This is a genomic window from Bacillus sp. 05T21, from assembly GCF_056396785.1.
Window position 1 is genome coordinate 1 of sequence record NZ_JBFTMD010000012.1, and the last position, 115,343, is coordinate 115,343.

At 35.5% G+C, this 115,343-nt stretch carries 99 protein-coding genes and 3 pseudogenes (1 of these 102 running past the window's edge); 74 read left to right on the forward strand and 28 right to left on the reverse strand.

The genetic code is table 11. The annotated features are described in order from the left end of the window. From AC1DKZ_RS19615 to AC1DKZ_RS19635, 5 genes and pseudogenes are all read left to right on the forward strand, one after another. A pseudogene (locus AC1DKZ_RS19615) lies at positions 1–237 on the forward strand (alanine dehydrogenase); the annotation flags it as partial. 103 nt (positions 238–340) lie between these two features. Beyond that, positions 341–1,756: an amino acid permease gene (locus AC1DKZ_RS19620; protein ID WP_002063741.1), complete on the forward strand. Its 1,416-nt coding sequence runs from the start codon at positions 341–343 to the stop codon at positions 1,754–1,756. 126 nt (positions 1,757–1,882) lie between these two features. Then, positions 1,883–2,443, forward strand: a complete 561-nt coding sequence (locus AC1DKZ_RS19625) for a class I SAM-dependent methyltransferase (RefSeq protein WP_476996891.1) — start codon at positions 1,883–1,885, stop codon at positions 2,441–2,443. Positions 2,444–2,732: 289 nt separating this feature from the next. Beyond that, positions 2,733–3,110 carry an ArsR/SmtB family transcription factor gene (locus AC1DKZ_RS19630; protein ID WP_002010461.1) on the forward strand — a complete coding sequence of 126 codons (378 nt, stop codon included), beginning with the start codon at positions 2,733–2,735 and terminating at the stop codon, positions 3,108–3,110. A 20-nt stretch (positions 3,111–3,130) separates the two neighbouring features. Further along, positions 3,131–5,491, forward strand: a complete 2,361-nt coding sequence (locus tag AC1DKZ_RS19635; RefSeq protein WP_476996892.1) for a heavy metal translocating P-type ATPase — start codon at positions 3,131–3,133, stop codon at positions 5,489–5,491. Between the two features lie 224 nt (positions 5,492–5,715). On the opposite strand, the gene AC1DKZ_RS19640 is transcribed toward AC1DKZ_RS19635, so the two are convergent. Further along, on the reverse strand, positions 5,716–7,179 hold the full coding sequence (locus AC1DKZ_RS19640; RefSeq protein WP_078178067.1) for a nicotinate phosphoribosyltransferase: 1,464 nt from the start codon (positions 7,177–7,179) through the stop codon (positions 5,716–5,718). Positions 7,180–7,378: 199 nt separating this feature from the next. Between AC1DKZ_RS19640 and AC1DKZ_RS19645 the strand changes: the two genes are divergently transcribed. The 3 genes from AC1DKZ_RS19645 (at position 7,379) to AC1DKZ_RS19655 (ending at position 10,653) form a co-directional block, all read left to right on the forward strand. Further along, on the forward strand, positions 7,379–8,650 hold the full coding sequence (locus AC1DKZ_RS19645; protein WP_016101848.1) for a tetratricopeptide repeat protein: 1,272 nt from the start codon (positions 7,379–7,381) through the stop codon (positions 8,648–8,650). 2 nt (positions 8,651–8,652) lie between these two features. Further along, positions 8,653–8,784: a quorum-signaling peptide NprX gene (gene nprX / locus AC1DKZ_RS19650; RefSeq protein ID WP_002174820.1), complete on the forward strand. Its 132-nt coding sequence runs from the start codon at positions 8,653–8,655 to the stop codon at positions 8,782–8,784. A gap of 168 nt (positions 8,785–8,952) precedes the next feature. Continuing rightward, a complete protein-coding gene (locus AC1DKZ_RS19655) occupies positions 8,953–10,653 on the forward strand; it encodes a M4 family metallopeptidase (RefSeq protein ID WP_476996893.1) in 1,701 nt (566 codons plus the stop codon). 63 nt (positions 10,654–10,716) lie between these two features. Here the strand turns inward: AC1DKZ_RS19655 and AC1DKZ_RS19660 are convergent, their stop codons facing one another. Beyond that, a complete protein-coding gene (locus AC1DKZ_RS19660) occupies positions 10,717–11,265 on the reverse strand; it encodes a TVP38/TMEM64 family protein (protein ID WP_044444465.1) in 549 nt (182 codons plus the stop codon). A gap of 399 nt (positions 11,266–11,664) precedes the next feature. Between AC1DKZ_RS19660 and AC1DKZ_RS19665 the strand changes: the two genes are divergently transcribed. Both AC1DKZ_RS19665 and AC1DKZ_RS19670 read left to right on the forward strand, forming a co-directional pair. Then, positions 11,665–12,183: an RNase A-like domain-containing lipoprotein gene (locus tag AC1DKZ_RS19665; RefSeq protein ID WP_002091018.1), complete on the forward strand. Its 519-nt coding sequence runs from the start codon at positions 11,665–11,667 to the stop codon at positions 12,181–12,183. 14 nt (positions 12,184–12,197) lie between these two features. After that, a complete protein-coding gene (locus AC1DKZ_RS19670; protein ID WP_016093359.1) occupies positions 12,198–12,470 on the forward strand; it encodes a hypothetical protein in 273 nt (90 codons plus the stop codon). 54 nt (positions 12,471–12,524) lie between these two features. On the opposite strand, the gene AC1DKZ_RS19675 is transcribed toward AC1DKZ_RS19670, so the two are convergent. The 3 genes from AC1DKZ_RS19675 to AC1DKZ_RS19685 all read right to left on the reverse strand — a co-directional run bounded on the left by AC1DKZ_RS19675 (position 12,525) and on the right by AC1DKZ_RS19685 (position 16,403). Beyond that, on the reverse strand, positions 12,525–13,787 hold the full coding sequence (locus tag AC1DKZ_RS19675) for a VanW family protein (protein WP_016093358.1): 1,263 nt from the start codon (positions 13,785–13,787) through the stop codon (positions 12,525–12,527). Between the two features lie 234 nt (positions 13,788–14,021). Next, on the reverse strand, positions 14,022–15,038 hold the full coding sequence (locus AC1DKZ_RS19680) for an LCP family protein (RefSeq protein ID WP_242310844.1): 1,017 nt from the start codon (positions 15,036–15,038) through the stop codon (positions 14,022–14,024). A 186-nt stretch (positions 15,039–15,224) separates the two neighbouring features. After that, positions 15,225–16,403 (reverse strand): NupC/NupG family nucleoside CNT transporter, encoded by a 1,179-nt coding sequence (locus AC1DKZ_RS19685; protein WP_113937884.1) that lies wholly within the window; start codon positions 16,401–16,403, stop codon positions 15,225–15,227. A 91-nt stretch (positions 16,404–16,494) separates the two neighbouring features. Between AC1DKZ_RS19685 and gloA2 the strand changes: the two genes are divergently transcribed. From gloA2 to aspA, 3 genes are all read left to right on the forward strand, one after another. Further along, a complete protein-coding gene (gene gloA2 / locus AC1DKZ_RS19690) occupies positions 16,495–16,881 on the forward strand; it encodes an SMU1112c/YaeR family gloxylase I-like metalloprotein (protein ID WP_431182351.1) in 387 nt (128 codons plus the stop codon). 110 nt (positions 16,882–16,991) lie between these two features. Further along, positions 16,992–18,290, forward strand: a complete 1,299-nt coding sequence (locus AC1DKZ_RS19695) for a hemolysin family protein (protein WP_404448609.1) — start codon at positions 16,992–16,994, stop codon at positions 18,288–18,290. A gap of 181 nt (positions 18,291–18,471) precedes the next feature. Next, entirely contained in the window at positions 18,472–19,908 is a 1,437-nt protein-coding gene (gene aspA, locus AC1DKZ_RS19700) for an aspartate ammonia-lyase (protein WP_016093356.1), read from the forward strand. A gap of 181 nt (positions 19,909–20,089) precedes the next feature. Here the strand turns inward: aspA and AC1DKZ_RS19705 are convergent, their stop codons facing one another. Together AC1DKZ_RS19705 and AC1DKZ_RS19710 are read right to left on the reverse strand one after the other, a co-directional pair. Further along, positions 20,090–21,709 carry a lactate permease LctP family transporter gene (locus AC1DKZ_RS19705; protein ID WP_476996894.1) on the reverse strand — a complete coding sequence of 540 codons (1,620 nt, stop codon included), beginning with the start codon at positions 21,707–21,709 and terminating at the stop codon, positions 20,090–20,092. A gap of 203 nt (positions 21,710–21,912) precedes the next feature. After that, positions 21,913–22,452, reverse strand: coding sequence for a redoxin domain-containing protein (locus tag AC1DKZ_RS19710; RefSeq protein ID WP_309145079.1), 540 nt, complete (start codon positions 22,450–22,452; stop codon positions 21,913–21,915). A 387-nt stretch (positions 22,453–22,839) separates the two neighbouring features. On the opposite strand from AC1DKZ_RS19710, the gene AC1DKZ_RS19715 reads away from it, so the two are divergent. Next, positions 22,840–23,127 carry an ArsR/SmtB family transcription factor gene (locus tag AC1DKZ_RS19715; protein WP_001075217.1) on the forward strand — a complete coding sequence of 96 codons (288 nt, stop codon included), beginning with the start codon at positions 22,840–22,842 and terminating at the stop codon, positions 23,125–23,127. A 207-nt stretch (positions 23,128–23,334) separates the two neighbouring features. After that, on the forward strand, positions 23,335–23,514 hold the full coding sequence (locus tag AC1DKZ_RS19720; RefSeq protein ID WP_002010492.1) for an acid-soluble spore protein H: 180 nt from the start codon (positions 23,335–23,337) through the stop codon (positions 23,512–23,514). 42 nt (positions 23,515–23,556) lie between these two features. Here AC1DKZ_RS19720 and AC1DKZ_RS19725 read toward each other — a convergent pair whose 3' ends face one another. Continuing rightward, a complete protein-coding gene (locus AC1DKZ_RS19725) occupies positions 23,557–24,906 on the reverse strand; it encodes a peptide MFS transporter (protein WP_061674012.1) in 1,350 nt (449 codons plus the stop codon). A 379-nt stretch (positions 24,907–25,285) separates the two neighbouring features. Then, positions 25,286–26,251, reverse strand: a complete 966-nt coding sequence (locus AC1DKZ_RS19730) for an ABC transporter substrate-binding protein (protein ID WP_476996895.1) — start codon at positions 26,249–26,251, stop codon at positions 25,286–25,288. Between the two features lie 162 nt (positions 26,252–26,413). On the opposite strand from AC1DKZ_RS19730, the gene AC1DKZ_RS19735 reads away from it, so the two are divergent. The 3 genes from AC1DKZ_RS19735 to AC1DKZ_RS19745 are packed head-to-tail and all read left to right on the forward strand — an operon-like array spanning position 26,414 to position 29,307. After that, positions 26,414–27,418: a FecCD family ABC transporter permease gene (locus AC1DKZ_RS19735; RefSeq protein ID WP_476996896.1), complete on the forward strand. Its 1,005-nt coding sequence runs from the start codon at positions 26,414–26,416 to the stop codon at positions 27,416–27,418. After that, entirely contained in the window at positions 27,415–28,473 is a 1,059-nt protein-coding gene (locus AC1DKZ_RS19740) for a FecCD family ABC transporter permease (protein WP_113937889.1), read from the forward strand. Before AC1DKZ_RS19735 ends, AC1DKZ_RS19740 begins: the two co-directional genes overlap by 4 nt. A gap of 12 nt (positions 28,474–28,485) precedes the next feature. Then, positions 28,486–29,307 (forward strand): ABC transporter ATP-binding protein, encoded by an 822-nt coding sequence (locus tag AC1DKZ_RS19745; RefSeq protein ID WP_476996897.1) that lies wholly within the window; start codon positions 28,486–28,488, stop codon positions 29,305–29,307. Between the two features lie 184 nt (positions 29,308–29,491). On the opposite strand, the gene AC1DKZ_RS19750 is transcribed toward AC1DKZ_RS19745, so the two are convergent. After that, positions 29,492–30,223 carry a class I SAM-dependent methyltransferase gene (locus AC1DKZ_RS19750; protein ID WP_476996898.1) on the reverse strand — a complete coding sequence of 244 codons (732 nt, stop codon included), beginning with the start codon at positions 30,221–30,223 and terminating at the stop codon, positions 29,492–29,494. A gap of 212 nt (positions 30,224–30,435) precedes the next feature. Between AC1DKZ_RS19750 and AC1DKZ_RS19755 the strand changes: the two genes are divergently transcribed. From AC1DKZ_RS19755 to AC1DKZ_RS19765, 3 genes are read left to right on the forward strand one after another with little or no spacing between them, the layout of a single operon-like run. Then, positions 30,436–31,626, forward strand: coding sequence for a glycine C-acetyltransferase (locus tag AC1DKZ_RS19755; RefSeq protein WP_113937891.1), 1,191 nt, complete (start codon positions 30,436–30,438; stop codon positions 31,624–31,626). 44 nt (positions 31,627–31,670) lie between these two features. After that, complete coding sequence (locus AC1DKZ_RS19760; RefSeq protein ID WP_476996899.1) at positions 31,671–32,636, forward strand: L-threonine 3-dehydrogenase; 966 nt, start codon at positions 31,671–31,673, stop codon at positions 32,634–32,636. Between the two features lie 60 nt (positions 32,637–32,696). Then, positions 32,697–33,119 (forward strand): NUDIX hydrolase, encoded by a 423-nt coding sequence (locus AC1DKZ_RS19765; protein WP_476996900.1) that lies wholly within the window; start codon positions 32,697–32,699, stop codon positions 33,117–33,119. A 37-nt stretch (positions 33,120–33,156) separates the two neighbouring features. On the opposite strand, the gene AC1DKZ_RS19770 is transcribed toward AC1DKZ_RS19765, so the two are convergent. The 3 genes from AC1DKZ_RS19770 to AC1DKZ_RS19780 all read right to left on the reverse strand — a co-directional run bounded on the left by AC1DKZ_RS19770 (position 33,157) and on the right by AC1DKZ_RS19780 (position 37,594). Next, entirely contained in the window at positions 33,157–35,040 is a 1,884-nt protein-coding gene (locus AC1DKZ_RS19770; protein ID WP_002063762.1) for a vWA domain-containing protein, read from the reverse strand. A 3-nt stretch (positions 35,041–35,043) separates the two neighbouring features. Beyond that, positions 35,044–35,937 (reverse strand): ATP-binding protein, encoded by an 894-nt coding sequence (locus tag AC1DKZ_RS19775; RefSeq protein ID WP_000892986.1) that lies wholly within the window; start codon positions 35,935–35,937, stop codon positions 35,044–35,046. 127 nt (positions 35,938–36,064) lie between these two features. After that, the gene (locus AC1DKZ_RS19780) at positions 36,065–37,594 is read right to left on the reverse strand and encodes a cardiolipin synthase (RefSeq protein WP_113937895.1); all 1,530 of its coding nucleotides are present in this window, start codon (positions 37,592–37,594) and stop codon (positions 36,065–36,067) included. A 344-nt stretch (positions 37,595–37,938) separates the two neighbouring features. On the opposite strand from AC1DKZ_RS19780, the gene AC1DKZ_RS19785 reads away from it, so the two are divergent. Both AC1DKZ_RS19785 and AC1DKZ_RS19790 read left to right on the forward strand, forming a co-directional pair. Beyond that, positions 37,939–38,262: a cobalt transporter gene (locus AC1DKZ_RS19785; RefSeq protein WP_476996901.1), complete on the forward strand. Its 324-nt coding sequence runs from the start codon at positions 37,939–37,941 to the stop codon at positions 38,260–38,262. Between the two features lie 728 nt (positions 38,263–38,990). Continuing rightward, the gene (locus AC1DKZ_RS19790; RefSeq protein WP_431182356.1) at positions 38,991–40,694 is read left to right on the forward strand and encodes a putative bifunctional diguanylate cyclase/phosphodiesterase; all 1,704 of its coding nucleotides are present in this window, start codon (positions 38,991–38,993) and stop codon (positions 40,692–40,694) included. Between the two features lie 30 nt (positions 40,695–40,724). Here the strand turns inward: AC1DKZ_RS19790 and AC1DKZ_RS19795 are convergent, their stop codons facing one another. Next, complete coding sequence (locus AC1DKZ_RS19795) at positions 40,725–42,122, reverse strand: amino acid permease (protein ID WP_002090984.1); 1,398 nt, start codon at positions 42,120–42,122, stop codon at positions 40,725–40,727. A gap of 438 nt (positions 42,123–42,560) precedes the next feature. Between AC1DKZ_RS19795 and treR the strand changes: the two genes are divergently transcribed. The 3 genes from treR to treC all read left to right on the forward strand — a co-directional run bounded on the left by treR (position 42,561) and on the right by treC (position 46,669). Beyond that, positions 42,561–43,271 (forward strand): trehalose operon repressor, encoded by a 711-nt coding sequence (treR, locus tag AC1DKZ_RS19800; RefSeq protein ID WP_219300220.1) that lies wholly within the window; start codon positions 42,561–42,563, stop codon positions 43,269–43,271. A gap of 295 nt (positions 43,272–43,566) precedes the next feature. Then, positions 43,567–44,994: a PTS system trehalose-specific EIIBC component gene (gene treP / locus AC1DKZ_RS19805; RefSeq protein ID WP_002010521.1), complete on the forward strand. Its 1,428-nt coding sequence runs from the start codon at positions 43,567–43,569 to the stop codon at positions 44,992–44,994. 13 nt (positions 44,995–45,007) lie between these two features. Continuing rightward, positions 45,008–46,669: an alpha,alpha-phosphotrehalase gene (gene treC, locus AC1DKZ_RS19810; RefSeq protein WP_476996902.1), complete on the forward strand. Its 1,662-nt coding sequence runs from the start codon at positions 45,008–45,010 to the stop codon at positions 46,667–46,669. A 32-nt stretch (positions 46,670–46,701) separates the two neighbouring features. On the opposite strand, the gene gerKC is transcribed toward treC, so the two are convergent. Genes gerKC through gerKA form a run of 3 tightly spaced genes read right to left on the reverse strand, consistent with a single transcriptional unit; the run spans position 46,702 to position 50,396 of the window. Continuing rightward, entirely contained in the window at positions 46,702–47,826 is a 1,125-nt protein-coding gene (gene gerKC, locus AC1DKZ_RS19815) for a spore germination protein GerKC (protein ID WP_476996903.1), read from the reverse strand. After that, positions 47,807–48,913, reverse strand: a complete 1,107-nt coding sequence (locus AC1DKZ_RS19820; RefSeq protein WP_016101831.1) for a GerAB/ArcD/ProY family transporter — start codon at positions 48,911–48,913, stop codon at positions 47,807–47,809. Before AC1DKZ_RS19820 ends, gerKC begins: the two co-directional genes overlap by 20 nt. After that, positions 48,894–50,396 carry a spore germination protein GerKA gene (gene gerKA, locus AC1DKZ_RS19825; RefSeq protein WP_476996904.1) on the reverse strand — a complete coding sequence of 501 codons (1,503 nt, stop codon included), beginning with the start codon at positions 50,394–50,396 and terminating at the stop codon, positions 48,894–48,896. Before gerKA ends, AC1DKZ_RS19820 begins: the two co-directional genes overlap by 20 nt. A 427-nt stretch (positions 50,397–50,823) precedes the next feature. Between gerKA and AC1DKZ_RS19830 the strand changes: the two genes are divergently transcribed. The 16 genes and pseudogenes from AC1DKZ_RS19830 to AC1DKZ_RS19905 all read left to right on the forward strand — a co-directional run bounded on the left by AC1DKZ_RS19830 (position 50,824) and on the right by AC1DKZ_RS19905 (position 69,749). Next, positions 50,824–52,656: a GAF domain-containing sensor histidine kinase gene (locus AC1DKZ_RS19830; protein WP_002090973.1), complete on the forward strand. Its 1,833-nt coding sequence runs from the start codon at positions 50,824–50,826 to the stop codon at positions 52,654–52,656. Between the two features lies 1 nt (position 52,657). Then, positions 52,658–53,299: a response regulator gene (locus AC1DKZ_RS19835; RefSeq protein ID WP_000590684.1), complete on the forward strand. Its 642-nt coding sequence runs from the start codon at positions 52,658–52,660 to the stop codon at positions 53,297–53,299. A gap of 390 nt (positions 53,300–53,689) precedes the next feature. Next, positions 53,690–57,931, forward strand: coding sequence for a S8 family serine peptidase (locus AC1DKZ_RS19840; protein ID WP_476996905.1), 4,242 nt, complete (start codon positions 53,690–53,692; stop codon positions 57,929–57,931). A gap of 258 nt (positions 57,932–58,189) precedes the next feature. Then, positions 58,190–58,789: a TasA family protein gene (locus AC1DKZ_RS19845; RefSeq protein WP_476996906.1), complete on the forward strand. Its 600-nt coding sequence runs from the start codon at positions 58,190–58,192 to the stop codon at positions 58,787–58,789. Positions 58,790–58,987: 198 nt separating this feature from the next. Continuing rightward, positions 58,988–59,674, forward strand: coding sequence for a CPBP family intramembrane glutamic endopeptidase (locus tag AC1DKZ_RS19850; protein WP_242310836.1), 687 nt, complete (start codon positions 58,988–58,990; stop codon positions 59,672–59,674). Positions 59,675–59,697: 23 nt separating this feature from the next. Continuing rightward, positions 59,698–60,669 carry a phosphotransferase enzyme family protein gene (locus tag AC1DKZ_RS19855; protein WP_431182363.1) on the forward strand — a complete coding sequence of 324 codons (972 nt, stop codon included), beginning with the start codon at positions 59,698–59,700 and terminating at the stop codon, positions 60,667–60,669. Between the two features lie 159 nt (positions 60,670–60,828). Then, positions 60,829–62,289, forward strand: a complete 1,461-nt coding sequence (locus tag AC1DKZ_RS19860) for an alanine/glycine:cation symporter family protein (RefSeq protein ID WP_476996907.1) — start codon at positions 60,829–60,831, stop codon at positions 62,287–62,289. Between the two features lie 132 nt (positions 62,290–62,421). Further along, on the forward strand, positions 62,422–63,153 hold the full coding sequence (locus tag AC1DKZ_RS19865; protein ID WP_033710329.1) for an amino acid ABC transporter ATP-binding protein: 732 nt from the start codon (positions 62,422–62,424) through the stop codon (positions 63,151–63,153). Positions 63,154–63,165: 12 nt separating this feature from the next. Further along, positions 63,166–63,996 carry a glutamine ABC transporter substrate-binding protein GlnH gene (gene glnH, locus AC1DKZ_RS19870; RefSeq protein WP_002125212.1) on the forward strand — a complete coding sequence of 277 codons (831 nt, stop codon included), beginning with the start codon at positions 63,166–63,168 and terminating at the stop codon, positions 63,994–63,996. 87 nt (positions 63,997–64,083) lie between these two features. Continuing rightward, the gene (locus tag AC1DKZ_RS19875) at positions 64,084–64,740 is read left to right on the forward strand and encodes an amino acid ABC transporter permease (protein WP_002010508.1); all 657 of its coding nucleotides are present in this window, start codon (positions 64,084–64,086) and stop codon (positions 64,738–64,740) included. Next, positions 64,741–65,385 carry an amino acid ABC transporter permease gene (locus tag AC1DKZ_RS19880; protein ID WP_476996908.1) on the forward strand — a complete coding sequence of 215 codons (645 nt, stop codon included), beginning with the start codon at positions 64,741–64,743 and terminating at the stop codon, positions 65,383–65,385. It abuts the gene before it with no gap. Between the two features lie 205 nt (positions 65,386–65,590). After that, positions 65,591–67,009: an amino acid permease gene (locus AC1DKZ_RS19885; RefSeq protein ID WP_061673992.1), complete on the forward strand. Its 1,419-nt coding sequence runs from the start codon at positions 65,591–65,593 to the stop codon at positions 67,007–67,009. Further along, a complete protein-coding gene (locus tag AC1DKZ_RS19890) occupies positions 66,993–67,370 on the forward strand; it encodes an OsmC family protein (RefSeq protein ID WP_476996909.1) in 378 nt (125 codons plus the stop codon). The genes AC1DKZ_RS19885 and AC1DKZ_RS19890 overlap by 17 nt, the downstream gene beginning before the upstream one ends. A gap of 36 nt (positions 67,371–67,406) precedes the next feature. Next, positions 67,407–67,622: pseudogene (locus AC1DKZ_RS19895) on the forward strand (HIT family protein); the annotation flags it as partial. Positions 67,623–67,801: 179 nt separating this feature from the next. Further along, the gene (locus AC1DKZ_RS19900) at positions 67,802–68,359 is read left to right on the forward strand and encodes an RNA polymerase sigma factor (RefSeq protein WP_476996910.1); all 558 of its coding nucleotides are present in this window, start codon (positions 67,802–67,804) and stop codon (positions 68,357–68,359) included. Then, complete coding sequence (locus AC1DKZ_RS19905; protein WP_476996911.1) at positions 68,325–69,749, forward strand: anti-sigma factor; 1,425 nt, start codon at positions 68,325–68,327, stop codon at positions 69,747–69,749. Before AC1DKZ_RS19900 ends, AC1DKZ_RS19905 begins: the two co-directional genes overlap by 35 nt. Positions 69,750–69,791: 42 nt before the next feature. On the opposite strand, the gene AC1DKZ_RS19910 is transcribed toward AC1DKZ_RS19905, so the two are convergent. Further along, the gene (locus AC1DKZ_RS19910; protein ID WP_476996912.1) at positions 69,792–70,787 is read right to left on the reverse strand and encodes a helix-turn-helix transcriptional regulator; all 996 of its coding nucleotides are present in this window, start codon (positions 70,785–70,787) and stop codon (positions 69,792–69,794) included. A gap of 65 nt (positions 70,788–70,852) precedes the next feature. Between AC1DKZ_RS19910 and AC1DKZ_RS19915 the strand changes: the two genes are divergently transcribed. After that, positions 70,853–71,377: a dihydrofolate reductase family protein gene (locus AC1DKZ_RS19915; RefSeq protein ID WP_476996913.1), complete on the forward strand. Its 525-nt coding sequence runs from the start codon at positions 70,853–70,855 to the stop codon at positions 71,375–71,377. Between the two features lie 38 nt (positions 71,378–71,415). Here AC1DKZ_RS19915 and AC1DKZ_RS19920 read toward each other — a convergent pair whose 3' ends face one another. Beyond that, positions 71,416–72,786 (reverse strand): sensor histidine kinase, encoded by a 1,371-nt coding sequence (locus AC1DKZ_RS19920; protein WP_002167094.1) that lies wholly within the window; start codon positions 72,784–72,786, stop codon positions 71,416–71,418. 11 nt (positions 72,787–72,797) lie between these two features. Beyond that, on the reverse strand, positions 72,798–73,475 hold the full coding sequence (locus AC1DKZ_RS19925; RefSeq protein ID WP_044444490.1) for a response regulator transcription factor: 678 nt from the start codon (positions 73,473–73,475) through the stop codon (positions 72,798–72,800). A 174-nt stretch (positions 73,476–73,649) separates the two neighbouring features. On the opposite strand from AC1DKZ_RS19925, the gene AC1DKZ_RS19930 reads away from it, so the two are divergent. The 4 genes from AC1DKZ_RS19930 (at position 73,650) to AC1DKZ_RS19945 (ending at position 77,430) form a co-directional block, all read left to right on the forward strand. After that, positions 73,650–74,897, forward strand: a complete 1,248-nt coding sequence (locus AC1DKZ_RS19930) for a cell wall-binding repeat-containing protein (RefSeq protein ID WP_476996914.1) — start codon at positions 73,650–73,652, stop codon at positions 74,895–74,897. Between the two features lie 156 nt (positions 74,898–75,053). Then, on the forward strand, positions 75,054–76,505 hold the full coding sequence (locus tag AC1DKZ_RS19935; protein WP_476996916.1) for a SulP family inorganic anion transporter: 1,452 nt from the start codon (positions 75,054–75,056) through the stop codon (positions 76,503–76,505). Positions 76,506–76,570: 65 nt separating this feature from the next. Beyond that, positions 76,571–76,993, forward strand: coding sequence for a universal stress protein (locus AC1DKZ_RS19940; protein WP_002010593.1), 423 nt, complete (start codon positions 76,571–76,573; stop codon positions 76,991–76,993). A 320-nt stretch (positions 76,994–77,313) separates the two neighbouring features. Then, positions 77,314–77,430 carry a DUF4027 family protein gene (locus AC1DKZ_RS19945; RefSeq protein ID WP_002125236.1) on the forward strand — a complete coding sequence of 39 codons (117 nt, stop codon included), beginning with the start codon at positions 77,314–77,316 and terminating at the stop codon, positions 77,428–77,430. A gap of 130 nt (positions 77,431–77,560) precedes the next feature. Here AC1DKZ_RS19945 and glpT read toward each other — a convergent pair whose 3' ends face one another. Continuing rightward, on the reverse strand, positions 77,561–78,910 hold the full coding sequence (gene glpT / locus AC1DKZ_RS19950) for a glycerol-3-phosphate transporter (protein ID WP_476996917.1): 1,350 nt from the start codon (positions 78,908–78,910) through the stop codon (positions 77,561–77,563). 271 nt (positions 78,911–79,181) lie between these two features. Here glpT and AC1DKZ_RS19955 point away from each other — a divergent pair, with 271 nt between their 5' ends. The 12 genes from AC1DKZ_RS19955 (at position 79,182) to AC1DKZ_RS20010 (ending at position 91,472) form a co-directional block, all read left to right on the forward strand. Beyond that, on the forward strand, positions 79,182–79,649 hold the full coding sequence (locus tag AC1DKZ_RS19955; protein ID WP_002029807.1) for a MarR family winged helix-turn-helix transcriptional regulator: 468 nt from the start codon (positions 79,182–79,184) through the stop codon (positions 79,647–79,649). 19 nt (positions 79,650–79,668) lie between these two features. Then, complete coding sequence (locus tag AC1DKZ_RS19960) at positions 79,669–81,282, forward strand: MDR family MFS transporter (protein WP_476996918.1); 1,614 nt, start codon at positions 79,669–79,671, stop codon at positions 81,280–81,282. A gap of 138 nt (positions 81,283–81,420) precedes the next feature. Continuing rightward, positions 81,421–82,392 (forward strand): ribose operon transcriptional repressor RbsR, encoded by a 972-nt coding sequence (gene rbsR / locus AC1DKZ_RS19965; protein ID WP_476996919.1) that lies wholly within the window; start codon positions 81,421–81,423, stop codon positions 82,390–82,392. Positions 82,393–82,405: 13 nt separating this feature from the next. Next, positions 82,406–83,302, forward strand: a complete 897-nt coding sequence (gene rbsK, locus AC1DKZ_RS19970; RefSeq protein ID WP_219300173.1) for a ribokinase — start codon at positions 82,406–82,408, stop codon at positions 83,300–83,302. Next, on the forward strand, positions 83,299–83,694 hold the full coding sequence (rbsD, locus tag AC1DKZ_RS19975; RefSeq protein WP_002090928.1) for a D-ribose pyranase: 396 nt from the start codon (positions 83,299–83,301) through the stop codon (positions 83,692–83,694). The genes rbsK and rbsD overlap by 4 nt, the downstream gene beginning before the upstream one ends. Before the next feature lie 18 nt (positions 83,695–83,712). Then, complete coding sequence (gene rbsA / locus AC1DKZ_RS19980; protein ID WP_476996939.1) at positions 83,713–85,197, forward strand: ribose ABC transporter ATP-binding protein RbsA; 1,485 nt, start codon at positions 83,713–83,715, stop codon at positions 85,195–85,197. Positions 85,198–85,200: 3 nt separating this feature from the next. Beyond that, on the forward strand, positions 85,201–86,136 hold the full coding sequence (locus tag AC1DKZ_RS19985; protein WP_001074640.1) for an ABC transporter permease subunit: 936 nt from the start codon (positions 85,201–85,203) through the stop codon (positions 86,134–86,136). Between the two features lie 14 nt (positions 86,137–86,150). Further along, on the forward strand, positions 86,151–87,074 hold the full coding sequence (gene rbsB / locus AC1DKZ_RS19990) for a ribose ABC transporter substrate-binding protein RbsB (protein WP_002090926.1): 924 nt from the start codon (positions 86,151–86,153) through the stop codon (positions 87,072–87,074). 38 nt (positions 87,075–87,112) lie between these two features. Continuing rightward, entirely contained in the window at positions 87,113–87,760 is a 648-nt protein-coding gene (gene fsa / locus AC1DKZ_RS19995) for a fructose-6-phosphate aldolase (RefSeq protein WP_000667669.1), read from the forward strand. A 298-nt stretch (positions 87,761–88,058) separates the two neighbouring features. Further along, positions 88,059–90,449, forward strand: coding sequence for a M6 family metalloprotease immune inhibitor InhA2 (gene inhA2, locus AC1DKZ_RS20000; protein ID WP_476996920.1), 2,391 nt, complete (start codon positions 88,059–88,061; stop codon positions 90,447–90,449). Positions 90,450–90,779: 330 nt separating this feature from the next. Then, positions 90,780–91,121, forward strand: coding sequence for a hypothetical protein (locus AC1DKZ_RS20005; RefSeq protein ID WP_002029794.1), 342 nt, complete (start codon positions 90,780–90,782; stop codon positions 91,119–91,121). Between the two features lie 21 nt (positions 91,122–91,142). After that, entirely contained in the window at positions 91,143–91,472 is a 330-nt protein-coding gene (locus AC1DKZ_RS20010; RefSeq protein WP_063225703.1) for a hypothetical protein, read from the forward strand. Positions 91,473–91,490: 18 nt separating this feature from the next. On the opposite strand, the gene AC1DKZ_RS20015 is transcribed toward AC1DKZ_RS20010, so the two are convergent. After that, positions 91,491–92,645: an MFS transporter gene (locus AC1DKZ_RS20015; protein WP_060751624.1), complete on the reverse strand. Its 1,155-nt coding sequence runs from the start codon at positions 92,643–92,645 to the stop codon at positions 91,491–91,493. A gap of 226 nt (positions 92,646–92,871) precedes the next feature. Here AC1DKZ_RS20015 and bdhA point away from each other — a divergent pair, with 226 nt between their 5' ends. From bdhA to AC1DKZ_RS20045, 6 genes are all read left to right on the forward strand, one after another. After that, positions 92,872–93,924 carry a (R,R)-butanediol dehydrogenase gene (gene bdhA, locus AC1DKZ_RS20020; protein WP_000645834.1) on the forward strand — a complete coding sequence of 351 codons (1,053 nt, stop codon included), beginning with the start codon at positions 92,872–92,874 and terminating at the stop codon, positions 93,922–93,924. A 118-nt stretch (positions 93,925–94,042) separates the two neighbouring features. Continuing rightward, positions 94,043–94,387, forward strand: a complete 345-nt coding sequence (locus AC1DKZ_RS20025) for a potassium channel family protein (protein WP_476996921.1) — start codon at positions 94,043–94,045, stop codon at positions 94,385–94,387. Between the two features lie 264 nt (positions 94,388–94,651). Next, a complete protein-coding gene (gene cerA / locus AC1DKZ_RS20030) occupies positions 94,652–95,503 on the forward strand; it encodes a phospholipase C (RefSeq protein WP_219300165.1) in 852 nt (283 codons plus the stop codon). Between the two features lie 77 nt (positions 95,504–95,580). Then, a complete protein-coding gene (sph, locus tag AC1DKZ_RS20035) occupies positions 95,581–96,582 on the forward strand; it encodes a sphingomyelin phosphodiesterase (protein ID WP_476996922.1) in 1,002 nt (333 codons plus the stop codon). 113 nt (positions 96,583–96,695) lie between these two features. Then, positions 96,696–97,868, forward strand: coding sequence for an amino acid deaminase/aldolase (locus AC1DKZ_RS20040; protein ID WP_476996923.1), 1,173 nt, complete (start codon positions 96,696–96,698; stop codon positions 97,866–97,868). After that, a complete protein-coding gene (locus tag AC1DKZ_RS20045) occupies positions 97,856–99,169 on the forward strand; it encodes a D-arabinono-1,4-lactone oxidase (RefSeq protein WP_242248246.1) in 1,314 nt (437 codons plus the stop codon). Before AC1DKZ_RS20040 ends, AC1DKZ_RS20045 begins: the two co-directional genes overlap by 13 nt. Before the next feature lie 4 nt (positions 99,170–99,173). Here the strand turns inward: AC1DKZ_RS20045 and AC1DKZ_RS20050 are convergent, their stop codons facing one another. Further along, positions 99,174–100,328 (reverse strand): VanZ family protein, encoded by a 1,155-nt coding sequence (locus tag AC1DKZ_RS20050; protein ID WP_476996924.1) that lies wholly within the window; start codon positions 100,326–100,328, stop codon positions 99,174–99,176. Between the two features lie 171 nt (positions 100,329–100,499). Here AC1DKZ_RS20050 and AC1DKZ_RS20055 point away from each other — a divergent pair, with 171 nt between their 5' ends. Next, positions 100,500–100,703: a hypothetical protein gene (locus AC1DKZ_RS20055; RefSeq protein ID WP_002010557.1), complete on the forward strand. Its 204-nt coding sequence runs from the start codon at positions 100,500–100,502 to the stop codon at positions 100,701–100,703. Positions 100,704–100,854: 151 nt separating this feature from the next. Here the strand turns inward: AC1DKZ_RS20055 and AC1DKZ_RS20060 are convergent, their stop codons facing one another. Beyond that, the gene (locus AC1DKZ_RS20060) at positions 100,855–101,667 is read right to left on the reverse strand and encodes an undecaprenyl-diphosphate phosphatase (RefSeq protein WP_002010553.1); all 813 of its coding nucleotides are present in this window, start codon (positions 101,665–101,667) and stop codon (positions 100,855–100,857) included. A 132-nt stretch (positions 101,668–101,799) separates the two neighbouring features. After that, positions 101,800–102,303: pseudogene (locus tag AC1DKZ_RS20065) on the reverse strand (methyl-accepting chemotaxis protein); the annotation flags it as partial. 661 nt (positions 102,304–102,964) lie between these two features. On the opposite strand from AC1DKZ_RS20065, the gene AC1DKZ_RS20070 reads away from it, so the two are divergent. The 5 genes from AC1DKZ_RS20070 (at position 102,965) to AC1DKZ_RS20090 (ending at position 106,989) form a co-directional block, all read left to right on the forward strand. Beyond that, positions 102,965–104,215 (forward strand): 3D domain-containing protein, encoded by a 1,251-nt coding sequence (locus AC1DKZ_RS20070; RefSeq protein ID WP_476996925.1) that lies wholly within the window; start codon positions 102,965–102,967, stop codon positions 104,213–104,215. Positions 104,216–104,319: 104 nt separating this feature from the next. Further along, the gene (locus tag AC1DKZ_RS20075; protein ID WP_078185072.1) at positions 104,320–104,547 is read left to right on the forward strand and encodes a helix-turn-helix transcriptional regulator; all 228 of its coding nucleotides are present in this window, start codon (positions 104,320–104,322) and stop codon (positions 104,545–104,547) included. After that, a complete protein-coding gene (locus AC1DKZ_RS20080) occupies positions 104,540–105,013 on the forward strand; it encodes a DUF2178 domain-containing protein (RefSeq protein ID WP_002134421.1) in 474 nt (157 codons plus the stop codon). The genes AC1DKZ_RS20075 and AC1DKZ_RS20080 overlap by 8 nt, the downstream gene beginning before the upstream one ends. 118 nt (positions 105,014–105,131) lie before the next feature. After that, on the forward strand, positions 105,132–105,764 hold the full coding sequence (locus AC1DKZ_RS20085) for a class A sortase (protein ID WP_002186970.1): 633 nt from the start codon (positions 105,132–105,134) through the stop codon (positions 105,762–105,764). 145 nt (positions 105,765–105,909) lie between these two features. Beyond that, positions 105,910–106,989 carry a YHYH domain-containing protein gene (locus AC1DKZ_RS20090; RefSeq protein ID WP_476996926.1) on the forward strand — a complete coding sequence of 360 codons (1,080 nt, stop codon included), beginning with the start codon at positions 105,910–105,912 and terminating at the stop codon, positions 106,987–106,989. A gap of 30 nt (positions 106,990–107,019) precedes the next feature. Here AC1DKZ_RS20090 and AC1DKZ_RS20095 read toward each other — a convergent pair whose 3' ends face one another. Beyond that, positions 107,020–108,405: a peptide MFS transporter gene (locus tag AC1DKZ_RS20095; RefSeq protein ID WP_242310817.1), complete on the reverse strand. Its 1,386-nt coding sequence runs from the start codon at positions 108,403–108,405 to the stop codon at positions 107,020–107,022. A 253-nt stretch (positions 108,406–108,658) separates the two neighbouring features. Here AC1DKZ_RS20095 and brnQ1 point away from each other — a divergent pair, with 253 nt between their 5' ends. Further along, positions 108,659–109,960, forward strand: coding sequence for a branched-chain amino acid transport system II carrier protein BrnQ1 (brnQ1, locus tag AC1DKZ_RS20100; protein ID WP_476996928.1), 1,302 nt, complete (start codon positions 108,659–108,661; stop codon positions 109,958–109,960). A 138-nt stretch (positions 109,961–110,098) separates the two neighbouring features. Further along, positions 110,099–111,820, forward strand: a complete 1,722-nt coding sequence (locus tag AC1DKZ_RS20105; RefSeq protein ID WP_476996929.1) for a DUF2339 domain-containing protein — start codon at positions 110,099–110,101, stop codon at positions 111,818–111,820. A 55-nt stretch (positions 111,821–111,875) separates the two neighbouring features. Here the strand turns inward: AC1DKZ_RS20105 and AC1DKZ_RS20110 are convergent, their stop codons facing one another. Together AC1DKZ_RS20110 and AC1DKZ_RS20115 are read right to left on the reverse strand one after the other, a co-directional pair. Beyond that, on the reverse strand, positions 111,876–113,423 hold the full coding sequence (locus AC1DKZ_RS20110) for a DNA-binding protein (RefSeq protein ID WP_476996930.1): 1,548 nt from the start codon (positions 113,421–113,423) through the stop codon (positions 111,876–111,878). A gap of 173 nt (positions 113,424–113,596) precedes the next feature. Then, a complete protein-coding gene (locus tag AC1DKZ_RS20115) occupies positions 113,597–114,988 on the reverse strand; it encodes an amino acid permease (protein WP_476996931.1) in 1,392 nt (463 codons plus the stop codon). Positions 114,989–115,253: 265 nt separating this feature from the next. Here AC1DKZ_RS20115 and AC1DKZ_RS20120 point away from each other — a divergent pair, with 265 nt between their 5' ends. Beyond that, a protein-coding gene (locus AC1DKZ_RS20120) for an NCS2 family permease (RefSeq protein ID WP_002029772.1) crosses the window boundary here: on the forward strand, positions 115,254–115,343 show its beginning. It continues 1,203 nt past the right edge of the window; the window shows 90 of its 1,293 coding nt (coding positions 1–90); the start codon lies at positions 115,254–115,256; its stop codon lies beyond the right edge, outside the window.

Below are 115,343 nucleotides of genomic sequence, written 5' to 3' on the forward strand. Positions count from 1 at the left end.
AATATGCCAGGTGCGGTTCCACGTACATCAACTCTTGCATTAACAAACGTAACAGTACCATATGCAGTACAAATTGCTAACAAAGGCTACAAAGAAGCTTGCCTAGGCAACACTGCATTATTAAAAGGTATTAACACATTAGATGGCTATGTAACATTCGAAGCAGTGGCAGAAGCTCACGGTGTAGAGTACAAGGGTGCTAAAGAATTATTAGAAGCAGAAACAGTATCTTGCTAATAGAAGCATTATACAAAACAAAATCGAACAATATATAAAACAACATGATAAGAGCTAAGAGATAATACCTCTTAGCTCTTCTTGGTAAAAGGGGGCATTCATCGTGGCCAACCTATTTAAAAAGAAATCCGTTACGCAATTGTTAGGGGAAAGTAAAAGTAAAACTTTGACGAAAACGCTAGGGGCATTTGACCTAACAATGCTAGGGATTGGTGCGATAATTGGTACAGGAGTTCTAGTATTAACTGGATTAGTAGCAGCAAGAGATGCTGGTCCAGCAGTTATTTTTTCATTTATGATTGCAGCAATTGTTTGTGGATTTGCAGCTTTATGTTATGCAGAGGTTGCATCTGCACTTCCTGTTTCAGGTAGTGTGTACACATATTCATATGCAACAATTGGTGAGTTTGTTGCCCATTTAATGGGATGGACATTGCTATCCGTATATGTCGTAACGACTGCCGCAGTAGCTGGCGGATGGACAGGTTATTTCAATAATTTAGTGAGTGGATTGGGACTTGAAATTCCAAAAGCGTTGTTAACGATTCCATCGCAAGGTGGTATGGTGAACTTACCCGCAGTTATCGTTACGTTGGTGATAACTTGGTTATTATCACGAGGTACAAAAGAAAGTAAGCGTGTGAATAACATAATGGTATTAATTAAAATTGGTATTGTTGTTTTATTCATTGCAGTTGGTGTATTCTACGTGAAACCAGAAAACTGGATACCATTTGCACCGTACGGCTTAAGTGGAGTCTTTGCCGGAGGAGCAGCAGTATTCTTCGCATTCTTAGGATTTGATGCATTAGCAACTTCTGCTGAAGAAGTGAAAAATCCACAACGTGATTTGCCGATTGGTATTATTGCTTCATTAGTCATTTGTACAATCATTTATGTTGTAGTTTGTCTCGTTATGACAGGTATGGTTTCTTATAAGGAATTAGATGTACCTGAAGCGATGGCCTATGTATTAGAAGTTGTAGGACAAGATAAAGTGGCTGGTGTAATCGCTATTGGAGCTGTAATTGGTATTATGGCTGTAATTTTCGCATACATCTACGCTACGACACGTGTATTCTTCGCTATGAGCCGTGACGGTTTATTGCCAAAATCTTTTGCGAAAATTAACAAGAAGACAGAAGCACCAACATTTTCAGTTTGGTTAACAGGAATTGGTAGTGCTTTAATTGCCGGATTTATCGATTTAAAAGAATTGTCGAATTTAGCGAATATTGGAGCGTTATTAACATTTGCGATGGTTGGTGTAACTGTCATCATTCTTCGTAAAACGCACCCGAAATTACAACGTGGATTTATGGTACCACTTGTACCAATCTTACCGATTATTTCAGTTGCAAGCTGTCTATTCTTAATGGTAAATCTACCGTTAAAAACATGGATATACTTCGGTGTTTGGTTAGCAATCGGAGTGGTTGTATACTTTGTTTATTCGAAAAAACATAGTCATTTAAAAGACGATGGAAGTTCGCAAGATAGTTTAGAAAAAGCTAATTAAAGGGATATAAAGTTAGTAAGCCTTGTGCGTCTAGGGAGCGCGCAAGGCTTTTTCTTTTGGGGAAATAAAGGAGACCAATGTTATGTTGTCGAATTTTTATGTCGGAATATAAGAAGGGGTGGAAAGATGGAGACGAAAGTTGTCGTTGGAGCAGAGGGATATAATAATAACCCAGGGTGGTTACATACGAATGAAAAAGAATTACATTTATTAAAAAGAGAAACGTGGATTAATAAATTTCCGTCTAATTCTTTATCAGTAATTTTGGCTGAGCACGTATGGGAGCATTTATCGTATGAAGAAGGTATAGAAGCAGCTAAAGTTTGTTATGAGTTCTTGGAAGATAATGGATATATTCGCTGTGCAGTGCCGGATGCATTTTTCCCAAATGAAGAGTATCAGCGTGGTGTGCAAGTGGGAGGACCTGGCCCGTTAGATCATCCAGCTGCAAGTCATAAAATTGTACATAACTACAAAACGATTATATCTATGTTTGAAGCAGCAGGTTTTCAAGTAAAGCTTTTAGAATACTGTGATGAGAATGGCCAGTTTCATTATAGTGATTGGGAAGAGAACGGTGGATTTATTTATCGATCGAAACGTTTTGATCATAGAAATCAAGATGTTAAATTAGGATTCTCTTCGTTAATTGTGGATGCAGTGAAAGTTAATAAAGTGAAACTTTAATCAGTGGGGGGCTTCATCCCCCACTGATTATTAGCCCTCACCAATCGGGCTTTTACGGGCAATTAATGCGGGATAAATAAGAAGGGATGCACGGTAGTTTTCGTGCATCCTTTTTGTATGAAGAGCATGATAGATGCGGAAAATATTTATATGTTTATTTTGAAATGTGAACGAAATGTTTTAAAAAATGTATGAGAATTCATTGACACATATGAATGGACGCTCATATAATAAAGGTATAAGACATATGAATAGTTGTTCATATGTTCAAATAAAGAGGTGAGCTGTGATGGCTGAAAATAAAGTAGAAACGCAACAGGAAGCATGTTCTCAAACGGTAATTCACGAGGAAATCGTGGATCAAGTAAAACAAACAATTCCGACTGATGAAAGTTTAAGTAAAGTAGCAGAATTATTTAAAGTATTAGGTGACCGTACACGTACGAGAATATTACATGCATTATTTGAAGCTGAAATGTGTGTTTGTGATTTAGCTTATTTATTAGGAATGACGCAATCTTCAATCTCACATCAGCTTCGTGTATTAAAGCAAGCAAAGCTTGTAAAGAACCGTAAAGAAGGAAAGGTAGTTTATTACTCATTAGCTGATCAACACGTAATTCATATCTTCGAGCAAGCGTTTGAACACGTAAACGAGGAAGAATAAAAAAGCGAGGAGGGAGAACGATGGCAGAAGCATTAGTGAAAAAGAAACTTATGCTAGAAGGTTTAGATTGTGCAAATTGTGCAATGAAAATTGAAAAAGGTGTTGGGAATATAGAAGGGGTAACATCTTGTTCCGTAAACTTTGCAACAAAAACGATGCTCTTAGAAACACCGCAAAATAAAGAAAATCAAGTTGTTACGGAAGCGAAGCAACTTGTTACAAAATTAGAGCCGCATATTAAAGTGCAAGAAGAGCAAAAAACAAAATCAGTAAAAGAAGTATTTGTATTAGAAGGCTTAGACTGTGCAAATTGTGCAATGAAGATTGAAAATAAGGTAAAGGAAATGCCAACGGTTTCAGAAGCGACTGTTGATTTCGTATCAAAGAAATTACGAGTAGAAGTTGCAAATAAACGAGAACTTGAATCGACTGTACAAAATATAAAAAATGTTGTTCAAAAGTTAGAGCCTGATGTAAAAGTTGTTCGTGAAGAGGAAAAAGGACACGACCATGGCCATGATCATGGTGATGGAAATGTGAAAAAGATGATAGGACGATTAGTAGTCGGTGGAATTTTGACAGGAATTGCTGCAGTAGCCGGATTACCGCAAATGATAACAATTCTATTATTCGTCCTTGCTTATTTATTAATAGGTGGAGATATCGTTTGGAGAGCGGCAAGAAACATAACTCGCGGCCAAGTGTTCGATGAAAACTTTTTAATGGCAATTGCAACTTTAGGAGCTTTCGCGATTCAACAATATCCAGAAGCGGTAGCAGTTATGCTATTTTACCAAGTAGGGGAACTGTTCCAAAGTATTGCAGTAAATCGTTCTCGAAAATCAATTACGTCATTAATGGATATTCGTCCTGACTATGCGAATGTGAAAGTTGGAAACGAAACGAAACAAGTATCACCAGAAGATGTGCAAATTGGTGAGTATATTATCGTAAAACCAGGTGAAAAAGTACCGTTAGACGGGAAAGTAGTTGAGGGAACATCAATGATGGATACTTCAGCGTTAACAGGTGAGTCTGTACCGAGGGAAGTAGAAGTTGGTAATGACGTATTAAGTGGTTTTGTAAACCAAAATGGTGTATTAATTGTCGAAGTTACAAAAGAGTTCGGTGAATCCACTGTATCGAAAATTTTAGACTTAGTACAAAATGCAAGTAGCAAAAAAGCGCCGACAGAAAACTTTATTACGAAGTTTGCACGTTATTATACTCCTGTTGTAGTTATAACAGCAGCAATAATGGCATTTATTCCACCACTTATTTTAGAGGGTGCTACATTCTCCGATTGGATTTATAGAGCTTTAGTGTTCTTAGTAATCTCTTGTCCATGTGCGCTCGTTGTATCGATTCCTCTTGGATTCTTTGGTGGTATTGGTGGGGCATCTAAAAGTGGTATTTTAGTAAAAGGAAGTAACTATTTAGAAGCATTGAATGATGTGAAATATATCGTTTTTGATAAAACAGGAACATTAACAAAAGGTGTCTTTAAAGTTACGAAGATGGAGCCTAGTGAAGGTATCACAGCTGAAGAGCTATTAGAATATGCAGCATTTGCAGAAGTATATTCAAATCATCCGATTGCACAATCTATTCGAAATGCATATGGAAAATCAATCGATGAAAATGCTATTGAAGACTATAGTGAAATTTCTGGTCATGGTACGGTTGTAAAAGTACAAGGAAAAGAAATTTTCGCAGGTAATGCTAAATTAATGAGCAAAGAAAACATTACATTTAAGCAACCAAATACAGTAGGTACACTAGTTCATGTTGCTGTAGATGGTAAATATGCAGGTTATATTGTTATCTCTGATGAGGTAAAAGAGGATTCAAAACAAGCAATTCAAAAGTTAAAAGAACTAGGTATTAAGAAGACAGTCATGTTAACTGGTGATGCAAAATCAGTCGGGGAAGCTGTTGGTAAAGAATTAGGTTTAGATGAAGTTCATGCCGAATTATTACCACACCAAAAAGTAGAAGAAATCGAAAAAATTGATGCAGCAAAACGCGGTAAAGAAAAGATTGCATTTGTCGGTGATGGTATTAATGATACGCCAGTACTAGCAAGGGCAGACGTTGGTATTGCGATGGGCGGTTTAGGATCAGATGCAGCAATTGAAGCTGCTGACATCGTTATTATGACTGATGAGCCTTCAAAAATTGCGACAGCTGTAAAAATTGCAAAACGTACACGTAGTATTGTCTGGCAAAATATTATATTTGCATTAGGGGTAAAAGGGTTAGTGTTATTACTCGGCGCCTTTGGTATTGCAACAATGTGGGAAGCGGTCTTCTCAGATGTTGGTGTGACGTTACTTGCAGTATTAAATGCAATGCGTGTACTACGAGTAAAAGATTTATAAAAAAGAGGACGCAATTGCGTCCTCTTTTTTATTGGTTATTTTGTTGAAATTGACTCAAGAAAATAACATCAAATATTATTTTGTTTTTAAATAATGTAATATATAAAATTGCAAAAAAACAATATTCTTCTTATTATTTTAATATATTTTTTACAAATATCTATATAGTATTGAAAAATGGAGAAGTGGGGGAGGGGCAAAACCCCACTGATTAAAGCTTCACTTTATTTTTGTATGTTTTTTTCAACTTGTTCTCGAACAGTTTGAATATAATTCATTTTATGATCCCAACATTCTTGGCTTAAATCGACAGGGTACTCTTCTGGGTTTAAAGTTCGCATATACTCTTCCCAAAATAGTGAGAGGCTGCGTTCATTATACTTTTGAATCTCTAATATATTAGGTAATTCATACGCTCTGTTACCGTTAATGAAAATATCTTGATGCAGTTCGCGTGCTTCAAAGCTTGTTACGAATTTACTTATATATGTATGAACTGGATGAAACATTTTTAAACGCTCTTCTTTTCCGGGTTCTTCTGACTCTAAAGCAATATAATCGCCCTCTGCATGATCGTTAACACGGTTAATAATACGATAAATTCGTTTAAGTCCTGGGGTTGTAATTTTTTCAGGATTAGATGAAATCTTAATCGTATCATTTAATTTTCCGTCAGTATCTTCAATAGCGACTAGTTTATAAACGGCCCCTAATGCTGGCTGCTCAAAGGATGTAATCAGCTTTGTACCAACACCCCATACATCAATTTTTGCCCCTTGAGATTTCAAGTGCATAATCGTATATTCATCTAAATCGCTAGAAGCGATAATTTTTGTGTTTGTAAATCCAGCTGCATCAAGTTGTTTTCTGGCCTCCTTTGATAAATATGCCATATCACCACTATCAAGGCGAATGCCATAAAAATCGATACGATCCCCGAACTCTTTTGCAACACGAATCGCATTTGGAACACCAGATTTTAATGTGTCGTATGTATCGACAAGAAATACACATTTTTTATGTGTTTCAGCATATTTTTTAAATGCAACATATTCATCGCGATATGCTTGAACGAAAGAATGGGCATGTGTGCCAGCTACAGGGATGCCAAAGCGTTTCCCTGCGCGAACGTTACTTGTAGATGAAAACCCACCAATAAAGGCAGCTCGTGTTCCCCAAAGGGCAGCATCAAACTCATGAGCGCGTCTTGTACCGAACTCTAAAAGCTCATCATTATTTGCAGCGTGCTTCATACGTGCAGCTTTTGTAGCAATTAATGTTTGGTAATTTACAATATTTAAGAGGGCAGTTTCAATTATTTGTGCCTCGCCAAGCGGTGCATCAACACGTAATAATGGTTCGTTATTAAAAACAACTTCGCCTTCTTGCATACTACGAATCGTGCCAGTAAATTTCATGTTTTGTAAATAATGAAGGAAGTCTTCTTCAAATTGCAGCTCTGCTAAATAAGCGATGTCACTTTCGGTAAAGCTGAAATTTTCTATGTACTCTACAATTTTTTCAAGACCAGCAAAAACAGCATAGCCGTTTTCGAATGGAAGCTTTCGAAAGTATAGATCAAAAACAGAACGGCGAGTATGAATACCATCTTTCCAATATGTATAAGCCATGTTGATTTGATATAAATCTGTATGTAAGGCGTAACTATCGTCTTTATAATGATTCATTGTGAAAACACCTCCGCAATTTGGTTATAGTATACCAATTTTCCCCCTTTCGTAGCAAAGAAGTAATAGGGGATTGAAGTCAAGGGAGAAAAAAATGAAATAATGCATATTTTTTAGAAAATTTACATTTATCAATTTATATTTCTCAAGATTTTATGTATTATTAGAGTAATGGGGGTAATGAGAATGGAGGAGGACAATGCAACAAACATTAGAAAAAATAGGCAAGCAAGTTTTTTATAAACGGCTACAGCAAAAAATGACACAAGAAGAATTATGTCAGGGCATTTGTTCTGTCTCATACTTAAGTAAGATCGAAAATGGAAAGATTGAAGCATCAGAAGAAATTCTACAATTGCTCTGTACAAGACTAGAAATTGCTGTGACGGATTTGAGAGATGTAGAAGAAGATGTGAAGGTGAAGTTGGACGAGTGGTTGAATGCATTAGTTCATTTGGACAAGCAACAAGTAGAGCGCATATACGAAGAGTTGCAAGGTGAAATGAAGCATGTGTTGGATTTTGAAATTATAAATTATTATAAACTGCTGTATACACGTTATTTAATTATGAAAAGGGATATATCTGCAATTGAAGAAGAATTAGAGAGATTAAAGAAAGTCTACAAAAAGTATTCTCCATTTCAGAAGTTATTATATACGTACAGTAGAGGGTTATTGTGCTGTTTGCAGTATAGATGGAAGGATGGACTAGACCACTTATTAAAAACAGAAGTAATGGCCAAGGAACAAGGGTATCATGAAACGGGTATGTACTATAATATAGCGCTTGCATATACTCATTTAGATATTCATCACCTTGCAATTCATTTTGTGAATATAGCATTAGAAGGATTTCGTAGTGAATATAAGTTTAGAAATATAATTAATTGCCAGATACTTATTGCAGTAAGTTACACAGAAAAAGGTCAGTATGAAGAGGCCTTAAGAATGTATGAGAGTATATTGAGGGAGGCCACATCTTTTGCGGATAAGGATGTACTTTTAGCTATTACTTTAAGCAATATGGGAAGTATATATTATAAAAAAAGCAAATATCAGCAGGCGAAGAAATATTATTTGGATAGTCTGCAACTTCAAAAACAAGTAGATTTAAACTATCTAGATACAATATATGAACTGGCATTAGTATGCATTAAATTAGAAGAATTAGAAGAGGCAAAGGAATGGATTGATAAGGGAATTGTTGCAGCAAAACAAGAAGAGAGATTTAATGCAAAGTTATATTTGCTTTTAATTCTTAGATATAAACATTTTGAAGAAGCAAAAGATTATAAAGTATTTTTGGAAAATGAGGCTATTCCTTTGTATAAATCTGCGGGAAATAAAATAGAATTAAAGAAAGTATACGTTGAACTCGCAGAACATTTCGCTAGTTTATCGAGATTTGAGGAAAGTAATCGATATTATAGGTTAGTTATTGATTTGATGAATGATAATAAGGAGGAGTGAAAATGAAAAAGATGGTATTTGGAGTATTGGCGTTTATAGTAACTCTTACAGTTGCTGGAGGAATACATCAGTATAGTAGTAAACCTGATATCGTTGGTCAACAAGCTAAAACGGTTCAACAAATTAATTCATAACCAAAAAAACCCCTTTCCAAACGGAAAGGGGTTTCTCAATATTTGCTCCCGAAAATTCTACAAAACTTGAGAAAACAATTAATTGAATTTTTAGTATATTAATAGTGAAAACATAATGCTAATATGAAACTACTCTTTTCAAAAATTTTTTATTAGGGGGAAGGTTATATGAAAAGAAAGAGTTTAGCGTTAGTGTTAGCGACAGGAATGGCAGTTACTACGTTCGGAGGGACAGGCTCTGCATTTGCGGATTCTAAAAATGTACTCTCTACTAAGAAGTACAATGAGACGGTACAGTCACCTGAGTTTATTTCTGGTGATCTAACTGGAGCGACTGGTAAGAAAGCGGAATCTGTTGTGTTTGATTACTTAAACGCGGCAAAAGGTGATTATAAGCTAGGGGAAAAGAGTGCGCAAGATTCTTTCAAAGTAAAACAAGTGAAAAAAGATGCTGTAACTGATTCAACGGTAGTACGTATGCAACAAGTTTACGAGGGAGTACCTGTATGGGGGTCTACTCAAGTAGCTCACGTAAGTAAAGATGGTTCTTTAAAGGTATTGTCTGGAACAGTTGCGCCTGATTTAGACAAAAAGGAAAAGTTAAAAAACAAAAATAAGATTGAAGGCGCAAAAGCAATTGAAATCGCGCAGCAAGATTTAGGAGTAACACCTAAATATGAGGTAGAACCAAAAGCGGACTTATATGTATATCAAAATGGTGAAGAAACAACATATGCATACGTTGTAAATCTAAACTTTTTAGATCCAAGCCCAGGAAATTACTACTATTTCATTGAGGCGGAAAGCGGTAAAGTATTAAATAAGTTTAATACAATTGATCATGTAACAAATGATGATAAGTCTCCTGTTAAACAAGATGCTCCTAAACAGGATGCGAAAGCGGTTATAAAGCCTGTAACAGGAACGAATAAAGTAGGAACTGGTAAAGGTGTATTAGGAGATACGAAATCGCTTAATACAACGTTATCTGGATCATCTTACTACTTGCAAGATAATACGCGCGGAGCAACAATTTTCACATATGATGCGAAAAATCGCTCAACATTACCAGGAACATTATGGGCAGATGCAGATAATGTTTTCAATGCAGCGTATGATGCAGCGGCAGTTGATGCTCATTACTATGCAGGTAAAACATATGATTATTATAAAGATACATTTAACAGAAACTCTATTAATGATGCAGGAGCACCATTAAAATCAACTGTTCATTACGGAAGTAAGTATAATAATGCATTCTGGAACGGTTCGCAAATGGTATACGGAGATGGTGATGGTGTAACATTCACTTCATTATCTGGTGGTATTGACGTAATTGGTCACGAATTAACGCATGCGGTTACGGAAAATAGCTCGAATTTAATTTATCAAAATGAATCAGGAGCATTAAATGAAGCAATTTCTGATATTTTTGGTACGTTAGTAGAATTCTATGATAACCGTGACCCAGATTGGGAGATTGGTGAAGATATTTATACACCTGGTAAAGCGGGAGATGCACTGCGTTCTATGAGTGATCCAACGAAATATGGTGATCCAGACCATTATTCTAAGCGTTACACTGGTTCAAGTGATAACGGTGGAGTTCATACAAACAGTGGTATTATTAACAAACAAGCTTATTTATTAGCAAATGGTGGTACGCATTACGGTGTAACTGTAACTGGTATCGGTAAAGATAAATTAGGTGCAATTTACTACCGTGCGAATACACAGTATTACACGCAATCTACTACATTTAGTCAAGCTCGCGCTGGTTTAGTACAAGCTGCAGCTGATTTATATGGTGCTAGCTCTGCGGAAGTAACAGCAGTTAAGCAATCATTTAGTGCTGTTGGTGTAAACTAAGGCTTTAAGGGATAGTTATTAATAAAATACTTCAAAAATAAAGAAGGAGCCTATGCTCCTTCTTTATTTTTTTCTCCATTTTTTCCACAAATAAAATAATCCAACACAACCTGCGATTGTAATAATCCATTTCGCTTCATTTGTTCCGTTTATGACATGATATGCAGAATATACTTCAATCAATAAGGCCGGTATTTTCCCTATTGTGCTAGCAATACTGAAAGAGAGTAATGACATTTTGCCTAGAGCTGCAAATAAAGTAACGATACTGGACGGAATGAAAGGAATAAAACGAAAAGATAGGACGAGTAGAAATGCCTCTCTGCCTTCTACGTAAAGAAGGCGTTCTACCTTTGGATACTTATTTACTTTATCGTGAGTGAACCTTTGAAGGCCTATACGATAAATATAAAACGAGATAATAGCCCCCAATGCCTCACCTGCGATCGAAATGATTGTACCATTTGTTACACCGAAGAGTTGTATATTAATAGCGGTCAAAAAAATACTAGGGATAAAACCTAAAAGACTGATGATGATGTTGATTAATATACTAAGTGGAATTGCGATTGAATAATAGTCTGTTAAGAAGTTTTGAATTGTTTCAGCCATTTTATAAAATCCTTTATCTTTTTTTGCATTACACCATATTTACATTGTATAGGCAAGTGCAAATTTACATAATGTAGAAAACAGTTGATAGAAAGGGATTTTTATACCTTATATAGGTATTGGGTATATGAAATCTGGGGTATATTTAGTTTGTTTAAAAAACACTCCATAAATACTGTGTTTAAAGGGTTTATGGAGTGTTTCGATTGGTGTTTTCATCTGGGAAATAATTATAAAAACATGGGGGTATATTTTAAAAAGGGCGAAAAACAGTGATTTGATGAAAGGGGGGTGGAAAATATAGCAAAATGAATGAGGATTTTAAAACTGTATACATTTTTTCTTTGTGAAATTGACTTTTAGTGGAGTTACGATAATAATCATGGAAGAGGTGATACGATGAAACGATTAAGTAGTCTTTTCTTGAGTAGTTTATTGGCACTAATGCTGATTTTAAGTGGATGTGCAGGAAAAGAACAAAAAACAGAAAAACCAAAAGAGGATCATTCTACATCAGTAGAAAAAATTAGTGATAATATTTTAGATGAAATGGAAGGGCCACCTAAAAATGGTCATACGATTGAAAGGCATGTAGGCAAATCAGAAGAGGATTTGAAGAATCGTTTGAAGACAGATAAAGTTTCAGCGGCAAGTACATACTATGATAAGGAAACAGCGACAAAGGCTGTGAAAGATAGTTTAAAACAACATGATAAAGAAATTCAGGATTGGTTGAAAAACTCTAAAGAGGCTCGTCTTGTATTGAATACAACTCATTCATTCCCAGTTGGAAAAACAGTAATAAAGAAAAATATGATTGTAAAAGACAAACTAGTAAAGACTGTTACTGTTTTAGCGAGAGATAAATCAGGAAATCTAGGATTTAAGATTATTACTTCTTATCCATCAGATAAATAAAGGGGGGAGTATATATGTATCCAACATTACAATACTTTCTTAAATCGTACTGTACGTTAAGTATTCATGAGGATGAAATAGTAAGCTTGATGGAAGAGTTTATAGAGCAAGAGGACGAAGAGATTGTTTTGAAATTACGCGATGAATTAGTAAATATGAAGAAAAAGAACGCGTGGGAAGAAGCGTGCGTATTAGCTGCGAAGCAAGGCAATCGTGTGTGGTCTTTAGAAGAAACGAAAGATCATCTTGAAACTTTTTTACTATTACTGCAAAAGAAAAAGGCGTGAGTAGATCACGCCTTTTTCTTTTTGCTTTTTGAAATTTGTCCGTTTAATAGTATCTTATTGTTTTGGGGCACTTTTATATACGCTTTTTGAAATTTGTCCATTTGATAGTACTTCACCGTTTTGTGTTACTTTTTTATACGTAACAGCTGTTATTTTATCACCAGTATTACTAATTACTTGAGAAGAAACTTCAACATTTTTACCAGTATTTGTACCGAAAATGCGTGTAGTAATACTGCCGCCATTTGAAAATGCTTGAATGTAAATATGCTTACCTGTATTGTTTTTAAATTGTAAATCCGGACCATAATCTGCCACTGCTGCATCTTGCCCAAGTGGTAAATAATTTACGGGCATAGAATGATTGCTTCGAGAAACAATTCCTAAATCTGCCCTTAAAGCTGCGCTGTATAAAGTACTACTTACTTGGCAAACGCCTCCGCCTGCACTTTGTATAACTTTACCTTGTGAATATACTGCTGCGGATTTATAACCATGTGCAGCATCAGTTACGCCAACACGGCCATTAAAACTAAACGTTTCATCAGGTGCTACAATAACTCCACTTAAAGTATTAGCTGACTTATTTACGTTATAGGACTGATTTCCATTACGGCCAGCCATTGGGGTAGAGTATTCAGCAATCACTTCTTTAATCCCCATTTGTTGTATATCTTCTGTAGAACGTTCAGGTTTTATTAGTGTAACTGGTAATACAACATCGGGTGTGCCAGAAGTAATAGCTGCGCTTGTTAAATCGGTTAATTTTCCTTTATCAATTTTTTCCCCATTTTGACTTTGGCTAATATTTACTGTAGAGCCTTCAACACTTAATTCGGCGTTGACAGGATTTTTTAATGTTTCATTATATTTATCCTTTATAAAGGTTTCATAAGTTGTTGTATTTAATTGTGGTGTTAATTTATAGTCACGTTTTACTTCACCGTTTTCAGCTTGCTTACGCATGTTGTAACGATTCATTACGTTCCCTTCTTGTTCTTTAAAGATATTGTCGACAATATCCTTCTCTTTATAATCTACTCCTAAATCTTTCCACGTGTAATTTTGCTTATCATTTTGGAATACGTAGTTAAGAGGTTTTTGATTTAATTCATTCACCTTTTGATTAACAAGGGCTTGAATATCTGCTTTATTTTTTCCATCAAGAGAAATACCTTCAAATGTAGTGTTTGGTAGTGCAGTTGTATTTAGTTGATTATTTAATTTGGATACATATTGATATCCACCAACACCACCAACGCAAAGTAATATGCCACCAGCGATAGCGGAACCGATCAGGATTTTGCTTAGCTTCATTTATTTCCCCCCAGAAAAATTTGTATAAATATATGTATTACATTTTTTGTATAAAAATGATGAAAATAACATTATGTACGTCCTAGTATACTATTATTTTCACTACGTGTGTAATGTTTTCATAAAAAATGTTACACTGCTGTAATAATTGTCTCTTTTTGTCACAATATGAATGAGAAATATGTTGAAAATTATAATAAAAAGGCTGCTTAGAAAAATCTAGCAGCCTTTTTATTATAATTTTTTATGCTCATTTTTATTCGTAACACCGAGATGTTCTTGAAGTGTTGTCGATATATCATTAACACTCTTTTCGTTTGGAACGTAATAATAAATACCACCTATATATTTATCAGTACCTTCCACTTGCAATTTATCCATTTTTAAATTTGAATCCATTGAATTTTTTGCAATAGTCATCATATCATCAAAAGTTAAATTTGTTTTTAAGTCTGTATCGACAGCATCTAATAGGCTTCCGATTTTATTAATGGAATTGAGAGATAGTGCTTTCTCAGCAATAGCTTCTAAAACAAGTTGTTGTCGTTGACCGCGCATATAATCACTGTCAATATGGCGAGTTCTAGCTAGTGCAAGTGCTTCTTCTCCATTTAAATGTTGACGTCCTTTTTTGAGGTGAATTGCATCTGCTTCGTCGCTACTATTTTGTTCTGTGAACTCAACGGGAACGTCGACAGTTATACCACCTAGAGAATCAACGATCTTGATAAAGGATTTGAAATTAAATTTTACATAGTAATCAACTGGGACATCTAAAAAGTTTTCTACTGTATCAATTGTGCTGTCTACACCACCAAATACGTGTGCGTGTGTGATTTTATCATATTTATCACGTGATTTAATGTAGACGCGTGAGTCACGTGGAATGCTGACAAGTTTAACTGATTTATCATTTTTATTAATTGTTGCAAGTAATAATGCATCCGTACGAGTTGCTTTTCCGTAACCTTTTTCCCTGATATCACTTTCATCAACACCCATAATAAGGACAGAAATGTTGTCAGTCATAGGTTTAACAGCTTTTTCACGTTTGCTGGATTTATCTCCCCGGCCGAGTTCAGAATAGGCATTGCTTAAGACAGATTTTGCTTTACTGTATATATGGAAGGAATAGCCTCCTGCTCCCATTGCTACAATAAGTAATGGAATGAGAATGAACCAAAGTAGGCGTTTTTTCTTTAATTGTTTTTTTGTGGTTCGATTATTTTTGTTAACGTCGGATTTCATCATTTGTTCTCCTTTAAAACTATCAAAGTGTATATATCTAGAAGCGTATTAAAACACATAAAAAATATTTTACGCTAAATAAAATGGATTGTACATGTATAAAAAATAGATGTCTCGATTATTTATGAGACATCTATTCGTTATTGTATACAAAAGATAAGGATAAGAAAATGATAAAATTTTACCTAATTACAACATAATACTTACAATAATTGCAGATAGAATACTAACGAGAGTAGCTCCGTATAGTAATTTTAAGCCGAACCGGGCAACAACATTTCCTTGTTCTTCGTTTAACCCTTTTACAGCACCGGAAATAATTCCAATGGAAGAAAAGTTGGCAAAAGAAACGAGGAAGACAGAAATAATACCAACTGTACGGATAGAGAGAGTGCTGGAAATTTTACTAAGATCCATCATTGCTACAAATTCATTTGTTACAAGCTTTGTTGCCATAATGCTACCAGCTGTGACAATCTCAGAACTTGGTACGCCGATAAGAAATGCAATAGGGGCGAATACATAGCCTATTAGTTGTTGGAAAGTAATGCCGAATATAATGAGGAATAGGTCATTAATACAACTCATTAATGCGACGAATCCAATGAGCATAGCGCCGACGACAATTGCTACGCGAAAACCATCAAGGATGTATTCTCCGAGCATTTCAAAAAAACTTTGCTTTTCACCTTTTATTTCTAAAATATCTTCGTCGTCGTTAACGTCGTAAGGATTAATAATGAGTACGATAATAAAACCGCTAAATAAGTTCAGAACGAGTGCGGTTACTACATATTTTGGTTCGATCATCGTCATATAGGCACCAACAATGGACATAGATACGGTAGACATTGCAGAGGCGCAAAGTGTATAAAGTCGATGTTTTGGGATTTGAGCTAATTGTTTTTTTACCGTAATAAAAACTTCTGATTGGCCGACAATAGCGGAAGCGATGGCATTGTAAGATTCTAATTTCCCAAGACCATTTATTTTGCTAAGAAAGAAACCAATCCAATGAATAAATAATGGTAGTATTTTGAAATGTTGTAATATACCAATTAAGACGGAAATAAACACAATCGGTAATAATACATTAAGGAAAAATGGCATTTCACCTTTGTTTGCAAGACCTCCAAATACAAAATTTATACCAGATGCAGCATAGTCGAGTAACTTTGTAAACAGGTTGGAAATTATCGTAATAAGGATGAGGCCAATTTCTGTATTTAATAATAAATAGGTTAAAATTAACTGTATAATAAGCATGATGAAAATTGGCTTGAATTTAATATGTTTTTTATTGTTACTAGCGATGTAGGCAAGGAGAAAAACAACGATAAGTCCAACGAAAAAAGTGATAAATTTCATAATAAGCCCCCTAAAAGAGATATTCTGATATATATGTTTTTCATTTAAAGTGAGAATATGCATGTTTGGTAAAGAGAGGAATAGAGGAATCATGAATATATGTAGAGTACATCACGTTGCAATTATTTGTTCAAATTATGAAGTGTCAAAGGATTTTTATACACGAATATTAGGTTTCAAAGTGAAGAATGAAGTATATAGAAAGGAACGAAATTCGTATAAGTTAGATTTATGTGTAGGAGGAGAGTATCAAATCGAATTATTTTCATTTCCAAGTCCGCCTGACCGCGCAAGCTTTCCAGAGGCTGCTGGACTTAGACATTTAGCTTTTGCGGTTACTGATATAGAATATGCTGTTAAACATTTAAACCAATGCGATGTTGAGACGGAATTGATACGTGTTGATGAGATAACGGGAAAAAAATTCGTCTTTTTCCAAGATCCTGACGGTTTGCCATTAGAATTGTATGAGGGCTAAAAATTGGTGAATTTTATATAGGGTTGCTTTCAAGTAAATGAAGAAACTAAAGTGAAACTTCTTTATTTAAAGGAGGTGTAACTTTAGCTAAGAAAAGCTAAAGGACATATGTGGATATTTTAAAATTATTGATGGTAGCTGTTCTTATTGCGCTAACAGGTTTCTTTGTAGCTGTAGAGTTTGCGATCATAAAGGTGCGTAGCAGTCGTATCGATCAACTCGTTAGTGAAAAAAGACGAGGCGCATTGGCAGCTAAAAAAGTAACTTCAAATTTAGATGAGTATTTATCGGCATGTCAGTTAGGAATTACGATTACTGCTTTAGGGCTCGGGTGGTTAGGAGAACCGACGATTAAACATTTACTCGAACCGCTGTTTTTAAAATTGGATTTATCTCCTGCAATTACAAGTACAGTTTCATTTATTATTGCATTTGCAGTTATTACGTTTTTACATGTTGTAATTGGTGAACTCGCTCCAAAGACTTTTGCAATCCAAAAAGCAGAGCAAGTTAGCTTATTATTATCAAAGCCCCTTATTTATTTTTACCGAGTTATGTATCCATTTATTTGGGCTTTAAATGGCTCTGCACGATTTGTGACAGGCTTATTTGGTTTACATCCTGCTTCTGAACATGAAGTTGCGCATTCTGAGGAGGAACTAAGATTAATCTTGTCTGAGAGTTATGAGAGTGGCGAGATTAATCAAACTGAATTTAAATATGTGAATAACATCTTTGAATTTGATAACAGGGTAGCAAAGGAAATTATGGTACCTCGTACTGAAGTTGTTGGCTTATATGAAGATGAGCCGTTTGAGACACATATTAAAGTAATCGCACAAGAAAAATATACGAGATATCCAGTATTTGGTGAAGATAAAGATGAAATTATTGGGATGGTTAATGTAAAGGACTTATTTATTCGTTATATGGATGGTAATCGAGATGAAGAGTGTTCGATTACACCATATACACGTCCAGTTATTGAAGTGTTAGAAAATATCCCAATCCATGATTTACTATTGCAAATGCAGAGAAGGCACATTCCATTAGCTGTATTATATGATGAATATGGTGGCACAGCAGGGATTGTTACATTGGAAGATATTTTAGAAGAAATTGTTGGAGAAATCCGAGATGAATACGATGAAGATGAACACCCGCCTATAGAACATATAAGTGAAGTGTGTAAAATTGTAGAGGGGAAAGTGCTTATTAGCGAAGTAAATGATTTATTTGGCATACATTTGGTCGCTGATGATGTTGATACAATTGGTGGTTGGATTATGGTACAAAAGCAAATCGTTGCTGAAGGAGATATTATTGAAAAACACGGCTTTTCTTTTAAAGTTCTTGAAAAGGATATGCATCAAATTAAGCGAGTTGAAATAAAGAAAGTAGAAGAATGAATGGATTTTCTATTATATAAACTTTAATAAAAAGTATATATAGAAAAATAAATGTTTGCGCTTTCAAAAAAGGTGCTATATAGTGAAAGTGGATACTGAAGAATTCATTTAATGATACTCGTATTTTATAGGGCGAATTCTTTAGATAAGGATTTAGAATGAAAAGTATAGGTGATGAAAAATGATAGCAACGAAGGATATACGTATAGAAAAAGATTTTTTAGGTGAAAAGGAAGTACCGAGTGTAGCTTATTATGGTGTACAAACATTACGTGCCGTAGAAAACTTTCCTATTACAGGATACCGCATTCATCCGTCACTCATTACGGCAATGGCAATTGTAAAAAAAGCGGCAGCGCTTGCGAATATAGATACAGGTTACTTAGCTAAAGATATCGGACAAGAAATTGCAGAAGCGGCACAAGAGATTGTTGATGGAAAGTTCCATGATCAATTTATCGTAGACCCGATTCAAGGCGGAGCAGGGACTTCAATTAATATGAATACTAATGAAGTAATTGCTAATAGAGCGCTAGAACGTATGGGATACGAAAAAGGTGAATATGCGAAAATTAGCCCAAACACTCATGTGAACATGGCCCAATCAACAAATGATGCGTTCCCAACTGGGATTCATATAGCAACTCTTATGATGCTGGAAGAACTTCTTGTTACAATGGAAGAACTTCACTCTGCTTTTCATGATAAAGCAAAAGAGTTTGATCACGTTATTAAAATGGGGCGTACGCATTTGCAAGATGCAGTTCCAATTCGCCTTGGACAAGAATTTGAAGCATATAGCAGAGTGCTAGAGCGTGATATAAAAAGAATTAAACAGTCTCGTCAGCATTTATACGAAGTTAATATGGGTGCGACAGCTGTCGGTACGGGATTAAATGCAAACCCTACTTATATAGAACAAGTTGTGAAGCATTTACGAACTTTTAGTGGTTTCCCTCTTGTTGGTGCAGAGCACTTAGTTGATGCGACGCAAAACACAGATGCATATACAGAAGTATCTGCAGCACTAAAAGTATGTATGATGAATATGTCTAAAATTGCAAATGACCTTCGTATTATGGCGTCTGGTCCACGTGTTGGGTTGGCGGAAATTCAATTACCAGCTCGTCAACCAGGTTCATCTATTATGCCGGGTAAAGTAAATCCAGTTATGGCAGAAGTAATTAACCAAGTTGCTTTCCAAGTAATTGGAAATGACCATACAATTTGCTTAGCGTCAGAAGCTGGACAATTAGAGTTAAATGTAATGGAGCCGGTATTAGTATTTAATTTAATTCAATCCATCAGTATTATGAATAACGGTTTCCGTGTATTCCGTGAATACTGTATAAAGGGAATTACAGCGAATGAAGAGTTGCTTAAGCAATATGTTGAAAAAAGTGTTGGAGTTATTACAGCAGTGAATCCTCATATTGGTTATGAAGCAGCTTCTCGCATTGCACGTGAAGCAATTGCGACAGGAAAATCTGTTAGGGAGCTATGTTTAGAACATGGTGTACTTACAGCAGAAGAGCTTGATATTATTTTGGATCCATACGAAATGACGCATCCTGAAATTGCTGGTGCTTCTTTATTAAAGGATAAAGTGAAACTTTAATCAGTGGGGGGGAATCCCCCACTGATTATTAGTTGAACCAATCGGGCTTTTACGGGCAGTTGATCTCCCACCTAACTCCCTCGCATTCGCCGAATTTTGGGGTGGGAGTTTTACTGCCCGTTAGTGCGGGATAAAAAAATGTAATGTAAAAAGCACCGATCCATTTGGATCGGTGCTTTTTTTAGAAGATATTAAATACAGAGTTAAGTTGAAGTAAGCTAATAATAGCTAAGAAGATTAAACTATATTTCATTACTATTTTAAATAGAGCAGATTCTTGACCAACTAGTCCAACTGCTGCACAAGCAACTGCTACAGATTGTGGTGAAACCATTTTTGCGATTGTACCACCAACTACGTTTAATGAAACGAGAGTAGATGGTACGATGTTTAACTGATCGGCAGTTACTGCTTGAAGTGGTGCGAATAATGAACCACTTGATACGACTGAACCTGTAATGAATACGCCAATCCATCCTAAGATTGGAGAAAGAACTGGGAATGCATTTCCTGTAGAAGAGAATGCAAGTCCAAGTGTAGATGACATACCAGAGTAGTTTTCTACGTAAGCTAAAGCGATAACGCTACAAATTGTATATACTGGAACTTTTAGTTCTTTTATTGTTTCGATCATTAATTCTTTAATCATTTTGCCGTTTACACGGTAGACGATAAGTGAAACGATGATTGCTAATACAATCGCAGTAGTTGTAGAAGAGAATACATCTAGTTTGAAAATCGCTGCGAAAGGTGTATCAGCCTTTGTAATTGGTGCAGTTTTCATAACCGCATTATGAAGACCAGGGAATTGAATGTTAAATACTAAGTTTGCCAATGGACCATCCGGAGCAAATAAAGCTTTAATTGGTTTTAAATTAAAGATTGTTACAAATGCAGTTAAGAATACGAATGGGGACCAAGCATATAAAATTTGATTGAATGTATGAGATTCTTTTTCTTCTTGTTTTTCTTCTTTAGCAGAAGATTTTGGTTGCCAAACACGTAAGAATAATGTAAGAGCGACCATACTTACGACTGCTGCGAAAATATTAGTAAGTTCAGCGCCTAAGAAGTAAGTCACAAGGAACTGAGTAATTGCGAAAGAAACACCACTTACAAGAATACCTTGCCAAGTTTCTTTAATGCCTTTAAATCCATCTACCATTGAAACAAGTAAGAACGGTAAAACAATGCTAATGAATGGCAAAATGTAAACAGCTTGACGACCGACAGTTAATGCATCTAGCCCAGTTAATTGTGCAGGTACTGTAACTGGAATACCCATAGCACCCATAGCACCACCAGCGATATTAGCTACTAAGCAAATACCTGCTGCTTTTAATGGATTAAAGCCCATACCTACAAGTAATGCAGCTGTAATAGCAACTGGAACACCGAAACCAGCTGCGCCTTCTAAGAAAGCACCGAAAGAATAAGCGATTAATAATACTTGTAAACGCTGATCATTTGTAATACTTGAAATGCTATCACGAATGACATTGAATTGTTCTGTTTTAACAGTTAATTTGTAAAGGAAGATAGCTGCGATAACGATAGTACAAATTGGATAAAATCCAGATAAAACACCGAATCCGGCAGATGCTACAGCTACAGTTGCGGGCATTTTATAAATAAATATAGCAAGAATAATAGCGACGATCACACTATAAAGCCCAGCCATGTAACCTTTCATTTTGAATCCCACTAAACAAATAATGAAGCAAAAAATTGGGAGTGCTGCGATTAGTGCAGATAACCAAATATTGTTTAATGGGTCATAAATTTGTGTCCAAGTACTCATAATAATGACAACTCCTATCTATTATATGTGAAGAAATTCACATTATTTGTGAAACTATTCACAATCAACTTACATGCTTAGTATATTCTCCTTCAACACTATTGTCAACGTGAAAAAGTATAATTATTCCATAATAGTATTAAAAGTAACATTTTGTTCATAAAGTAGACAAAAAGCGAAATCAAATTGATTTGATTTCGCTTCTATAAATTATTTACATATTCTTTCATTTTTTCATATGTCATTGGTCCTACATGCTTATATTGAATGACACCGTTTGTATCGATGACAAAAGATGTTGGAATGCTGATGATTTGATATGCGGCACTTGCCTGGCCTTTCTGATCTAATAGGACGGGGAAGGTATATTTGTTTTCTTCAAGAAATTGTTTTACATTATTCGGGTCTTTTTCAGTAGCTGTCGCATTTATAGCGACAATTTCAATCCCCATATCTTTAGTATCGTGATAAAACTTTTCCATATCAGGCATTTCTATTTTGCATGGACCACACCAGCTTGCCCAAAAATTCAATATTACTTTTTTTCCTTTATAGTCTGTAAGGCGAACTTCTTGACCAGTGGTTGTTTCCAGAAGGAAATCGAGTGCAGCATTGCCAACTTCAGTTCCAATGGGGATGTTTGATTTTGAAGCTATATCTTCTTTTTTGTCTAATAGGAAGTGATTGATAATAGTCCAGCCAACCGCAATGCTAATTAACGCAAAAATAAACCATTTTTTAATATTACATCATCCTCCTTACTTAAATTTCCTTTTTATCGTAACAAAGTGGTTAAATATGGTCAAATTACTTTACGATAGGTTATCAATTATGGACGATATTTTACAATATCATTACTGTACATTTCAGTAAGGTGAAAATATAACAAAAAGCCTGATAAAACAACGTTTGTAAGCAAAGTATTGCTAGCCCTTTGTTTTGCTTTTTTATTGTATCATATAGTATAATATTCAAAATCAGGTGGGATTTTTTCTTGAACTGTGTGCTGATAAAAGTCGGAAAATTTTCTCAGCATTATAGGTTGATAAAGTTATGTCGTAACAGGAAATATAAGAACAGATATATAAATAAATAAAGAGAAAATAAAAAATGAAAATGAGGGGAATTTTATGAACCAAAACCAATTTGACTGTCGTATTTCAGAAGAAGACGTACAGATGTTAAGAGCATTAGCTCATCCATTGCGTCTACGTTTAGTAATGGAACTGATGCAGCGTGGAACATGTAATGTAACACAATTACAAGAGGTATTAGAAATTCCGCAATCAACTGTTTCGCAGCATTTAACGAAATTAAAACAAAATAAAGTAGTACGCTTTGAGAGACGTGGGTTAGAAGTGTACTATCAAATTCATAACGATAAAGTAAGTGAAGTAGTAAAAACATTATTTTCTTAATTTTTGAATATTATGGAAAGAAGACGTGTGAAATATACGTCTTTTTTTATTTGGAAAGGATCTAATAATAGGAAGATTTGAGAGCGTATATATTAGCGCGTTAGAAAGAAACAAACTATCGGTTGAAGTGCTAAATTGACGGAATATATTCTGAAGGGATATGAAAAGATAGAAAGGAGTGTTGTAAGCCAAAGGAGGAATAATATAATGGATGTAAAACGTGTGAAACAGATATTATCTTCTTCAAGTAGAATTGATGTTACATACGAGGGAGTCCCCGTATGGATTGAGAGCTGTGATGAGCAGAAGGGTAGTGCTCAAGTGTATGACGTATCCAACCCAGGAGAGAGCGTTCACGTGGATGTGACGGCTTTAGAAGAGATGTAATAGAAAAGACGCTTCTAATTGTAGAAGCGTCTTTTTTATTCACTATTCCATCATATGTGCAATTTTCTTAGAGAACATAAGAAGTACTAATCCTAGCACGATTACGATAACACCGATGCTTGCGAATACTTCTAAATATCCTAAAGATTGAGTGAAAGCAGCTAATTGTCCTGCTAATAAGTTTGCAAAGCCAGTACCAGCTAACCATACACCCATTAATAAAGATGCTAATTTAAGAGGTGCGATTGCACTTACCATAGATAATCCGATTGGTGATAAGAATAATTCACCGATTGTGTGGAACATGTAAGTGAATACAATGAATAGTAAGTTTGCTTTCATTGTAATGTTACCTTCATCGCTACCAGTTTTTAGAACAGCTAAAGTTAAAACTAAGTACCCGATTCCTAGTAAAATCATACCAAAAGCCATTTTTGTAGGGATTTTTAAATCACCATTTTTTGTTTTTGAAAGTTTAATCCATAATGCAGAAACTGGTAATGCTAGTAAGATAATGAATAGTGGGTTTACAGATTGGAACCAAGGTGTTGGAATTGTAAATCCACCAATTGTACGATCCACGAACTTATCTGTGTAAAGTGTTAAAGAACTACCAGCTTGTTCAAATCCTGCCCAGAAGAATACAACGAAACAAGTTAAAATTAAAATTGCAGTTGTTCGCTTTTTCTCTTGTGTTGTTAAGGGTTTTTTCTCAATAGGTTTTGCATTTTGTTCTTTAGATTTTTTACCGACAACAGTTGTTCCGATAGACCCTAAGTAACGAGGTGCTAAGAAATTAAAGGCAATCTGTCCAATAATCATACCGATACAAGCTGTTAAGAAACCGTATCTATAATCTGTGAAGTAACCACAAATGAATGGAGCGATAAGAGCTCCTAAGTTAATTCCCATGTAGAAGATAGTGAAGGCACTATCACGACGAGAATCGTTGTCGCTATATAATTGACCTAGTAAAGTCGAAATATTTGGTTTGAAGAATCCGTTACCGATAACTAATAATCCTAATCCTAAAAATAGTCCAGTTTTCGTGTTCATTGAAAATAGTACAAAGTTACCAATCGCCATAATGATACCGCCGATGGTAATGGCGTGTCGTTTCGTAATGAAATGGTCAGTTAGCCAACCACCAATAATCGGTGTGAAGTATACTAACATTGTGAAAATACCGTAAATCTGTACAGCAACTGCTTTATCAAAGCCTAAACCGCCACTTACTAAGCTCGTTGTTAAATAAAGAACTAATAAACCACGCATTCCGTAATAACTAAATCTTTCCCATGCCTCTGTAAAGAACAACAAATATAATCCTGGTGGATGTTTTTTTGGTGATTGTTGCTCTCCAGCTTTGTCTAATTTTAAAGCTGCATCCATGTTTGTTTCCCCCTAATCCTGTATAACGGATATTTATGTAATTATTTTAATTCACAAAATATTTAGAAGTCAATAGAATTATATGGAAATAGCAAGAAAATTCATGAAAAAATCTATTTTTCTTCAACCGTTATTGTATTTTTCCCTGAAAACAAGATAATAAGCGTTTTCAAATGTAGTAATTGAATTCTAAAATAAAGTAAAATAATGATAAATCAGAAAATTTAGATTAGAATATTTATTCTGATATAGAGAAAATATTCTATATTTACTTTTATAATATAACATATCGGGAATAAAAATACAAAATGAAATAATGTGACACTTCAGTGAAATGAAAAAACCAGCTCCATAAAAGAGGGAGCTGGTTAGAATGAAATTATTTAACAAAGCGTTTTTCAATGTCGTCTAGTAGTAAGTTAGCAGCCATTACACCGCCAGCTGTATTCCAAATAACGTCGTCAACTTTGTATGCTTTTCCGTTCTTTACTGCATTTAAGTTTCTAAAGAGAGGATCGTTTATATATTCTTTTTCTAGTTCAGAACCTTTTTTCTCATTGCCTTTATCGAATGTGAAGTAGAATAATACATCGCCATCCATTGCTGAAATACGCTCTTTAGATACGTTACGTTCGGCGAAATCATCTTTGTTTTGATCTCCAGGACGTTTAAATCCAAGTTCTTTTAAAATAACACCAGAGAATGTATCGCCATGATAAATACGAACATCACCAGGCATAAAACGTACCATAGAAATTTCTTGATTTACTTTATCGCCAAGTTGGCCTTTCAAATCTTTCATACGTTTTTCGTAATCAGCTAAAACCTTTTGACCTTCTTTTTCTTTATTTAAAGCCTTTGCATAAAATGTGAAGTTATCTTTCCATTCACCGCGTAATGTTTCAGAGAACACAGTAGGTGCGATTGCTTTTAGTTGCTCGTAAACTTTTTCGTGGCGCATTTTGTTACCGATAATTAAGTCAGGTTTTAAAGAAGCAATTGTTTCAACGTTAACTTGTCCTTCGTCGCCAACAACTTTTACATCTTTCATTTTGTCTTTAATATGTGGATACCACGGATCACCAGTCCAAGATTTTACAGCACCAACTGGTTTTACCCCTAACTCAAGTAAAGCTTCAGTTCCTTCATTTGTTAAAATAACTACACGTTTTGGATTAGCAGGAACTTCTGTTTTACCCATTGCATGTTCAACCGTAATCATTTCTTTTTTCGTATCTTCTTTTGTTTCCTCTTTAGTATTTGATTTTCCACAAGCACTTAAAAGTAATGAAAAGGCTAGTAAAAATACAAATACTGTAAACGAGTTCTTTCGCATAAATTTCATTATGTACCCCCTACATACTGAGAAGTTTTTTCAATAGCAAGCATGATAGTAATACTTCATGGTCCATTTGTCAATGAAAATAATTCTCATTATCATTGACAATGAGAATTAAGTTGAAATACACTTACAACGTATCATTATACATTGAAGGGGAAACGCTGCATGTTATTAAAAACAAATCAAGCAAAATGGATTGGATTATTTGTTGGAATCATTGCAGTCGTTATTTGTATTTGGGGAAGTATTATTTTCGGGTATACAAATACGAGTTGGAAATTAGCGTTAGATGCTTTTTTTCATTTTAATGGTTCCAATGAACATATTATTATTCAAAATGTGCGTCTACCAAGGGCATTAATTGCAGCTAGTGTTGGTGCTAGTTTAGCCATTGCGGGTTGTTTAATGCAAACTTTAACAAAGAATCCGCTTGCTTCTCCAGATTTTATTGGATTAAATTCAGGCGCTGCGTTCTTTATAGTTGTAGCAATTGTGATTTTTTCCGTCACATCATTATCAGCTTTCACTTGGATTGCCTTTTTAGGAGCGGCAGTTGCAGCAGTACTTGTATTCGCCTCTAGTTCTTTAGGAAAAGAAGGGACAACACCTCTTAAGTTAACGTTAGCAGGTGTTGCAATCAGTGCGTTATTTTCATCATTAACACAAGGGTTACTTGTTTTAAATGAAAAAGCATTTGAAGAAGTGTTATTTTGGCTTGCCGGATCTGTGCAAGGGAGAAAGTTAGAAATTTTACAATCTGTATTCCCATATTTATTAATAGGCTGGATCGCATCTCTTATGATGGCAGGGAAAGTAAACACATTAATGATGGGGGAAGACGTTGCAAAAGGACTTGGACAACGAACAATTTTAACGAAATCATTCGTACTACTTATTATTGTATTGCTGTCTGGTGGTTCAGTTGCGGTCGCTGGTCCAATTGGATTTATTGGTATTGTTACTCCGTATTTTGCCAGATTCCTTGTTGGAGTAGATCACAGGTGGAGAGTACCATATAGCGGATTGTTAGGTGCAATACTATTACTCTTAGCTGATATAGCAGCTAGATATGTCATTATGCCACAAGAAGTACCAGTAGGGGTTATGACAGCATTTATCGGGGCCCCATTCTTTATTTATATTGCACGTAAGAGAGGGCTTAGCAAATGAAGAAGTATATTCCGTTTCGTATAGGAAAAGGTGGGCTCTCGTTTTTAATGTATAAACGAGCTGTTCTAGTTTTGTTTAGTTTACTAGTTGTTTTAATAGGATTATTTTTTGCGAGTGCAGGTATGGGAGATATGAAAATTGCTCCTTATGATGTATGGCAAGCGATTACGGGAAATGGCGATGCGATGTCAAATATGGTTGTAAATAAATTTCGTATGCCGCGTATTTTAATTGCCATCCTTGTAGGAATCGCACTTGCTGTAGCGGGCTGTATTTTACAAGGGCTCGTTCGAAATCCACTGGCTTCTCCTGATATCATCGGGATTACGGGCGGGGCAAGTGTTGCAGTTGTACTATTTTTAGCTATATTTAGTGATAAAAATAATGCGCTAACAGTAAGCATTCATTATATGCCATTAGCAGCTTTTGCTGGTGCAACGATTGTAGCGTTGTTTGTATATTTATTTGCATGGAGAAATGACGGGTTATCACCGATTAGTCTTGTTTTAATTGGTGTTGGATTTTGGGCATTAACGAAAGCAGCAACAACTTTATTTATGTTGTTAGCACCAATTTATCAAGCAAGTCAAGCGAATGTATGGATCACAGGTACTGTTTACGGTTCTTCATGGCAAAATGTTATGGTACTTGCGCCGTGGGTTCTCATTTTAACGACAATATCATTTATCGCTGCGAGACATTTAAATGCACAAGAGCTAGGGGATGATATAGCAGTGGGACTTGGTGTTCCTTTAACGAAGTCGCGTGTATTTATGTTGTTACTTAGTACAGCTTTAATTGGCGGGGCAGTTGCCTTTGCAGGAGGAATTGGATTTGTTGGTTTAATGGCACCTCATATTTCGCGAAGATTAGTTGGCTCTTTCTACGGTGCATTGCTCCCAGTTGCGGCGATTATCGGTGCAATTCTAGTACTCGCTGCAGATTTAATTGGGCGTACAGTTTTCACACCACTTGAAATTCCAGCAGGGGTATTTACATCAGCAATTGGTGCACCTTATTTTATTTATTTACTTTATAAAAGTCGGAATTCATAAAGGGAGATTAATATGCAAAAAGCATTGGAGACGAAACGCTTGACGCTGTCGTATGGTGAAACGATTATTATTGATGAGCTGAATTTAGAAATTCCAAAAGGGAAAATTACAATCTTCATCGGTTCTAACGGTTGTGGGAAATCAACTTTATTACGTTCACTAGCTAGATTATTAAAGCCAACAACCGGTGACATTTTGTTAGATAATCAAGCAATTCAAAGTATGCAAACGAAGCAAATTGCTCGCCAAATGGCAATTTTACCGCAAGGGCCACAAGCTCCAGAAGGACTTACAGTATTGCAACTTGTAAAGCAAGGACGTTATCCATATCAAACATGGCTGAAGCAATGGTCCGAAAAAGATGAGGAAATGGTACAAAAAGCGCTTGCTGCAACGGGTATGACAGAATTTGCTGAGCGTGATGTTCATGCCCTTTCAGGTGGACAACGTCAACGTGCTTGGATTGCAATGACTCTTGCACAAGATACAGATATTATTTTGCTTGATGAGCCGACTACATATTTAGATATGACGCACCAAATTGAAGTGTTAGATTTATTATTCGAATTAAATGAAACAGAGCAAAGAACGATTGTTATGGTATTGCACGATTTAAATTTGGCATGTCGTTATGCAGACAATATTGTAGCTATTCAAGATAAACAAATATATGCGCAAGGTAAACCAGAAGAAGTTATTGACCAGAAGTTAGTTCGGGATGTATTCCGTATGGAGTGTCAAATAAGCGCTGATCCGTTATTCGGGACACCGCTCTGTATCCCACATGGAAGAGGAAGACGTGTACTTAAAGAGGATGTTCAAGCGATGAGATAACGAAAAAAGACGATGAGGATTCATCGTCTTTTTTACCCCGCTATTTGAGGACAGTAAGATCCCCATCTCAAAATTCAGCGAAAGCAAAGAATCTGGTTGGGGGATCAACTGCCTGTAAAAGCCCGATTGGTGAGGGCTAATAATCAGTGGGGGATGAACATCCCCCACTGATTAAAGTTTCACTTTATTTTCGGCAAGAAAATAATAGAAAAAGGGGAATACGTAAACGTCGTTCATATTCTTCTTCATCTTGAAAACAGTTTCGATTTGGTGTAGCTTCTTTTAAGTTTGTAATCGTAAATCCGGCTTGTTGTAATAATGTAAAATATTCTTCCGTAGTCCGGTGATATTTAATAACTTCTTGATCAATCCATGGCTCAACTCGTTTTCCTGTTTTGAAATAATCATCGACGAGCCAACTAGTTCTTTTACCACTCGTTTGCAAGCTTTCAAATGAAGAGGTAATAACGGGATGTTGAACGCTAAAGGTGAAGGTTCCGTTTGTTTTTAAAGTTTGAAACACATTTTGAAAAATGATATCAAGGTGTTCAATATAATGTAAGGCAAGTCTAGATGTTACTAAATCAAAAGTAGAAGGAGGGTATGTGTAGTCTTTGAGGTTTAAAAAATGAACGGTGCCATTTTTATTTTCTAGTTGTTTTTTAGCTTTTTCATACATAAGCTCGGAGCCTTCAATACCAGTGTAAGAGTGGCATCCATGTTCTAATAATTCTTCGCCGAATTTAGCATCACCACAACCTAAATCGAGGATTTGTTTTCCTGTTACATTGCCAATGAGCTGAAAGAATACTGGTTTTTCAAGGGATTCGTTTGGACTATTTTCTCGATATCTTCGCTGCATATATTGCTCTAAAAACGATTCGTTATTATATACATCAGATTCAGTAAATGCCATTTTAAAAGCCTCCTAAATATTTTTTTAATTCTATCAAATATGAAAAGTAAATGATAGATTTCTCGTAATGAATCCTATATAATCTAAAATTGTAAGCGGTTTCTCTAAGCTATTTTTCTATAATAAATTCTGAAAACGTGTTAAGCTAGTAGAGGGATTATTAGAACTATTAAGATAATAATCCGCTTACATGAACGATGGGAGGCTTCACGATGTCTAGTAAAACACTTGCAAACTTTTTAGAAGAAAATTTAGAGGATTTAAAATCAAAGGGGCTTTATAACGTAATTGATCCGCTTGAAAGTCCAAATGGACCGATTATTACAATTGGCGGAAAAGAATATATTAACTTATCTTCAAACAACTATCTTGGATTAGCGACTGATAATCGCTTACAAGAAGCAGCAATTGGTGCAATTCATAAGTACGGCGTTGGAGCAGGAGCTGTTCGTACAATTAACGGTACTTTAGATTTGCATATTAAATTAGAAGAAACAATTGCAAAGTTTAAACATACAGAAGCAGCAATTGCTTATCAATCAGGATTTAACTGTAATATGGCAGCGATTTCAGCTGTTATGGATAAAAATGATGCGATTCTTTCAGATGAATTAAACCATGCATCTATTATTGATGGTAGTCGTCTATCAAGAGCGAAAATCATCGTTTATAAGCATTCTGATATGGAAGATTTACGCAAAAAAGCAATCGAGGCAAAAGAATCAGGTCTTTATAATAAATTAATGGTTATTACAGACGGTGTTTTCTCAATGGATGGAGATATTGCAAAATTACCAGAGATTGTTGAAATTGCAGAAGAGCTGGATTTAATGACATATGTAGATGATGCACACGGTTCAGGTGTACTTGGCAAAGGTGCAGGCACTGTAAAACATTTCGGTCTTTCTGATAAAGTTGATTTCCAAATCGGTACATTATCAAAAGCAATTGGGGTAATTGGTGGATATGTAGCTGGGAAACAAAACTTAATCGATTGGTTAAAAGTGCGTTCACGTCCATTCTTATTCTCAACAGCTTTAACACCAGCTGATGCAGCTGCTTGTATGAGATCAATTGAAATTCTAATGGAAAGCACAGAGTTACACGATCGTTTATGGGAAAATGGTCGCTATTTAAAACAAGGGTTAAAAGAACTTGGCTTTAACATTGGAGAAAGTGAGACACCAATTACGCCTTGTATTATTGGTGATGAAGTATTAACACAAGAATTTAGTAAACGTCTAAATGAAGAAGGCGTATACGCAAAATCTATCGTATTCCCAACTGTAGCAAAAGGAATGGGACGCGTTCGTAATATGCCTACAGCAGCTCATACGAAAGAACTGTTAGATGAAGCAATTCGTAAGTATGAAAAAGTAGGGAAAGAAATGGGTATCATTTAAGTAACGACATCTTTTGAATAGCTTGCAAATGAGGAGTGGGGAAAATGAAAAAAATTCTAGTAACCGGTTCTTTAGGGCAAATTGGTTCTGAACTAGTAATGAAACTTCGTGATGTATACGGCGCATCGAACGTTATTGCAACTGATATTCGTGAAACAGATAGTGAAGTAGTAACGTCTGGTCCATTTGAAACGTTAGATGTAACAGATGGAAAAAAATTACATGATATTGCAAATCGTAATGAAGTAGATACAATTATTCATTTAGCGGCTTTACTTTCAGCAACTGCAGAAAAAAATCCATTATTTGCTTGGAATTTAAATATGGGCGGACTTGTAAATGCATTAGAAGCAGCACGTGAATTAAACTGTAAGTTTTTCACGCCAAGTTCTATCGGTGCATTTGGTCCATCAACGCCAAAAGATAATACACCACAAGATACAATTCAGCGTCCTACTACGATGTATGGGGTAAACAAAGTAGCAGGAGAATTACTATGTGATTATTATCATCAAAAGTTTGGCGTTGATACGCGCGGTGTACGTTTCCCAGGCTTAATTTCTTACGTAGCTCCTCCAGGAGGCGGAACAACTGACTATGCAGTTGAAATTTATTATGAGGCGATTAAAAAAGGTACATACACCTCATACATTGCAGAAGGAACATACATGGACATGATGTATATGCCAGATGCTTTACAAGCAATCATCTCATTAATGGAAGCTGATCCAAATAAACTAGTTCATAGAAATGCGTTTAACATTACAGCAATGAGCTTTGAACCAGAGCAAATTGCAGCATCAATCCGTAAACACATTCCGAACTTTACAATGGATTACGCAGTAGATCCAGCTCGTCAAACAATCGCTGATAGCTGGCCGAACTCTATTGATGCAACAGCAGCAATGAAAGAGTGGGGCTTTAAAGCAGAATATGATTTAGACAGAATGACAACTGATATGCTGGCTAAGTTAAAAAAAAAGCTCGCATCTGAGTTAGTAATGAATTAATAGGAAGAGCCGATTCTTAGGAATTGGCTCTTAATTATTTTAGGAAGGGAGAAAAGCAACATGCAAAGAGTTGATGTTGTATATGCATTAATACACGATAGCGAAAAAGATAAAATATTAATGGTACATAATATAGAACAAAACGTTTGGTCATTGCCAGGCGGGGCTGTTGAAAAAGGTGAAATATTAGAGGAAGCACTAGTAAGAGAAGTGAAAGAAGAGACAGGTTTAACTGCCGCACTCAGTGGACTTGTCGCATTAAATGAGAAGTTTTTTGAAGAGAAAGGACATCATGCATTATTTTTTACATTCCGAGCAAATGTAGTAACAGGTGAACTTCGTGCAGAAGATGAAGAAGAAATTTCCGCAATCGAGTGGGTAGATAGAAAAATCGCAAATGAACGATTCCCATTCTACGATGGGGGATTTGAAGCATTGTTAGAAGTAGCCATTCCATATAAATTTCAACCAGAAACACAGTGAGTGAACGAAAAAACAGGAGCCACAAGGCTCCTGTTTTCTATTCAATCGTCTTCAGTAATAGTTTCTTCAACAATGGTTTAATCTTCAGGCGTAAATCTTCAGCATGATTTGCAACTAAGAAGTGATGGTTATAAATGTTCTTCATTAATTGATAAGTTGCTTCTTTCGCTTCGCCTTCTTCGATGAAGATTCCGATTACTTCCATACCACTTTTACGAGCAAGTTTGACAGCTTCATGCGTATCTAAAATACCGTCTTGTTGATAGTCTAGCGCAGAAGGCTCACCGTCTGTAAAGACAAGTAAGAATTTATGTTTTTCTGGTCTTTTCGCAAGCTTTTCGGAAACGATACGAATAATATACCCGTCGCGGTTATCTTCTTCTTCGCGAAGTTGCATAATTTCTGGACCGACGTTTGGTAACGTTGAGTTTTTATACGTAACAACTTCATGGATAACGTTCGGTTTATCTTCAGGCTTAGCACTAGAAGCATCTTCCCAAAATCCACTAATAGCGTGCGGAATTTTTAAAGATTTTAAAGCTTCATGGAATAGGACCACACTCTTCTTCGTTTCTTCCATTTTGTTATACATAGAACCAGAGCAGTCCACTAATAGTTGGAATGCAACGTCGAGCTCTTGTGATTCTTGTCCTTTTTTATAAAACATACGCGGCTGCTTTTCAGTATAAATACGAAGGAATTTCTTACGAAGCCTTCCGTAATATTTATCACTGTTTGCATTCGTTTTGTTTTCAATTGTTTTTTCGATAATTTTCTTTAATTCTTTTACATCTTTATTAACGACTGATTTGATAGCTTGGTAATCTTTTTTCTCATCAGGATTCGATTTGCGAGCTTCTTTAAATGTATGAGAAGCTCCCACATTATACTTACCGTATGCACCGTCGTTTTGGCTAGAAGCATGAGACGCTCTTGCTTCCTCTGTATCAGCACCATCAAAGTTAGATTGTGTACTTTTTTGGGAAGTACCTTGTACAGAACCAAGTGCTTGGTCACCATCTTCTGATTCACGAGCAGTATCACCCATCATATTTGTTTTTGTTCCGCTTTCTAAATCAAAGCGTAAAAAGTTCTCGTTTTCATTGTTTTTATTTTCACGGTGCCATGTCGAGAAGCTTTCATCCATTTTGTTTTTGTTATCATCGTCATCTAGGAGCTGCGTATCATCATTTGCTAATTTTTCAGCGCGACTGTCTTTCTCATCTGTAATAACAGATAAATAAAGCGGTGCATGTCCGAAATAATTATTAAGCATATCACTTTCAAGAAGTCCTTCTAAACGATAGCGAATTTTCTCAACAATATACATAATATCTTCCGTATTACGAGCTTGGAATGTTTCATGCAAAATTGATTCAATTTGCTCGAAATATTCATTATTAAACATTTCATATTTATCACTCGTTAATGAAAGATAGCATAGACAAAATAGACGATCACCGTGATAATTACGAACACGATTTATTTCATTTTGTGAGCCAAAGTAATTGCGATACATTTCTTTTCGGCGTTTAAAAATATGCTTTGTGCCAGGACGTAAATTTTTGACGATTTCCTCAACACGTAAATCTTCTAATAGAACAAATAATTGTGTTAAAAACTTTTTTAGAGGCGATTCTTGTAACTCAATCGCATAAGAACGAATTAAAGTCATGTCCGAGTAATGTTTATTACCAAGTGCCTTTAAGAACACTTCGCTTTTTAATCCGATTACTGTATCCTCTTCTTTTCGATCATCCCAAAAGTGACTAATGACAACCTTTTTTTCAATTTCGTCGTAGTATGCTTTATAGCCATACTCAAGATAGGCATCGTCTTCTTTTAGAAGAGCATACATTAAGTTTTCCATTTGTAGAAACAGCGACGCATCAATTTTTTTGTCACTAAAAATTTGTCTCATGAATTATCCCTCAAAGAAATAACTTTCTGCTAATTCACGGACAGTCATTTGTTCTGTTTCATCGTTTAATTTTGCGATAATACTACGTTCAATTGCACGCATAACAGGAATATATACACCTAAATCACATGCATCGATAATGCCACGAATACTAGCGGCTTCTTCACTTACGCGCCCATCACGAGCTAAAGGCATAAGATCGCTTGCGAATGCAACGAACTTTTCAATTGTTGCAACATCATTTAATTTTGATTCAGATAGTAATAGCTCTTTTAATGTATCACCTTGAATGTAAGGAACTTCAATAATAACGAAACGGTTTTTTAACGCTTCGTTTAGTTCACTTGTCCCAACATAACCTTCGTTAATCGCAGCAATTACGCGATATTCGTCATCACCGTATACAACTTCTTGTGTAAATGGGTTTGTAATCATTTTACGGTAATCTAATGCGCCGTGAAGAAGTGGTAACGTTTCAGGTTTTGCCATATTGATTTCATCAATATATAAGAAATGACCGTTCTTCATTGCTTTCATAAGAGGACCGTTAACGAACGTAACTTCAGATGCTCCGTCTTTCGTTTGTAATGTGTTGTATCCTAAAATACCTTCCACATCTAAATCGACAGAACAGTTAATGCTATGCATTGGTTTTTGGAATAAAGAAGAAAGAGTTTCTGCTAGTACGGTTTTACCACTACCAGTTGGCCCTTTTAATAGAATGTTTTTACCAAGTAAAAGTGCTGTAATGGCATCTTCAATAATGCTGTTATCAGATGCTTTATATATTTTCTTGCCAATTAAATGTGCATTTTCACCAGCTTCTTGTTTATTCTTTTCATGAATTGTAGAAAGCTGCTGTTTTAAATCAGAATGTATATGAAATTGTTCTAACATGTATTTCCCACCTAACATTATTTTCATAAAGTAATACATCTTATGATAACTTGTTTTAATATGGTATGCAAAGAAAAGGAGAAGGGGGAAATATAAAAGAAAAAGCAATCAATATCACATTGATTGCTTATAGTAAAGGAGAAATGAGTCGCATAAAGGACTCTAATATTCTTTTTTTGATACTTCTTTTTTGGAACGAGTTCCATTTAATTTCATTGGAGTGTTTAAAGTCTTCTTCAAAATCATGTTTAATATCATGAACGGTTTCTGATTCATATAGTACGCTAATAATTTCATAATTCAATTCAAAGCTACGTACATCCATATTTGCTGTTCCAATTGTTGCGATTGTATCATCAACGAGTACAATTTTTGCATGCATAAATCCATCTTTATAACTGTAAATAGAAGCACCAGCTTTTAAAAGTGGAGTGAAATAGGATTGAGATGCTTGATCGCTAATAATACTATCACTCTTACCAGGATATAAAATACGTACATCTATGCCAGATATTGCACTTAGGCGTAATAATGTTAAAGTTTCTTGATCCGGAATAAAGTATGGTGTAGCGATCCAAATAGATTTTTTGGCTGAGCCCATAATAGCTAGTAATGTATTACGAATACTTTTATCATCTGAGCTTGGTCCACTTGCTACAATTTGCACCGCACCTTCTGCATCCGGAATTTCTTTTCCTGGGAAGTATTGTCTATTCATAAATTGATCCCAAGAATAAGTATTCAATCCACTAGACGCATAAAGCCAATCTTCTAGAAAGATGGCTTGTAATTTATACAATGCTTTTCCTTCTATTTTTAAATGACTATCACGCCAAACAGGGAATTTTTTTGAGCGACCAAGATATTCATCACCGACGTTGAGCCCTCCGGTAAAACCAATTTCTCCATCTACAATGACGATTTTACGGTGATTACGATAATTAACTGTCTCGAGTAACCAAGCTGAAAAAATAGGGTCAAATTCGACAATTTCAATTCCAACTTTTTTCATAGGTTGTAAAAATCGTCGTCTTAACGTATTACTTCCGAGTCCATCATAAAGGAAGCGTACAATAACACCATCTTTTGCTTTTTGTATTAAAGCATCGCGTACTTTTTTACCAATCTCATCAGATTTATAAATATAGTATTGAATATGTATGTGATGTTTTGCATTCTCGATTGCGTTCAAAATTTCTGAAAAGGTTTGATCACCGTTTGTTAAAAGTTTTGTTGTCGTTCTATCCGCGGCAGGCCCGCCCCCGAATTTTTGTACGACTTCTGTTAAATGTATAGAACGTTCATGTAATGGGACTGTGAGTGATAATTCTAGTCGTCTTCCTTCTAATATTTCGCGGAATAATTTTCTTTGTTCTTCTGAACGATGAAGATGTTTTTTTCTTCTCCAACGGCTACGCCCGAAAATAGAGTATAAAAGTACACCTACAACAGGAAGAAGTGCTAATACTAAAAACCACGCTAAGGTGCTTTGGGGTGATCTATTTTCGATAAAAATAACGAATGAAATTCCTACGATTGTGATGGACCATAGAGCACCAACAAACGTATATAACGAAATAACCGATGTATTTAATAGGAAAAGAACGATAGATACGATTGTAAATATTAATAATAATTGAACGATAGGTTTCTTCATTTCTATATAATTCCTCTAATCTTTCTTAAATATAGACTTCTTAAATAGAAGATATAATCTGACATCCTTATTATAAAGTGTTTTGTTTTTTTTACAAAATATAGACATTTGTCCTATACTTTCCGCATTTGTCCTACATACAGTATATTGTTACGTTGTTATCCCGCTATTTGCTGGTTAATGATCAGTGTAGGAGGGACAAAAACCTTGCCTCTTATATAGGAAAGGGAATGAGGTTTCTTTCCTGGATTTGTAGCAGGTGCATTATGAAGCCCAGGATATGGTTATCCATATTACGCGAATTCTTCTTATTAAGGTGAGGAAATGGAAAGGAGAGGGAAATAATGAATTATATAGAAAATAACGGATTGTATTATCGTCATAATCATGGAGGGCACCATCATAATGGCGGACATAATCACCATGGTGGGCACAATCATTATGATCATCATCATCATCACGGTAGTGGATGGGGCTGGGGTGGCGGCTCGTGGGGCGGAGGATTTTTCCCAGGAAGTTTTGCTGGAGGCATGTTAGGTGGGCTTACAGCTGGCGCATTAACGGGTGCAGCAGGTGGAGGCTACTATCCAGCACCGTATCCAGTAACGTATCCAGCACCATATCCAATGCCATACCCGGGTTATCAGCAAATACCATATCAGTATTAAACTAAAAAAGAGGATATCCTCTTTTTTAGTTTAATACTTTATTTATAAAATATTTCCAAAAACAAGGTGAAAATATGTTAATATATTGTTATTATAATTCAATATGTTAAATGCAAATTTTGGCTTTATCCCGCTATTTGTGGGTAGTAAAACCCCCACTGATTAAAGTTTCACTTTATATTAGTATTCGTGAATCGTTGCATTTTGTATATTAATCTCTATTTCATTATGTATCGGCAGTTAGATTTACATCTTAACATTTAATGAAATAAAAGAGGTTAGGTGTGAGGTCGTATTAGTAGGGAGCAGAGGCTAATAGTGATGAAATTGTCACTTTACAAATTCAAAGAATGTAAGAGAATACTGTATAATAAGCTTAGATAAGTAGAGAGATGAGAAGCTTCTACTATAATTAAAACAGCACCATATTGCTTTTTTTTATAAATAATATTATGTTATTTTAATCGGCCTATTTAGAAAAAAATTGTGATTTATCCCGCATTAACGGGCAGTAAGACTCCCACCTCAAAATTCGGTGAATGTGAGGAAGTTAGGTGGGAGATAAAAGCCCGATTGGTGAAGGCTAATAATCAGTGGGGGATGGACACCCCCCACTGATTAAAGTTTCATTTTATGTAAAGGCGTATTGTTAGAAAATGAAATATCTCTATTTCTATGAAGAGAAACGAGTTGTGTTTTAGTCAGATAGGAAGCAAGGAGAGGTGCGCATGCTAGAACAAAGAGGTCATGCATTATATGACTCTTCATTGCAAGATTTAAAATTAGCATTAGATGAGTCTTCAATTGTTGCTATTACAGACCGAAATGGTCTTATTACATATGTGAATGATAAATTTTGTAAAATCTCAAAATATAAAAGAGAAGAGTTAATAGGAAAAGATCACCGTATTTTAAATTCCGGATATCATCCGAAAGCATTTTTTCAAATCCTATGGAAGCGTATTTTGAGTGGAAAAGTTTGGACGGGGGAAATTCGAAATCAAGCAAAAGATGGTTCGTATTATTGGGTTAAAACAACAATTGTTCCATTTTTAAATGAAAAGGGAGAACCTTATCAATTTATTGCAATTCGAAATGATATAAGTAGTAGGAAAGAAGCAGAACAAAGATTACGATTAAGCGAAAGTCGTTATAGGGAACTTGCTTATCATGATGCGTTAACAAGTTTACCGAACCGTTTACAGTTAATTACGACTGTAAATAAGATGATTGCAGAGAAAATAGAGTTTGGCATGATTTACTTTGATTTAGATCGTTTTAAATTAGTGAATGATACGTTAGGTCATATGATAGGAGATTTACTTTTAAGCGAAGTTGCTTCACGGTTGCATTATGTGCTAGGAGAGAAAGATGTTCTATCTAGGCTTGGTGGCGACGAATTTGTACTGTTAACAAAAACTCATACACATGATGAGATGAGGCAGTTAGCGACATCCGTGTTGTCATGCTTTCAAGCGCCATTTATGCTTGAAGGTCATGAAGTATATATTTCAGCTAGTCTAGGACTTTGTTCCTATCCGCAAGATGGAAAAGACGTTGAAACGTTATTAAAAAATTCGGATTTAGCCATGTATAGTGCGAAAGAGCAAGGAAGAAATGCGGCGTGCTTCTTTACAGATGAATTACGTGCGAAAATAAACCGTAGAATGAAAATAGAATTTGCTTTGCAAAAAGCGATTCGTGACGAAGAATTAAAAGTGGCATTACAGCCCATTATTGATTTGAAAACAAAGAAATGTACTGGTATTGAGGCTTTAGTACGCTGTAAGACAGAAGAAGGTCCTATTTCACCAAGTGAATTTATCCCTGTAGCTGAAGAGTGTGGACTTATTATAAAACTAGGAGACTGGGTACTAGAAAAGTCATGTCGACTGTTTAAAACTTTACCAGATTATCAAGAGGGACTGAAGTTATCTGTTAATTTATCAATACAACAATTGATGCAAAAGCGATTTATTTTATCTGTTCGTAGTATATTGAAGCGAACAGGGTTTCCGCCAAATCGTTTAATATTAGAAATAACAGAAAGTATAGCTGTACGTCATTTTGATTATATTATTGCTACATTACAAGAATTAAGAAGTATGGGAATTTTAATCGCTTTAGACGATTTCGGAACAGGGTATTCCTCATTATATTATTTAAAACAACTACCACTTGATATTGTGAAAATTGATCGTAATTTTATTCGTGAGTTTCATTATGATCATGCACAACCAGAGCGAACGATTGTAAAATCGGTTATTGAAATCGCCCATAGTTTAAATTTATTAGTGGTTGCTGAAGGGGTAGAAACGGTAGAACAAGAAAGTTTATTAAAATCAATGAGTTGCGACTTTGTACAAGGTTTTTATTATGCGAAACCGTTAGATATAGGGGAACTAAAAGAAAAGTTATTAACTGATTTTTAATAAAAAAGAGAAGCGAAAAGCTTCTCTTTTTTATTGTTTTTTTTGTGAATCTTTCATTAAAACTGGATAAAGAATAAGACCTAATACAAACAAACCAATGCCTAAGAAGAATGTTTTTAAATCAGCAGTTCCCGTTTTAATAACCCATATGGAATATAAAAATGCTAGTGCAGTAATGATTCCATCTTTTATTCGAGATCCCGGCATTACATCATACGTTTCCCCCGTAATAACTAATTTTAACTGATACAAGGTAGAAACAAGGTACGGGATTAAATATGCTAATGTCGCTACAACAATAGCGAAATTATATGCTTCTGAAACAGTACCAGAAATCGTTGAGAATAAGAAAATTTGCGTCATCACATTTGTAATAAATAATGATTTTGAAGGACTACCTTTTTTATTTGTTTTACTGAAAAACTTAGGGAAAAGTCCATTTTTAGCAGCCTGGTAAGGTACTTCTGAGCTAACAACGATCCATCCTACAGTAGAGCCGAATAAAGATACGAGTGCAAGTAAGGCCATTATATAAGCGCCTTTAGTACCAATTGCTAAATTTAATGCATCTACTAATGGTTTTTGAGACTCTTTTAAAGCGTCTTGTGGAAGAGCGCCCATTGTTAGTAGAGTAATTGCCATGTAAATAAGAAGAGCGATGATTAATCCGAAAATCGTAGCTTTCTTAACATCGTGTTGAGATTTTGCACGGTTAGAGAGCATAACTGCTGACTCAATACCGATAAACGCCCAAAGTGTTGCAATAGCAGCGGAATTTATTTGTCCACCCAACGAAATAGGTTGTCCAGCTTCATTCATAAATGTTTGACCGTCCCCGAAATTAGAGGCATTGAAAATGAATAATGTGATTACAATAAACATTGTAAATCCGATGATTTTTGCGATTGTTGCAAGAAGGTTCATATTTCCTGCTCTATCAATATTTTGAGAAAGAATATATTGAATTCCCCATAGCATCATACTACATACTATGAAGGTTAAAGCTTTTCCAAGTTCTAATGAAAATCCGTTTGTTGAAAAGAGAATTTGCTTACTTTGTAAAACTGGGAAGAATGTTGATAAATAGCCTGCAAAGGAAATAATTACAGATGCTGTAGCAGCCCAATTAGCAGCCCAGTATCCCCAAGCCATACTATATCCTGCAACTTTACCTGTCTTTTGAGAAGTAAACATTGCTTGGGCGTAACTTTGTGGTCCTGCTTTTAATTCTGGTTTACGAATTGCTAAATTTCCAAATACGAGTGCAATCATAAATACACCAAGTCCTGTAATACTCCATGCCAGTGTAGATCCCATTGGACCTGATACGTGTGCTAAATTTGCTGGGAGCATAAATACGCCACCGCCAACCATATTCCCGATAACAAAAGCTGTTAAAATCCATAATCCCCATTTTTTCGTTTCCATTTTTGTTAACTCCTTTGTAGTAAGTTTTGCTTAAACATCATTTTTTACTAGCATTTTTGGCAATAAAAAAAGAGCCATGTAGATAAAAAATACCTACATGGCTCTTTGCCAAAGCGTAGGTACAACGGGAATAACCCTTGTACCTACGCGTAATTTTTCCGCTAGGTTTCAAGGGTTAAGTATGATGATGATGTTTTTGTGCAAATGTAACTACAGTTGTATAAGTAAGCATAGTTCTTTGCTCCCTTTCTCCTCTGATTTTGAAGTTAGTATACTACATGTTTTTTTGAATGAAAAGAAAAATTTATAAAAATACGTTTTAGAGACTAAATATTTACCTATAGTTTTCTTGTACTGGAAAATAAGTGAGAGATTGGCAGAAGAGTATAGCGTGGTATAATACATATAGAACTAGAAGGTGACAAGGGGCTATTGTAGATGATGAGTAAGTATGAACAAATTTATACAGAAATCAGCAAGTCTATTGATAATAAACAATTAAAAGAAGGATGTAAAATTCCATCAGAAACGGAATTAATGAAGCAGTATGAGGCAAGTAGGGGTACTGTAAGAAAAGCTGTAGATTTATTGCAAGAGCGTGGATATGTTCAAAAAATACACGGAAAAGGTGTTTTTGTATTAAAGCGCAAAAACATTGAATTTAACTTTGGTGGTATTGTAAGTTTTCAAGAAGAAAATGAACGTTTAGGACGTCATTGTATTACAGAAGTCGTGGAAATAGAGAAAATGAAAGCGACACAAGATATAGCAAAGCTATTAAACGTGAAAGAAAAAACGGAAATAGATCATATTAAACGTGTACGAAATATTGATGGAGAAAAAGTAATTTTAGATATAAACCATTTTGTATCGGAATATATTCCAGGATTAACGAGAGAAATTGCAACTACATCGATTTATAAATACATTGAGAAAGAATTAGGGCTACATATTAGCTATTCACAGCGAGTAATTGAAGTCCAACCATGTACAGATGATGACCGAAAGTATTTAGATTTAAATGGAACAGACTATGTTGTCGTTGTAAAAAACTTTACTCATTTATACGATGGGAGTCAGTTCGAATATACGGAATCACGTCACCGTTTAGATATTTTTCACTTTTCGGATGTGGCGCGAAGAAAATAAAGAGATGGAGCGAAATAATCGTTCCATCTCTTTATTTATCCCGCTATTTGTGGGCAGTAAAACTCCCACCTCAAAATTCAGCTGGAGCAAAGAAGTTAGGTGGGAGATCAACTGCCTGTAAACGCCCGATTGGTGAAGGCTAATAATCAGTGGGGGATGAACAAAACCCCCACTGATTAAAGTTTCACTTTATAAAAAAATCACCAACTTATATATACGAGTGTTGACTAACTTATATATACGAGTTAATATGTAAGTGTAAACGGTATCAAAAAAAGAAAAGAGGGACGGGAATATGGGGAAAGACTATCGTAAAACAGCAAAAGAAGTGTTGCAGTATATTGGTGGGAAAGACAATATTGAACAAGCTGCGCACTGTGTAACGAGGCTACGTATCGCTTTAAAAGATGAAAATAAAATAGATAATGATAAATTACAGTCTGTTTCATTAGTAAAGGGAGCGTTTCATAACGCTGGGGTATTTCAAATTGTAATTGGTCCAGGTGATGTCGATCGAGTATACGCTGAATTGATAACGCTTGCAGGTATGGAAGAATCGACAGTAGCTGACGTAAAAGGTTCAGGGGATAAAAAATTAAATCCAGTTCAAAAGTTTGTAAAAGTATTTTCAGATGTATTTATGCCGATTTTGCCAGCAATTATTACGGCAGGTTTACTAATGGGGATTAATAACCTGTTAGGGGCAAAGGACTTATTTTTTGATGGGAAAAATTTATTAGAAGTATATCCGAACTTAGGTGGGCTTTGGGATTTAATTAATATGATGGCCAATACAGCATTCGTATTCTTACCGGCACTTGTTGGTTGGTCAGCAACGAAGCGCTTTGGTGGTAGTCCAATACTAGGGATTGTTATGGGATTAATGCTTGTGCATCCGGCCTTATTAAACGCGTGGGATTATGGAAAAGCAGCGACTGGTTTAGAGGGACAAAAGATTGAGTACTTCGATATTTTAGGGCTATTCCAAATTGAAAAGGTAGGGTATCAAGGTCAAATTTTACCCATTTTAGTAGCAGCATTCGTATTAAGTAAAGTTGAAATCTTCTTAAAGAAACATGTGCCAAACGCAATTCAATTATTAGTTGTACCAATTACAACAATCGTTGTAACGGGTGTGTTAGCGTTAGGAATTATCGGTCCAGTTACACGTCATATTGGCGATTTATTAACGGCTGGATTAGTTGGCGTATATGAAACGGTACCAGTACTTGGAGCAGTATTATTTGGAGCATTATATGCACCGCTCGTAATTACAGGAATGCATCATATGTTTATTGCAATTGATTTACAGCTAATTGCACAGCACGGCGGTACATTTATTTGGCCGATGATTGCTCTTTCTAACATTGCACAAGGTAGTGCGGCACTAGCGATGTTCTGGATTTCTAAAAATCAAAATGATAAAAGTATGGCATCAACATCAGCAATCTCAGCGTACTTCGGTATTACAGAGCCAGCGATGTTCGGTGTGAATTTAAGAAATAAATTCCCGTTCTATGCAGCGATTATTGGGTCTGCTATAGCAGCGATATTTATTACATTAAATGGTGTATTGGCACCAGCAATCGGAATTGGCGGATTGCCAGCATTTATTTCTATCATTCCGAAATCGATTCCAATGTTTATTGTAGGGATGATAATCGCAGTAGTAATTCCATTTACATTAACATGGTTATTTGCGAAACGAGTAAAACAGAAGTAGGAGGAAATTAAGCATGAAAGATTGGCATAAAAGTGTAGTCTATCAAATTTATCCGAAGAGCTTTAATAGTTACTATAATAAAGAAACCGGTGATATAAAGGGAGTTACAGAGAAATTAGATTATTTAAAGGAACTTGGAGTGGATTATATTTGGTTAACACCGATATACCGATCACCACAAAATGACAATGGATACGATGTAAGTGATTATTACAGCATTGATCCATCTTACGGGACGATGGAAGAGTTTGAAGAGCTTTTAAAAGAAGCGAAAGTACGTGACATTGAAATCATGCTTGATATCGTTGTAAATCATAGTTCAACGGAGCATAAGTGGTTTAAAGAAGCAAAAGAAGATAAGAATAGTCCGTATCGAAATTATTATATTTGGCGTGATGAAAGGAATAATTGGCAGTCTAAATTTGGAGGATCTGCTTGGAAATATGATGAGAAAACAGGGCAATATTTTTTACATCTATTTGATGAGACGCAAGCTGATTTAAACTGGGAAAATGAAAAGCTTCGTGAAGAAGTGTACGATATGATGCGCTTTTGGTTGGAGAAAGGTGTAAAAGGATTCCGCCTTGATGTTATTAACTTAATTTCAAAAGATCAAAGATTTTTAAGTGATGAAGGCACCACGGCTACAAGTGATGGGCGTAAATATTACACAGATGGTCCACGCGTCCATGAATATTTACAAGAGATGAGCAAAAATGTTTTTGAAGGGAAAGATGTAATTACAGTTGGAGAAATGTCATCTACAACAATTGATAATTGTATTAAATATTCGAATCCTGAGCGCAATGAACTAAGCATGACGTTTAGTTTTCATCATTTAAAAGTAGATTATCCGAATGGTGATAAGTGGACAAAGGCTGATTTTGATTTCATTAAATTAAAAGAAATTATGTCTAATTGGCAAATTGAAATGCAAAAGGGCGGAGGATGGAATGCGTTATTTTGGTGTAATCATGACCAGCCTCGTATCGTTTCACGGTTTGGTGATGATGAGAAGTACCGAAATGAATCTGCGAAAATGTTAGCGACAGCTATGCATATGTTGCAAGGAACGCCTTACATTTACCAAGGTGAAGAAATCGGTATGACGAATCCTAAATTCGAGTCCATCGAGCAATATCGTGATGTGGAATCGTTAAATATATATGATATAAAGCTAGAAGAAGGATTATCAAAAGAAGAGATTATAGGGATTTTAAAACAAAAATCTCGTGATAATTCACGTACTCCGATGCAGTGGAATGGAGAGGTGAATAGTGGTTTTACAACAAGTACACCTTGGATTTCAGTGGCTGAAAACTTTAAAGAAATAAACGTAGAGAAGACATTAGAAGATAAAGAATCTGTATTTTATCATTATAAAAAGTTAATTGAACTTAGAAAAAAATACGATATAATTACAGACGGAAAATATGATGTTTTAGATGAAAATCATCCTAACATTTGGGCGTATACACGTACTGTAAATAATGAAGTATTACTTGTTATAAATAACTTCTACGGAGAGGAAATAACGTATTCTGTACCAGTTCATGTTCAATTGGATTGTATGAAACAAGAAGTAGTAGTATCAAATTATAAAGATCCAAGCAGAGATATTACAAATCTTAACTTAAGACCTTATGAATCAATAGTATATCGATATACAAAATAAAAAAGTTGTATGCCCGCGGGGCATACAACCTTTTATTTTAAGACACCACTATATAAAATGTTCACGTCTACTTCTGGTTTGAATTTTACTTTTGCATAATCTTTATTCCAATTTTTTTTCTTCCATAAATCAGGATGATAAGCGATAAGATGTCTCCCGATACCGAAAGCATCACAATTTGCTTTTTGTAGTTTTTTCGTTATGCGTTTTGCTTCTTTTGTGAGCTGCTTAGATAATTCTTTGTTTAGTTTTTTTCTTTCTCCCATTTTATAAAGATTATCTCTCGGTGCTTCAAGAGCGATTACTTGTAGCTTTAGTTTTAGATGAGCGTAAACATTTCCTTTTTTGTCAGTCGTTATATTCAAGTCTCTTTTTAGTTTCCGATTGCTCACTTCCATTGTTAAATAATCAGATGTCTTCTCTGATTCATCGCTAGTAAGTTTTTGGGTTATACGGGCACTTGTTCCCATTTTTCCGGTTAATAACACGAATAGAACAGATTGTCTCAAAGGTAAATGCCCAGTTAATTTATCGTTGTTAAATAAAGCTAACCCGTTCGTAATTACTTCTTTTCCTTTTATTTTTATAGAAGGGAGGGTAAAGTCTTTACCGGGATCTAACATTTTTGTAGCGGCTGTTTCTAAAGTTTCTTTTGGAAATACACTCATATCTTCTAAGCTTTTCACTTTTTTCTTTAGAAAATCTCCAATTAGTAAATTTCCTACTTTCTTTTTTTCGAGTATCTCGGATGTTTCACCATCTACTGCAATAAGTTTTACTAAAGCAGTTGGGTTTGTTGGATCCCGAAAGCTAACATCTAAATAGGGCAGTATACCTTTTTTTAGAATTTTGGTTCCTAGTAATTGAACACCATATTTGAAATAGCGAATATTCCCAGTCACATTTTTTTTTAGGGCATCGCTTGTATCCCTTATGTTATGCCCGGTTGATGAATGTATTTCATTCTCGAATGAAGATTGCTCTCCGCTGGAACTTTTTACGAGCTCGACTGTTTGCTGGAGTTTATTCTCTTCCGTAATATCAGATCCAATGCTATAGGCTAATCTGGCTTCTCTTAATGGTTCTTGATCCCAACAGCCAGAAAGGAATGAACTAGCACATAATATAAAAAGTAATTTAACTCTTTTTTTGAACATACTGTTCTCCTTTCTTATTTCTTATTACTGAATAAAGTAGAAATAAAAGAGGGAGAACAACTATGAAAATATAGGTGAACTTATCAGTGAAAGTTGAAATTACTTTTAATTCTTCAGGTGTATCTATAAATAAGGCTACACTAAAAGCAATAATACCAACGATTGGAACGGCCTTTTTATGATTAGCAAGGTTGAATATATGTCCAATTCCTATTGAGGCAGCACAGTAATAACTAGCAATAGAAGCGACAACTGTTATCATCCATATTGGTATGAATAGTAAATCAGTTCGGTCTATAATCCCGATATGCAAGGAGCGTAATAAGTAAGCAACTGGCTCTGGAATAAGTTCAACTTGTTTTGGACTGAATACGATAAAGCAAATCCAAACAGTAAAAGTATAAAAAAGCGTTACAAATCCATTAGCGATAGAAATGGCCTTCAGTTTTGCCACAGAACTGCCATTTACTTTTGGAAAAGCGATAAGAATAATTTCAAAACCATACATGGCTGTAATTGTTTCCTTGGATGCTTGAATTATATTCCACCATCCGGCTTCTGTAAGTGGAAAAATATAAGAAAAATCAGCTCGTGTGAGCCCAAGTGCAATTAAAAGTGCCATTGGGATAATAAGAATAGAAGCCATGACATAAAATCGTACAATCACTTTAAATGTATTATAGGCTACGTAGCAACAAGCTATTGTAAATAGTATGAGAATTGCAGACCAAGGGGTGGCTTGTAAGACCCATACTTTAATGACGTTACAAGCGTTTAACATGACGGTCATACCGATAAGAGTAAAATAAAAAACATAAAAAAAACCTAATAACTTTCCGATTTTATTACCAAATAGCATACAAACACTTTCATACATATCTGCATCAGGAAAGCGTTTTAAGAAAAGCCACATAAGTATAATAATAAGTTGAATTGCAAGACCAGCGATGAGAGCAGAAATCCACCCACCGCCTTTCGCAATGGGGTGAAGGCGGTTTGGTAAAGAAAGTATACCAACTCCAATTTGGCATTGAATAACGAAAAAGGTAAATTGAACAAGTGAAATTTTACTTTGCGTGTTTGTCACCGTTCTCATCCTCTCTCGTTACATGTTGTCGTTGCATTTTTTTCGGCTTTGGATCATGAGGGCGTTCCCAAAACGACCAAATTGGAAGTCTTACAAAAGAATCTTTCATATCTTTTATTCGCATCGGTGCAATAGGAGAAAGATATGGTGTATGAAATGAATGTAGCTGGCATAAATGAACGAAAGTTATAATTAGACCAAATGATATTCCTACGTACCCGAATATAGCAGCAAGAATCATTAATGGAAAACGAAGAATTCGAACTGCTGAACTCATATCGTTTGATGGAACGAGAAAAGATGAGATTGCAGTTAAAGCTACAACGATAATCATTGTGTAAGAAACGAGGCCGGCTTTTACGATTGCATCACCAATTACTAAACCACCTACAATACCGATTGTTTGTCCAACGCGGCTCGGCAGACGAATACCAGCTTCCCGTAATAATTCGAAAATCAACTCCATTAAGAGAGCTTCAAAAATAGGGGGAAGTGGCACTTTCTCTAATGAAGCTTTAATTGTATACACAAGTTCGAGCGGCAGCACATCAGGATGAAAAGCGACAGTTGCAATATATAAAGCTGGTAAGAGAAAGGCAATTAAAAAGCTTACTAAACGAATCATTCGGACGAAAGAACCGACAATCCAGCGGTTATTATAATCATCTGGTGATTGATAGAAAGCGAATAACGTAACAGGTACGATGAGCGCTGTTGGATCTCCGTCAGATAAAACAGCAACTCGTCCTTCCATTAAATTTGCTGCGACTCTATCTGGACGCTCTGTATTTAATTGCTGCGGAAATGGTGAGAAAGATGTGTCTTCTATAAATTCTTGTATATATCCTGGAGGCATAAGTGCATCTGTCTTAATCATTTCTAACCTTCTTTTTACTTCTACAACTAAATCGTCATTTGCTATGTTTTGCATATAAACAATTGCTACTTTCGTGTGCATCTCTTCACCAAGGATAAAATATTTAACGACTAAATTTGGACTCTTAATTAGTTTCCGTACGGAAGCTAAATTAGTAGCTAAATCTTCTACAAAACCAGAATGTGGTCCGCGTACAACACCTTCATTGTCAGGCTCTTTTATATCCCTTTTTAAAGATAAAGCTGTTTCGAAAATACAAAAACTGTCGACTTGTTCATGAAAATATAATGATTTTCCTTGTAATAAAAGTTGCACACCATAATTTAAATTTGTTTCTTTTTTCATATTTAATGTGGAAAAAGCTTTATCTAAAGGCAAATCCGACCGCGTTAATAATGGCTCAAGAGCCAATTGATGAATTAAATTTTGGTCTGCTAAAGATTCAATATATAAGATTGTTCCTTTTCCATTTTGGAAAGGGACATCTAATTTTTTTATATCATCTGAATGACAGAGCTTATTTTCAATGTAATTAATATTTTCCGGAAGTGATGGAAACATATGCTTTTTTTTATTATCTTGTTGTGAACTTTTCTGTTCGGCCATAATTTCCATCTCCTTTACCTTGAAATTGTTTCTGTTAATTTTTGTTGTTTGTGAGAAAATTATGCTTGGATTATTTGAAAAAAGTAGCTTGAAAGTTACGTTACGTCATCTTTTATACTAAAGAAAATAGGATATAGGGGATGGTATAGATGACTCTGAGGTATATGTGGGGATGGAAAGAAAGCGTATATTAGATTAGCGATATTAATATATATCTTTTGTACTATAGAGGATAAGCCTAGTGGTATGCATAATTACATCGTTTGATGAATAGGAAATTTATGAGAATCGATTTATACTAATATTGTGTCTTGCCTTTTTAGGTGTAGTACACAGCCGGTGATTGGCTAGTGGAGGTTTTTCCATTTTGCCAGTGCCGGTTTTTTGTTGGATAATAGAGAAAATATATAAGAAGGAAGGGATCGTTTTGAAAGATGTAGATTCTATTTCTATGAGAGAAAAAGTTGCTAGCTTTTATCTTTATTTCATTTCTTTTTTTGGTTTAATTACTATAACTATCTCTTTACTTGAAATTAAAATCCCTTCTCATCTAACAATACTAGTATTGTTAGTACTGTTTATGGGGATCACAGAGTATTTTCCTGTACGATTTTGGAGGGGAGTAAGTTCACTTAGCTTTCCGATTATTTATTCTATGCTTTTGTTGTTTGGGACACATATAACCGCGCTCGCTCTTGTATTTGTTACTTTAATTATTCATTTGCTTCGGCGTTCTCCAGTGGAAAGGATGCTTTTTAATAGTACACAGCATGCTCTTAGCCTTGTGTTAGCAGAATGGTTTTCTAGCAAATGTATGGTGTGGCTTGCCAGTGTAATAAATATGGAAGTTTTATATGAGAACTTATTATTTTTACTATTGTTTAGTATATTTTTCTGTTTTTTCAACAATCTCTTTTATGATTTACTAATGGTACTTCTTCCTCAGACATATTCGATACATCGATGGAATCAAAAAAATATATCAGTCTTTTTTTGTGAAAGTTTTTGTCTATTCTATGCCGTTCTTATACACATATTAGATAGCCAATATTCTTTAGAGCTAAAAGGAATTATTGTTTTGTTCTTTTTCTTCCCACTTGTGGCAATCTCTATCATTAGTTCATTTTCTGCACGAATACGGATGGAAAAAGAAAGATTGTACGAATTTTTTCTTATTACGACAGAAATAAGCCGTGGATTATCTGGAGGGAATCTTCAGCACATAAAAAAATCACTTAAAGGATTTCTAGGGATACAAGCATATGTATTATGGACAAAAGACGAGGGAGAATGGAATATACAGTTGAGGGATGGAAAATTGAAAAATGATATAACTGATTATTCCGACGAAAAAGGAGAATTCTGTGAAATAACTGAAAATACGGTTTTTAATAATTGGAAGGTTGGTACAGCACCAGGAGATGGGGTGTTTGAGGATGTTATACGTTCTTTAGTTTATTTCCCTCTTATTGTAAATAATGAGTTGATCGGGATGTTTGTTGCAGGTAAAAGTAGAGGTGCTGGTTTTTTCCCGGAAGATGTGCAGTTGTTAGCGACATTTTCCAACCAATTGGCTAACATAGTTAAAACAAGAATACTTATTTCTGAACAAGAAAAAAGGATGATTTTAGAAGAAAGAAATCGAATTGCACGCGAGATTCATGATGGTATTGCACAAGCTTTGGCTGGGGTGATATTTCAACTAGAGTCCGCTCAGAAAAAATACCATGATAAACCTATTGATATGCAGCAAGTAGTCGAGAAAAGTATAAAGGATTTAAGGGAAAGCTTAGGAGAAGTTCGCTATTCTATTTACGCTTTAAAGCCGTATCCCACACAACAATTAGGGCTTAAACAGGCGATAGCAAGTAAAATAAAATCTTTAAAACAAGAATATGAACTAGACATTACATATCATGAAAGAGGTCATTCACGTGCACTCAGCTTTTCAAAAGAAAGAGTTATTTTTGATACATTACAAGAGAGTTTACAAAACATTGTTAAACATGCACAAGCAGAAGAAATTGATGTTTTGCTAAGTTATCAAAGTGAGCACGTGCTTTTAAAGGTTAAGGATAATGGAGTTGGCTTTTCACTATTTGAGTCTATGGTTAAAACGAAGCATGAGCCACATTATGGTATATTACATATGAATGAACAAGCTGAACAACTAGGGGCTACTTTACAGATTGATAGTTCTTTAGGTAAAGGGACAGAAATTACACTGTTAATTCCAGATTCACAAACAAGGGGTGCGTAAAATGATTAAAATATTAGTAGTGGATGATCATGCTTTTTTACGAGACGCAATTCGGAGCATACTAGAGGTTGAATCTGATATGAAAGTGGTTGGAGAGGCGAGCTCTGGGGACGAGGTATTGGGAAAAGTAGAGGAATGTAGACCAGACTGTATTTTGATGGATATTAATCTTCCAGGGAAAAATGGAATTGAAGCTACGGGATTAGTGAAAAAAAAATATCCTAATTGCCGAGTACTTGTTTTTACAATGTATGAGCATGATGAGTATTTAATGGATGCGCTTCAGTCTGGTGCTGATGGTTATTTATTGAAGGATTCATCATCGGAGCAGGTAGTGGCAGCAATTCGAATGTTATATCAAGGCGATTCAGTTATTCATCCGCGTATGACGAAAAAATTAATTACATATCATCAACAAAAAATGAAATTAGAATCAAATGAAAATGAACTGACGGAACGTGAAAAGGAAATTCTTTTTGAATTAGTAAAAGGACTTAGTAATAAAGAAATTGCTGAAGCTCTATATATTAGTGATAAAACAGTTAAAATTCACATCAATAAAATTTTTAAAAAACTAAATGTAAAAAGTCGATCGCAAGCGGTGATTTATGCTGTTCGAAATCAATTGGTTCCGTTGGATTAAATAAGAGATGTTTAAAAGAACTATCGTGTTTCTTTATTCTATATTACAAAGAATAAAGGGCAAGGTAGTTCTTTTGTACTATTTGGGCATAGAATCATTAGAAAAAAATTACTCCTTTTGTTCAATATTCAGAAAAATCAAAATGTGAAATAATAAAAATAGAATTATTGCTTAACGCTACTAATAATTCATGTTGTAAATCATTGTAGTTGGAAACAATTTATGGGGGCTTTTATAGAAAGAAGATTAGAAGTGTGGGGATGGCGGTAGTAGTGTTGGAGATTCTCGATTATTTTAAATAGATTCAAGGTTGATAGAATTGCCAATGCTAAATAGGAGCTCAGAGGATTTATTTTAGAAAAAATAATTTTAATAATAAGGAGATGCGCTATGAAGAAGGGGAAATTCGGAAAAATACTTATCGGAACGCTAACTGTTGGTATGTTAATGTCTCAAGGAATTCCATATAACGTATTGGCAGAAGAGGTAAATACAACTACTTTAACTGGGATTGATGATGCAAACGCTATATTGAAGGGTCTTACAAAGGAACAACGTAATGCCTTAAAAACGTTAGATACAAAACAAGGTTTTGTTATTTCACCAGGCATCAATACAGCAAGTCCTGATAATGTGAATGTGATTGTAGAGTTTAAGCAAGCACCTAGCAAAATCGAGATGTTAAAACAAGCAGCTAAAGGGAAAAAAATAGCTCTTTCAACTGCGGAACAAAAGGTAGAAGCATCTCATAAAGAATTTAAATCAGAGTTTGAACAGCTTCAAAAGAATAAAGATAAAGGGACGAATTTTAAATCTGCCAAAATAACAAGAGAATATAAGAATGCTTTTAATGGTGTAGCAATTTCGTTACCTGCGAATATGATTGAAGACTTAGTTCGCACTGGTATTGTTAAGCGCGTATGGGAAGATAGTGAGGTCAAAATTGATTTACCGAAAGAAACAGCTAAAACGGCTGTCGAACCAAAAATGGCTGATAGTGTACCACAAATTGGTGTGGACAAGCTGCATGATGAAAAAATAACAGGTAAAGGAATAAAGGTAGGTGTACTGGACACAGGTATTGATTACAACCACCCGGATTTGAAAGATGCATATAAAGGATATCGTGCAAAGCAAGGTGAAGATCCAAGCAAAATAGATCCGAACTCAATAAAAGGATGGGACTTTGTTAATAATGATGCTGATCCAATGGAGACAACGTATAAGGATTGGCAAAACTCTGGAGGATATCCTGAGATTTATGATGGAAGTGCATATTATACATCCCATGGTACTCATGTAGCTGGAACAATTGCTGCAGACAAAAAGAATAATGTGGATTATGCAGTTAAGGGCGTTGCTCCAGATGTAGACTTATATTCATATCGTGTATTAGGTCCATATGGAAGTGGACAAACAAGCGGTATTCTTGCTGCGATTGATAAAGCAGTGAAAGACGATATGGATGTTATCAATTTATCACTAGGTGCGTCTATCAATGATCCTTTATATCCTACTTCTGTCGCAGTGAACAATGCGATGTTAGCTGGTGTTGTTACAGTAGTAGCAGCAGGTAATAGTGGTCCGGGAGAAGGTACCCTTGGATCACCTAGTGCAGCGGCACTTCCGATTACAGTTGGAGCAAGTGATGCTGCGATGACTATCCCAACGTTTTCCGCCAATGCAGGTGATTTACATGTGGATAAGATGATGCTACTTGGAAAAAGCTTTACTGATAAGATTGAAGATTTGAAAGGTCAATCCTTATCGGTTGTATATGCAGGGCTTGGGAAATCAGATGATTTTACAGGGAAAGATGTTAAAGGGAAGTTAGCTCTTATCCAACGCGGTGAGATTACATTTGATGAAAAAATTAAAAATGCTAAGGAAGCAGGCGCAAAGGCGGTAATTGTATACAACAATGTAGATGGTGAAATTACAAGTTATCTCGGGGAAAGTACGTCATCTATTCCATCGTTCCGCTTAACAAAAGTAGATGGTGAGAAATTACAAGCAAAAGCTGCACAAGGAGATGTGTCTTTAGCGTTTGGAGAACTTAGTAATATAAAAACAGAGGGAGATCACTTAGCTGATTTCAGCTCCCGTGGTCCTGCAACTAAAACAGATGATATTAAGCCAGATATTGTAGCACCAGGTGTGTCTATTTTCTCAACTGTTCCTGAATATATTAATGATCCAAAGGATGGAGAAAATTATCCGGTAGCGTATGGACGTATGTCAGGTACATCTATGGCAACTCCTCATACTGCGGGGGTAGCTGCACTCATTTTGCAAGAACATCCAACCTATAGTCCATTTGAAGTAAAAGAAGCACTTATGAATACCGCAGTTGACTTAAAAGAAGAGCGTTCTGTATTTGAGGTGGGCTCAGGACGAATTGATGCATATCGTGCAGTTCATGCAGATACATCTATCGAGGTTATCGATAAAACATCAAACGTTGTAGATGATGAAGAAGTAGAAATTGAAGAAAAAACAGGTTCTATTGCATTTGGGTATAAAAATCAACTTGAAAATGGGCCTATTAAAGATAGTCGAAAAGTCTTAATTAAGAACAGCAGTAAAACAGATGGGAAAGAGTTTAATTTAGAAGTAGAGTTTTCATCTACAAGTGTAGGTGTGCAAGATGCAGCGAAGAATGGTGTGRAGCTAAACGTACAAGATTCTATTAAAGTGGCTCCTGGTACATCAGGGGAAATTAGCCCTGAAATTATCATTCCAGAAAACGCTGAATTCGGTAGATATGAGGGATATATTCATATTTCAAATGAAAATAATGAAAAAGAAGTATATCAAGTGCCATTTGCAGTGAAGTTCACAGAAAAGGGGATTGAATCTGTAGATTTGCTGAGAGACGCAATGGCAACAGATGGGTCTAAATTCCATCCATTTATGGAAAGCCCAAGTTCACCGCTGACATTTAAATTAAATAGTCCTCTTGAAACCATTGATGCAGTTGTGAAAGATCGAAAAACAGGAAAGGCATTAGGAGTCGTTGGTACACTTAATGCAAGTAGTCTAACACCGAATGTTGAATATATGATGTTTTCTGGTATGGGAGGATATGTATTTCCGTTCACAGGAGATCCTGCCCATCCAATTGGGGATAAACCTGTTATGTTGCCTGATGGAGATTACGAATTGAACTTCGTTGGATATGATAAAGAAGGGAAATCTTATACAAAAGGCGATAGCATTATCATTGATAATGTCATACCTGAAATGAAATTTACGGATGTACAACCTGGTATTCATGAAGTAAATGATTCTATGTTCAAAGAAGAAGATGGCCAGCGGGCATTATGGGTGCATGGTAATGTTTATGATTCTACAGTGGATGCATTAAAGGCAAAAGGCCTGCAGTATGACCAAAAAGCTAATCAAATTGTATATTATCAGAACTCGGCCTTTCCATCAGGTTGGCTGAATACAATTCAGGCCAATGGTGACTTTAAATTTGGAGTACTTCCAGAAGAAATAAATGAACCGTTAAATTTAAAATTATTTGGATATGACCTCGCAACTGCAGGGAATATGGCAACTGGATATAAAGATTACGTCTTTGTAAAAGAAGGGACAGAATACGCTGTTCCAAGTTATGACAAAGATAAAATAAAATTAGGAGAAAAAATTAAGTTAACTTTAAATCTCAATAATGTAAAACAACTTACGGCAGGTACATTTGAAATCCCTTATGATAAGCAGCTATTTAAATTTACAGATGTGAAACCAAATTCAGCGCTTACGGAATATGCAAAACAACATGGATTAAACTTGACATTAGAAGATCCGGCTATAAATACAGAAGGAACTTGGGAAAACAAGGTGAAAGTTGGCGCATCATTGGAAGGAAAAGAATTTAAAGGATTAGATGGAGATACACCATTTTTAGATGTTACATTCGAAATGACGAGCGATGAATATTTTAATAATTTAACTGCATTTGGAGCAGATAAGTTCTCTTATATAAAAGCTGGTGCATCAGAAGGTACTGAGATTCCTGTGTTTAAAGATAAATCTTTTGCTATTGTTTCGAAGCATTCAACAGTTACAGGATATATTGGTCCAGAAGCTTTCTTGAATGAAGAGGGGTATTTAGGTAAGAATGATTACACAAAACTAGGAGCAAAAGTTTACGCAGTTGGCAAGGATGGAAAGAAATATACAGGAACGGTTAATGATAATGGGCAATTTGAAATTCATAGTGTTCCTGTAAGCGATAAAGAATATGATATTTTCGTAGAAATGCCGGGTCATTTAAATAGTAAATTAACTACAAAAATAGGGAAAATGCAAGATGGAGAATTAGTGGGACAAAACTTTAGAGCCGATATGGATGACAACCTTGCAGGTGATGTAAACGGCGATAAAATGGTGGATATTCAAGATGCTAGAATAGCAGCTCTTTCATATGAAAAAGGAAAAGTGGCTGCAAAAGATGGAGATGTCAATCAAGATGGTGTTGTAAATGAAACAGATATTCGTTTTATCGAGAAGAATTTCTTGAAAAAGGGTCGAGATGCTAAAGAAAATCAGAAGCCGAAAGAAAATGTAGGGCCAGTGACGTTAGATAAAATCTTACGTTCTATTGGTTTAGAACCCAAAAAATAAGTGGACAAACTTCTAGAGTAAATAAAGCAATAAGACAATGAATATAAAATTAAATGAGATTGGCTAACAAATAACCGGTAATGATTTACGGTAACATTACCGGTTATTTTAAAAGTAATAGTCGTTTGGGTACATGAAGTAACTAGTTTAAAGTTAGTTCGCTTTCGTTGTGGGACAAGGTAGTTGCTTAATTATTATTGTTTGTGGGCTGGAAATAAGGTTTGTAGTTTAAACTTTAAAAATAGGGGGACTTGTGAAATGAGTATTAAGAAAAAACTTGGTATGGGTGTTGTAACTGCAGCGCTTGGCTTATCTTTAATTAGTGGGGGAACATATGCGTATTTTAGTGATAAGGAAGTATCACAAAACACGTTTGCAGCCGGTACTTTAGATTTGAGTGTTAATCCTGAAGTTGTTATTAATGTCGACAATATTAAACCAGGTGATGAAATGGAGCGTGGTTTTCAATTAGTAAACAAAGGAACCTTAGCAATAGGAGATGTGAAACTTCTGACAGATTACAGTGTAATCGATGCTAAAGGAGATAATGGAAATGCTGATTTTGGTGATCATATCCGTGTTGATTTCTTGTGGAATTTGGATAAAAATGAGGTTCCAATTTGGTCTACTACATTATCTGAATTAAAGGTAGCTACGCAAAACGGAAGTATTCCTGATCTTGTACAAAAAGGTGTTGTAGACCGAGAAGGAAATGGACTTGCTCCTGGTGATGATGATACTTTCTACGTAATGTTCACATTTGTAAATAACGATGAAGAGCAAAATGTATTTCAAGGAGATTCATTGAAGTTAAATTGGACCTTCAACTCAATGCAGACAAAAGGTGAAGAGAAATAAAGATAAATATTATATATGAGAATGAATTGATGAAGAATTGAGGAATAGAATTTTTAATAGTGTAAAGGTTGATTGAGTGAATCAACCTTTTTTATTTTGTGAGAAAATTATGCTTAGATTATTTGAAAAAAGTAGCTTGAAAGTTACGTTACGTCATCTTTTATACTAAAGAAAATAGGATATAGGGGGATGGTGTAGATGACTTTAAAATGTATGTGGGGATGGAAAGAAATTTTATATTTATTTGTTTTCGTATTTCTGATTGTACCAGTAATGATTGAATCTCTTTTTTATGATTATGCTTTAAAAATACTAGGGAACTCATTATATGCTGGAGTATTAATGGGACTTATAATGGCAGTGATATTTACGTTTGTAGTTTATCTTTTTTGCATAAAAAGATATAAACTGTCGTGGAAAGATATTGGAATTCGGAAGCTTTCATGGAAAGATTTCTTGTGGACATTTGTAGCGGTTATTTCTTTGATTGTAGTTAGTATTGGTGTATTAATGATAATGGAGAAACTGGGGATTTCTTTTGAAAATAGTAAAACGGAGACGATCCAAAATGATAAATCAATATATGCGTTCTGTATCGCGGTAATTGGAGCAGCAGTTATATCACCAATCTATGAAGAAATTTTATATCGAGGTGTTTTTTATACGTTTTTTCGTGATAGATATGGCATATGGGGCGGGGTGATTATAAGTTCAATAATATTTACTGTTGTTCATATTCCAACATATAACACATTACCGGTGAATTTTTTAAGCGGTGTAGTATTCGCGTGGTTATATGAAAAAACAAATTCTATTTTATCGGCTATGATTGCACACGCACTATTTAATTTCATAGCAGTACTTCTTACATTTATGTCGAATTAAGAAGATATATAGGAGGGATACAAATGGAAATAGCGGTAGAACGTGTTTTTACGAATGAAATTTTAGCAAGAGCAGCAAAGGCATATCATGTAACGGTGGAAGAAAAGCCACTTGGTGATTTTGAAAATTATATTTTTAAGGCGAAGGGTAAAAATAATGAAGATTACGTATTACGCTTAACTCATTCTTCTCATCGTTCTAAAAAAGAGGTAGAGGCCGAACTAGATTTTTTACGGTATGTTGCGGAGCATGGGGCGAAAGTGGCGGGACCTCTTAATTCAATATCTCAAAATCTTGTAGAAGAAATTGGAGCGGAAGATGGCACTTTCTTTTTCGCGTCTTTATTTACATATGCAAAAGGTGAGCAAGTAAAAGGAGAAGAATCGCCTTATTGGGGAGATGCTTACTTTGAAGCGTGGGGAAAAGCGATTGGACAACTGCACCGCCTTACAATGGATTATCCTAAAACAGACTACCGTGATACGTGGGAAGAGGATGAAAGTAGCATTGTTAATGGATTAGAAGATGAGAAGGTGAAAGGGATTGCCACTGTATTAATGGATGAAATAAAGGCTCTTCCAATCGAAAGAGAAACGTTTGGCCTTATGCATGGCGATATTCATCCAGGTAATTTTCATTATGATGGAAAAGGGCTAACAATCTTTGATTTTGATGACGCTGCCTATAATTACTTCATTCATGATTTGGCAATGGTTCTTTATTACTCTGTTCTTTTTACACCGTGGACATTGGAGAAAAAGACGGAATTTGCTCGTAAACAGTTACAAGTGTTAAGAAAGGGGTACGAATATGAGCACAGGCTGGCGGATAGTTGGTATGAATCGTTACCGTTATTTTTACGGTTACGTGATATAGGCCTATACGGTACGCTTCAAAAGAAATTTAAGGGGAAAGATATGCCAGAGGATTTTCAAAAGTTATCAGATGAGTTGTATGAAAGAATTATAAAGCAAGAGGCAATAGTGAATATATAATACAGATATAAGGGAACAAAGTATATAAAATAAATATATACTTTGTTTTTTTATACAAAAATATGTTTACTTTATTAAAATAATATTGTTATAGATTCGGTATACACTTATAATTTTATATATATTCTGAATATTCTTTATAAAGAAGGAGGAGGAAAGTTGGAATCTATCGTAAGTTGGATAAATAATATTGTTTGGAGTCCAGCACTTGTCTATTTATGTTTAGGAGTAGGTCTATATTTTTCCATTCGAACAAGGTTTTTACAAGTAAGACATGTAGGAGAAATGGTGAAGCTTACATTTAAGGGAGAAAAGTCTGATGCGGGTGTTTCTTCGTTCCAAGCGTTAGCACTTTCGTTATCAGGGCGCGTTGGAACCGGAAATATTGCCGGTGTTGCAACGGCTGTTGCCTTTGGTGGTCCAGGCGCTGTATTTTGGATGTGGGCGGTAGCCTTTCTAGGAGCTGGTTCTGCATATGTAGAATCGACGCTTGCACAAATATATAAGACTAAGCATCAAGGGCAATTCCGCGGTGGTCCTGCTTATTACATTGAAAAAGGACTAGGTGTTAAATGGTACGCATTAGTGTTCGTCGCAGCGACAATTCTTGCAACAGGAATGCTGCTTCCAGGTGTTCAAGCGAATAGTATTGCTGTAAGTCTAGAAACAGCTTTTGGTATTAATACTTCTGTATCCGGGGCGGTATTAGTAGCGGCATTAGCACTTATTATTTTTGGTGGAGTTAAGCGAATTGTTAACGTAGCGCAAGTTGTAGTACCGTTTATGGCGCTTGGCTATATTTTAGTAGCTTGTGTAATTGTAGGTATGAATATCGAAAAACTACCAGACGCTTTCATGTTAATTTTAAAAAGTGCATTTGCATTAGAAGCAGCTTTTGGCGGGATTATTGGTTTAGCAATTTCTTGGGGTGTAAAACGTGGTATTTATTCAAACGAAGCAGGGCAAGGAACTGGGGCCCATGCAGCAGCAGCTGCTGAAGTATCGCATCCAGCTAAACAAGGGTTAGTACAAGCATTTTCCGTTTACATTGATACATTATTTGTTTGTTCAGCAACAGCATTTATGATGATTATTACAGGCATGTATAACGTATTTGATGCAAGCGGAAAAAACTTTATCGTCAATAAATTAAATGGTGCACAGCCAGGTCCTGGTTATACACAGGCAGCAGTAGAATCTGTTTTCCCTGGATTTGGAAACGGTTTCGTAGCAATCTCTTTACTATTCTTCGCATTTACAACAATTATGGCTTATTACTACATTGCAGAAACGAATATAGCTTACTTAAATCGTGATAAAGACCGTCCTTGGATGTCTATCGTACTAAAGTTTGTATTCTTAGGAGTTGTATTCTACGGTTGTGTAAAAACAGCAGAAACAGCATGGGCTTTAGGAGATATTGGTGTAGGAATTATGGCATGGGTTAACATTATTGCGATTCTATTATTACAAAAACCGGCATTGATCGCATTAAAGGATTATGAAAATCAGAAAAAAGAAGGAAAAGATCCAGTGTTCGATCCGCAGAAATTAGGAATTAAAAATGCTGATTTCTGGGAGCATGAATACGGGAAAGACAAGAAAGAAGAAGTATCTTAAGAGAATAGAACTGAAGGAGCAAAGGGAAATCCCTTTGCTCTTTTTTATGGACAAAATGAAGATGAAAGTTATTTTTTTGCCTATTTTTGAATATAAAAAGAATGTACATGCTTTGTTTAGGAGAGGGGGAGTATGGTGATAGAGTTTCGTAATGTAAATAAATATTATGGTAACTTCCAAGTTTTGAAAAATATTAATGTGCAAGTGAAAAAAGGTGAAGTGGTAGTAGTTGTTGGTCCTTCAGGATCAGGAAAAAGTACATTGCTTCGGTGTATAAATCAGTTAGAGGCGATTACTGATGGAGAGTTAATCGTACAAAATACAGACGTACACAATAAAAAAACAGATATGAATGAATTACGCCGAAATATTGGTATGGTCTTCCAGCATTTTTACTTATACCCACATAAAACAGTTCTGCAAAATATTACACTAGCACCAATTAAAGTAAATAAAACTTCAAAAGAAGAAGCAGAAAAAACAGCGATGGTTTATTTAGAGAAAGTAGGAATCCCGGAGAAGGCAGGTGTATATCCTCATCAATTATCCGGAGGTCAACAGCAAAGGGTAGCTATTGCTAGAGGGCTCGCGATGCAACCGAAAATTATGCTATTTGATGAGCCTACGTCCGCTCTTGATCCAGAGATGATCGGAGAGGTGCTTGATGTTATGAAAGCGCTGGCTAAAGAAGGAATGACGATGGTCGTCGTCACACATGAGATGGGATTTGCACGTGAGGTAGCAGATAGAATTTTATTTATGGATGACGGTCAAATTATCGAAGATACAACACCATCACAATTTTTTGCAAATCCTGAACAAGAAAGAGCACGTCTATTTTTAAGCCGGGTATTAAATCATTAAAGGAGGAATTTCATGCTTAAGATGAAAAAGTTGTTTACCCTAATCGTATTCTCATGTTTATTCGTGTTTATTGTTGCTGGGTGCGGGGGGAAAAAAGACGAGGCGAAAGAAACGAATACGAAGCAAGGCGGAGCTGTTGAGCAAATTAAGAAGCGCGGGAAGTTAGTAGTTGGAGTGAAGAATGATACGAATTTATTTGGATTGAAAAACCCTTCAACAGGGCAAGTAGAAGGATTCGATATTGATATCGCGAAGGCACTTGCGAAAAAAATTCTTGGTGATGAAAAGAAACTAGAGCTGAAAGAAGTAACGTCTAAAACACGTATTCCGATGCTGAAAAATGGTGATATTGATGCAATTATTGCGACAATGACAATTACGGAAGAACGCAAAAAAGAAGTAGATTTCTCAGATGTATATTTTAAAGCAGGACAATCGTTACTTGTGAAAAAAGGAAGCAATATTAAGAGCATTGATGATATAAAACAAGGCGTTAAAGTATTAGCTGTAAAAGGATCAACATCTACAAATAACATTCGCCAAAAATCACCAGAAGCAACAGTATTAGAGTTTGAGAATTATAGTGAGGCATTTACAGCGTTAAAAGCAGGTAAAGGCGATGTTTTAACTACAGATAATGCGATTCTTTACGGAATGGCAAAACAAGATTCTAATTATGAAGTTGTAGGGAAAATTTTCACGGATGAACCGTATGGAATTGCAGTACAAAAAGGTGCAGACGATTTAACGAAAGAGATTAATAGTTTATTAAAAGATATGAAAGCGAATGGAGAATACGATAAATTGTATGAAAAATGGATTGGTCAAAAACAAGAGAAGTAAAATGAAACTTTATTTCTCGTGATGAATAGTAAGAGTGAGAGGATGAGAGTACTCATCCTCTTCTTGTAAAGAAAGAGGGGAGAATATGTGCCTGATTTTTCTATATTAACGAATAACATTGATATGTATTTAGAAGGATTTAAATATACGGTTATGTCTAGTGTAGTTGCACTAATAGGAAGTTTTGTTTTAGGAATTATTATGGCAGTGATGCGAATTTCACCTATTCGTATTTTGAATTGGATTGGCTCTGCCTATGTAGAGTTTGTTAGAAATATTCCACTCGTATTAATTGCATTCATTTTCTATTTTGCTTTGCCTGTAATAGGAATTACTTTCAACGGTTTTGTAGCAGGGACAGTTGCGCTTACAGTTTATACAGCGGCTTTTATTGCGGAAGTAATTCGTGCTGGTATTTTATCAGTCGCGAAAGGTCAAATGGAAGCAGCACGTTCTTCAGGATTAACTTATACGCAAGCGATGTATCATGTCGTCTTACCTCAAGCGATGAAAATCGTCATTCCTCCTCTAGGAAATCAATTTCTCAATTTAGTAAAAAACTCTTCAATACTCGGAATTATTGCTGGAACGGATTTAATGTATCAAGGAGACTTAATTTCAACGAAGACGTTCGTTACGTTTGATGTATATATATTTGTCGGGATGTTTTATTTAGTATTAACAATTCCGCTAAGTATGCTAGTGCGTTATTTAGAAAAACGCTTGGCAAAGGAGGCGGTATAAATGGATTTTAAAGGAGCGATAACAGGTGATCATATCCTCTTTTTATTAAAAGGATTACTCATAACGTTAGAGGTAGCGCTCATAGCAATTGTACTTAGCTTTATTATTGGTAGTGTAATAGGAATATTGCGCTATACGAAAATACCTGTCGTCTCACAAATATTAGGCTTTATCGTGGAAGTCATTCGGAATTTACCGCTACTTTTAATTATATTTTTTACGTATTTTGCACTTCCGGAAGCGGGATTGAAGTTAGAAATTATAACAGCTACAATTGTTGCTTTAACAATATTTGAAGCGGCAATGATATCTGAAATTGTTCGAAGCGGTCTATTATCTATCGAAAAAGGGCAGATTGAGGCTGCAAGGTCTTCTGGATTAACGTATGTGCAAGCGCTTTGGCATATTATTTTGCCGCAAGCATTAAGAAGAATGGTCCCCCCGCTTGTTAGTCAATTTATTTCATTGTTAAAGGATACGTCATTAGCAGTTGTTATATCATTGCCAGAGCTTATGCATAATGCTCAAATTATTAGCGGGCAGAATGTAAATTATATGATTCCGACATTTATACTAGCAGCCTGTATGTATTTTGTTGTAAACTACGGTTTATCAATTTTATCTAGAAGATTAGAAATACGTTAACTCTTACAAAAAAATGTAAGAGTTTTTTCCTTATAAATCCTTTTTTTCCTCAAATTAGTATTACGAGCTCTTAATATTTGAATTTTTATATTGTTTTATCAGAAAAGTTTTAATTTTATATAGAAATTGTAATCGCTTTCGTGTATATTTTTATTATCAGAAAATTTTAAAAAGAGATAGGGGTACTTGTAGGGGGAGGATTAAGATGCAGCAAACAACGAATGAGCAATTACATCGTACGATGAAGAGTAGACATTTATTTATGATCGCACTAGGTGGTGTAATCGGAACTGGTTTTTTTCTAGGTTCAGGTTACACCATTAATCAGGCTGGACCAGGGGGAGCCATCCTTTCATATTTAGTGGGCGGGTTTATTATGTATTTAACAATGCTTTGTCTTGGAGAGCTAACGGTAGCAATGCCAGTTTCAGGATCTTTCCAAAAGTATGCGACGAAGTTTATTGGACCAGGAACTGGATTTATGATCGGTTGGCTATACTGGATTGGATGGGCAGTAACAGTAGGATTAGAATTAACGTCGATCGGTTTAATGATGAAAAGATGGTTTCCGAATGTTGATGTTTGGGTATGGTGTCTCGTATTCGGAGTTATTTTATATGCTTCAAATGCAATATCAGCGAAGAGTTATGCTGAATTAGAGTTTTGGTTCTCTAGTATTAAAGTAGTTACAATTATTGCATTCATTCTACTTGGTGGTAGCGCATTACTAGGATTTTTACCATATGACGGAAAAGAAGCAGCGCCTCTTTTCTCTAACTTTGTAAGTGATGGTGGGCTATTCCCAAATGGACTAGCCGCAGTGCTTCTTACGATGATTACAGTTAACTTTTCCTTCCAAGGAACAGAGTTAATCGGGATTGCAGCAGGAGAGAGTCAGAATCCTGAAAAAACAATTCCACGCGCAATTCGTAATACAGTATGGCGCATTATGTTATTCTTCATTTTAACAATGACAATTTTAGTAGGGTTAATTTCTTGGAAAGAAGCAGGGATAATTGAAAGCCCATTCGTAGTTGTATTTGATAAAATCGGTATTCCATATGCAGCTGATATTATGAACTTCGTTATTATTACAGCTCTTCTATCTGTAGCGAACTCAGGGTTATATGCAGCAACGCGTATACTATGGTCACTTGCAAATGAAGGAATGGCACCAACTTCTTTCAAGAAAGTAAATAAACGTGGTATTCCGATTACAGCGTTAGTCGTAACGATTGCTGTAGCGGCGTTATCTTTATTAACAAGTTTCCTTGCAGAAGATACAGTATATATGTACTTATTATCTATAGCTGGTTTATCTGCTGTTTCAAGTTGGATCATTATTGCTTTATCGCAACTTCGTTTTAGAAGTCAGTATTTAAAAGGCGGAGGAAAATTAGAGGACTTAAAGTATAGAACACCACTATACCCGCTTGTTCCAATTTTAGCTTTAATTACAAATAGCATCGTTGTTATTAGTTTAGCGTTTATTCCAGAACAACGAATGGCGTTATATTGTGGTATTCCATTTATCATTTTCTGCTACATATATTATTATATAAATAAGAAACGGCAGAAACCGATGAAAGTGGAGATGGAAGCAAAGTATGAAAATAAAAATTAAGCATGATGATATAGAGGCAGATTTATCGTATGGTCAATTAGCGATTGGGAAAGAAAACGGATATTCACCGTTACAATTACTCGTTTCTTCTATCGCAGGATGTAGTGCAATTGTTTTTCGAACGATTTTAGAAAAGAAACGTATTGCATACGATACGCTTACAATTGAAACTGAAATTGGTAGAAGTGAAGCTTTATCAAAACCAGTTGAAAGTGTTCATTTGCACTATAAAATTAAAGCAGAGAACATTACAGAAGTACAATTAGACAAGGCACTGCAACTTGCGGTGAAAAATTGCACAATTGTTCAATCTGTAAAGGATAGTATAAAAGTTACAGAAACAATTGAATTAGTAAAGTGAAACATAAAAACGTGAGAATAGGGCGCTCACGTTTTTATGTTTTTGGCAGACGGAATTACAATTTGTCAAAATGGTGGAATCTTTAACGAGTTAACTCATTATCACATGCATATTGTACCGAGATATAAAGAGCGTTCGTTTGCTGAGTTTTATACGGTGCAGCCAGGAGAACAGCAGAATCATAACTTTGAAGAGACAAAGAATTTATTAAAAGAAGCAATAGAGAAAATAATACATAGCGAAAAGGTGTAAGAGGAGTTTTCTTAGGGGGACAGTTAGGGAAATATTAATAAAGAAAAGCCCAATTTCTCAGTTAAAATAGAGAAATTGGGCTTTTCTTTATTCTATTATTTAATTTTATCTATTAAAGAATTCTGCAGTGTCACAAAGTATATCGCTCATTCGTTATATAGAATGAGAGGAGGAATTATATGAAAGTTACAAACAAAGATTACGAAAAGATGGAAGAGCTATATGAGTTGTACGAACAAAAAATTTATTATGTAGCTTATTCTATTTTAAATAATATTCAGCAGGCTGAAGATGCGGTTCAAGAGACGTTTATTACTCTTTATAAGAACTTGGAAAAGCTCCATAGCTTGAGCACTGAAGAGCTTAAACGATACATTTTGAGGGTCGCGAAAAACAAGGCGATTGATAGTTACCGGAAAAATAAACGACATGAAACGTTTTTAGAAGAATATGAAAGAGAATCAATAGAAGCAGTAGATGAAAATATTGAAGAGTGGGAAAAACGTAAAATGTCTGAGGTTCAAATTGATACATTGCTAACAGAATTAAGTGAATCTAACAGACAGGTGTTTAAGTATAAAGTCTTCTATAACTTAACGTATCAAGAGATTTCAAGTGTTATGGGAATAACCGAGGCTAATGCCCGCAAGCAGTTTGAACGCGCTCGAAAACGAGTCCAAAATATTATAGGAGGTATACAACATGACGAATTCAAAGAACTCCAAAAAAATATATGAACTTGCTGAAAAAATTGCTTTAGATGATTTTGATAAACTCGAAGAACAACATGAATTTTCACATACATATACGCGCAAAAAGAAATTGTTTATGGAGGAAATGAAGCTGAAAGATGGAAAACCACAGACAAAGCGAAAAAGACATCGCATGTTAATCGCTGCTGCCTGCTTATTGATTGGCATGCCGACAACCGTTTTTGGTGCAGTAAAAGTCTATAATATGATTGTTCAAAAACAAAATTACGAAGTAAATGTTTCAGTAACGAATAAAGAATCGAAAAATATTGATAAGTGGTATAAGTTGAGAGTTGGTAAATTACCAGAAAATATGGAAGCAATTGATGACTCGGCTATGAAATATTCATTTAAAGATAACGACGCAATGGGTGGATTTTCATTCGCTCTTTGGAGAGTGGGGGGAAATGCGGACTTTCAAACTTTATATTCAAAAAGCTATGAAGAAAAAGAGATAAATGGCAGGAAAGCAGTAATTGTTCATAAAGAAACTGGAAACAACAATGTAATGTTTGATAGGAAGGTCTTTCTCTTTTTTGAGAAAGAAGGGATTATGTTAGAAAGTTTTATTGGATCAGATGTAAATGAAGAACAAATGATGGATGTGTTAGGGAACATTTCACTTGAGCCTACGTCAAAAGAAAAGGCAGCACATATAACAGATTATGATAAAAAGTATTTTAGTGAAGCGGATGAACCTAAAAAAACTAAGGTGATTCCCTTGAAAAAAGATAGTAAACGACTATTTCACATAGGACAAAAGGTTCCAGTAACGATATCTATGGATAACAGCCAAATTGAATATGTGATAGAAAAAGTTGAAGTTTTTGATTCGATTAAAGATTTTAAACAAGAGAACTTTAATGAACTTGGCTTAGGGATATTAAGCAAGAAGAAGGCTTTAGATCAGACGGGAAAATTGCTATCGTACAGACGGGATGTATATAAATTAGGGAATGGTAAAGATTCAATTGATACATTAGTAGATTCGAAATTAGTTAATGTTAAATTTGTCTACTTGACAACAACAGTGAAAAATATAGGTAAACAGGTGACAGAAGAAATCTATATGCATCCATCTATAAAACAGCTTAAATTTGAAGGGAATGCATGGAACTACGCTAAAGAAGAGGGAATGGACGCAACGCGTATTATGACGGGCGAAGTTGATTACTTGGAACCTCACGGAGACGGGAAAAGCTTTTATAATATTGGTAGTATTACACCAGGACAAACGGTAAAGGTTAATTTAGGTTATTTTGTAGATGAGGATAAACTAGATTCAATCTTCCTCGATGCCTTCCATTACAGTGGGTTTGGCGGTACTGAGAATATGAATGAGAAAAATCGTTGGTGGTTCGATATTCGTCAATAGTAAACAAATTAGGGACAAATAGACAAAAAAAGCTGCTTATATTTAGCAGCTTTTTTCGTCTTCATACATATGTAAAACCTCTTTTGCACGTATACGTAAACCATTTATCAATTCTTTCGGTTCTAAAACTCGTGCATCTTTTCCAAGTCTATAAAATAAAGGGGTAATAAAGTTAATTTCACCTTTATCAATTGTTGAATGTATATAACCTGTCCCGTCTTCGTTTACTACCACGAATTCTTCAAGGTAAGGAACGCTTTTACATTGGCGCACGCCTTCTGTCGTTAATAAAACATGTAATTGGATAGGAGTGTGTACTACGTTAGAGTTAGATTCGAACCATTCTTCTAAATTCATGAACGTATCTTTATTTTCTTCTGTTGATAATATAGAAGGAATACGATCAACGCGATACAGTAATACCTTTTTTTTACTAAAGTCATAGGATGGCAAATACCATAAACCGTCGTGAGCATATACACCGATAGGATGAACATGTTTTGTTTTAATCCCCGATTTAGACTCGTATTGAAAGTGTAAGTTTTTATTTTCAATAGCCGCTGTTAATACTTCGTTTAAAAATGTTGTCTCAATTGTTCTCTTCGGATTCCAAAAAGCGATATAAGAACGTATTTTATCAACTTTAGCTTTCGCATCATTTTGTAGAGAGCTATACAGTTTATGAGTAACAGAATTGATTTCTGTATTAAAAGGCAAGTTACGATAGTAGCTTAAAGATTGGAAAGCAAAAAAGATGGAGACCGCTTCTTCTTCGGTAAATAAAATGGGGGGAAGCATGCTGTTTGTTAATACTTTATATCCCCCGTTGCGACCTTGTTCAGCGTAAATGGGTAACCCCATATCACTTAAATCTAAAATATATCTATGGACCGTACGAACGGAAATATTAAATTCATCAGCTATTTCTTGAGCTGTAAATGTTTTTTTCGTAGAAGCAAATATAAGAATGTCTAGTAAACGTTTTGCTTTTGACAAGGATATCACCTTTTTCTTTTTTAACATGACATAAGTTGTCATGTTTTATGGTTAGTATAGTGCTTATAAGATGATTTTATCAATAGAAGCTGTAAGGAGGAAAAGATATGTCACGTGAAATTGTTTTATTTATTGCAGCGAGCTTAGATGGATTTATCGCGAAAGAAGATGATGATTTAGAGTGGTTAATGGAAACAGAAGGTGAGGGAGACAACGGTTATACAGAAATGTACGAAACAATTGATACGATAATTATGGGAAAGAGAACGTACGATTATGTGGTAGAGCATACGGAAACATTCCCGTACCTAGATAAAAAATGTTATGTTTTTTCTAATTCAGAAAAAGGTTCAAACGAACATGTAGAGTTTGTAAATGAAGATGTATTAGAGTTTACAAAAAGGTTGAAAGAGCAGGAAGGATTTAAAATATGGATGGTCGGTGGAGGGAGTCTACTGAGAGAGTTCTTTAAGAATAATTTAATTGATGAATATGTTGTTACGATTACACCTCACATATTAGGTTCTGGAGTTCCGTTATTTAAAGAAAAGAACCCGGAAATTCATTTAACTTTAACGGATACGAAACGTTTTGGGCAATTCGTAAATTTATATTATAAAGTAAAGTCCTAAAGGATAAGAAAACACGACTATTGATGATAGTCGTGTTTCTATATAGATGGCAATGAAATTGTAAAGCAAGATCCGTGATCAATTTCACTTGTGACAGTAATATTCCCGCCGTGTAGTTCTACGATTTCTTTTACGATGGAGAGCCCTAAACCAGTGCCTCCTGTAGCTCTAGAGCGCGCTTTATCAACACGGTAAAAGCGATCGAAAATGTGAGGGAGGTCTTCAGGCGGAATACCTTCTCCCTTGTCCTTAATTTTGATGGAAATATGTTTATGTTCTTCTGTAACAGAAATATTAATATGAGAATGTTCTTTTGAATGTCTATACGCGTTATTTAAAATGTTAGCCATAACTTGTTCAAAGCGTTGCTCATCTAGCTTTACTAAGAGTGAGGAAGGACATGTGAAAACAACTTTAATTTGTTTTTCTCCGTACATCACATTTATTTTTTCAGTGATGCGAGTAAGGAAGGTGTGTAAATGCACTTCCTGTACTTGAATGAAAAAGTTATGCTTTTCCATTTGAGCGAGTGAAAATAAATCTTGAACTAAGTTTGTAATATAATCAGACTCGTCTTTTATAATGGATAAGTATCGTAAACGTTGTTCTGGGGGTGTGTTTTCTTTTAATGCAATGTCAGCATAACCTCTTACGTACGTTAATGGTGTTCGTAATTCGTGAGCAACACTTGCTAGAAATTCACTTCGCTCTGTTTTCATGTAATGTAAATCATTTGCGAGAGTTTGGATAGATTGTGCTAGTTCACCAATTTCGTCATTTCGAGTAGTTGTTAATGAAACGGATAAATCGCCCTTACTCATTTTTTCAGTCGCTTGTTTCATGTGTAACAATGGTTTTGTTAACAAACGTGATAATAGAAAAATGGTGATGGCTGTTAATAGGAAAGTAATGACTCCAGCGATAATGAATTGCCGTGTGAGCCCGTTAACCATTTCTTCGATTGATTCCGTCCCGAGAAACATATATACATAGCCTTCCGTTTTTCCTGCCACTACAATTGGGCTAACTGTACATATATAATTAGATGTTTTCCAATGATTCTCTATAATTGCTCCATCATGATCTGTTCGTGTTTGCATTCCTTCAATATGTTTTTTTATAGTAGTATTTATTTCATTGGATTTAGCTAGTATTTCCTTATTTGCATTTGTAATAATAACAGTTGTTTCAGCTTCGGATTCCATTAAAGCAACATGGGAGATTGTTTGCCTGTCAAAATATTTTTCAAGGACATCTCGGTGACTATTTCCACGCTTTAATAAAGCAGTCATTTCTTCATTCACTCTATTGTTTACAAGGCTATAATAGAGCAAGACAAATAGAACACTTTCGATTAAAAGTGTAACAATTAGAAAATAAAATCCGAGTTGAATAGAAATTCGCTTCATCGTTTTGCTCCTTAGTTTTCAATATCAATCCATCGATATCCTACTCCGTAAACAGTTTTTAAATGGTGATCAATGGGGAAATTTACTTTTCGTAATTTATCACGTAAATTACGAATATGTGAATCGACTGTTCTATCTTCTGTATTTGTATTTAATCCCCAAATTCGTTCAATGAGCTGATCACGGCTTAATACGTAGTTCACATGACGTAAAAATAATCCGAGTAAAGAGAATTCGATTGGGGTGAGAAGAAGTTCTTCATTATGGACAGAAATGAAATGCTTGGCCTCATCCCATAAAATGCCGTGATATTGGATTTGTGCATGTTGATTGGTTCGGCGTAAAACAGCTTCAATTCTTGCGAAGAGCTCCTCTTCGTGGAATGGTTTCGTCACGTAATCATCTGCTCCAAGTTTTAACCCTTGAACGACATCTACCGTCTGATCACGAGCAGTTACCATAATGATAGGAACGTTACTAAATGATCGAATTCTTTTGCAAGTTTCCCACCCGTCCATCTTTGGCATCATAATATCGAGTAAAACAAATTTGAAGTTTCGATTTTCTATATGTGAAATAGCTTCTTCTCCGGATGCTGCACATACGCAGTTATATCCGATTGGAGTAAGATAAAGCGTTAATAATTCAAGCATTCTCGGTTCATCATCTACGAGTAGTATATCGATCATAGAGTACCTCCGCATTTGTAGTTATTACTTAAATTGTAAGGCAAAATCATGAAGAAATGGTGCAGATTATAATGCATCTGCATAATTTCTTCAGAATTGCTTGTTATTGTAAAGTTGAAATTCCATTTTAGGTAATAATATTGGCTCGAAAACGAATAATGCGGAGGCGATATAGTGAAAAAGATGATCCGAATTCTCGGGATAACAATAATTGCGGCGGTTGGTCTTGCGGCGTGTGGACAAACGAATACAGATCATAAAAATCATGAATCTAAAGAAGAGAAGAAAACAGAGAAAAAGGAAATGAAAATGAATCAGGAGGTAACTGCGCCGAAAGAAATGAATCAAGGTGCATCGAATGATTTATTAACGACAAGTTTAAAAAATGTAACGAGATTAAATACAAATGATCCTCTGCAAATGGCAGTATTAACTTCGCAAACGATATGGCCAGCAACGCATAAAGAGAATCAGCCAGGCGCTATTATTTTAGTGCCAGTGAACGAGTGGCAATTAGGTATTGCAAGTGCGGATCTTATTCATCATCCGAATAACGGACCGATTTTATTTATAGAAAAAGAAAAGGTACCCGAAATGACGTTAAAAGAAATAAAACGATTAAATCCGCTCGGAACGAAAGATGGAACGCAAATTATGGTGATGGGGAATGTAGGGGCAGCTAGCCTAGAGCAATTAAAAGAATATAAAGTAAAGCAAATAAAAGAAACGGACCCAGCTAAATTTGCTAAAGATGTTGATAAAGAATATGCCGATATAACAGGAAATTATCCAAATAGCGTTATTATCGGTTCGTCTGAAGAAGAAGGACGTTTATATACAACACCAGCTGTAAATTGGATTTCTCATATGCCAGAACCACTTTTATATGTAGAAAAAGATAAGGTGCCAGAAGCGACGATAGAGGCATTAAAAATGAGAAAAGATAAAGCAAATATATATGTGTTAGGACCAGAAAAAATCGTTTCGAAAGAAGTAGAAAAAGAGTTAAATAAATACGGAAAAGTGACCCGTATTAGTGGGGAGACTCCAACAGAAAATTCGGTTGCATTTGCGAAATTTAAAGATGAAAAAACGAAATTTGGCTGGGGATTCACAAAACCAGGTCACGGTTTGTCATTTGTTTCAAGCAAAACACCAGACTTAGCAATTGCGGGAGCACCGTTTTCACATATGGGTAAACATGCCCCTGTTGTTTTGCTTGAGGAAGGAAAAGCTTCACAACCAGTTTATGACTTCCTTGCTACTATTCAGCCGAAGTTTAAAGATGATCCAACACTTGGACCATATAACCATGGTTTCCTATTAGGAAGTAGTAGTGATATTTCATTTGAAACACAAGGTATATTGGATGAGAGGTTAGAAATTGTTCAGGAAAGTGGTCAAGGTCACGGTGGACATTAATGAAATGAGAAAAGACGCTGCTAAGGTAGCGCCTTTTCTTTAGGAAACTTTTACATAGCACAACATCCTTTGCTCGTTATATAATACCCTTCGTGCAGTCGGCCCTGATTTTCTTATGGAGAAAATCAAATGATAAAAGAGTAGAGGAGTGTTACTTTGTTTCGAACTATAAAAAATGAATGGTTCTCAAATATGAGAGGGGACGTGCTATCGGGGGTTGTTGTTGCTTTAGCATTAATTCCTGAAGCGATAGCTTTTTCTGTTATTGCAGGTGTAGATCCGACCGTTGGGTTATACGCCGCTTTTTGTATTGCGGTTACAATTTCGTTTGTCGGCGGAAGACCAGGGATGATCTCGGCGGCAACGGGTGCGATGGCGTTATTAATGGTCACTCTTGTAAAGGATCATGGTTTGCAATATTTATTTGCTACGACAATATTAACAGGTATTGTTCAAATTATTTTCGGAGTGTTCAAACTTAGCTCATTTATGAAGTTTGTTCCTAAATCTGTTATGAGTGGTTTTTTAAACGCACTTGGAATTTTAGTTTTTACAGCACAACTGCCACATTTTAAAAATGTAACTTGGCAAATGTATGCACTTGTCGCATTAGGACTTGCAATTATATATTTATTTCCACGTATTACGACGGCTGTTCCGTCTACACTTATTTCAATTATTATTGTGACAAGCATTGCACTTATGAGCGGATTACAGTTAAAAACAGTAGGGGATATGGGAAGCTTACCGAAAGAATTACCGTTCTTTAGTATTCCTGATGTTCCATTTACACTTGAGACATTAGCAATTATTTTACCGTATTCAGTTATGCTAGCGGTTATAGGTTTACTAGAGTCATTATTAACGGCGTCGGTTTTAGACGATATGACACATACGGAAAGTAATAAGCATAAAGAGGCACGTGGACAAGGGATTGCGAACGTTGTTGCTGGTTTTTTTGGAGGAATGGCAGGATGTGCAATGATTGGACAATCTGTTATTAATATTAAATCAGGTGGTCGAGGGAGATTATCGACGCTTGTAGCCGGTGGTTTTTTAATCGTATTGCTATTTGTTTTAGGTGATTACGTTGTTCATATTCCGATGGCAGCTTTAGTTGCAGTTATGATTATGGTTTCGATTGGGACGTTTGATTGGAACTCTGTAGCGACGATTCATAAAGTACCAAAAGGAAACGCATTTGTTATGATCGTAACAGTTGTGATTGTCCTAATTACACATAATTTAGGATTAGGTGTAATTATCGGAACGATAATTAGTGCAGTTTTATTTGCATTCAATATGGCAAAGATTCACGTGAAACATTTGTATATTGAAAATAAGAAAATATACGAAATTCACGGCCAACTATTCTTCGCATCTACGGCAGAGTATATAAATGCTTTTTCATACAATGAAGATGTGAAAGAAATTGAGATGAACTTTACTAACGCACACGTATGGGATGATTCAGCGGTAGCGGCAATTGATAAAGTTATCATGAAGTATGAACAAAACGGTGTGAAAGTAAGGATCACAGGGTTAAATGAACGTAGCTCGAAGCTCGTTGCGAATTTAGCTACTTATAATAAGAGAATTGCTAGTTAGAAGCCTCCTTTTTAGGGGGCTTTATTATATAATACGGGTAGGATAACGAAAAGGGGATTCAGCATATGTACAAACAAATTTTATTAGCATGCGATGGTTCTGAACATGCACTTCGAGCAGCCGAGCATGCAACATATATTGCGAAATTTAACGAAGAAACACATGTTGAAGTTGTGTACGTAGTAGATAATAGAACGGCAAAGTCAGATATTATACAAGGACAAACGGATTTAGAAACAATATCAGCTAGTCGAAAAGATAAATTAAAAGAGATTGAGGGTTTATTAAAGAAAGAGAACATTTCCTACAAAATTACGATTCTACATGGCGATCCAGGAGATACGATTGTTCAATATGTAAATACAGGGGATATAGATCTTATTATTGCTGGGAGTAGAGGGCTAAATACACTGCAAGAAATGGTGCTTGGTAGTGTAAGTCATAAAATAGCAAAACGTGTGAAATGCCCGGTTATGATTATAAAGTGAAGCTTTAATCAGTGGGGGTTTTGTTCATCCCCGACCTAACTTCTTTGCTTTCACTGAATTTTGAGGTGGGGGTCTTACTGCCCGGCGAATAGCGGGATAAAATAAATTGAGTGAGATATTCTGTGATGTAAGCAAGACCTTGATATAATTCGAGGTCTTCTTTGATGTATTAAGAGGGAGAATGTGGACAGAATATATATAAGCTTAAAAAAATGTTAACTTACAAATTTGTAAGTTAGTTGTCAGCGAAATCGATGTTATGAAATTTTTCCCATTGATACAATAAGAATATCAAAGGGGATATAGGGAGGATGGAAGGTATGAAATCATTTCAAAATTTGTCTTATAGCCAAGGGGTAAGCTTAATTTGTTTAGGTGGATTTGCTGGATCTGTTATGTTAGCTGTTTTAATAAAGATGTTTCAGCAAATGTTTTAATCGTATGAATAGAAGGGAAATGATTAATATAAATAGCAAGAGAAGAACGATAAATAAAAAATAGCTCTTAGCATGTAAGTAAATGCTGAGAGCTATTTTTATGTTTATTTTTCTACACATTATATTTTGTTTAAACTTCTTTTGATTTAGCAGATCCTGTATTTAAAGTAAGAGCAAGGAAGAACATTGCAAGCAAACAAGAAGCAAGGAGCAAAATGAATCCGCCGTCCCATCCGAATCCATCTACAATAAAGCCCATAGCTGCGCTAGCAAAAGTAGCTCCTCCTAGGTAACCGAAGAACCCAGTTAACCCAGCGGCAGTTCCAGCAGCTTTTTTGGGTGCTAAGTCAAGCGCGTGAAGACCAATTAGCATAACAGGTCCGTAAATTAAAAATCCAATGGAAACAAGTGCGATACTATCAATGATTGGATGCCCAGCAGGATTTAGCCAGTAAACAAGAACGGCAATGAATACACCGACCATAAATAGAATACCAGCAGGTGCGCGGCGCCCTTTAAATAGTTTATCACTCATCCATCCGCAAAGAAGTGTACCTGGAATACCAGCCCATTCGTATAGAGCATAAGCTGTACGTGAGCTACTATGAGTAAAGCTTTTTTCTTCTACTAAATAAGTAGGAGCCCAGTCTACAACGCCGTAACGAACGAAATAAACAAAAACGTTAGCGATAGCGATATACCATAAAAATTTATTGTTTAATATGTATGTAAATAAAATTTCCTTTACCGAAAGTTCGCGTTCACGGTCCGCTACTTTTTCATCTGATGGATATTCCCCAGTATGTTCTTCAATAGAAGGTAATCCGCAAGATTGAGGTGTATCTCTCATCGTAATTAATACATAAATCCCCACTAAAATTGAAAGAATACCTGGGAAGTAAAATATACTTTTCCAGTCATTTGCAAAGAAATATAAGCCTAATGTAACGAGAGAGGGCATAAGCGCGCCGCCGACATTATGAGCGACGTTCCAAATAGACATTTTTGTACCACGTTCACTGACGGAGAACCAGTGAACCATCGTACGACCACAAGGAGGCCACCCCATACCTTGTACCCATCCATTTAAAAACTGAAGTACAAACATAAGTATAATGCTCGTTGTAATGAAAGAAAATGAGCCGAAAATAATATTAATGATACCGGATAAAAATAGCCCAGCTGCTAAAAAGTAGCGAGGATTACAACGATCGGATACGATACCCATAAGAAATTTACTTAATCCGTAAGCGATAGATACTGCTGAAAGGATAACCCCAAGTTCCCCTTTACTAAAGCCTTGTTCGATTAAGTATGGCATTGCGAGTGAAAAGTTTTTTCGAACAAAGTAGTAACCCGCATAACCGATGAAGATGCCTAAGAATACTTGCAAACGCAATTTGCGGTATTCGCTATCAGTGCGATCAGCTGGTAAGCGTTCTGCGTGGGGCGCAGGTTTAAATAATTGTGTGAAAAACATAAAATGAAAATCCTCCCCTAATTAATTGGAAGCGTTTTAAGACAGAGAGAATACAAAAAGGCTATGAAATATAAAAAAGTTCCCTTTTTTATGATTCATAGCCATATACTCCGATTCTCCGTGACTGTCAATATTAACTTCGACGAAAATTATACAACTTTGTGACAAAAATGTAAACGTTTTTATAAAGAAAGTTGTTGACGTATTTTGTTTGTGGGATTAATATTTAAATACGTTAAATATTTTATTGCTTAAATAAGAGGTGGATAACATGCCAAATGATATGACTCATATTGATAAGATTCAAGCTCTTACATTCGCTATAGGAAAGAAAATGCAAACAGAGCTATTAGAACAAATGCAAGCATCAGGACTTACACCACCGCAGTTTTATATTTTAAAGATTTTAGATCATTACGGAGCTTCAAGAGCGACACAATTGGCGGAGAAAATGTACGTGAAACCGAGTGCGATTACAGTAATGACTGATCGTTTAATTGATCATGGGTTAGTAGAGCGCTATCACGACGATAATGATCGCCGCGTTGTTGTCATTGAGCTAACGAAGAAGGGGAAAGCTACAGTAGAAGAAGCGATGGCGGCTCGTAATGAGCATATTGCAAAATACTTCTCACACTTAGAATTACAAGAGAGGGAAGATTTGTTGCGCCTCTTTGAAAAGCTAGAAACAATTATTTGCGGGAAACCAGAGAAAAAAGAGAAAAAAGAGAAAAACTAAGAGGAATTGAGGAGATTACATGGAGCAACAAGAAAATCAGAATAGAAAGTTGTTGTTAATCGGTTTAGTAATCGCAATGCTATTTGCTGCATTGGACGGAACAATCGTTGGTACAGCAATGCCGCGTATCGTCGGTGAACTAGGTGGATTAAGTTTAATGACATGGTTAACAACAGCTTACATGTTAACATCAACAACGGTTGTACCGATTGCAGGTAAATTAGCGGATTTACTTGGGCGTCGTAACGTATATATAGCAGGATTAATTATCTTTATGGTTGGTTCAGCGTTATGTGGTATGGCAAACGGTATGACAGAATTAATTATTTTCCGTGGTATTCAAGGTCTTGGTGGCGGTATTATGATGCCAATGGCTATGATTATTATCGGAGATATGTTCACGGGAAAAGAACGTGCTAAATGGCAAGGTATTTTTGGAGCTCTATACGGTCTTGCCTCTGTAATTGGACCACAAGTTGGTGGTTGGATTGTAGACGCAGTGAACTGGAGATGGGTATTCTATATTAACTTACCAGTTGGTATTTTAGCGACAATCTTCATTGCAATGGGATTAAAAGCACATAAACAAACAGGACCAATTAAAATTGATATCGCTGGAATCTTCACGATGATTCTCGGTGTTGTAAGTTTATTACTTGCGTTAACGTTTGGCGGGAAAGATTATGCATGGGGTTCTTGGCAAATTATCGGGTTATTTGCACTAGCTGCCATTGGTATTGTTAGCTTTGTTATCGTTGAAACGAAGGCTGAAGAACCAATTTTACCGATGCACTTCTTTAAAAACCGCACATTTACACTACTGAATGCGATCGGTTTCTTTATGAGTATCGGAATGTTTGGAGCAATTATGTTCGTACCGTTCTTTATGCAAGGAATTGTAGGCGTAAGTGCTGCTGAATCAGGAACGATTATGACACCGATGATGATTACAATGATCGTTATGAGTATTATTGGTGGTCAGCTTGTATTAAAAATTGGTGTGAAACCACAAATTATTACAGGGATGCTTATTATGGCTAGTGGTTTCTGGTTATTAACAACGATGGATATGCACACAACTAAGCTTACCGCTACTTCTTATATGATGGTTATCGGTTTAGGAATGGGTCTTGTTATGCCGATATTAACATTAGCATTACAAGAAAGCTTCCCGAAAAAAGATCTTGGCGTTGTAACATCATCAAGTCAATTCTTCCGTCAAATCGGTGGAACGTTTGGGATTACAATTTTAGGATCAATTATGAATAACACTTCAGGCACAACGTTAACAAATAAATTAGTACCTGTATTAGACACATTCCCAAAAGAAGCGGGACAAGTGGTAACAAAATTTAAAGATATGATTCATACAGATCCACAAAGTTTATATTCTATGCTATTTAGTCCAGAGGCATTAAAACAAATGCCAGAAGCATTTTCTAATAGCATCGTACCAATTTTGAAAAGCTCTTTAGTGGACTCACTTCATACTGTATTCTTAACAGGATTGGTATTTATCGTAGTAGGTGCTATCTTTACGATTTTCTTACAGAAAATTAAACTGTCTGATCGTAAAAAAGGTGCTGAAGAGCCTGCTGTAGAAGAAAAGGAAAAAACTGTATCATATTCGTAATAAAAAAGCATCGCCATAAGGCGATGCTTTTTTTGAGTATAACCTTAAAAGCTTTTTAGTTAGAAATGATTGACGTATTTTTATAAATGCGTTATATTATTTTCTGTAAACGGTTACATGAAGTGAGGAGAAAAGAGAATGAGTACGATTAAAGACGTTGCAAAATTAGCAGGGGTATCTGTTGCGACCGTTTCCAGAGTGTTAAATAAAAATGGATATGTTCATGAGGATACATTAAAAAAAGTAGAGCGAGCAATTGAAATGCTAGATTATAAACCTAGTACAGTAGCGCGTTCTTTATATAATAAAAAGTCTCATTTAATTGGCTTAGTTGTTCCAAATATCGTGAATCCATTCTTTCCGGAAGTTGCACGTGCTGTAGAAGATGTAGCACATAAGCAAGGTTACACAGTTGTACTTTGTAACTCTGATGAAAATTTAGAAAAAGAGAAGCAATACATTGATGTGCTTAGACAAAATAATGTGGACGGATTTATTGTAGCAACGAATCCACAAAATAGTGTTAATTACATGAATTTGTCTATTCCAGTTGTTGCGATTGACCGTATGTTTAATGAGCGCATTCCTACTGTATATGCAGATAACTATGCAGGGAGTCAGGCGGCGACAAAGTTATTAATAGACAAAGGGTGTAAGCATATTGCACATATTCGAGGACCTCGTGATGTGAGTACAGCCAATGAACGTTTTGAAGGTTTTGTAGACGTTATTACGCAAAATAATCTTTCTTATATGATTGCGGAGAGTACATTCGATCCAGCTAATAGTGAACGGATAGCGGTGGAATTATTAGAAGAATATCCGCATATTGATGGAATTGTTGCTGGGAATGATTTAATTGCAATTGGCGTTGTAAAGGCTGCACTTCAAAAGGGAATTTCTATTCCAAACGATTTACAAATTATCGGATTCGATGGAATTTCTTTAACAGAAATGATGTATCCATCTATTACAACTGTTGCACAGCCAATTTATGAGATGGGGAAAATTGCAACAGAATTGTTGTTAGAGCAGATGGAAGGAAATCCATTAGAAGAGAAACATTATCGTTTACCGATTGAAATTATAGAACGAAATACAACGAAGTAAGGAGATGAAACAGATGCCAAATATTGCAGTAGTAGGTAGCATTTCAATGGACTTAGTGGCTGTTTCAAAAATACGGCCGAAAGCAGGAGAAACAGTAATTGGTGAAGCATTTCATACGATACCAGGAGGAAAAGGGGCCAACCAAGCAGTTGCTGCAGCTAGATTAGGAGCAAATGTAGCGATGGTTGGTGCAGTAGGAAATGATGATTACGGAACAGTAGTTAGAAAAAATTTGGAGAACGAACGCATTTTTATCGACTATGTGGTACCGGTTACAGATAGGACGACAGGAATCGCTCATATCGTTTTAGCAGAAGAGGATAACAGTATTGTTGTCGTACAAGGAGCAAATGCTCTTGTAAATGAGTCGATTGTAGATCGTTCAAAAGACCTTCTTGTAAAAGCAGATATGGTTGTTCTTCAACTAGAGATTCCGCTTGAAACAGTAAAATACGTTCTAGCTATTTGTGAGGAGCATACAATTCCAGTTATGTTGAATCCGGCTCCAGCACAAATCTTATCAGAAGATATTTTAGAAAAAGCGACTTATATTACGCCGAATGAACATGAATGTCGCATCGTATTAAATGATTTCACATCACCAATTGAAGAGTTACTTGCGAAATATCCAAATAAGCTATTGATGACGGAAGGGTCTAATGGTGTTCGTTTCCATAACGGAACGGAAGTTGTTCAAGTTCCAAGTATTGCTGTAGACGTAGTAGATACGACTGGAGCTGGTGATACATTTAACGGCGCGCTAGCAGTTGCACTTTCTGAAGGAGAAATACTTCAAAAAGCAATTCGTTTTGCGAACATTGCTGGTGGTCTTTCTGTAACGAAACTTGGGGCACAGGGCGGTATGCCAACGAGAGATAGAGTACGTGAAGTGCAGGTGATTGTCGGATGAAAAAACACGGTGTATTAAATAGTGAAATTGCGGCGGTCCTTGCTTCACTTGGACATACAGATACGATTGTAATTGCAGACTGCGGGTTACCTATTCCTGATGGAGTAAAACGGATTGATTTAGCAGTTGAAATCGGAAAACCTAGTTTTTTAGACGTATTACAAGTTGTTGCTGATGATATGGCAATTGAAAAAGTGACGTTAGCAGAAGAAGTTATTATGAATAATGCAGAGGTAAATAAAGAAATTGAGATGCGATTAATAGAGCCAGCATTTGAATATGTGTCTCATAAGGAATTTAAAGAGCATACAAAGAGAGCGAAGGCGATTATTCGTACAGGAGAAGCAACGCCTTATGCGAATGTTATTTTACATGCAGGCGTGATTTTTTAATAGAGGGATGTGATGAGAATGCATATTGAAATGAAGAACATTTCAAAAGCGTTCAGTGGTAATCCTGTTCTAAAAAACGCACAGTTTATGATTGAAACAGGAGAAGTCCATGCATTGATGGGGGAAAATGGAGCGGGGAAATCGACGCTCATGAAGATTTTAACAGGTGTATATAAAAAAGACAGTGGAACAGTCATGATTGATGGGAAAGAACGAACTTTTAAAAATGCGAAAGAAGCTGAAGAGTATGGTATTGCATTTATCCATCAAGAGTTGAACATATTACCGAATTTAACGGTAGCTGAAAATATGTTTCTTGGCAAAGAGTTAATGTATGGGAAAACGGGCATTTTACGTACGCGTCAAATGAATGCGATTGCCCAGCAACAATTAGCAGATCTTGGTCTACATGTGAGAGGTGCTATGCTAGCAGGTGAATTATCTGTTGGACAACAGCAAATTATTGAAATTGCTAAAGCATTAATGACAAAGGCAAGCGTTATTATTATGGATGAACCTACAGCAGCATTAACAGATCGCGAAATTGAAACGCTGTTTATTGTTATTAATAAATTACGTAAAGAGGGCGTTTCATTCGTTTATATTTCACACCGGATGGAAGAGATTTTTTCAATATGTGATGCCATTACGATTTTGCGTGATGGAGAATATGTAGGGAAGAGATTAATTCCGGAAACATCATTTGATGAAGTAGTTAGCATGATGGTGGGGCGCAGTATTGGTCAACGTTATCCAGAGCGAAATAGTCAAATTGGCGAAGTGATTTTTGAAATGCGTAACGGAACGAAAAAGGGGAAATTTGAAAATGTTTCGTTTCAAGTTAGAAAAGGTGAAATCCTTGGTGTTGCGGGCTTGATGGGAGCTGGTCGCACGGATATTATGAAAGCAATATTTGGATATGAACCGCTCGATTCAGGAAAAATTTTTATGAATGGACAAGAAGTAAAAATTGATAGTCCAATTGATGCGATTAGACAACGAATTGCCTTTATTACAGAGGATAGAAAATCTGAAGGGCTTGTGTTAGATTTTTCGATTCGTGAAAATTTAGCTTTACCAAATTTAGAAAGTCTTTCAAAGGGAAGCGTTGTTAATAAAGGTTTAGAACGGCAATTTACAGAGGATATGATGAAGCTTCTTAATGTGAAAGCAGCAAACGGAGAGCAAGCTGTCAAATCTCTTTCTGGTGGAAATCAGCAAAAGATTGTAATTGCAAAATGGTTAGGTATTCATCCGCAGTTACTCATTTTAGATGAGCCAACAAGAGGTGTAGATGTTGGGGCTAAAAAAGAAATTTACTCTATTATGAATAAGCTTACCGAGCAGGGTGATGCCGTTATTATGGTATCGTCTGAGCTTCCAGAAGTTTTAGGAATGAGTGATCGTGTTCTCGTTATTCATGAAGGGAAAATCGGTGGTATTTTAGAGAAAGATCAGGCATCGCAAGAGTCTATTATGGCACTAGCTACAGGGGGAGAGTAAGATATGGCTAAGAAGGGGAATGTATTACAACAACTTGGTTCTTTAATTGGGTTAGTATTAATTATCGTGGTAATTACAGCTTTAAATCCAGCATTTATTGAAATTCCAAATTTATTTAATATACTGCGCCAAGTATCGATTAATGCACTCATTGCATTCGGAATGACCTTCGTTATTTTAACAGGGGGTATTGACTTATCGGTAGGTTCTATTTTAGCATTATCAAGTGCACTTGTTGCCGGAATGATGGCAAGTGGCATGGATCCGTTCCTTGCAATGGCAGTTGGATTATTAGCAGGTCTTGCAATGGGGATTGTAAACGGTATCATTATTGCGAAGGGAAAAGTAGCTCCGTTTATTGCAACTTTAGCAACAATGACTATTTTTCGCGGGTTGACGCTTGTTTATATGGACGGACGTCCGATCACTGGTCTTGGTGATCATTTAATGTTCCAAATGTTTGGCCGTGGTTATTTCCTTGGTATTCCTGTGCCAGCCGTTACAATGATGATCGCTTTTGCAGTACTGTACTTTATTTTAAAGAAAACAACGTTTGGTCGCCGTACGTTTGCGATTGGTGGAAATGAAGAAGCGGCAGCTTTATCAGGTATTAATGTTACGAGAATTAAAGTAATGATTTACGGTCTTTCCGGAATTTTGGCAGCGCTTGCAGGTATTGTCTTAACATCAAGGTTAGATTCTGCACAGCCGACTGCTGGTACTTCTTACGAATTGGATGCAATTGCTGCAGTTGTGTTAGGAGGAACGAGTCTTTCAGGTGGAAGAGGATGGATTGTTGGTACATTCATCGGTGTGCTTATTATTGGTGTACTAAATAACGGTTTAAATTTATTAGGTGTATCTTCTTTCTTCCAACAAGTTGTAAAAGGACTTGTAATCTTACTAGCTGTACTAATTGATCGTCGAAAAGAAGCGTAATGGAGGGGCAATTCATGAAAAAATGGTTACTGATACTCGTTGCATGCATCATGGTAGTTACTGCTGGTTGTTCAATGGAGCCACCAGAATGGGCAAAGGATTCTAGCGATAAAGGTCGAAATAAAACTATTAAAGTTGGATTTTCTGTTTCAACTTTAAATAATCCATTTTTCGTCACGTTGAAAAAAGGTGCAGAAAAGAAAGCAAAAGATAGCGGCATTGAATTAATTGCTGTTGATGCACAAAATGATGCAGCGAAGCAAACAAACGATGTTGAAGATTTAATTCAAAAAGGTGTCGATGTAATTGTTATTAATCCAACCGACTCAGATGCTGTTGCTTCAGCGGTAAGTGCAGCCAATGCGGCCAATGTTCCTGTTATTACAGTAGACCGAGTTGCAAATTCAGGTAAAGTTGTTTCTCACATAGCTTCCAACAATGTAGAAGGTGGTCAAATGGCTAGTGATTACATTCGGGAAGTAGTTGGTGAAGGAACAAATGTCGCTGAGTTAGAAGGAATACCTGGATCGTCTGCTGCTCGTGAGCGTGGGAAAGGATTCCATAACGTAGCTGATAAGTCTTTAAAAGTAGTAGCAAAACAAGCAGCTGATTTCGATCGTGCAAAAGGGTTATCCGTTATGGAAAATATTTTGCAAGCAAATAGCGATATTAAAGCGGTATTTGCTCATAATGATGAAATGGCATTAGGCGCAATTGAGGCATTAAAATCTGCTGGTAAAACGGATGTAGTCGTTGTTGGGTTTGATGCAACGGATGATGCTGTAAAAGCGGTTAAAGATGGGCGTATGGCAGCAACAGTCGCTCAAAAACCGGAATTAATCGGAGAGAAGGCGATGGAAACAGCAAAAGAGATAACACAAGGTAAAAAAGTGGACAAATTTATTCCGATTGAATTAGAGCTTATTAAGAAAAAATAAATAAATATAAAATGAAAATTAGGAAGGAAGAATAACAAATGAAATTTTTTATTGATACAGCAAACATTAACGAAATTAAAGAGGCAAATGCATTAGGCGTAGTAGCTGGAGTAACGACAAACCCATCACTTGTAGCAAAAGAAGGCGTAGATTTCCATGAGCGTATTCGTGAAATTTGCAGCTTTATTGAAGGACCTGTAAGCGCAGAAGTAATTAGCTTAGAAGCTGATAAAATGATTGAAGAAGGAAAAGAGTTAGCAAAAATCGCTCCAAATGTTGTTGTAAAAGTTCCAATGACAACAGAAGGCTTAAAAGCAGTAAAAGCATTCTCAGATTTAGGAATTCGTACAAACGTTACATTAGTATTCTCAGCAGTGCAAGCATTACTTGCAGCTCGCGCTGGTGCGACATACGTTTCACCGTTCTTAGGTCGCCTAGATGATATCGGTCATAACGGTATGGACTTAATTCGCCAAATCGCAGAAATCTTTGCAATTCACGGCATTGAAACAGAAATCATTGCAGCATCTGTACGTCATAGTGTTCACGTAACAGAAGCAGCATTAAACGGTTCACATATTGCAACAATTCCAGCAAACGTAATCGCTTCATTAGTGAAGCACCCATTAACAGATCAAGGAATTGAGAAATTCTTAGCTGATTGGGAAAAAACACAAGAGAAATAATACGAAATGGAGAACCCAAGTTTAATTAACTTGGGTTCTTTTTTCGTTTGAAAGAATTTTCATGCAATTGTGCATATTGTCTTTTAAATTTTTAATATAAGCTATTTAATATATACAAATCACTCTTTATTTTTCACATTTCGACATAAAAAGATAGAGGGTCTGACCAGAAAACTGGAGGGCATGATTCTATAACAGAAAGCTTATTTCTTATAGAATCATGTCTTTTATTATACAAGGGAGGATAGATTACATATTTTTATCTGAAGTTTAAGATTGATACAAGGGGATGATTAAAATGAGAAAAAAAGCGCCATTTAAAGTGTTGTCATCATTAACGATCGCAACACTCATCGGATGCTCAGCTGTAATGAGTGCTCCGTTAGCATATGCAGAAACGTCAGCAAAAGAAGGTGTGTCTACAACGCCAATTGATCATAACTTAATTCAAGAAGATCGTTTAGCGGAAGCGCTGAAAGAAAGAGGAACAATTAATCCAGCATCGTCTAAAGAAGAGACAAAAAAGGCCGTAGAGCAATATATTGAAAAGAAACAAGGGGATCAGGCGAATAAAGAAATTCTTCCCGATGCGAATCAAGAAGCATCTGATTTCGTGAAAAAGGTAAAAGAGAAGAAGATGGAAGAAAAGGAAAAAGTAAAGAAAGCTGAAAAAAATGTTAGCCCTGAGCAAAAGCCAGAGCCAAATAAAAAGCAATTAGATGGGAAAGTTCCAACTTCTAAGGCGAAACAAGCTCCATATAGTGGACCTGTCCGCAATGATAAAGTGTTAGTGTTACTCGTTGAATTTAGTGATTATAAACATAATAATATTGAGCAAACACCAGGTTATATGTATTCGAAAGACTTTAGTAGAGAACATTATCAAAAAATGTTATTTGGTAATGAGCCTTACACATTATTTGATGGTTCGAAAGTAAAAACATTTAAGCAATATTATGAAGAACAGTCTGGTGGTAGTTATACGACAGACGGATATGTAACAGAGTGGTTAACTGTTCCAGGTAAAGCCGCTGATTATGGTGCTGATGGTAGTAGCGGTCACGATAATAAAGGACCAAAAGGTGCGCGTGATTTAGTGAAAGAAGCATTAAAAGCTGCAGCGGATAAAGGATTAGATTTATCTCAATTTGATCAATTTGACAGATATGATACAAATGGTGATGGTAATCAAAATGAATCTGACGGTGTAATTGATCATTTAATGGTAATCCATGCTGGTGTTGGTCAAGAAGCTGGTGGCGGTAAATTAGGTGATGATGCGATTTGGTCACATCGTTCAAAATTAGCAACAGGTCCAATAGCGATTGAAGGTACAAAATCAAAGGTAGATTACTTTGGTGGAAAAGTAGCGGCTCATGATTACACAATTGAACCAGAAGACGGTGCAGTAGGTGTGTTTGCACATGAATTTGGACATGACCTTGGTTTACCAGATGAGTATGATACGAATTATACTGGAATGGGATCACCTGTCGAAGCTTGGTCATTAATGAGTGGAGGTAGCTGGACAGGAAAAATCGCAGGAACAGAGCCAACTAGTTTTTCACCACAAAATAAAGACTTCTTACAAAAGAATATGGGTGGAAACTGGGCGAAAATTTTAGAAGTAGATTACGATAAAATTAAGAGTGGTGTAGGCGTTCCTACATATATTGATCAAAGTGTTACGAAATCCAATCGTCCAGGTGTCGTACGTGTTAACTTACCAGGTAAAAGTGTTGAAACAATTAAACCGGAGTTTGGAAAGCATGCATATTATAGTACAAGAGGAGATGATATGCATACGACATTAGAAACACCATTCTTTGATTTAACAAAAGGAACAAATGCGAAATTTGATTATAAAGCGAATTATGAACTAGAAGCAGAGTGTGATTTCATCGAAGTACATGCTGTAACTGAAGATGGAACGAAAACATTAATTGATAGATTGGGAGAAAACATAGTCCAAAAAGATAAAGATACAACAGATGGAAAATGGATTGATAAATCATACGATTTAAGTCAATTTAAAGGGAAGAAAGTTAAACTACAATTCGACTATATTACAGATCCATATTTAACATATAAAGGTTTCGCAATGGATAATGTAAATGTAACAGTTGATGGACAAGTAGTATTTTCAGATGACGCAGAAGGACAGTCTAAAATGAAGTTAAATGGATTCGTTGTTTCTGATGGGACAGAACAGAAACCCCATTATTATTATCTAGAGTGGAGAAACTATGCTGGATCAGATAATGGATTAAAAGCGGGAAAAGGTCCGGTATATAATACAGGTCTTGTCGTTTGGTATGCAGATGATAGTTTCAAAGATAACTCGGTTGGGTTACATCCAGGTGAAGGCTTCCTTGGTGTTGTAGATTCTCATCCAGAAGCGATTGTTGGAAATTTAGGTGGGAAACCAGCATACGGTAATACTGGAATTCAAATTGCAGATGCTGCATTTTCATTTGATCAAACACCTTCATGGAGTGTAAATTCATTTACACGAGGACAGTTTAATTATACTGGATTACAAGGTGTTACAACGTTTGATGATTCAAAGGTATACAGTAATAAGCAAATTGCTGACGCAGGACGCAAAGTTCCAAACCTTGGCCTTAAATTCCAAGTTGTTGGACAAGCAGATGATAAGTCTGCAGGTGCTGTTTGGATTAGACGTTAATGCGGGATAAAATAAAAGCACATTCTTCATATGAAGAGTGTGCTCTTTTATTTGTACATTAAGTTATTATTTTAGCTTATGTAATACAAGTGTTTATCCATATGTAGTGTATCAAATTATGTGTGGAAAAGAAATATTTCCGAGGAAATTGTCGAAGTATCGTCGATATTTATTCATTTTCTTTTTTAAAAGGAGAAAGTAGTATTGCTTTTATATGCAAGTTTATTTACATTGATATTTGGTTATATACAAAAGTAATATATATTAGGCAATAAAAAGAGTTCTATTTAATAGAACTCTTTTTTGATGAGTAGAAAGGAGGGGGGACAAATGAAAGAAACAATTGCATGTCCACAATGTGAAGAGAATATTACTGCACAACATATTATCGACATCCCACATCCTTTTTCATTAAGGTGTCCGCATTGTAAGGTGAAGCTGAAAGAAATGAGGATAACACCATGTTTAATATTAGCGGCAATCTGTGTTATCCCACTGTTTATTATTATTGGAGAGAGTATTAAAGAATTGCTAGTAAAACATTTTTCTATTATAGACAATGTACCAACCGTACTTATTTTCTTCTTATTTTGTTATCCGTTGTATTATTTCTATGAAAAATATAATGCCATATTATTCATTAAATATGGTTTATTGAAAGTTAAAAGTTGAATTGAATAGGAGATTATCATTATGTTGTGGAAAATTTATTTGGTAATTGTAGCGATATTAGCTATTACTTCGCTAGTGAGAGGGATGTTTCAAACACCGATTCAAAAGTTTGATTTTGTAGTGTCTATTATTACATGGATAGGACTATTTGGATTTGTTTTTGATGTACAAATATTGACGCCGATCGTTTGGCAATGCATCTTCGTATTTAGCATCATTTGGACTTTAACTGCAGTTTTTGTTTTACGATTATATGAAGAGAAAGATGAGCCATTACCTTTTGTATTTAAATTAATTGGCATTATCCCAACTTTTCCGTTATATTACGGATTATATCAATATGCATTTTAAAAAAAGACAATGATGGAATTAACCCATCATTGTCTTTTTTACTTTGCTTCTTACAAAAATCATTCCAGCAAATGTTAACAAGAATGCAGTTCCGATAACGAAGCTGACGCTAGGCGATGCCCCGATTGCTCCGACTGTAAAGGAGCCAGCAACAACTCCTAACGAGAAGAATGCATAAAACAATCCGAATGCTTTCCCTCGGTTACTATCTGTTGTATTTTCAACAAGTAAAGCATTAATTGCTGGGAAGAGGATAGCGAATCCAATTCCATAAATCATCATAACGATAAAGAGCATGCCTTTTGTTGCAAATAATCCGAGTAAAGATAACGCTAGTGCCATTACTGCAATCCCGATTAGCATTAGTTTGGAACGATTAAATCGATCGTAAATGCGATTTGTTGGCAGTAAGAAGAAGAGGATAGCGGTAATTCCGAATACACTTAACATCATGCCTGTTGTAGATGCTTTAAGTGCTAATGCCTCAACTTTTACTGGTAACATATAAGTGACAATCCCTTGTGAAAACATTAGTGTGAAAGCACCAATATATGCTTGTAATAACGGTTCTGATTTCAATAGTTCAATCATATCTTCTTTGTTCATCATTTGTGTTCTTGATGTATCTTTTCTTGATACGTTATTTGGTAAGAAGAATAGAGATACGATTGTACCAAGGACCATTAAAATAGAAATAGTAATGAACACCCACTCTATACCAGCTGTTGCTTTCATAATGCCGCTGAAAGCAGGTCCTACGATTGCAGCTGTTCCAACAGCGGCACCAGATAGAGCCATTGCTTTACCTTGCCTTGCTGAATTCGTTTGCTTTGATAAAAACGTAAAGGCAGCAGGAATTAAAAATCCGTCACTAAAACCGTGCATAAAGCGCACAACTAATAGTTGTTCACCACTTTGAACAACGGTGTATAACAAGACTATGAAACTCGTAATTCCCATGCTTATATAAAGGATTTTTTTTGCACCAAATTTATCGACAGCGGCTCCAGCGATAATATTACCGATCATATTAGCGAATGAGTACATACCGATAACTAGCCCAATAACAAGAGGGGTTCCTCCAAGACTTTGAGCGAAAGTGCTCATAATAGGTAATTGTGAAAATGTATCTAAAAACGCTACGATAACAATAAAGTAAATAAAATATTTCAAGCGATATTCACCTCTCCTATGCTATTATGGCATAATGCTAATTTCAACCGCAATGAAATTAGCATTAACAGATGTGGAAAAAAGTACAAAGTGACAAAATATTGAACGTTATTTGTTAAAATTTAGTGGAAATGAGATTGTTTTTTTGAAATATATGGATAAAAGTATTATAATAGATTTGTAAACTTCACCAGGTTAAGTATATACGTAGAGAGGGATGTATAAAATGAAAGCACTACTTTGGCATAATCAACGTGATGTACGAGTAGAAGAAGTACCAGAACCAACTGTAAGACCAGGAGCAGTTAAGATTAAAGTTAAATGGTGTGGTATCTGCGGAACAGACTTGCATGAATATTTAGCAGGACCTATTTTTATTCCAACAGAAGAGCACCCATTAACACACGTAAAAGCACCGGTTATTTTAGGTCATGAGTTTAGTGGTGAGGTAGTTGAAATCGGTGAAGGCGTTACTTCTCATAAAGTGGGAGATCGCGTCGTTGTAGAACCAATTTATTCTTGTGGTAAATGTGAAGCTTGTAAACACGGACATTACAATGTTTGTGAACAACTTGTTTTCCACGGTCTTGGCGGAGAAGGCGGCGGTTTCTCTGAATATACAGTAGTACCAGAAGATATGGTCCACCATATTCCTGATGAAATGACGTATGAACAAGGTGCACTTGTAGAACCAGCAGCAGTAGCAGTTCATGCAGTACGTCAAAGTAAATTAAAAGAGGGAGAAGCTGTAGCGGTATTTGGTTGTGGTCCGATTGGGCTTCTTGTAATCCAAGCAGCAAAAGCAGCAGGAGCAACTCCTGTTATCGCAGTGGAACTTTCTAAAGAACGTCAAGAGCTAGCTAAATTAGCAGGTGCTGATTACGTATTAAATCCAGCAACTCAAGATGTACTAGCAGAAATTCGTAACTTAACAAATGGTTTAGGTGTAAATGTGAGCTTTGAAGTAACAGGTGTCGAAGTAGTACTTCGTCAAGCGATTGAAAGTACAAGTTTTGAAGGACAAACTGTAATTGTTAGTGTGTGGGAAAAAGATGCGACAATTACGCCAAACAACCTTGTACTAAAAGAAAAAGAAGTTATCGGTATTCTTGGATACCGTCATATCTTCCCAGCTGTTATTAAATTAATTAGCTCTGGCCAAATTCAAGCAGAGAAATTAATTACGAAAAAAATCACAGTGGATCAAGTTGTTGAAGAAGGATTTGAAGCACTTGTAAAAGATAAAACACAAGTGAAAATTCTTGTTTCACCTAAATAATAGAGAATAGTAAAAAGTAGCCCTTTTCTAGAAATAGAAGAGGGCTACTTTTTTTCTATACAGAAAGGTGATAGACTTTCCTTTAACTACAGGTATTTTGTTTGGAAGGGGAAGTCTAATGCTTTCATTTATGTTGACATTGAAACGGATGCTAAAAGCTTGTTTACGAGCGTGGAAAGATAAAGAATTTCAAGTATTATTCGTATTAACATTTTTAACATTAACATCTGGTACGATTTTTTATAGTACAGTTGAAGGATTACGTCCTCTTGATGCTTTATATTTTAGTGTGGTCACGTTGACGACTGTCGGTGATGGAAATTTTAGTCCGCAAACTGATTTTGGAAAGGTATTTACAATCTTATACATATTTATCGGGATTGGATTAGTGTTTGGATTTATTCATAAATTGGCATTTAATGTACAGCTGCCAAGTATATTATCGAATAGAAAAAAAGAGTAAAGCATGTGGATGCTTTACTTTTTTTTTACATTAGTTTAGACAATCATTTGCAGTAGCTTAACAATACTGTATTACAATGTAAGTGCATTCATTCATTACGTTCGCTATGTATAAAGTTATAGTGATATGAACATTTGTATATTTTAATTTATTGATAGAATTTTGATGAAAGGTGGGATATTCTAGTCATAGGTTAACCAGAAGACATAGTAGGATCCTAACAAAATATTTACTATAACTCAATTATAAAATGGAGGGTTTCAGATGAAAAAGAAAGTGCTCGCTTTAGCAGCAGCTATTACGTTAGTAGCTCCGTTACAAAATGTAGCTTTTGCTCATGAAAATGATGGTGGGAATAGAGTACAGATTATTCAATATTGGTCTGCTGAAGATAAGCATTCAGAAGGTGTAAATTCTCATTTATGGATCGTGAATCGTGCAATTGATATTATGTCCCGTAATACGACAATTGTAAAACAAGATCAAGTTGCACTATTAAATGAATGGCGCACAGATTTAGAAAATGGCATTTATTCTGCTGATTATGAAAATCCTTATTATGACAATAGTACATTTGCGTCACATTTCTATGATCCAGACGATGGAAGTACATACATTCCACTTGCAAAGCAAGCGAAGGAAACTGGAGCTAAGTATTTTAAATTAGCTGGTGAATCTTATAAAAATAAAGATATGAAACAAGCATTCTTCTATTTAGGGTTATCTCTTCATTATTTAGGTGATGTAAATCAACCGATGCATGCAGCAAACTTTACGAATATTTCTTATCCACAAGGATTCCATTCTAAATATGAAAACTTTGTAGATACGATAAAAGATAATTACAAAGTAACGGACGGAAATGGATATTGGAATTGGAAAGGTATAAACCCTGAAGATTGGATTCATGGTGCTGCGGTAGCTGCGAAACAAGATTTCCCTGGTATCGTAAATAGTAATACGAAAAGTTGGTTCGTGCAAGCTGCTGTATCACAAAGTTATGCCGACAAATGGCGCGCTGAAGTTACACCAATGACTGGTAAGCGATTAATGGAAGCGCAACGTGTAACTGCTGGATACATTCAGCTTTGGTTTGATACGTACGGAAATCGTTAAGTATTGGAGAAAGGTCAAATCTCAGAATAGAGTATTTGGCCTTTTTATCACTATACAGTAAACGGAGGATATGAATTGTGAAAAGTAAATTGCTAAAAGGTGTACTTAGCTTTGGGATTGGTTTAGGAGTTTTATACGGAGGATCTTCAGCTCAAGCAGAAACGTCTACAAATCAAAATAATACTTTGAAAGTGATGACGCATAATGTGTACATGCTATCAACAAACTTATATCCGAACTGGGGACAAAATGAGCGTGCTGATTTAATTGGAGCGGCAGATTATATAAAGAATCAGGATGTTGTTATATTAAATGAAGTGTTTGATAATAGTGCTTCAAATCGCTTATTAGGAAATTTGAAGAAAGAATATCCAAATCAAACGGCAGTATTAGGTCGTAGTAGTGGAAGCGAGTGGGATAAGACGTTAGGAAATTATTCATCTTCGACTCCTGAAGATGGAGGTGTAGCGATTGTGAGTAAATGGCCAATTGTTGAAAAGATTCAATATGTATTTGAAAAAGGCTGTGGACCAGATAACTTATCAAATAAAGGATTTGTATACACAAAAGTTAAGAAAAATGATCGTTTTGTACATGTGATTGGGACTCATTTACAAGCTGAAGATAGTATGTGTGGAAATACTTCGCCAGCATCTGTACGTACAAAACAGCTACAAGAAATTCAAGAGTTTATTAAAAATAAAAATATACCAAATAACGAGTATGTGTTAATTGGTGGTGATATGAATGTAAATAAAATAAATGCTGAGAATAATAGCAATTCAGAGTATGCATCGATGTTTAAAACATTACATGCGTCTGTTCCATCTTATATAGGACATACAGCAACTTGGGATGCGACGACAAACAGTATTGCGAAATACAATTATCCAGACGCACCTGCTGAACATTTAGATTATATTATTGCGAGTAAAGATCATGCGAATCCATCATTCGTAGAGAATAACGTATTACAAGTGAAATCTCCAAAGTGGTCTGTTACATCATGGTTCAAAAAATATACGTATGATGATTATTCTGATCATTATCCAGTAGAGGCGACTATTTCTATGAAGTAGAGTAGTCTTAAAAAAGTTTCTTCGTGAAGAAGAAACTTTTTTTATTTGAAAACAGGAAAATCATTTTTTCTTTCCAATATGTATAAGACATATATAGAAGAGGAGAGAAAAATGTGGATAGAGGAATTTTTAAGGAAGTTCCATTACCGTGTGCATTTTTAGATGAAGTGGCTTTAGGGAGGAATATTCAATCGATTATAGAGTTAAGTGGAGATAAGAAAATTCGTATAGCGAGTAAATCATTACGCTCTGTTCCAGTTATGAAAAAGATTTTAGCTGCAAATAATCGGTTTCAAGGTATTATGTGTTTTTCTCCTAGAGAAGCTTTGTTTTTAATTGAACAAGGATTTAATGATTTATTGCTCGGATATCCTGTTTATGATGAAAGAGCTTTACATGAAATTAGTTTGCTAACAAAGCAAGGGCACATTATAACTTGTATGGTGGATTGTGAAGACCATATTACTTATTTAGAAAAGATTGCTGAGAAGTCTAAAGGGTGTTTTCGCGTTTGTTTGGATATTGATATGAGTAGTCGTTTTTTGAAATTTCATTTTGGTGTAAAAAGATCCCCGGTAAAAGATGTGCAGAGCGCTTTGAAAATAGTAGAAAAGGTGAAGGGCTCATCATATTTAATACTAGATGGTGTAATGGGATATGAAGCTCAAATTGCCGGGGTGGGGGATCATATACCGAATCAATGGATGAAAAGTAAAGCTGTTTCGTATTTAAAGAAGAAATCAGTGTTAGAGGTTAAAGAAAGAAGAGAACGTATCGTAAAAGAAATACAAAACCTTGGTATTGAACTAAGATTTGTAAATGGGGGAGGAACAGGAAGTATAAAAACAACTGAGCAAGATAACTCAGTTTCAGAGATTACTGTAGGATCCGCCTTTTACTCTCCTAAACTGTTTGACTATTATAAAGAAGTAAAATTTCAGCCAGCTGCCGGATTTGCTTTACCAGTTGTACGCAAACCGGCTCCTTTTATTTATACTTGCCTAGGTGGCGGATATATTGCCTCAGGTGCAGTTGGTAAAGATAAAGAGCCTGAGGTTTGGATGCCGCATGGTGCAAAACTATTAGCTTTAGAAGGTGCTGGTGAAGTGCAAACGCCAATTTTTTATAACGGCGAGGAACTAGTGGATATAGGAGATTCTATCTTGTTTCGTCATAGTAAAGCTGGGGAGTTATGTGAGCGTTTTCCTATTTTGTATCGCATTAAACAAGGGGAAATTGTTGGAGAGTATTCAACATATCGGGGGGATGGACAATGCTTTCTATAAAGGGACAAAAATGGAGAAATTGGACAGGGAATGTAGAAGGAACGCCGCATTATACGATGTATCCAAAAAGTATACAAGATGTAGTAGAAGTTGTGGGGCTTGCACGAAAAAAAGGAAAGAAAATTCGTGTTGTCGGTTCAGGTCATTCGTTTACACCTCTTGTGCAAACGGAAGAAATTTTAGTTTCTTTAGATGAATTGAAGGGCATTGTGAATATTGATGCAGAGAAGAAGGTTGCCGAAGTATGGGCGGGAACAAAGCTACATGATTTAGGGAAGTTACTTCAGGAAAAAGGTTATGCGCAAGAAAATTTAGGGGATATTGATTCACAATCTATTGCAGGAGCGATTAGTACGGGGACTCATGGGACGGGTGTTACATTTGGGAGTTTATCAACACAAGTTATAGAGATCACGGCAGTTTTATCAACAGGTGAGAGTATAGTTTGTTCAGAAGCCGAGAACGCTGAATATTGGAAAGCATTTCAGTTGTCGCTTGGAATGCTAGGTATCATTGTAAAGATAAAATTGAAGGTTATCCCAGCGTATTCGCTTGTTTATGAAAGTGAAAAACAATCATTGTCTACTGTAATGAACAAACTAGAAGAATATAAGAAGAATCGTCATTTTGAATTTTTCGTTTTTCCTTATTCAGATGAAGTACAAGTGAAATTTACAAACGAAACAACGAGTAAAGAAAGTGATTTGAAATGGCATAAACTAAAGGTGGAGTTACTTGAAAATAGGATGTTCTCTTTATTATCTAAAGGGTGTAAATGGTTTCCTTCTATAAGTAAAGGAGTAAGCCGATTATCAGCTAAGGCTGTACCGAACACGAAAATAATTGGACCAAGCTATGAAGTGTTCGCTACATCACGTACAGTTCCATTTTATGAAATGGAGTACAGTGTCCCTTCAAAGGATATGAGGGCTGTTGTAGAAGAAATTTCAAATCTTATTGAAAAGAAAAAGTATAAGGTGCACTTCCCGATTGAATGCCGCTACGTGAGAGGTGATGATATATGGCTCAGTCCAGCATATGGAAGAGATTCAGCGTATATAGCTGTTCATATGTATAAAGGTATGAAGTATGCCGCTTATTTTGGTGAAGTGGAGAAAATTTTTCTAAAGTATGAAGGGCGCCCACATTGGGGGAAAATGCATACGTTAACGTACGAAAAATTGCAAAATATATATCCAGAATTGCATTCGTTTCTAAAAGTGAGGAAGTCACTAGATGAAACAGGAATATTTTTAAGCCCTTATACAGAAAAGTTATTTACGATTATGAAAAAAAGCTGACAAATTAGTATTTGTCAGCTTTTTTAAGTGTAATTGCATTTCTTGTATGACTAATACGCTCGTAAAATAGTAATTTATCACTACTAAATACATGTAATAAAACATGAATAATAAATAGCCCGTTAATTACAAATTGGAATAACAGTATAACTAGTAATACTAAAGGCTCTGTATGATTTAAAATAGAGCTACTAGAAAGAATGTAATTGATTCCACCTAAAATGAAATAGAATATACCGTAACGAATGAATAATTCTTTTAGTGTAATACGCTCTGCTTGTCCTTTAATGTAAATACGAAGCAACGCTTTCCCTATTGTTCTTCCATTTGTAAAGTATGGGATGATAATAAAGTAAATTAAGATTGAACATGCGATGAAAAGGAGTTCGTATACATTTGTATAAGATTGGATGTTAGAAAAAAATAGTGAGTTTCCTTTGTTTTTAATGAAAGGTACAACGATAGATAAGAAGATCCAATCAATTTGCATAGCGATGAGACGACGAACGAATCCGACTGGTTTCGTTTCCAAATCAATATGACTATCTAATTCGCTTGTTTTTGGCAGGAAGTACGTAAATATTGGCGCAATGATAAAACCGATTACGCCGCCTAGTGTGTTTAAAAACAGATCGTCGATATCGAATAAGCGATATGCACAATTATAAATACCATATAATCCAGTTACTTGTGTTAATTCAAAGAACAGTGAAAGGCAAAAAGAAATGCACACTGTTTGGAAGAAACTACGTCGGAAATAATAACGTAAGTAAATACCGAATGGAACGGTTAATAGAACGTTAAAAGCAACTTGTAAAAATGCAGATTCTTTTAATAACAAGAAATAAGTAGTAGGTTTCGTTAAAATTGCCGATGTATGATTACTAATCTCTTGTATGAAATAAAATGGTGAGAGTTGCATATGCTGTGTATTAGCGGGTTGTAGGCTACAAGTATCATACGTTTGTGGTAACGGCAAAATAACAAGAAAATAGGCATTTAATAAGTAAAGTAATAATGAGTATAAAATAAATGAGCGCCATTTATTTAAATAACCGTATTTTCGATAATTAAATATTAAAAAAGGAATTAATAGAAACATTGCTAAAATAGGAAATAAAATAAAAGCTGTTTTTACTGGAAATAAATATGCAGTCAAAATGAAGCTCCTTTCAATGAAATTTCGTTTATCATTATAGCGCTTAAAAGAATGTAAAACAAAGTTGAAATAGCTCGAAATAGAAAAAATTACAAATTTAAAATAGATTAAGTTATAATAAGTTTAATATAAAGATATTATGATTATACAAGTTGAAAGAGGGTACATGATATGCAATATGAGCTTTTTTCGGTAAGCGGGGATCATATTACAACTTTTGAAAGCACATGGCGTTTTCAAGAGGGGGAACAGATTTTTGTTCATGATGATAATACAAAACGAAATTTTATTATTATTCGCTTAACACATGATTTATTTCAAAAAAATACACATGTTATTCGCTTGTATTGTCAGGAAAAGAAAGTTTATGCATAAGGAAAAACCACTTACTGTATGAGGGCAGTAAGTGGTTTTTTATCCCGCTATTTGTGGGCAGTAAAACTCCCACCTCAAAATTCAGGTGGAGCAAAGAAGTTAGGTGGGAGCAGGGGGGATGAACAAAACCCCCACTGATTAAAGTTTCATTTTATAAGAAAATGATAGTTAGCACACCTACGATAATACAGTAGAAAGAGAAGTATTTTAAATTTCCTTTTGCCATAATGTTCATAAACCATTTTAATGAAATATATGTCATGACAAATGTTGCGATGAAAGCAACAATATAAGGTACAAATAATGTATCTAAATTTGGATCGTTTGCAATGTCTGTAATACTTAACAATAAACCACCTAAGCTAACAGGAATGTATAGTAAGAATGAGAAGCGAAGAGCTGTTTCTTGCTTCATACCAAGTAACATTGCTGCCACGATTGTAGCACCTGATCTGCTTATACCAGGAATTAGTGCGCAAGCTTGTGCTAGACCAATAATGATTGCATCTTTCATAGAAAGGTCGCCATCATTTTTACGTCCACGCAAGTTTCGAATAATCCAAAGGCCGATAGCAGTAATAAGAAGGGAAATCCCAACCATTTTAACACCTTTTAAATAGTGGTCGATATAATCTTTAAATAAAACTCCAATTACACCTGCTGGAATGGTTGCAATAACAAGGTAAATAATAAAGAAGAAATCTGATTTTGCATCTTCTGCTCTTGTGAATATATAAGATAGACCATTCTTTGTTAGACGAATTAAGTCATTTCTATAAATAAGTAATACAGCTAATAATGAAGCTGAATTAACAAGTAGCTCAAAGCTAAACCCTTCTATTTTTAGTCCTAGCAAATGCTGTGCTAAAACGAGGTGACCGCTTGAAGAAATCGGAATTGGTTCTGTTAGTCCTTGGAATAGACCAAGAATTAAATATTTTAAAATGTAATAAAATTGTTCCATAACATCCTCCTTGTGTATTAGTCGAAAGAAATAACTTTTCTATTATAACAAAAGAGAGAGTGAATATTGAGAAGAAAATAATATTCGAAATATAATAAAAATCCCCTATGACGTCATAGGGGGTTTTTTACATTACTGAAAACCTACTATTTTTTGAATACTTTTTGATAATTGAACATCGACTTTTTCAGCATCATTAATATGATTCATAATAGTAGTGTTTAATTTTTGGAACATTTGTTGTGTGTTTGCAAATTCTCGTAATATATCATCGTTACAAGATTTTTGGTTTTCGATAGCGTTAATAACATTTGTAGCGCCACTTTGTAATGTTTGAATCATCATTAAAATATTTTCAATTCTAGCGTTAGTATCAGCGCTCATTTCAACACCTTCATCAACTAAATGTAAATTATCTTTTGTATTTTCATATGCTTTTTCAATTTCTTCTTGAATTTTTTTCGTTAAGTTACCGATGTTTTTTGTACTTTCAGCTGTACTTTCAGCTAGTTTTCTTACTTCATTAGCAACAACAGCAAATCCTTTACCGTGTTCTCCAGCACGTGCAGCTTCAATACTTGCATTCAACGCTAGTAAATTTGTTTGTGCTGCAATGTTTTGAATCACTTCTACAATTTGTTCAATTTCTTTAGAGCGTTCGCTTAAATGATTCATACTATTAGAAGTACGTTGAGATTGTTCACCTAATCTATTAATTACAATGAGTAAGCGATGAACGGATTCTTTTCCTTCATTAGAGCAATCGATAATTTCTTCAATAGATTGAATTAAGTTTTGCTCTTTTTGTAGCATTTCGTTATTTAATTCGTTGGAATGTGTAGTGCGCATAGAAACATTTTCAAAGCATGCGTTCAATTGTTGAATTAAGTTTTGGAGTGTATGATGTTGGCTATTTACAAGTTCGTGCTCTTGCATAACGCTTTTTACACGATTATGGATAGAAGATATAATTTCTTGTTTTTCCACATCTTTTTGTTTTAATTCTGCTTCTAGTTCATGTATATGAGTTTCTAGTTGATCAATTTTATGTTGGAGTGATTTCTTTTGAGTAAACATTTTATTTAATTCAACCGCCTTTGGGATTTTTAATTTCTCTATATTTGGATTTTAGCATCTTTTATAATTTTTAAATATAGGAATTGTTAAATATTTAAGAATCTATTACATTTTGTTCACAATTCTCTTTTTTTGTCATGAAAAATAAACTGTATTTAATGGTCCTGTAAACAAACTGTAAAATAAATCATGTATAACTGTATAAGAAGGGAGTCGGATTATGAACTATTTTAAGCGAATCAGTAGTCTAGTATTAGCAGGAATTATCGTTCTTTCTAGTACAGTCGCTGTAAAAGCAGAGTCAAACGACGAGAAACTTAACAACATGCAACAGCAATTGCAGCAAAACGATGCAGATATGCAGAAGAAAGAGCAAGAGAAGCAAGCTGTTAGTAAAGAAATTCAAGGTATCGAAAACGAACTACATAATTTAAATAATACAATTGCAAAAAATAAAGAGGATCAAGCTGCTATTCAACATAAAATCGATGAAACACATAAGCAGATTGAACAAAAAAAAGCAGATATTATCGTTTTAGAAGATAAAGTCCTTGCTCGTAAGGATATTATGAAAAAACGTATGGTTTCTGTTCAAAATAGCTCAAACACGAGTTTAGTAGTAGAAGTTGTTGTAGAATCAAAAAACTTTGCAGATTTCATACAACGTATGAATGCAGTTACTACTATTCTAGAAGCAGATAAAGAAATTTTACGTCTACAAGAACAAGATCTTCGTCAAATTGAAGAAGATAAAAAAGCAATTGACGAAAAAGAAGCATCTTTAGTAGTAGATAAGCAAAAATTAGCAAAAGCACAAGCGGATTTGCAAGATAACTTGAAAAAACGTCAAGATAACTTACAAACGGTTCAGGCTAAATATAATCAGATTGCAAGCCAACTTAATTTAGCAGCGGAAGAGAAAGCAAAAGTTGAAGCAAATATGAAAGCAGTACAAGAAACAATTGCTCGTGAACAAGAAGCAGCAAGAATTGCAGCAGAAGAGCGCGCAAAAGCTGAAGCAGCTGCAAAGGCTGAGCAAGAAGAGTTGGCAAAAGCGAAGGCAGCAGCAGCTAAGCAAAAAGAAGAACAGGTAGCTAAGCCGGCAGAGCCTGTAGCTAAAGATACAACACCAGCTAAGCCGGATCCAAAACCAGCTCAAGGTGGAAAAGAATTTTATGTAACAGCAACTGCTTATACAGCTGATCCATCTGAAAATGGCTATAAACCGGGTGAAACTGTAAAGTCTAAGTTAGGACATAATTTGACTGCAAATCCAAACATGAAACTAATTGCTGTAGATCCAGCTGTGATTCCATTAGGTTCTACTGTGTATGTGGAAAATTATGGTACGGCGATTGCTGGAGATACTGGTAGTGCGATTAAAGGTCATATAATTGATTTATTAATGCCAGATTCAGCTACAGCTAATAATTGGGGCAGAAGAAGTGTTAAAGTTACAATTTTAAACTAAAACGAAATCCAACTTTACAAAACGTAAAGTTGGATTTTTTTTGTAAAAATAATGTTAAGTTGAGTTTACATTTTGTTAAGTAAAGCATACAATGATGGTAAGAGGTGGTAAATTTGACCATTTGCAATAAGGTGAAGGAATTAAGAGCTCGCTTTAATTTTACGCAAAGTGTATTAGCAGAAAAGGTAGGAGTGACGAGACAAACGATCGCTGCAATTGAAAAAGGGGATTACGTTCCTTCATTGTTACTAGCATTGACGATTTGTGATGTATTCGAGTTAAAGATGGAAGATGTATTTGTTTTAAATAAGGAGGGGGAAGAGGATGAATAGAATTGGGGTTTCTTATATCTTAAATGTGCTGAGATTTGTGATAGCTTTTTGGGCGTTTATTGAGCTCTATTATGCTTGGATAGAGCTGGCAAATATTATTGAAACTGAGAAATTACCGTTTGAAGTAACAATCAACATGATGCCATTAGGATTGTTAACAATTGTAGCTATTATAACGACGATTTTTTATAAAGTTCAAAAGAAGAAACATAAAGCTCTTTCTTATTGGATGTACCCGTTATTATTTCCACAAGAAGACGAGCGGGAAAAAGCAATTACACAAAAGGCATGCCGGACAACATTTATTTCATTTTGGTATGGAATAGTTATTGCTATTGGATTTTTAACACTTTCTCCTGTAGCTAATTTATATATTCCTGGATATCCATTATATATTTTATTTTTCATGCTTTTTATTCAAATGACAGTCTTTTACGTATCACTGTACAGAAATAAATTAGTCTAAAAAAGAAACCTTCTTGCTGATGCAAGCAGGTTTCTTTTTTAGCTTACACTTGTACATATAGCAATATTGTCTTATCATTTTATATAGAGTAAGATTTTGTAACGGAAAGGAATTGTATATGAATAAGCAAAGAATTTATAGTATAGTAGCAATCCTTCTATTTGTTGTAGGTGGTGTATTAATCGGAAAGCCATTTTATGATGGATATAATGCAGAGAAGAAGCAGACAGCGAATGTACAAGCTGTTCAAAAGATGGAATATGAAAAGCATGATACAGAATTTGTAGATGCTTCAAAAATTAATCAACCAGACTTGGCAGAAGTAGCGAGTGCATCGTTAGATAAAAAACAAGTAATCGGTCGTATTTCAATTCCGAGCATCTCATTAGAACTTCCTGTTTTAAAAGCGTCGACTGAAAAGAATTTATTATCAGGTGCGGCAACTGTAAGAGAAAATCAAGTAATGGGACAAGGGAATTATGCACTTGCAGGGCATAATATGTCAAAAAAAGGTGTTTTATTTAGTGATGTATCAACTTTAAAGAAGAACGATAAAATTTATTTGTATGACAATGCAAATGAGTATGAGTATACTGTTACCGGTGTATCTGAAGTGACTCCTGATAAATGGGAAGTTGTAGAGGATCATGGGAAAGATGAGATAACACTTATTACATGTGTATCTGTTAAGGATAATTCTAAGCGTTTTGTTATTACGGGTGATTTAGTAGGAACAAAGGCTAAGAAATAAAGAAAAAAGAAGGTTCACTCTTTAAAGAGTGAACCTTCTTTTTTTATCCAATGTTGAGAAATAAAAGAATATTTCAGTTGGCATTTAAATATTTTTCTATTTTTATATAATAAAGTAATGATTCTAGATTTTGGGAGGAACAAAAGTGAAACAGCAAGTAAAAAGACTTCTTTTAACAACAAGTGTAGCGTTATTGGTAGCGCCAATTTCTGCTTATGCACATCCAGGACGTACAGATGCTAATGGTGGACATACGTGTCGTACAAATTGTGAAAAATGGGGATTGCAGTACGGGGAATATCATTATCACAATAAACCAGCTTCTAGCGGCGGAACAACAAGCCCTGCGCCTAGTCAAAATAATAATGGTGCTGTAGAAGCGGAGAAACAAGCAGAAGCACAGCGTAAAGCGGAGGCAGAGAAACAAAGAGCTGCAGAAGCACAGCGTAAAGCAGAGGAAGAGAGACAGCGTGTAGCCGAAGAGCAAAGAAAAGCAGAAGAGGCACGTAAGCAAGAGGAAGCCCAGCGCCAAGCTGACATGGAAAAAGGACAGCTTGAAGGGCAAAAAAGCGGAGAGACAGATTTTAAAGCAGGAAAGAATAATGCAGAAGGACATGTAGCTGGAAAGTCAGATGCATATAAACAAGCATTTACAACTGCGTATGCTGCGGCATGGTCTTTAGAAGAACAGAAAAAAGCACATTTTGAAAAAGGTAAAGAGCAAGGGTTAACACAAGAAGCAATGGACGATAGTCAAATTACTCCTGAGTTTAAGGGGAACTTTGCAGAAGGTTTCCAAGTAGGTAATAAAGAGAGAACCGAAAAGATTGAAAAAGAACAAGCGGAACTTGGTGAAAAGGCTGGTAAAGAATTAGCTGAAAAGAAACCTGGAAATACTGAAAAGGATACATATGTGAAAGTATATGAAACCGCGTATGAAAAAGGATATAAGTCTGCTAAAAAGGCAGCGGAAAAAGCTGGATATACATATGCATTTGAAAATTATGATTTAAAAGTTCCTGCTAAGTATGACAAGCATGAGTCATTAAAGAAATGGTTTACGGAAGGATTTAAATCAAATAAAAAGGCAGCGGAAATTCGAGAAGAAGGATATAAAAAAGGAGACAGCTGGCTTTCGTTCTTCTATAAGAGTTTCGTTCCAAGTGAATATAAAGAACATAAAGGCTTGTATGAACAAGCAATAGAAAAGGGAAAGAAAGCGTAAAAAAAGATGAGGAAAATTCCTCATCTTTTTTTAATCCATCCATTTCACTAATTTCTTAGAAATTGATAATAAAACACAACCTAAAACGATCGCCACAGCGCCAATAACTGTGAATACTTCAGCATATCCAAGTGAAGTTGTGAAGCTTGCAAGCTGTCCGCCTAAAATATTAGCAATACCTGAGCTTGCTAACCATACTCCCATTAATAAAGAAGCAAGTTTTACTGGAGCGAGAGCACTAACCATTGATAGCCCGACAGGTGATAAGAATAGCTCACCTAACGTATGGAAAAGATACGTAAAGACGATAAATAGTAAGTTTGCTTTTTCTGTAATGTTATGTTCGTCACTGCCTGTTTTTAACGTAGCGATAACAAGAACAATATAACCGATACCGAGTAAGATCATACCAAGTCCCATTTTTGTTGGGATTTTCATGTCACCATTTTTTCTAGTTGCCAGTTTCGCCCATAATGCTGAAATAGCTGGTGCAAGTAAAATAATAAATAACGGATTGACCGATTGGAACCAAGATGTTGGAACTTCCCATCCGAACACAGAGCGGTCTACAAATTTGTTTGTATATAATGTTAACGAACTACCAGCTTGTTCAAATCCAGCCCAGAAGAAGACAACAAAGCATGTTAAAATGACGATAACTGTTGTACGTTGTTTTTCTTTTTTTGTTAACGGTGTATTTCCTATTGTTTGTTGTCCAGCAGCCGTTTGCAAATCGCGAGTTGGTTTTTTACCGATATCACCAAGGAAGCGATTTGATAGTGTTGTAAATAAAATTTGTCCAATGATCATTCCGATTGAAGCGGCTAAGAAACCGTAACGGAATCCGAAATGAACAACACCGTCCACTGTTGTTTTAAATAAATTTTCTGATAAAAATCCGCAAACGAGTGGAGCTAAAAATGAACCGACGTTAATACCCATGTAGAATATTGTAAATGCACTATCACGTTTTGGATCGTGCTCTTCGTATAATTCTCCAACAAGTGTAGAGATATTCGGTTTGAAGAATCCATTACCGATAATAATAAGCGCTAATCCGAGGTATAGACCGACTTGGTTTTGCAAGGCAAATAGTGTAAGGTTACCGATTGCCATTGTTATACCACCAATTGTGATGGCTTTTCGTTTGCCTAGAAAACGGTCCGTTAAGTATCCACCGATCAATGGTGTGAAATAACAAGCACCAGTATAAAATCCGTAAATAGAGAGTGCCCAAGCGGGACTAAACCCAAGACCACCACTTACTAAAGCTGTTGTTAAATATAATGTTAATAATCCTCGTAATCCATAGTAACTAAATCTTTCCCACATTTCTGTAAAGAAGAGTAAGTATAAACCTGGAGGATGTTTCTTTTTTCTTTGTTGTTCTCTTTCTAGTTGTATCGCTGATTCCATAATATTTTCCTCCTGACACAAGCAAAAAACAAAGTTAATAGTATTATATGATTAATATTTTACCTTATTAACTATTATAAGTCAATAAAGGTTGATTTTTCAGAAGAAATTTGAAAAGGGAAATAGCTATAGAATGGGTGTTTCTTTTGTGATAGACTATGGACTATGTTTTCTTTGTAAGGAAGCGGATTACCGCATTTTTTTATTTGTGGAATTGATTTCATGTAAGGTGAAATTGAAGAAGGAGAAAGAAATGAAATTGTTACAGAAAAAAGAAATTTTGCTTATTAGTCTTATGTTATTCTCTATGTTCTTTGGGGCCGGAAATCTTATATTTCCACCTTTCCTTGGATATGAAGCAGGAGAACATGTATGGATTGCATTGTTAGGTTTTATTATATCAGCAACAGGGCTTCCTATATTAGGTGTTATCGCTATTGCGAAAGCAGGGAGTTTTCAAACGTTAGCAGGCAAGGTTCATTCTTCATTTGCAATTATTTTTCCGTGTATTGTGTACTTATTTATTGGACCAGGTCTTGGTATACCACGTGCAGGAAGTTTAGCTTTTGAAATGGGGCCAGGCCAGTTGTTCCCAGAAGCGGGTAGCGTAGTTTTGTTATTGTACACGGCTATTTTCTTTAGTATTGTTTACTGGTTAAGTTTATCACCGTCTAAATTAATGGGCTTGTTTGGAAAGGTGTTAACGCCTTTATTATTATGTATGATTGCTATTATATTTATAAAAAGTATGTTTACATCAGTAGGCAGTGTGAAAGAGCCTGCAGGAAATTATGGACAAGCTCCTATGTTCCAAGGATTTTTAGATGGATATTTAACGATGGATGCGTTAGCAGCTTTAATATTTGGGATTGTTATTGCAAATGCTCTGCGTGCAAAAGGTGTAGCGGATGATAAAGGTTTAGCGAAATATATGAGTATTGCTGGTATTGGAGCAGGACTATTACTAACTATTATTTATGTCATTCTTGGATATGTTGGTTCAATTAGTGGTTCATTGGGTACATTTGATAACGGTGCGAAAGTGTTAGCACAAGTTATGACTACATTATTTGGACAAGGTGGGTTAGTTTTATTAGGTCTTATTTTTACTGTCGCTTGTCTATGTGTTTCAATTGGACTTGTTACGTCTTGTAGTCAATTTTTCACAAGTGTATTTCCGAAAGTATCTTATAAAGTTTGGGCATTTATATTAAGTTTTGTTAGTATGGTTTTAGCTAATTTAGGATTAACGCAAATTTTAAAAGTATCGGTACCGATTCTTGGATTTATTTATCCAGTTGCACTAACGCTTATTATTTTAGGGTTATTCCATAAGTATATTGGAAAGTATGTATACGTATATTCGGTAACGATTGGACTCGTAGCGGTATTTAGTGCGATTGATGTTTTAAACAAAAGTGTACTGATGAATAAATGGACACCACTACTAAAAATGCTTCCGTTTTATACAGAAGGTGTAGGTTGGATCGTTCCGGCATTTGTAGGTGCCTGCCTCGGTATGATTGCTAGTATTGCTATAAATAAGAAGAAATAAGTAAGAGGTGTTTTCCTATTTCGGAAAACACCTTTCTTTTTTGGAAAAATGGTATCGAACATGAATAGACTAATAGTATGATAAGGGTAATTGGTAATATATAGGTTGATTGAAAAATCGATGATGAGGGGGGAGTATATGAAGGGGGATTTAAACAAGAAAATAGAAGCACTCGAAACGGCAATTGAAACGATGCAAGAGACACTTTATGAATTGAAAGCGAAACAAAGAAAAATAGAAGTAGATAAAGTTCAACAAAATGTTAATAAGGAAAAGAAAGAATATATTGAAGCGGTAAGTAATGAAAAGTTACAAGAAGATGTAGTTAAGACGAGGAAGTCCATGCAAGAGCCAGAGGTGAAACAAGTAGATATATCTGCATTTAAACCAGAACCATTTAATATTATAAAGTTTTGTCAAACGTGGTTACCACGCATATTTGTCGGTATTATGCTACTTGGCGTTATTTGGTTATTCAAAGCAGGGGTAGATGCCGGATTATTGACACCAGCGATACGGGTTTTGTTTGGTATAGTACTATCTGCCGGTTTGTATTACGTAGGAGATATACAAATTAAAAGTGAGCGGCAAGCGTTAGGGTTAGTATTAGCTGGAGGAAGTATTACGGGAATTGTTTTAACAACGTTTGCGGCACATTATTTATATGAGTTTATTCCTGCAAGTATTGCGTTTATCTGTAATATTGTATGGGTTATTTTAGGGATTTATTTAGCGAAAAGATATAGATCGGAATATCTCGCTATTTTCGTGGCGGTGGGAGCATTTTTTGTTCCTTTCTTGTTAAATAGTACGACTCCTAATACGTATATTTTCTTTAGTTATGAGACGATATTAACAATTAGCCTATTATGGTATGCATTGAGAAACCGTTATAAGTACTTGTATATGATTTCTTATGTTGTTGCGGCAATTGTCCTATTTGTCTTCTTTGTTGTTATGTCAATATTAGTAGAGAATGTGCAAGTACAGTTAACAGTTGTATACGGTGCAATTCATTTACTATTATTTTGGCATATGTTTTCGGAGAGAAGTTTTATACAAGAAGCACGATTGGCGATATTTAGTGCGAATGCAGTTTTCTTTATTTTAGCCATTTCTCAAATTCCTGAATTTACAACGTGGGGATTAGTTATAAGTGCATTTGTGCATGCTGTTATGTTTGTACTTGAATATAGGAAGAATAAACATTCTGTATTTTCAAATCTAATATTTGGCTTTGCAATGGGATCATTTAGTTTAGCGATTTTATACGAGTATAGTTTGGTGAATGCAGCGATCGTATTATTGTTACAAGGTTTCCTCGGTATGGTTACTGCTATTAAAGTAAAGCAAAATATTAAGTTGTATGTAGGTGCAACGATTTATGCGATTGGAATGGTACAGACAATTTTTAGCCCGTTTGATGAGTTCATTTCAGCAGGGTTTGTCGCTCATATTATTTTGATAGGAACGTTCTATTATTGCATGAGACAAGCGAAAGAAGTGTTAGCGAGTTTTGGTAAATATGTGTACTCTATAGCGCTCTACTCGTTAATGGTTATTGTATTTATTACAATTACTAGGATCGGTGAAGTTCTTTCTACAGATGGAAGTATAATTAGCGTATCTGTATCATTATTATGGATGGTATATGCTTTATTTGCAGTTTGGTTTGGCCGTTATAGACAGATGAACGAAATATTATATGCTGGATTAGTCGTATTAGTAGTAACAGTAGGGAAGTTATTCCTTCTCGACCTACCAGAGGTGTCGATGATGATTAGGGCGGTGTTATTCTTAATCGTAGGTAGTATAGGTATCGTTATTTCAAGAATGTTTTTCTCAAAAGAAGAGAAGTGAGAAGAAGGCAATCCCTTTACGGATTGCCTTTTCTTTTACTTTACTTTACTTTACTTTACTTCTTACCAATCGTTACAGCCTCATTATATTTAGCTGTTGTGTTTTGTCTTAGGCGAAGTGTTGCTTGTCCAGTTGTATTTGGGGCAAGTTGTACGTTCACAATTTTTTCAGCAGATCCTTGGTTATTTGTTATGAAAGAGAATGTACTGCTATATCCGAAAGAAGACGGCCAAGTGCCATTTGTATTTTGAACTTTTGCTACCTGTGTTCCGCCAGTTGTGAAAATACCTAAAGAATAATTATTGTACGTTGTATTTGGTAATAAGTTATTTACTTGAATCGTCATTTGGAACACTTCATTGTTTGGTAGAATGCTAGGGTGAGTAATTACGTAATCACTCGTTGTCACTGCACCGTTATAGCCGTATGAACCTGGTTTGAAAGTATTTGTATTGAACCACTGGTAACCTTGACTTGGTGCACTCCAAGGTTCTGGTTGTGGTTCTGTTGATAAACTTGGTTGTTCAAATGTTTGTAGAGCTGTAGGTGCATCAAGTTGTAAACCACTTACTTGATCTAAGCTTGTAAATGTTTCTTGCTTCGCTAGCCAATTCACGATGTTTTCTAATAGAACAGCATCGTTTTCTTCTTTATAACCATCGTAAGTTTTCTTTGTTTGGCCAGAATCTTCACGAACATATTTTGGCGTCGCATCTTCAACTGGAGAAGAGTCACCGATAAAGGCAGCTTTTCCAAGTCCTACTTTTGCGATAGCAGCATAAGGACCCTCTGCAACGCCACCACCGTTATAAACGCCGCTATCAACAGCGTTATTCCATTTTGATGGATTTTCTGGAAGATATACAAGGCCTTTCGCTAGTTTTGGATTTGTAATTGCAAGAGTAGAGCCGGCATGCATGGCTACAGATGATACACCTTCTGTAATTCCGAATGATTGTTCAGGTGAAACAATATTTTTAGCTGAAACATCACCAAGTGCGTTATAGCGGAAGCGAATACCGAAATTATTGGATAGCCAATCAGAGCTTTCGACTCCTTGCATAGCTTGTGAATTTGCTTCCTCGTTTGACATTCCTTTTGCTGGATTATCCCAAGCACCGCGTCTATATCCATTGAATACTTCGGAAGAGTCCCAACGGTTTTTATTACGATCTGCATTATAATGATCGGCAATGAAGAAGATACTGCCGCCATTTTTCACGTATTGTAACATTGCATCTTGTTCAGATTTTTTGTAAGGAATATTAGCTTCTGGAACGATAAACACATTGTAGTTTTTTAAATCTTCGTATGTAATAGGTGCTGATTTACGAAGTTCTTTTACATGATATCCGTTTTGGGCAATGCCATTTCCGAAATCAGAAAAGCCGCCATCAATAACCCAATCAGCCGTCCCGGCAGTTTGACCGTGCGTATTATCGAATAATACTTTTTTCCCATTGTTTTGATTTACAATTTTTGCAGCAATTTCAGGAGCTGGATCTACAGAGCTTTCGGCATAAGTAGATGGAACATAAGCGCTTCCTAAACTGATTGTAATTGCTGTTGCTAAAGAAAATTGAATCCATTTTTTATTCTTCATAGAAGAATCCCCCTAATAATAAATATATGTGCTTTAATAATGTAATTTATTTTTCTGTAAAAATAAAGATAGAAAATATTAAATAGTGTAAAGATAACGTTAATTCGATTGAGAAATATTTGTGTGAATAATGAAAAAATCTCTCCCTAGTAAATTAGGAAGAGACCATAGGTTTAACTAATTTTTGAATTAGGTGTTTCATCGATCTTATGAAACCCTTTCATGTAATACACGATAGCTAAGCCGATAAGCCAAATTGGGCCAATGATTAATGCAATTCGTGTATCTTCTGAATACGCCATAATACCTAGTACAAGTGCAAGGAAGCCAAGTGAGAAGTAAGAGCTTAATGGATGTAAAGGCATTTTATACGTTAGCTTGTCTTTTTTCTCAGTTGATAATCCTTTACGGAATTTAATTTGAGCGACTAATATAATACCCCAAGTCCAAATTGCCCCGAAAGTTGAAATACTAGTTAACCATGTAAATACTTTTGCAGGCACAAGGTAGTTTAATATAACACCAACAAGTAAAACGATAGCCGTTGCTACAATTCCTTGACTCGGAATACCGTTTTTATTTAAACGACCGAATCTTTCAGGAGCTTTCTTTTGTTGTGCCAAAGTAAATAGCATACGCCCTGTACTAAATAAACCACCGTTACAAGAAGAAAGTGCAGCTGTTAATACAACAAAGTTAATAATACCTGCTGCTTTTGCAATGCCGATTTGTTGGAATGTTAATACGAATGGACTTCCTTTCTCGCCAAGTTCGTTCCATGGATAAATTGCCATCATAACGAATAATGCCCCGACGTAAAAGATTAGGATTCTCCAAAATACGTTATCGATAGCTTTTGCGAGTGTTTTCTTCGGGTTTTGAGCTTCACCAGCTGTAACACCAATTAGTTCAACGCCTAAATAAGCGAATAATACCATTTGTAAGGAAAGCAATAATCCAGAGAAGCCATTTGGGAACCAGCCCCCATGTTCCCAAAGATTTGAAATACCAGTTGCAACGCCGCCATTTCCAAATCCGAATAGAATAATACCAAAGCCAATCACTACCATACAGATAATTGTGACAATTTTAATGAGAGCAAACCAAAACTCAAGTTCTCCAAATACTTTTACTGATAAGAAGTTGAAAGCGCTCATTAATAATAGAGCGAGTAGTGCCCAAGTCCAGCGCGGGATATCTGGGAACCAGTACTGCATGTAAATTCCAGCCGCCGTAATTTCAGCCATACAAGTAACAACCCATAAGAACCAGTAGTTCCAACCAGTAATATAGCCAGCAAGTGGGCCGATATAATCATTAGCATATTTACTAAAAGAGCCGGCAACCGGTTGTTCAATTGCCATTTCTCCGAGCGCTCGCATAATGAAAAAAATAACGAGTCCAGCGATCATATAACCTAGTAAGATGGAAGGACCAGCTAGTTTAATAGCAGAAGCAGATCCTAAAAATAGTCCAACGCCAATAGCCGAACCGAGTGACATTAAAGTAATATGTCGTTCTTTTAAACCTCGATTTAAAGTTCCAGATTTGTTTGTGTGCTGCATAAGAAGAATCCCCCTTGTAGAATGAGCTACCTAAATATTTAACTATTTCAAATTATAAAACATTTCTATCTGTTATGCTACAAAAATAATCAAAATGAACTGTACTACATCTGAACTTGTCAGACTTAAACTTAAAATTCTCACTATTAGAGAATATATTGACTCTTCTTTTTATTGATTGTTAAGATTAAGTATTATATTTTCTCACATACTAGTAAGAAAAGAATGTGTGATAATAATTCAGGTGTAGGAAGGGTACATAGCCATGTTTCAATTACAAAAATATAACACTTCTGTGAAGCAAGAGCTTTTAGCGGGCATCACAACTTTTTTTACATTTGCGTATATTCTTGTC

Bases quoted from the DNA above. Each gene is read 5' to 3' on its own strand.
- AC1DKZ_RS19625 (WP_476996891.1), top strand. From the start codon at position 1,883: ATGGAGACGAAAGTTGTCGTTGGAGCAGAGGGATATAATAATAACCCA.
- AC1DKZ_RS19630 (WP_002010461.1), top strand. From the start codon at position 2,733: ATGGCTGAAAATAAAGTAGAAACGCAACAGGAAGCATGTTCTCAAACG.
- AC1DKZ_RS19635 (WP_476996892.1), top strand. From the start codon at position 3,131: ATGGCAGAAGCATTAGTGAAAAAGAAACTTATGCTAGAAGGTTTAGAT.
- AC1DKZ_RS19640 (WP_078178067.1), bottom strand. From the start codon at position 7,179: ATGAATCATTATAAAGACGATAGTTACGCCTTACATACAGATTTATAT.
- AC1DKZ_RS19645 (WP_016101848.1), top strand. From the start codon at position 7,379: ATGCAACAAACATTAGAAAAAATAGGCAAGCAAGTTTTTTATAAACGG.
- nprX (WP_002174820.1), top strand. From the start codon at position 8,653: ATGAAAAAGATGGTATTTGGAGTATTGGCGTTTATAGTAACTCTTACA.
- AC1DKZ_RS19655 (WP_476996893.1), top strand. From the start codon at position 8,953: ATGAAAAGAAAGAGTTTAGCGTTAGTGTTAGCGACAGGAATGGCAGTT.
- AC1DKZ_RS19660 (WP_044444465.1), bottom strand. From the start codon at position 11,265: ATGGCTGAAACAATTCAAAACTTCTTAACAGACTATTATTCAATCGCA.
- AC1DKZ_RS19665 (WP_002091018.1), top strand. From the start codon at position 11,665: ATGAAACGATTAAGTAGTCTTTTCTTGAGTAGTTTATTGGCACTAATG.
- AC1DKZ_RS19670 (WP_016093359.1), top strand. From the start codon at position 12,198: ATGTATCCAACATTACAATACTTTCTTAAATCGTACTGTACGTTAAGT.
- AC1DKZ_RS19675 (WP_016093358.1), bottom strand. From the start codon at position 13,787: ATGAAGCTAAGCAAAATCCTGATCGGTTCCGCTATCGCTGGTGGCATA.
- AC1DKZ_RS19680 (WP_242310844.1), bottom strand. From the start codon at position 15,038: ATGATGAAATCCGACGTTAACAAAAATAATCGAACCACAAAAAAACAA.
- AC1DKZ_RS19685 (WP_113937884.1), bottom strand. From the start codon at position 16,403: ATGAAATTTATCACTTTTTTCGTTGGACTTATCGTTGTTTTTCTCCTT.
- gloA2 (WP_431182351.1), top strand. From the start codon at position 16,495: ATGAATATATGTAGAGTACATCACGTTGCAATTATTTGTTCAAATTAT.
- aspA (WP_016093356.1), top strand. From the start codon at position 18,472: ATGATAGCAACGAAGGATATACGTATAGAAAAAGATTTTTTAGGTGAA.
- AC1DKZ_RS19705 (WP_476996894.1), bottom strand. From the start codon at position 21,709: ATGAGTACTTGGACACAAATTTATGACCCATTAAACAATATTTGGTTA.
- AC1DKZ_RS19715 (WP_001075217.1), top strand. From the start codon at position 22,840: ATGAACCAAAACCAATTTGACTGTCGTATTTCAGAAGAAGACGTACAG.
- AC1DKZ_RS19720 (WP_002010492.1), top strand. From the start codon at position 23,335: ATGGATGTAAAACGTGTGAAACAGATATTATCTTCTTCAAGTAGAATT.
- AC1DKZ_RS19725 (WP_061674012.1), bottom strand. From the start codon at position 24,906: ATGGATGCAGCTTTAAAATTAGACAAAGCTGGAGAGCAACAATCACCA.
- AC1DKZ_RS19730 (WP_476996895.1), bottom strand. From the start codon at position 26,251: ATGAAATTTATGCGAAAGAACTCGTTTACAGTATTTGTATTTTTACTA.
- AC1DKZ_RS19735 (WP_476996896.1), top strand. From the start codon at position 26,414: ATGTTATTAAAAACAAATCAAGCAAAATGGATTGGATTATTTGTTGGA.
- AC1DKZ_RS19740 (WP_113937889.1), top strand. From the start codon at position 27,415: ATGAAGAAGTATATTCCGTTTCGTATAGGAAAAGGTGGGCTCTCGTTT.
- AC1DKZ_RS19745 (WP_476996897.1), top strand. From the start codon at position 28,486: ATGCAAAAAGCATTGGAGACGAAACGCTTGACGCTGTCGTATGGTGAA.
- AC1DKZ_RS19750 (WP_476996898.1), bottom strand. From the start codon at position 30,223: ATGGCATTTACTGAATCTGATGTATATAATAACGAATCGTTTTTAGAG.
- AC1DKZ_RS19755 (WP_113937891.1), top strand. From the start codon at position 30,436: ATGTCTAGTAAAACACTTGCAAACTTTTTAGAAGAAAATTTAGAGGAT.
- AC1DKZ_RS19760 (WP_476996899.1), top strand. From the start codon at position 31,671: ATGAAAAAAATTCTAGTAACCGGTTCTTTAGGGCAAATTGGTTCTGAA.
- AC1DKZ_RS19765 (WP_476996900.1), top strand. From the start codon at position 32,697: ATGCAAAGAGTTGATGTTGTATATGCATTAATACACGATAGCGAAAAA.
- AC1DKZ_RS19770 (WP_002063762.1), bottom strand. From the start codon at position 35,040: ATGAGACAAATTTTTAGTGACAAAAAAATTGATGCGTCGCTGTTTCTA.
- AC1DKZ_RS19775 (WP_000892986.1), bottom strand. From the start codon at position 35,937: ATGTTAGAACAATTTCATATACATTCTGATTTAAAACAGCAGCTTTCT.
- AC1DKZ_RS19780 (WP_113937895.1), bottom strand. From the start codon at position 37,594: ATGAAGAAACCTATCGTTCAATTATTATTAATATTTACAATCGTATCT.
- AC1DKZ_RS19785 (WP_476996901.1), top strand. From the start codon at position 37,939: ATGAATTATATAGAAAATAACGGATTGTATTATCGTCATAATCATGGA.
- AC1DKZ_RS19790 (WP_431182356.1), top strand. From the start codon at position 38,991: ATGCTAGAACAAAGAGGTCATGCATTATATGACTCTTCATTGCAAGAT.
- AC1DKZ_RS19795 (WP_002090984.1), bottom strand. From the start codon at position 42,122: ATGGAAACGAAAAAATGGGGATTATGGATTTTAACAGCTTTTGTTATC.
- treR (WP_219300220.1), top strand. From the start codon at position 42,561: ATGATGAGTAAGTATGAACAAATTTATACAGAAATCAGCAAGTCTATT.
- treP (WP_002010521.1), top strand. From the start codon at position 43,567: ATGGGGAAAGACTATCGTAAAACAGCAAAAGAAGTGTTGCAGTATATT.
- treC (WP_476996902.1), top strand. From the start codon at position 45,008: ATGAAAGATTGGCATAAAAGTGTAGTCTATCAAATTTATCCGAAGAGC.
- gerKC (WP_476996903.1), bottom strand. From the start codon at position 47,826: ATGTTCAAAAAAAGAGTTAAATTACTTTTTATATTATGTGCTAGTTCA.
- gerKA (WP_476996904.1), bottom strand. From the start codon at position 50,396: ATGGCCGAACAGAAAAGTTCACAACAAGATAATAAAAAAAAGCATATG.
- AC1DKZ_RS19835 (WP_000590684.1), top strand. From the start codon at position 52,658: ATGATTAAAATATTAGTAGTGGATGATCATGCTTTTTTACGAGACGCA.
- AC1DKZ_RS19845 (WP_476996906.1), top strand. From the start codon at position 58,190: ATGAGTATTAAGAAAAAACTTGGTATGGGTGTTGTAACTGCAGCGCTT.
- AC1DKZ_RS19850 (WP_242310836.1), top strand. From the start codon at position 58,988: ATGACTTTAAAATGTATGTGGGGATGGAAAGAAATTTTATATTTATTT.
- AC1DKZ_RS19855 (WP_431182363.1), top strand. From the start codon at position 59,698: ATGGAAATAGCGGTAGAACGTGTTTTTACGAATGAAATTTTAGCAAGA.
- AC1DKZ_RS19865 (WP_033710329.1), top strand. From the start codon at position 62,422: ATGGTGATAGAGTTTCGTAATGTAAATAAATATTATGGTAACTTCCAA.
- glnH (WP_002125212.1), top strand. From the start codon at position 63,166: ATGCTTAAGATGAAAAAGTTGTTTACCCTAATCGTATTCTCATGTTTA.
- AC1DKZ_RS19880 (WP_476996908.1), top strand. From the start codon at position 64,741: ATGGATTTTAAAGGAGCGATAACAGGTGATCATATCCTCTTTTTATTA.
- AC1DKZ_RS19885 (WP_061673992.1), top strand. From the start codon at position 65,591: ATGCAGCAAACAACGAATGAGCAATTACATCGTACGATGAAGAGTAGA.
- AC1DKZ_RS19890 (WP_476996909.1), top strand. From the start codon at position 66,993: ATGAAAATAAAAATTAAGCATGATGATATAGAGGCAGATTTATCGTAT.
- AC1DKZ_RS19900 (WP_476996910.1), top strand. From the start codon at position 67,802: ATGAAAGTTACAAACAAAGATTACGAAAAGATGGAAGAGCTATATGAG.
- AC1DKZ_RS19905 (WP_476996911.1), top strand. From the start codon at position 68,325: ATGACGAATTCAAAGAACTCCAAAAAAATATATGAACTTGCTGAAAAA.
- AC1DKZ_RS19910 (WP_476996912.1), bottom strand. From the start codon at position 70,787: ATGACAACTTATGTCATGTTAAAAAAGAAAAAGGTGATATCCTTGTCA.
- AC1DKZ_RS19915 (WP_476996913.1), top strand. From the start codon at position 70,853: ATGTCACGTGAAATTGTTTTATTTATTGCAGCGAGCTTAGATGGATTT.
- AC1DKZ_RS19920 (WP_002167094.1), bottom strand. From the start codon at position 72,786: ATGAAGCGAATTTCTATTCAACTCGGATTTTATTTTCTAATTGTTACA.
- AC1DKZ_RS19925 (WP_044444490.1), bottom strand. From the start codon at position 73,475: ATGATCGATATACTACTCGTAGATGATGAACCGAGAATGCTTGAATTA.
- AC1DKZ_RS19940 (WP_002010593.1), top strand. From the start codon at position 76,571: ATGTACAAACAAATTTTATTAGCATGCGATGGTTCTGAACATGCACTT.
- AC1DKZ_RS19945 (WP_002125236.1), top strand. From the start codon at position 77,314: ATGAAATCATTTCAAAATTTGTCTTATAGCCAAGGGGTAAGCTTAATT.
- glpT (WP_476996917.1), bottom strand. From the start codon at position 78,910: ATGTTTTTCACACAATTATTTAAACCTGCGCCCCACGCAGAACGCTTA.
- AC1DKZ_RS19955 (WP_002029807.1), top strand. From the start codon at position 79,182: ATGCCAAATGATATGACTCATATTGATAAGATTCAAGCTCTTACATTC.
- AC1DKZ_RS19960 (WP_476996918.1), top strand. From the start codon at position 79,669: ATGGAGCAACAAGAAAATCAGAATAGAAAGTTGTTGTTAATCGGTTTA.
- rbsR (WP_476996919.1), top strand. From the start codon at position 81,421: ATGAGTACGATTAAAGACGTTGCAAAATTAGCAGGGGTATCTGTTGCG.
- rbsK (WP_219300173.1), top strand. From the start codon at position 82,406: ATGCCAAATATTGCAGTAGTAGGTAGCATTTCAATGGACTTAGTGGCT.
- rbsD (WP_002090928.1), top strand. From the start codon at position 83,299: ATGAAAAAACACGGTGTATTAAATAGTGAAATTGCGGCGGTCCTTGCT.
- rbsA (WP_476996939.1), top strand. From the start codon at position 83,713: ATGCATATTGAAATGAAGAACATTTCAAAAGCGTTCAGTGGTAATCCT.
- AC1DKZ_RS19985 (WP_001074640.1), top strand. From the start codon at position 85,201: ATGGCTAAGAAGGGGAATGTATTACAACAACTTGGTTCTTTAATTGGG.
- rbsB (WP_002090926.1), top strand. From the start codon at position 86,151: ATGAAAAAATGGTTACTGATACTCGTTGCATGCATCATGGTAGTTACT.
- fsa (WP_000667669.1), top strand. From the start codon at position 87,113: ATGAAATTTTTTATTGATACAGCAAACATTAACGAAATTAAAGAGGCA.
- inhA2 (WP_476996920.1), top strand. From the start codon at position 88,059: ATGAGAAAAAAAGCGCCATTTAAAGTGTTGTCATCATTAACGATCGCA.
- AC1DKZ_RS20005 (WP_002029794.1), top strand. From the start codon at position 90,780: ATGAAAGAAACAATTGCATGTCCACAATGTGAAGAGAATATTACTGCA.
- AC1DKZ_RS20010 (WP_063225703.1), top strand. From the start codon at position 91,143: ATGTTGTGGAAAATTTATTTGGTAATTGTAGCGATATTAGCTATTACT.
- bdhA (WP_000645834.1), top strand. From the start codon at position 92,872: ATGAAAGCACTACTTTGGCATAATCAACGTGATGTACGAGTAGAAGAA.
- AC1DKZ_RS20025 (WP_476996921.1), top strand. From the start codon at position 94,043: ATGCTTTCATTTATGTTGACATTGAAACGGATGCTAAAAGCTTGTTTA.
- cerA (WP_219300165.1), top strand. From the start codon at position 94,652: ATGAAAAAGAAAGTGCTCGCTTTAGCAGCAGCTATTACGTTAGTAGCT.
- AC1DKZ_RS20045 (WP_242248246.1), top strand. From the start codon at position 97,856: ATGCTTTCTATAAAGGGACAAAAATGGAGAAATTGGACAGGGAATGTA.
- AC1DKZ_RS20055 (WP_002010557.1), top strand. From the start codon at position 100,500: ATGCAATATGAGCTTTTTTCGGTAAGCGGGGATCATATTACAACTTTT.
- AC1DKZ_RS20060 (WP_002010553.1), bottom strand. From the start codon at position 101,667: ATGGAACAATTTTATTACATTTTAAAATATTTAATTCTTGGTCTATTC.
- AC1DKZ_RS20070 (WP_476996925.1), top strand. From the start codon at position 102,965: ATGAACTATTTTAAGCGAATCAGTAGTCTAGTATTAGCAGGAATTATC.
- AC1DKZ_RS20080 (WP_002134421.1), top strand. From the start codon at position 104,540: ATGAATAGAATTGGGGTTTCTTATATCTTAAATGTGCTGAGATTTGTG.
- AC1DKZ_RS20085 (WP_002186970.1), top strand. From the start codon at position 105,132: ATGAATAAGCAAAGAATTTATAGTATAGTAGCAATCCTTCTATTTGTT.
- AC1DKZ_RS20095 (WP_242310817.1), bottom strand. From the start codon at position 108,405: ATGGAATCAGCGATACAACTAGAAAGAGAACAACAAAGAAAAAAGAAA.
- brnQ1 (WP_476996928.1), top strand. From the start codon at position 108,659: ATGAAATTGTTACAGAAAAAAGAAATTTTGCTTATTAGTCTTATGTTA.
- AC1DKZ_RS20105 (WP_476996929.1), top strand. From the start codon at position 110,099: ATGAAGGGGGATTTAAACAAGAAAATAGAAGCACTCGAAACGGCAATT.
- AC1DKZ_RS20110 (WP_476996930.1), bottom strand. From the start codon at position 113,423: ATGAAGAATAAAAAATGGATTCAATTTTCTTTAGCAACAGCAATTACA.
- AC1DKZ_RS20115 (WP_476996931.1), bottom strand. From the start codon at position 114,988: ATGCAGCACACAAACAAATCTGGAACTTTAAATCGAGGTTTAAAAGAA.